The 112,423-nt window shown below is 66.7% G+C and carries 104 protein-coding genes and 1 riboswitch (1 of these 105 cut by a window edge); of the genes, 54 read left to right on the top strand and 50 right to left on the bottom strand.

From position 1 onward, the window contains the following. A protein-coding gene (gene leuA, locus BAU07_RS00520; protein WP_066652601.1) for a 2-isopropylmalate synthase crosses the window boundary here: on the top strand, nt 1–1,696 show its 3' portion. It extends 20 nt beyond the left edge of the window; the window shows 1,696 of its 1,716 coding nt (coding positions 21–1,716); its start codon lies off the left edge, out of view; it ends in the stop codon at nt 1,694–1,696. A gap of 30 nt (nt 1,697–1,726) precedes the next feature. Here the strand turns inward: leuA and BAU07_RS00515 are convergent, their stop codons facing one another. The 10 genes from BAU07_RS00515 to BAU07_RS00470 all read right to left on the bottom strand — a co-directional run bounded on the left by BAU07_RS00515 (nt 1,727) and on the right by BAU07_RS00470 (nt 11,763). Further along, nucleotides 1,727–2,674 carry a carbohydrate ABC transporter permease gene (locus BAU07_RS00515; protein ID WP_232338214.1) on the bottom strand — a complete coding sequence of 316 codons (948 nt, stop codon included), beginning with the start codon at nt 2,672–2,674 and terminating at the stop codon, nt 1,727–1,729. Further along, the gene (locus BAU07_RS00510) at nt 2,671–3,546 is read right to left on the bottom strand and encodes a carbohydrate ABC transporter permease (RefSeq protein WP_066652600.1); all 876 of its coding nucleotides are present in this window, start codon (nt 3,544–3,546) and stop codon (nt 2,671–2,673) included. Before BAU07_RS00510 ends, BAU07_RS00515 begins: the two co-directional genes overlap by 4 nt. 15 nt (nt 3,547–3,561) lie before the next feature. Next, entirely contained in the window at nt 3,562–4,863 is a 1,302-nt protein-coding gene (locus tag BAU07_RS00505) for an ABC transporter substrate-binding protein (RefSeq protein WP_066652598.1), read from the bottom strand. 54 nt (nt 4,864–4,917) lie between these two features. Then, nucleotides 4,918–6,021 carry an ABC transporter ATP-binding protein gene (locus BAU07_RS00500; RefSeq protein WP_066652596.1) on the bottom strand — a complete coding sequence of 368 codons (1,104 nt, stop codon included), beginning with the start codon at nt 6,019–6,021 and terminating at the stop codon, nt 4,918–4,920. A gap of 123 nt (nt 6,022–6,144) precedes the next feature. Next, on the bottom strand, nt 6,145–6,966 hold the full coding sequence (locus BAU07_RS00495; protein ID WP_066652595.1) for a phosphodiesterase: 822 nt from the start codon (nt 6,964–6,966) through the stop codon (nt 6,145–6,147). Nucleotides 6,967–7,011: 45 nt separating this feature from the next. Continuing rightward, nucleotides 7,012–8,001 carry an ABC transporter ATP-binding protein gene (locus tag BAU07_RS00490; RefSeq protein WP_066652594.1) on the bottom strand — a complete coding sequence of 330 codons (990 nt, stop codon included), beginning with the start codon at nt 7,999–8,001 and terminating at the stop codon, nt 7,012–7,014. Next, complete coding sequence (locus BAU07_RS00485) at nt 7,998–8,849, bottom strand: ABC transporter permease (protein ID WP_157121900.1); 852 nt, start codon at nt 8,847–8,849, stop codon at nt 7,998–8,000. Before BAU07_RS00485 ends, BAU07_RS00490 begins: the two co-directional genes overlap by 4 nt. A 41-nt stretch (nt 8,850–8,890) precedes the next feature. Continuing rightward, nucleotides 8,891–9,706, bottom strand: coding sequence for an ABC transporter permease (locus BAU07_RS00480; RefSeq protein ID WP_066652593.1), 816 nt, complete (start codon nt 9,704–9,706; stop codon nt 8,891–8,893). 1 nt (nt 9,707) lies between these two features. Beyond that, nucleotides 9,708–10,727: an ABC transporter substrate-binding protein gene (locus tag BAU07_RS00475; protein WP_066652591.1), complete on the bottom strand. Its 1,020-nt coding sequence runs from the start codon at nt 10,725–10,727 to the stop codon at nt 9,708–9,710. Between the two features lie 10 nt (nt 10,728–10,737). Further along, nucleotides 10,738–11,763: a LacI family DNA-binding transcriptional regulator gene (locus BAU07_RS00470; protein ID WP_066652589.1), complete on the bottom strand. Its 1,026-nt coding sequence runs from the start codon at nt 11,761–11,763 to the stop codon at nt 10,738–10,740. A gap of 307 nt (nt 11,764–12,070) precedes the next feature. On the opposite strand from BAU07_RS00470, the gene BAU07_RS00465 reads away from it, so the two are divergent. Beyond that, nucleotides 12,071–13,351 carry an amidase gene (locus tag BAU07_RS00465; protein ID WP_157122457.1) on the top strand — a complete coding sequence of 427 codons (1,281 nt, stop codon included), beginning with the start codon at nt 12,071–12,073 and terminating at the stop codon, nt 13,349–13,351. A 61-nt stretch (nt 13,352–13,412) separates the two neighbouring features. Here the strand turns inward: BAU07_RS00465 and BAU07_RS00460 are convergent, their stop codons facing one another. Continuing rightward, nucleotides 13,413–13,730, bottom strand: a complete 318-nt coding sequence (locus BAU07_RS00460; RefSeq protein ID WP_066652584.1) for a hypothetical protein — start codon at nt 13,728–13,730, stop codon at nt 13,413–13,415. A 71-nt stretch (nt 13,731–13,801) separates the two neighbouring features. Then, nucleotides 13,802–14,146 carry a DUF1840 domain-containing protein gene (locus BAU07_RS00455; protein ID WP_066652583.1) on the bottom strand — a complete coding sequence of 115 codons (345 nt, stop codon included), beginning with the start codon at nt 14,144–14,146 and terminating at the stop codon, nt 13,802–13,804. Between the two features lie 302 nt (nt 14,147–14,448). Here BAU07_RS00455 and BAU07_RS00450 point away from each other — a divergent pair, with 302 nt between their 5' ends. The 4 genes from BAU07_RS00450 to BAU07_RS00435 all read left to right on the top strand — a co-directional run bounded on the left by BAU07_RS00450 (nt 14,449) and on the right by BAU07_RS00435 (nt 21,359). Next, nucleotides 14,449–18,087 (top strand): DUF6531 domain-containing protein, encoded by a 3,639-nt coding sequence (locus BAU07_RS00450; protein WP_066652580.1) that lies wholly within the window; start codon nt 14,449–14,451, stop codon nt 18,085–18,087. A gap of 146 nt (nt 18,088–18,233) precedes the next feature. Beyond that, nucleotides 18,234–19,919: an arginine--tRNA ligase gene (gene argS / locus BAU07_RS00445; protein WP_066652578.1), complete on the top strand. Its 1,686-nt coding sequence runs from the start codon at nt 18,234–18,236 to the stop codon at nt 19,917–19,919. A gap of 6 nt (nt 19,920–19,925) precedes the next feature. Continuing rightward, nucleotides 19,926–20,648 (top strand): SPOR domain-containing protein, encoded by a 723-nt coding sequence (locus tag BAU07_RS00440; protein WP_066652576.1) that lies wholly within the window; start codon nt 19,926–19,928, stop codon nt 20,646–20,648. Between the two features lie 81 nt (nt 20,649–20,729). After that, entirely contained in the window at nt 20,730–21,359 is a 630-nt protein-coding gene (locus tag BAU07_RS00435; protein ID WP_066652575.1) for a thiol:disulfide interchange protein DsbA/DsbL, read from the top strand. A 37-nt stretch (nt 21,360–21,396) separates the two neighbouring features. Here BAU07_RS00435 and metC read toward each other — a convergent pair whose 3' ends face one another. Beyond that, on the bottom strand, nt 21,397–22,593 hold the full coding sequence (metC, locus tag BAU07_RS00430) for a cystathionine beta-lyase (protein ID WP_066652574.1): 1,197 nt from the start codon (nt 22,591–22,593) through the stop codon (nt 21,397–21,399). Nucleotides 22,594–22,762: 169 nt separating this feature from the next. Between metC and BAU07_RS00425 the strand changes: the two genes are divergently transcribed. Continuing rightward, nucleotides 22,763–23,389, top strand: a complete 627-nt coding sequence (locus BAU07_RS00425; protein ID WP_066652571.1) for a LysE family translocator — start codon at nt 22,763–22,765, stop codon at nt 23,387–23,389. Nucleotides 23,390–23,449: 60 nt separating this feature from the next. Here the strand turns inward: BAU07_RS00425 and BAU07_RS00420 are convergent, their stop codons facing one another. Beyond that, on the bottom strand, nt 23,450–24,052 hold the full coding sequence (locus tag BAU07_RS00420) for an FMN-dependent NADH-azoreductase (RefSeq protein ID WP_066652570.1): 603 nt from the start codon (nt 24,050–24,052) through the stop codon (nt 23,450–23,452). Between the two features lie 247 nt (nt 24,053–24,299). Here BAU07_RS00420 and pdxR point away from each other — a divergent pair, with 247 nt between their 5' ends. The 3 genes from pdxR to BAU07_RS00405 all read left to right on the top strand — a co-directional run bounded on the left by pdxR (nt 24,300) and on the right by BAU07_RS00405 (nt 26,781). After that, nucleotides 24,300–25,721: a MocR-like pyridoxine biosynthesis transcription factor PdxR gene (gene pdxR / locus BAU07_RS00415; RefSeq protein ID WP_066652569.1), complete on the top strand. Its 1,422-nt coding sequence runs from the start codon at nt 24,300–24,302 to the stop codon at nt 25,719–25,721. Between the two features lie 199 nt (nt 25,722–25,920). Continuing rightward, nucleotides 25,921–26,373: a carboxymuconolactone decarboxylase family protein gene (locus BAU07_RS00410; RefSeq protein ID WP_066652567.1), complete on the top strand. Its 453-nt coding sequence runs from the start codon at nt 25,921–25,923 to the stop codon at nt 26,371–26,373. 93 nt (nt 26,374–26,466) lie between these two features. Then, entirely contained in the window at nt 26,467–26,781 is a 315-nt protein-coding gene (locus BAU07_RS00405; protein WP_066652566.1) for a DMT family transporter, read from the top strand. A gap of 12 nt (nt 26,782–26,793) precedes the next feature. Here the strand turns inward: BAU07_RS00405 and BAU07_RS00400 are convergent, their stop codons facing one another. Beyond that, nucleotides 26,794–27,858, bottom strand: coding sequence for an MBL fold metallo-hydrolase (locus BAU07_RS00400; protein ID WP_066652565.1), 1,065 nt, complete (start codon nt 27,856–27,858; stop codon nt 26,794–26,796). A gap of 71 nt (nt 27,859–27,929) precedes the next feature. On the opposite strand from BAU07_RS00400, the gene BAU07_RS00395 reads away from it, so the two are divergent. From BAU07_RS00395 to BAU07_RS00375, 5 genes are all read left to right on the top strand, one after another. Beyond that, nucleotides 27,930–28,310 (top strand): MerR family transcriptional regulator, encoded by a 381-nt coding sequence (locus tag BAU07_RS00395; RefSeq protein WP_066652562.1) that lies wholly within the window; start codon nt 27,930–27,932, stop codon nt 28,308–28,310. A 266-nt stretch (nt 28,311–28,576) separates the two neighbouring features. Then, nucleotides 28,577–29,755: an isovaleryl-CoA dehydrogenase gene (locus BAU07_RS00390; protein WP_066652561.1), complete on the top strand. Its 1,179-nt coding sequence runs from the start codon at nt 28,577–28,579 to the stop codon at nt 29,753–29,755. Between the two features lie 159 nt (nt 29,756–29,914). Next, nucleotides 29,915–31,096, top strand: a complete 1,182-nt coding sequence (locus BAU07_RS00385) for an acetyl-CoA C-acyltransferase (protein WP_066652560.1) — start codon at nt 29,915–29,917, stop codon at nt 31,094–31,096. 14 nt (nt 31,097–31,110) lie between these two features. Further along, nucleotides 31,111–32,718, top strand: a complete 1,608-nt coding sequence (locus BAU07_RS00380) for a carboxyl transferase domain-containing protein (RefSeq protein WP_066652556.1) — start codon at nt 31,111–31,113, stop codon at nt 32,716–32,718. Between the two features lie 12 nt (nt 32,719–32,730). Next, entirely contained in the window at nt 32,731–34,746 is a 2,016-nt protein-coding gene (locus BAU07_RS00375) for an acetyl/propionyl/methylcrotonyl-CoA carboxylase subunit alpha (protein WP_066652552.1), read from the top strand. A gap of 78 nt (nt 34,747–34,824) precedes the next feature. Here the strand turns inward: BAU07_RS00375 and BAU07_RS00370 are convergent, their stop codons facing one another. After that, nucleotides 34,825–36,015: an acetylornithine transaminase gene (locus tag BAU07_RS00370; protein ID WP_066652548.1), complete on the bottom strand. Its 1,191-nt coding sequence runs from the start codon at nt 36,013–36,015 to the stop codon at nt 34,825–34,827. A 234-nt stretch (nt 36,016–36,249) separates the two neighbouring features. On the opposite strand from BAU07_RS00370, the gene BAU07_RS00365 reads away from it, so the two are divergent. Next, nucleotides 36,250–37,518 (top strand): allantoate amidohydrolase, encoded by a 1,269-nt coding sequence (locus BAU07_RS00365; protein ID WP_066652546.1) that lies wholly within the window; start codon nt 36,250–36,252, stop codon nt 37,516–37,518. Between the two features lie 134 nt (nt 37,519–37,652). Here the strand turns inward: BAU07_RS00365 and BAU07_RS00360 are convergent, their stop codons facing one another. Then, nucleotides 37,653–38,909: a M20/M25/M40 family metallo-hydrolase gene (locus BAU07_RS00360; RefSeq protein ID WP_066652545.1), complete on the bottom strand. Its 1,257-nt coding sequence runs from the start codon at nt 38,907–38,909 to the stop codon at nt 37,653–37,655. A gap of 244 nt (nt 38,910–39,153) precedes the next feature. On the opposite strand from BAU07_RS00360, the gene BAU07_RS00355 reads away from it, so the two are divergent. The 6 genes from BAU07_RS00355 to BAU07_RS00330 all read left to right on the top strand — a co-directional run bounded on the left by BAU07_RS00355 (nt 39,154) and on the right by BAU07_RS00330 (nt 44,237). After that, the gene (locus tag BAU07_RS00355) at nt 39,154–39,825 is read left to right on the top strand and encodes a GntR family transcriptional regulator (protein ID WP_232338213.1); all 672 of its coding nucleotides are present in this window, start codon (nt 39,154–39,156) and stop codon (nt 39,823–39,825) included. Nucleotides 39,826–40,073: 248 nt separating this feature from the next. Continuing rightward, nucleotides 40,074–41,093, top strand: coding sequence for a methyl-accepting chemotaxis protein (locus BAU07_RS27705; protein ID WP_066652541.1), 1,020 nt, complete (start codon nt 40,074–40,076; stop codon nt 41,091–41,093). Nucleotides 41,094–41,417: 324 nt separating this feature from the next. Further along, nucleotides 41,418–42,200, top strand: a complete 783-nt coding sequence (locus BAU07_RS00345) for a transporter substrate-binding domain-containing protein (RefSeq protein ID WP_066652539.1) — start codon at nt 41,418–41,420, stop codon at nt 42,198–42,200. 6 nt (nt 42,201–42,206) lie between these two features. Next, nucleotides 42,207–42,875 carry an amino acid ABC transporter permease gene (locus BAU07_RS00340; RefSeq protein ID WP_066652538.1) on the top strand — a complete coding sequence of 223 codons (669 nt, stop codon included), beginning with the start codon at nt 42,207–42,209 and terminating at the stop codon, nt 42,873–42,875. Next, a complete protein-coding gene (locus BAU07_RS00335; protein ID WP_066652535.1) occupies nt 42,872–43,528 on the top strand; it encodes an amino acid ABC transporter permease in 657 nt (218 codons plus the stop codon). Before BAU07_RS00340 ends, BAU07_RS00335 begins: the two co-directional genes overlap by 4 nt. Then, complete coding sequence (locus BAU07_RS00330; protein ID WP_066652534.1) at nt 43,509–44,237, top strand: amino acid ABC transporter ATP-binding protein; 729 nt, start codon at nt 43,509–43,511, stop codon at nt 44,235–44,237. The genes BAU07_RS00335 and BAU07_RS00330 overlap by 20 nt, the downstream gene beginning before the upstream one ends. A gap of 108 nt (nt 44,238–44,345) precedes the next feature. Here the strand turns inward: BAU07_RS00330 and BAU07_RS00325 are convergent, their stop codons facing one another. Continuing rightward, nucleotides 44,346–45,419, bottom strand: coding sequence for a DSD1 family PLP-dependent enzyme (locus tag BAU07_RS00325; protein ID WP_232338304.1), 1,074 nt, complete (start codon nt 45,417–45,419; stop codon nt 44,346–44,348). 335 nt (nt 45,420–45,754) lie between these two features. On the opposite strand from BAU07_RS00325, the gene BAU07_RS00320 reads away from it, so the two are divergent. Both BAU07_RS00320 and gluQRS read left to right on the top strand, forming a co-directional pair. Next, nucleotides 45,755–46,216: a Smg family protein gene (locus BAU07_RS00320; protein WP_066652533.1), complete on the top strand. Its 462-nt coding sequence runs from the start codon at nt 45,755–45,757 to the stop codon at nt 46,214–46,216. Between the two features lie 73 nt (nt 46,217–46,289). After that, nucleotides 46,290–47,174, top strand: coding sequence for a tRNA glutamyl-Q(34) synthetase GluQRS (gluQRS, locus tag BAU07_RS00315; protein ID WP_066664419.1), 885 nt, complete (start codon nt 46,290–46,292; stop codon nt 47,172–47,174). Here the strand turns inward: gluQRS and BAU07_RS00310 are convergent. Continuing rightward, nucleotides 47,162–49,780, bottom strand: a complete 2,619-nt coding sequence (locus BAU07_RS00310) for a GDYXXLXY domain-containing protein (RefSeq protein WP_066652532.1) — start codon at nt 49,778–49,780, stop codon at nt 47,162–47,164. The genes gluQRS and BAU07_RS00310 overlap by 13 nt on opposite strands. 61 nt (nt 49,781–49,841) lie before the next feature. Here BAU07_RS00310 and BAU07_RS00305 point away from each other — a divergent pair, with 61 nt between their 5' ends. Then, nucleotides 49,842–52,571: a DNA topoisomerase III gene (locus BAU07_RS00305; protein ID WP_066652531.1), complete on the top strand. Its 2,730-nt coding sequence runs from the start codon at nt 49,842–49,844 to the stop codon at nt 52,569–52,571. A gap of 246 nt (nt 52,572–52,817) precedes the next feature. Next, nucleotides 52,818–54,251: an aldehyde dehydrogenase family protein gene (locus tag BAU07_RS00300; protein ID WP_066652529.1), complete on the top strand. Its 1,434-nt coding sequence runs from the start codon at nt 52,818–52,820 to the stop codon at nt 54,249–54,251. Nucleotides 54,252–54,277: 26 nt separating this feature from the next. Here BAU07_RS00300 and ilvB read toward each other — a convergent pair whose 3' ends face one another. Beyond that, nucleotides 54,278–56,101, bottom strand: coding sequence for a biosynthetic-type acetolactate synthase large subunit (ilvB, locus tag BAU07_RS00295; RefSeq protein WP_157121894.1), 1,824 nt, complete (start codon nt 56,099–56,101; stop codon nt 54,278–54,280). 94 nt (nt 56,102–56,195) lie between these two features. Here ilvB and BAU07_RS00290 point away from each other — a divergent pair, with 94 nt between their 5' ends. From BAU07_RS00290 to ribB, 3 genes are all read left to right on the top strand, one after another. Beyond that, nucleotides 56,196–56,669, top strand: a complete 474-nt coding sequence (locus BAU07_RS00290) for an Lrp/AsnC family transcriptional regulator (protein ID WP_066652528.1) — start codon at nt 56,196–56,198, stop codon at nt 56,667–56,669. Between the two features lie 88 nt (nt 56,670–56,757). Then, entirely contained in the window at nt 56,758–57,243 is a 486-nt protein-coding gene (locus BAU07_RS00285) for an SET domain-containing protein (RefSeq protein WP_066652527.1), read from the top strand. A gap of 126 nt (nt 57,244–57,369) precedes the next feature. Then, a riboswitch (FMN riboswitch) is annotated at nt 57,370–57,525 on the top strand. 109 nt (nt 57,526–57,634) lie between these two features. Next, nucleotides 57,635–58,351: a 3,4-dihydroxy-2-butanone-4-phosphate synthase gene (ribB, locus tag BAU07_RS00280; protein WP_066652524.1), complete on the top strand. Its 717-nt coding sequence runs from the start codon at nt 57,635–57,637 to the stop codon at nt 58,349–58,351. Nucleotides 58,352–58,392: 41 nt separating this feature from the next. Here ribB and BAU07_RS00275 read toward each other — a convergent pair whose 3' ends face one another. The 6 genes from BAU07_RS00275 to BAU07_RS00250 form a co-directional block, all read right to left on the bottom strand. Next, nucleotides 58,393–58,923: a nucleoside 2-deoxyribosyltransferase gene (locus tag BAU07_RS00275; protein ID WP_066652522.1), complete on the bottom strand. Its 531-nt coding sequence runs from the start codon at nt 58,921–58,923 to the stop codon at nt 58,393–58,395. 64 nt (nt 58,924–58,987) lie between these two features. After that, entirely contained in the window at nt 58,988–59,440 is a 453-nt protein-coding gene (locus tag BAU07_RS00270) for a nuclear transport factor 2 family protein (protein WP_084025032.1), read from the bottom strand. Between the two features lie 104 nt (nt 59,441–59,544). After that, nucleotides 59,545–60,477: a 2-dehydropantoate 2-reductase gene (panE, locus tag BAU07_RS00265; RefSeq protein WP_066652520.1), complete on the bottom strand. Its 933-nt coding sequence runs from the start codon at nt 60,475–60,477 to the stop codon at nt 59,545–59,547. A gap of 157 nt (nt 60,478–60,634) precedes the next feature. Next, entirely contained in the window at nt 60,635–60,928 is a 294-nt protein-coding gene (locus BAU07_RS00260) for a TFIIB-type zinc ribbon-containing protein (protein WP_066652518.1), read from the bottom strand. A 79-nt stretch (nt 60,929–61,007) separates the two neighbouring features. Further along, nucleotides 61,008–61,910, bottom strand: a complete 903-nt coding sequence (locus tag BAU07_RS00255) for a phytanoyl-CoA dioxygenase family protein (RefSeq protein ID WP_066652515.1) — start codon at nt 61,908–61,910, stop codon at nt 61,008–61,010. 270 nt (nt 61,911–62,180) lie between these two features. After that, a complete protein-coding gene (locus BAU07_RS00250; RefSeq protein ID WP_066652514.1) occupies nt 62,181–63,053 on the bottom strand; it encodes an alpha/beta hydrolase in 873 nt (290 codons plus the stop codon). A gap of 184 nt (nt 63,054–63,237) precedes the next feature. On the opposite strand from BAU07_RS00250, the gene BAU07_RS00245 reads away from it, so the two are divergent. Then, on the top strand, nt 63,238–63,525 hold the full coding sequence (locus BAU07_RS00245; RefSeq protein ID WP_066652513.1) for an acylphosphatase: 288 nt from the start codon (nt 63,238–63,240) through the stop codon (nt 63,523–63,525). Here BAU07_RS00245 and BAU07_RS00240 read toward each other — a convergent pair. Then, a complete protein-coding gene (locus BAU07_RS00240; RefSeq protein WP_066652512.1) occupies nt 63,513–64,475 on the bottom strand; it encodes a LysR family transcriptional regulator in 963 nt (320 codons plus the stop codon). The genes BAU07_RS00245 and BAU07_RS00240 overlap by 13 nt on opposite strands. Before the next feature lie 250 nt (nt 64,476–64,725). Here BAU07_RS00240 and BAU07_RS00235 point away from each other — a divergent pair, with 250 nt between their 5' ends. The 7 genes from BAU07_RS00235 to BAU07_RS00205 are packed head-to-tail and all read left to right on the top strand — an operon-like array spanning nt 64,726 to nt 72,558. After that, on the top strand, nt 64,726–65,847 hold the full coding sequence (locus BAU07_RS00235; protein WP_066652509.1) for a mandelate racemase/muconate lactonizing enzyme family protein: 1,122 nt from the start codon (nt 64,726–64,728) through the stop codon (nt 65,845–65,847). Next, nucleotides 65,844–66,935, top strand: a complete 1,092-nt coding sequence (locus BAU07_RS00230; RefSeq protein ID WP_066652505.1) for a mandelate racemase/muconate lactonizing enzyme family protein — start codon at nt 65,844–65,846, stop codon at nt 66,933–66,935. The genes BAU07_RS00235 and BAU07_RS00230 overlap by 4 nt, the downstream gene beginning before the upstream one ends. A 59-nt stretch (nt 66,936–66,994) precedes the next feature. Further along, a complete protein-coding gene (locus tag BAU07_RS00225) occupies nt 66,995–68,185 on the top strand; it encodes an ABC transporter substrate-binding protein (protein WP_198168854.1) in 1,191 nt (396 codons plus the stop codon). Between the two features lie 16 nt (nt 68,186–68,201). After that, nucleotides 68,202–69,059, top strand: coding sequence for a branched-chain amino acid ABC transporter permease (locus BAU07_RS00220; RefSeq protein ID WP_066652501.1), 858 nt, complete (start codon nt 68,202–68,204; stop codon nt 69,057–69,059). Next, a complete protein-coding gene (locus BAU07_RS00215) occupies nt 69,059–70,885 on the top strand; it encodes a branched-chain amino acid ABC transporter ATP-binding protein/permease (protein ID WP_066652500.1) in 1,827 nt (608 codons plus the stop codon). Before BAU07_RS00220 ends, BAU07_RS00215 begins: the two co-directional genes overlap by 1 nt. Beyond that, nucleotides 70,866–71,627, top strand: coding sequence for an ABC transporter ATP-binding protein (locus BAU07_RS00210; protein WP_066652499.1), 762 nt, complete (start codon nt 70,866–70,868; stop codon nt 71,625–71,627). Before BAU07_RS00215 ends, BAU07_RS00210 begins: the two co-directional genes overlap by 20 nt. Next, nucleotides 71,611–72,558, top strand: coding sequence for an SMP-30/gluconolactonase/LRE family protein (locus BAU07_RS00205; RefSeq protein ID WP_198168853.1), 948 nt, complete (start codon nt 71,611–71,613; stop codon nt 72,556–72,558). The genes BAU07_RS00210 and BAU07_RS00205 overlap by 17 nt, the downstream gene beginning before the upstream one ends. A gap of 31 nt (nt 72,559–72,589) precedes the next feature. On the opposite strand, the gene BAU07_RS00200 is transcribed toward BAU07_RS00205, so the two are convergent. Beyond that, nucleotides 72,590–73,480, bottom strand: a complete 891-nt coding sequence (locus tag BAU07_RS00200; RefSeq protein WP_066652495.1) for a LysR substrate-binding domain-containing protein — start codon at nt 73,478–73,480, stop codon at nt 72,590–72,592. A gap of 143 nt (nt 73,481–73,623) precedes the next feature. On the opposite strand from BAU07_RS00200, the gene BAU07_RS00195 reads away from it, so the two are divergent. The 7 genes from BAU07_RS00195 (at nt 73,624) to BAU07_RS00165 (ending at nt 80,519) form a co-directional block, all read left to right on the top strand. Then, nucleotides 73,624–74,919, top strand: coding sequence for an amidase (locus tag BAU07_RS00195; protein ID WP_066652493.1), 1,296 nt, complete (start codon nt 73,624–73,626; stop codon nt 74,917–74,919). A 48-nt stretch (nt 74,920–74,967) separates the two neighbouring features. Then, a complete protein-coding gene (locus tag BAU07_RS00190; protein ID WP_066652487.1) occupies nt 74,968–76,146 on the top strand; it encodes an ABC transporter substrate-binding protein in 1,179 nt (392 codons plus the stop codon). A 55-nt stretch (nt 76,147–76,201) separates the two neighbouring features. Next, entirely contained in the window at nt 76,202–77,071 is an 870-nt protein-coding gene (locus BAU07_RS00185) for a branched-chain amino acid ABC transporter permease (protein ID WP_066664399.1), read from the top strand. 7 nt (nt 77,072–77,078) lie between these two features. Then, on the top strand, nt 77,079–78,080 hold the full coding sequence (locus tag BAU07_RS00180) for a branched-chain amino acid ABC transporter permease (RefSeq protein ID WP_066652485.1): 1,002 nt from the start codon (nt 77,079–77,081) through the stop codon (nt 78,078–78,080). Continuing rightward, nucleotides 78,077–78,859, top strand: coding sequence for an ABC transporter ATP-binding protein (locus BAU07_RS00175; protein ID WP_066652477.1), 783 nt, complete (start codon nt 78,077–78,079; stop codon nt 78,857–78,859). The genes BAU07_RS00180 and BAU07_RS00175 overlap by 4 nt, the downstream gene beginning before the upstream one ends. Further along, the gene (locus BAU07_RS00170) at nt 78,837–79,547 is read left to right on the top strand and encodes an ABC transporter ATP-binding protein (protein ID WP_066652476.1); all 711 of its coding nucleotides are present in this window, start codon (nt 78,837–78,839) and stop codon (nt 79,545–79,547) included. Before BAU07_RS00175 ends, BAU07_RS00170 begins: the two co-directional genes overlap by 23 nt. 72 nt (nt 79,548–79,619) lie before the next feature. Further along, the gene (locus BAU07_RS00165) at nt 79,620–80,519 is read left to right on the top strand and encodes a polysaccharide deacetylase family protein (protein ID WP_066652474.1); all 900 of its coding nucleotides are present in this window, start codon (nt 79,620–79,622) and stop codon (nt 80,517–80,519) included. Between the two features lie 56 nt (nt 80,520–80,575). On the opposite strand, the gene BAU07_RS00160 is transcribed toward BAU07_RS00165, so the two are convergent. The 4 genes from BAU07_RS00160 to BAU07_RS00145 form a co-directional block, all read right to left on the bottom strand. Continuing rightward, nucleotides 80,576–81,565, bottom strand: coding sequence for an XdhC family protein (locus tag BAU07_RS00160; RefSeq protein ID WP_066652470.1), 990 nt, complete (start codon nt 81,563–81,565; stop codon nt 80,576–80,578). Nucleotides 81,566–81,732: 167 nt separating this feature from the next. Then, complete coding sequence (locus tag BAU07_RS00155; protein ID WP_066652464.1) at nt 81,733–82,494, bottom strand: molybdopterin-dependent oxidoreductase; 762 nt, start codon at nt 82,492–82,494, stop codon at nt 81,733–81,735. Next, complete coding sequence (locus BAU07_RS00150; protein WP_066652462.1) at nt 82,487–83,140, bottom strand: cytochrome b/b6 domain-containing protein; 654 nt, start codon at nt 83,138–83,140, stop codon at nt 82,487–82,489. Before BAU07_RS00150 ends, BAU07_RS00155 begins: the two co-directional genes overlap by 8 nt. Nucleotides 83,141–83,197: 57 nt before the next feature. Then, nucleotides 83,198–83,827 carry a hypothetical protein gene (locus BAU07_RS00145; RefSeq protein WP_066652460.1) on the bottom strand — a complete coding sequence of 210 codons (630 nt, stop codon included), beginning with the start codon at nt 83,825–83,827 and terminating at the stop codon, nt 83,198–83,200. 178 nt (nt 83,828–84,005) lie between these two features. On the opposite strand from BAU07_RS00145, the gene BAU07_RS00140 reads away from it, so the two are divergent. From BAU07_RS00140 to BAU07_RS00120, 5 genes are all read left to right on the top strand, one after another. After that, entirely contained in the window at nt 84,006–84,701 is a 696-nt protein-coding gene (locus BAU07_RS00140; RefSeq protein ID WP_066652458.1) for a heavy metal response regulator transcription factor, read from the top strand. After that, complete coding sequence (locus BAU07_RS00135) at nt 84,674–86,098, top strand: heavy metal sensor histidine kinase (RefSeq protein ID WP_066652455.1); 1,425 nt, start codon at nt 84,674–84,676, stop codon at nt 86,096–86,098. The genes BAU07_RS00140 and BAU07_RS00135 overlap by 28 nt, the downstream gene beginning before the upstream one ends. Before the next feature lie 320 nt (nt 86,099–86,418). After that, nucleotides 86,419–86,757, top strand: a complete 339-nt coding sequence (locus BAU07_RS00130) for a DUF4148 domain-containing protein (protein ID WP_066652451.1) — start codon at nt 86,419–86,421, stop codon at nt 86,755–86,757. 151 nt (nt 86,758–86,908) lie between these two features. Beyond that, nucleotides 86,909–87,247: a DUF4148 domain-containing protein gene (locus tag BAU07_RS00125; RefSeq protein WP_066652448.1), complete on the top strand. Its 339-nt coding sequence runs from the start codon at nt 86,909–86,911 to the stop codon at nt 87,245–87,247. Between the two features lie 584 nt (nt 87,248–87,831). Continuing rightward, a complete protein-coding gene (locus tag BAU07_RS00120) occupies nt 87,832–88,164 on the top strand; it encodes a DUF4148 domain-containing protein (RefSeq protein WP_066652445.1) in 333 nt (110 codons plus the stop codon). A 143-nt stretch (nt 88,165–88,307) separates the two neighbouring features. Here the strand turns inward: BAU07_RS00120 and BAU07_RS00115 are convergent, their stop codons facing one another. Together BAU07_RS00115 and BAU07_RS00110 are read right to left on the bottom strand one after the other, a co-directional pair. Further along, the gene (locus BAU07_RS00115; protein ID WP_066652439.1) at nt 88,308–88,988 is read right to left on the bottom strand and encodes a UdgX family uracil-DNA binding protein; all 681 of its coding nucleotides are present in this window, start codon (nt 88,986–88,988) and stop codon (nt 88,308–88,310) included. An 81-nt stretch (nt 88,989–89,069) separates the two neighbouring features. Further along, nucleotides 89,070–89,672, bottom strand: coding sequence for an alpha-ketoglutarate-dependent dioxygenase AlkB (locus BAU07_RS00110; RefSeq protein WP_066652436.1), 603 nt, complete (start codon nt 89,670–89,672; stop codon nt 89,070–89,072). 233 nt (nt 89,673–89,905) lie between these two features. On the opposite strand from BAU07_RS00110, the gene BAU07_RS00105 reads away from it, so the two are divergent. From BAU07_RS00105 to BAU07_RS00095, 3 genes are all read left to right on the top strand, one after another. Next, a complete protein-coding gene (locus BAU07_RS00105) occupies nt 89,906–90,166 on the top strand; it encodes a hypothetical protein (RefSeq protein ID WP_066652435.1) in 261 nt (86 codons plus the stop codon). Nucleotides 90,167–90,180: 14 nt separating this feature from the next. After that, nucleotides 90,181–90,387, top strand: a complete 207-nt coding sequence (locus BAU07_RS00100) for a hypothetical protein (RefSeq protein WP_066652434.1) — start codon at nt 90,181–90,183, stop codon at nt 90,385–90,387. A 137-nt stretch (nt 90,388–90,524) separates the two neighbouring features. After that, entirely contained in the window at nt 90,525–91,088 is a 564-nt protein-coding gene (locus BAU07_RS00095; RefSeq protein ID WP_066652431.1) for a LuxR family transcriptional regulator, read from the top strand. Between the two features lie 63 nt (nt 91,089–91,151). On the opposite strand, the gene BAU07_RS00090 is transcribed toward BAU07_RS00095, so the two are convergent. The 7 genes from BAU07_RS00090 to BAU07_RS00060 are packed head-to-tail and all read right to left on the bottom strand — an operon-like array spanning nt 91,152 to nt 97,721. Next, entirely contained in the window at nt 91,152–92,138 is a 987-nt protein-coding gene (locus tag BAU07_RS00090) for an NADPH:quinone reductase (RefSeq protein WP_066652424.1), read from the bottom strand. Nucleotides 92,139–92,176: 38 nt separating this feature from the next. After that, nucleotides 92,177–92,947 carry a fumarylacetoacetate hydrolase family protein gene (locus BAU07_RS00085; RefSeq protein ID WP_066652422.1) on the bottom strand — a complete coding sequence of 257 codons (771 nt, stop codon included), beginning with the start codon at nt 92,945–92,947 and terminating at the stop codon, nt 92,177–92,179. 50 nt (nt 92,948–92,997) lie between these two features. Further along, the gene (locus BAU07_RS00080) at nt 92,998–93,453 is read right to left on the bottom strand and encodes a nuclear transport factor 2 family protein (RefSeq protein ID WP_232338212.1); all 456 of its coding nucleotides are present in this window, start codon (nt 93,451–93,453) and stop codon (nt 92,998–93,000) included. After that, complete coding sequence (locus BAU07_RS00075; RefSeq protein WP_066664396.1) at nt 93,450–94,625, bottom strand: alpha-hydroxy acid oxidase; 1,176 nt, start codon at nt 94,623–94,625, stop codon at nt 93,450–93,452. Before BAU07_RS00075 ends, BAU07_RS00080 begins: the two co-directional genes overlap by 4 nt. Nucleotides 94,626–94,656: 31 nt before the next feature. Then, nucleotides 94,657–95,649, bottom strand: coding sequence for a Bug family tripartite tricarboxylate transporter substrate binding protein (locus BAU07_RS00070; protein ID WP_084025023.1), 993 nt, complete (start codon nt 95,647–95,649; stop codon nt 94,657–94,659). Between the two features lie 20 nt (nt 95,650–95,669). Further along, a complete protein-coding gene (locus tag BAU07_RS00065; protein ID WP_066652419.1) occupies nt 95,670–96,545 on the bottom strand; it encodes a TauD/TfdA dioxygenase family protein in 876 nt (291 codons plus the stop codon). 18 nt (nt 96,546–96,563) lie between these two features. Next, nucleotides 96,564–97,721 carry an iron-containing alcohol dehydrogenase family protein gene (locus BAU07_RS00060; protein WP_066664394.1) on the bottom strand — a complete coding sequence of 386 codons (1,158 nt, stop codon included), beginning with the start codon at nt 97,719–97,721 and terminating at the stop codon, nt 96,564–96,566. Nucleotides 97,722–97,840: 119 nt separating this feature from the next. On the opposite strand from BAU07_RS00060, the gene BAU07_RS00055 reads away from it, so the two are divergent. Next, nucleotides 97,841–98,746 (top strand): LysR family transcriptional regulator, encoded by a 906-nt coding sequence (locus BAU07_RS00055; RefSeq protein WP_066652416.1) that lies wholly within the window; start codon nt 97,841–97,843, stop codon nt 98,744–98,746. Here the strand turns inward: BAU07_RS00055 and BAU07_RS00050 are convergent. The 6 genes from BAU07_RS00050 to BAU07_RS00025 all read right to left on the bottom strand — a co-directional run bounded on the left by BAU07_RS00050 (nt 98,721) and on the right by BAU07_RS00025 (nt 105,958). Beyond that, nucleotides 98,721–99,641, bottom strand: coding sequence for a LysR family transcriptional regulator (locus BAU07_RS00050; RefSeq protein WP_066652414.1), 921 nt, complete (start codon nt 99,639–99,641; stop codon nt 98,721–98,723). The two genes, BAU07_RS00055 and BAU07_RS00050, sit on opposite strands and share 26 nt — an antisense overlap. Before the next feature lie 148 nt (nt 99,642–99,789). Further along, nucleotides 99,790–101,163 carry an MmgE/PrpD family protein gene (locus BAU07_RS00045; protein WP_066652408.1) on the bottom strand — a complete coding sequence of 458 codons (1,374 nt, stop codon included), beginning with the start codon at nt 101,161–101,163 and terminating at the stop codon, nt 99,790–99,792. Between the two features lie 68 nt (nt 101,164–101,231). Further along, on the bottom strand, nt 101,232–102,410 hold the full coding sequence (locus tag BAU07_RS00040) for a CaiB/BaiF CoA transferase family protein (protein ID WP_066652405.1): 1,179 nt from the start codon (nt 102,408–102,410) through the stop codon (nt 101,232–101,234). Between the two features lie 9 nt (nt 102,411–102,419). Beyond that, nucleotides 102,420–103,577: an acyl-CoA dehydrogenase family protein gene (locus tag BAU07_RS00035; protein WP_066652402.1), complete on the bottom strand. Its 1,158-nt coding sequence runs from the start codon at nt 103,575–103,577 to the stop codon at nt 102,420–102,422. Nucleotides 103,578–103,724: 147 nt separating this feature from the next. Further along, nucleotides 103,725–104,564, bottom strand: a complete 840-nt coding sequence (locus BAU07_RS00030) for an HTD2 family dehydratase (protein WP_066652396.1) — start codon at nt 104,562–104,564, stop codon at nt 103,725–103,727. A 92-nt stretch (nt 104,565–104,656) separates the two neighbouring features. Next, on the bottom strand, nt 104,657–105,958 hold the full coding sequence (locus BAU07_RS00025) for a glycosyltransferase (protein WP_066652393.1): 1,302 nt from the start codon (nt 105,956–105,958) through the stop codon (nt 104,657–104,659). A gap of 185 nt (nt 105,959–106,143) precedes the next feature. On the opposite strand from BAU07_RS00025, the gene BAU07_RS00020 reads away from it, so the two are divergent. After that, nucleotides 106,144–107,187 (top strand): methyltransferase, encoded by a 1,044-nt coding sequence (locus BAU07_RS00020; protein WP_066652390.1) that lies wholly within the window; start codon nt 106,144–106,146, stop codon nt 107,185–107,187. Nucleotides 107,188–107,283: 96 nt separating this feature from the next. Here the strand turns inward: BAU07_RS00020 and gyrB are convergent, their stop codons facing one another. The 3 genes from gyrB to dnaA form a co-directional block, all read right to left on the bottom strand. Then, nucleotides 107,284–109,737, bottom strand: a complete 2,454-nt coding sequence (gyrB, locus tag BAU07_RS00015; protein WP_066652380.1) for a DNA topoisomerase (ATP-hydrolyzing) subunit B — start codon at nt 109,735–109,737, stop codon at nt 107,284–107,286. Between the two features lie 98 nt (nt 109,738–109,835). Next, nucleotides 109,836–110,945, bottom strand: coding sequence for a DNA polymerase III subunit beta (gene dnaN, locus BAU07_RS00010; RefSeq protein WP_066665764.1), 1,110 nt, complete (start codon nt 110,943–110,945; stop codon nt 109,836–109,838). A gap of 2 nt (nt 110,946–110,947) precedes the next feature. Beyond that, the gene (gene dnaA / locus BAU07_RS00005) at nt 110,948–112,423 is read right to left on the bottom strand and encodes a chromosomal replication initiator protein DnaA (protein ID WP_066652377.1); all 1,476 of its coding nucleotides are present in this window, start codon (nt 112,421–112,423) and stop codon (nt 110,948–110,950) included.

Below are 112,423 nucleotides of genomic sequence, written 5' to 3'. Positions count from 1 at the left end.
ACAAAAATATCGCCCGTTCGCTCCCTTCAAGCAGGACTACGCCGATCGCACCTGGCCCAGCCGGCGTATCACCCAGCCGCCGATCTGGCTGAGCACCGACCTGCGCGACGGCAACCAATCGCTGATCGAGCCCATGAACGTGGAGCGCAAGCTGCGGTTCTTCGAGCAACTGGTGAAGATCGGGTTCAAGGAAATCGAGGTCGGATTTCCGTCCGCGTCGCAGACCGACTTCGATTTCGTGCGCAAGCTCATCGATGAAAACCGCATTCCGGACGACGTCACCATCATGGTCTTGACGCAGTCCCGCGAAGACCTCATCGCCCGTACCGTCGAAGCGGCCGCCGGCGCCCGCCGCGCGATCGTGCATCTCTACAACGCCGTCGCGCCCGCCTTCCGCAAAATCGTCTTCAACATGAGCAAGGACGAAATCCGGAACATCGCCATCACGGGCACCGAACTGGTGAAGGCCGCCATCGCCCGCCATCCGCAAACCCAGTGGCGCTACGAATATTCGCCGGAGGTCTTCAGCACGACCGAACCGGAATTCGCCCTGGAAGTGGTAAATGCCGTGACGCAGATCTGGCAGCCCACACCGGACAACAAGATGATCGTCAACCTGCCGGCCACGATCGAGGCGACCAGCCCGAACCTGTACGCCGACCAGATCGAATGGATGCACCGGAACATGGCGCGCCGCGACAGCATCGTCCTCAGCGTCCATCCTCACAACGACCGCGGTACCGCCGTGGCCGCCGCGGAGTTCGCCGTGATGGCGGGCGCCGACCGTATCGAGGGCTGCCTGTTCGGCAGCGGCGAGCGCACCGGCAACGTCGACCTGGTGACGCTCGCGCTGAACCTGTATACCCAGGGCGTGCACCCCGGCCTGGACTTCAGCGATATCGACGAAGTGCGCCGTTGCGCGGAATACTGCAACCAGTTGCCGGTACACCCGCGCCACCCCTATGCCGGTGACCTCGTCTTTACCGCGTTTTCCGGATCGCACCAGGACGCCATCAAGAAGGGCTTCGCACAGCAGCAGGCCGACGGCGTCTGGGAGGTGCCCTATCTGCCCATCGACCCGGCGGACCTGGGCCGCAGCTACGATGCCGTCATCCGCGTCAACAGCCAGTCCGGCAAGGGCGGCGTGTCCTACCTGCTCGAGCAGGAGCACGGCCTGGTGTTGCCGCGCCGCCTGCAGATCGAATTCAGCCGCGCCATCCAGCGCGTAACGGACGAGACCGGCCGCGAAGTCACCGCCGCGAACGTGTACGACATCTTCAAGCAGGAATACCTGGACCAGCAGCAGCCATGGAAGCTGATCCGCCATCGCATTACCGGCGACCCGAGCGCGGTGGAGGCCAAGCACTTCAGCATCGAGGCGGAAGTGGAAGTCAACGGCGAACGCCGCACGATCACCGGCGAGGGTAACGGCGCGATCTCCGCCTTCGTCGCCGCGCTGGGCCTGCCGGCGCGCGTCATGGACTATCACGAGCACGCGATAGGCGCCGGTTCCGATACGCGGGCGGCCTGCTATGTCGAACTGCGGCTGGGCGAATCTGCCACCGGCTTCGGCGTGGGCGTGGACCGTGACATCGTGACGGCCTCGTTCCAGGCGCTGCTGAGCGCGGTGAACCGCCACCTCAATGCGAGGGAAGAGAACGGCGCGCCAGCCACTGCGGAGACGGTGGAGGCCTGAGCGCCTTTACTTGAACGCCCGCGCGCCGGCCTAGCGTATGCCGGCGCGCAGGAATGATTGCACGAACTGCCGCTGGAACAGCAGGAAGGCGATCAGCAACGGCGCGGCGGACAGCAAGGTCGCGGCGGTGATGACGGACCAGTCTATGCCCTGGTCCGTCGAAGAGAACACCTGCAGCCCTACCGTCAGCGGGCGCGTTTCCACGGAATTGGTGATGATCAGCGGCCACAGGAAATTGTTCCAATGGTGGCTGACCGACACCAGGCCATACGCGATATAAGTCGGCCGCGCCAGCGGCACATACACCTTCATCAATACCTGCAAGCCGCTGGCGCCTTCCACGCGCGCGGCCTCTTCGAGCTCGCGCGGAATGGTCTTGAAGGTCTGCCGCAGCAGGAATATGCCGAAGGCGGACGCGAAGTACGGCAGGCCGATGGCGAAGACGGTGTCGCGCAGTCCCAGCCAGCTCATGGTGCGGTAGTTCTCGACGATCAGTACGTCAGGCATGACCATGAGTTGCAGCAGCACCAGCATGAACAGCATGTCGCGGCCGCGGAAATTGAAGCGGGCGAAGGCATAGCCCGCCATCGTCGACAAGACGAGCTGCGCCGCCAGAACCATGGTGACCAGGGCGAAGGTGTTCAGGAAATAGCGCGGGAACGGCGCGGCCTCCCAGGCCCGCTGGAAATTCTCCAACGTAAGCGGCGCCAACAGATCGAAGCGCGTCGAGTAGGCCGGTGGATGGAAGGCCGCCCACACCGCGTAGAGCAGGGGCAATATCCACAGCACGCCCAGCAGCCACGCGCCTATCGTATCGAGCGCCGTCCCGCCGCGGCCGGGTCCGAAGACGGCGACGCTGCCGCGCCCCGCCGCAGTGGCCGGCGCCGCCGAAGGCCCCCGCACTACGCCGGCATCGGACGCGTGCTGCAAGGGCCCTGGCACGGCCGGCTGCAAGGACTCGGGCAGGGCCTGCTTCATTGGTAATGGGTCCTCTTGTCGAGCCAGCGGAACTTGAGCAGGGCGGTCAGGCCCAGCACGATCAGCAGCACCACCGTGAGCGTCGCCGCGTAGGCGGTGTCCCAAAAACTGAAGCCGACCTGGAAAATATAGAACAGCAGCAGCGTACTGGCATTGTCCGGTCCGCCGCGCGTCATGACGACGACGTGATCGACCAGGCGGAAGGCGTTGATCAATGCATTGATCAGCACAAACAGCGTCGTCGGCATGAGCAGAGGCCACAACACCCGCCGGAAATACTGCCAACGCGACGCGCCCTCCAGCAGCGCCGCCTCGCGCAACGACGGCGATACGCTTTGCAGCGCGGCCAGGTAGAAGATCATGAAAAATCCGGCCTCCTTCCATACCGACACCATCATCAGCGCGGGCAAGGCGGTCTCGCGCGAACCCAGCCAGTTGATGCCGGACAGGCCGAAACCATGCAGGAACTGCGCAATCAGGCCGTACTGCGGCGTGTAGAAGAACAGCCAGATATTGGCCACCGCCACCATGGGTAGGACCGTGGGCGTGAAATAGGCAAGCCGCAGAAAGCCGCGGCCGGCGAGCCCGCGGTTGACCCACAAGGCCATGACCAGTGCGATGGCGACGGAGGTGGGGATGGTGCCCAGCGCGAACCACAGGTTGTTCCACAAGGCCTGCCAGAACACCGGGTCGTCGCGCATGGCCTGATAGTTATCCAGGCCGACGAACACCGCCGGCCGGCGGCCCTTGGGCGTGGAAAAAAAGCTGTGCCAGAGGGTCGAGATGGCCGGATAGTGCGTGAAGGCCACGAGCAGCACCATGGCCGGCAGCAATAGCAGCCAGCCATGTACGGCCTTCGCATTCCGGTCCATGCGCACCCCGGCCCTTTATCGATACGGCCGCAGGATGCGGTCCGCTTCGCGCTGCGCATCCGACAAGGCCTGCTGCGGCTGCTTGGAGCCCGTCAGGACGGCCTGCAGCGCATCGTTGAGCAGCTTGGTGACACGCTGGTTCTCATGCGTGGAAAACTCGGCCACGCTGACATCCAGCTGGTCCCGCGCCACGGTGGCCGCCGGGACTTCCTGCGCATACTTCTTCATCCTGGCGGTTTCCCAGGCGGCTGGCGTTACGGCGACGTAACCCGTGGCGATGCTCCAGTCCGCGGCGCGCTCGGGCGATGTCGCCCACTGCGCGAACTTCAGCGCGGCCTTCTGCTGCGCCGGCGTGCCGCTCTTGAAGACATAGAAGTTGCCTCCGCCCGTCGGGCTGCCGCCACGGACTTTCTTCGGCATCATGGCCACGCCGAACGGAAAGTCGGCATTGGCGCGGATATTGGTCAGGTTGCCGGTCGTGGTCCAGACGATGGCGGCCTTCTTCTCCAGGAAGTCCTTGGGCGTGGTGCCCCAGTCGATGGTGCCGGGCGGCATCACGCCATGCTTGGCCGACAGGTCGCGCCAGAACTGCGCCGCCTCGACGACCGCCGGCTTGTCCAGCATGACCTGGTTGCCCGCGTCGTTCATCAGGATCGCGCCGTTCGGCGTCGTCAGCGCCTGGAACAGCCAGTAGGCGAAGCTGCCGCCCGACGGGATCTCCAGGCCCCATTGCGTGACGTTGCCCGACGCGTCCTTCTTCGTCAGCTTGGTCGCCGTATCGACCAGTTCCTGCCAGGTTGCGGGTGGCCGCTCCGGATCGAGGCCGGCCGCCTTGAACAGGTTCTTGTTGTAGTACATGACGATGGTCGAGCGCTGGAACGGCACGCCCCATACATGGCCGCCGGTGCGGCTGTTCTGCATGAAGGCGTCGTAGAAACCGCCCAGCCAGGCCTTGCCGGCGTCGCCGGCCAGGGTGTCGATGGGAACGATGGCGTCCTCGTCGATCAGCGTATACATGTCGGTGGACAGCAATACGGCAAGCTGGGGCGGCTTGCTGCCGCCCTTGATCGTCGTCAGCACCTTGGCGATGGAGTCCTGGTAGGAACCGGCATACACGGGCTTGATGTTGATGTCCGGGTTTTCCTTGTGAAAGTCCGCCACCATGGTGTCGATGATCTTGGTGATGGGGCCACCCACCGCCACGGGATAGTAGAACTCGACATCCACCGGCTGCGCCTGCGCGCGGGCCAGCATGGGCAGGGACAACAGCGCGCCGGCCAGGGCGGCGGCAAGGCTTTTCAATACGGTGCGTCGCATAGTGGTTACCTGGGTCAGAGAGGGAAGGGAAAGAACATGGGTGTCCGGGCCCGCTCACGCAACCGGCAAGGCCTTGCCGTGCGCGTCGAAAAAATGCTGGTTTTCGGGTGACCAGCACAGTTGGACGCGGCTGCCCGGCGCCACGCTGGCATGACCGGGCAGGCGCACGGCGATGCCCGCACTGGCGCCTACCGCGCACGTGACGATCGAGTCCGCGCCGAAGTACTCCACGTTTTGCACCACCGCCGCGTGGCCCGGGCTCGCGGCGCCGTCGGGGCCGCGGCTCGTGTGCGGGTCGGCCTCCGCGCCGGACCCCACCACGCGTATGTGTTCGGGCCTCACGCCGATGCGCGCGGCCTGCGCCGGCGCGCCCGGGATGGCCGGTTCGCCGGTGCCCGCCAGCAGGCGCGCGCCCCCTACCGTATCCAGCGTCATCAGGTTCATCGGCGGCGTGCCGATGAAGCGCGCGGCGAACTCGGTAGCGGGACGGGCATACAGCCCATCGGGCGTGTCGCATTGCTCCACGGCGCCGCCGCGCAGCAGCACGACCTGGTCGGCCATGCTCATCGCCTCGGTCTGGTCGTGCGTGACGTACACCATGGTGATGCCCAGCTTGGCCTGTAATGCCCGGATCTCGCGGCGCATGTCGTGGCGCAACTGGGCGTCCAGGTTCGACAGCGGCTCATCCATCAGGCACACCGGCGCTTCGGAAATCACCGCGCGGCCCAGGGCGACGCGCTGCTGCTGGCCGCCCGACAACTGTGACGGCTTACGGTCCAGCAAGGCCTCCAGGCCAAGCAATTCCGCCACGCGCGCCAGCCGCTGCGCGTACTGGCTGCGCGGCTCCTTGCGCACCTTCAAGCCGAAAAGGATGTTCTCGCGCACGCTCAGGTGGGGGAACAGGGCATAGGACTGGAACACCATGGCGATGCGCCGCTGCGCAGGCGGCAAGTGGGTCACGTCGCGCCCACCGATGAGGATGCGGCCGGAGGTCGGTGTGTCCAGACCCGCGATCATGCGCAGCGTCGTCGATTTCCCGCAACCGGAGGGGCCCAACAGGACCGTGAAACTGCCTTCGGGTACCGTGACGTCGACCTCGCGGATGGCGGCGGCCTCAGCGTACCGCTTCGTCAACTGTTCCAGAACGATCGCTGCCATGTCCCCTCGATCTTCTATGCGGTCGCGTCTATTGTGACGGCAAATGAAATCCTTTTCATTTTGCAGTGCGAACATGACCGTACGATGGCATCCGTACGCCGGCTCGTCCCCCCGGGACGGGGCTCACACGTCGATCAGCGCACCGCCATCATGGAAAGGATAGGGACCCGCGTAGGGACCGATATAGGCCAGATGGCTGACCAGGCCTCCATCGCGCCAATCGTGCAGCAGGAAGGCCGGGGGCTCCATCACGAAGGCCGAAGGCGCATCGGCGCGCAAATCCAGGGCCACCTGGTGCGCCGGGCTGGGGCAGGTGGCCGCGATGGTGCCGGCGAAGCGGCGCTGGATGCTGCGGTGCAAATGGCCGCACAGGACCCGCTCCACGTTGCCGTGCGCGCCGACGATGCGCGCCAGCGCCTCGGCGCCTTGCAGCAGGCCGATGCGGTCCATGTGGCCGATGCCGGTATTGAAGGGCGGATGGTGCATCACGATCACGGTCGGCCGCTCCGGTGTCTCCGCCAGGCGGTCCGCCAGCCAGCCCAGCCGACGCTCGCACAGCGCGCCATGGCTCTGTCCCGGCACTACGGTGTCGAGCACCACGATGCGCACCGGATAGTCCTCGACGACATACTGGACATAGCCATCGGCGCCCTTCAGGTATGCGTGATCGGGGAAGACCTGCGCCAAAGCGTCGCGATCATCATGGTTGCCCGGCAGCAGCAGGTAGGGCATTTCCAGCCGGTCCAGCATGTGCTTCAAATGGGCGTATTCCGCCGGTCGGCCGAAGTCGGTCAGGTCGCCGGAAATGATGACCACATCGGGGCGCGGGTTCTGTGCGTTGACGGCGGCCACGGCCGGCGGCAGGAAGGCGTCGGTGGCGACCACGCGGTAGGCCTTCTGGCCGGGCAGGCGGATGTGCGGATCACTGAGCTGGGCGATGAGCATGGGGGCGGGGCGGCGAGAGGATGGGAATGGGCGGGAGGCGATGCGTCACGCCAGCGGGCGAAGCAGGCGTATGCTGACCTGCTCTCCCACGGCATGCGCGCAATCCGGCGGTGCGAATACCGGAAAGCTCTGTCCGTCCGGCAAGCGGACCTCGAAGCGGACCGTGCTGCCCAGGAAGAAGCGGGCGGTGATGCTGGCTGGCGCGGCGGATTCGTGAGGCGGCAGCAACTGCGTTTCGTGCGGGCGGAAGGCGATATCGGCCGCGCCCGGCACCAGCAGGCCGTCCGCCAGGCCGGCGCGCACGCGGCACAGGGTACCCAGGAAGGTGCCGACAAAAGCCGTGGCCGGCGCCCGATACAAGGTTTCGGCCGTTCCGCACTGTTCCAGCCGGCCGGCGGACATGACGGCGATGCTGTCGCCCAGCATCATGGCTTCTTCCTGGTCGTGCGTCACCAGTACCGTGGTGATCGCCAGCGAACGCAGCAATTGCGCCAGCTCCACGCGCAGTTGTTCGCGCAGCTTGGCGTCGAGCGCGGTCAGGGGCTCGTCCAGCAGCAGCACGCGCGGCCGTATGGCGAGGGCACGCGCCAGCGCCACCCGCTGCCGCTGGCCGCCCGATAGCTGGTCGACGCGCCGGTCGGCATGGGCTTGCATGCGGACGAGATCCAGCATCTCGGCCACACGCCGCTCGCGCTCGGCTCGGGCCATGCCGCGCACGCGCAAGCCATAGCCGACATTGCCAGCAACCGTCATGTTGGAGAACAGCGCGTAGTTCTGGAACACCATGCCGACACCGCGCGCCTGCGGCGGCAAAGCCGTCACGTCGTCGGCGTCGAAGCGGATCCGGCCGCCCGCATCGGGCGCTTCCAGTCCGCACAGCATGCGCAGCAAAGTGGTCTTGCCGCAGCCGGACGGGCCCAGCAAGGCCAGCGTCTCGCCGCCCTCGATACGCAGGTCCAGTGGATGCAGCGCCTTCGTGCCGTCGAGCCAGGTCTTGGCGCACTGCTGCAGGGAAATCGTGACAGGCGAACTCATTGCGCCTCCTTCGATCCGAATGTCGATACCGCCGCCGCGACAGGCATGCGACCGCGCTTGCCCGGCGCGGCGGCGTGCGCGGCGATCCACTGCAGGCCCAGCAGCAAAGGCATGATCATCAGCAGGAATATCAGGGTGTAGGCCGAGCCGACCTCGAGCCGCATCGAGGCATAACTGTCAGCCAGGCCGACGGGCAGCGTCTTGGTCAAGGGCGTATGCAGCAGCCAGGTGAGATTGAACTCGCCGATGGAAAGCGTGAGCACGGTGAGCGAGCCCGTCAGGATGCCCGGCACGGCGTTCGGCACGACGATGTGGAAGAAGCGCTGCGCCCGCGTCGCGCCCAGCGTGGCGGCCGCTTCGTCCAGGGTGGTCAGTTCCGCCATGACCATGCTGGTGCGCGCGGCACGCAACAGGAACGGCAAGGTAAAGAGTACGTGGCCGATGATGATGAACACGACGCTGCCGCGCAGCGCGCCGGCGCTTCCCCACGAAACGATCAGGGCCAGCGCGGTCGCCAGGCCGGGAACGGCCACGGGCAGCGTCAGCAAGGCTTCGAAGCCGCGCGCCCAGCGGCCCCGGTGTACGGTCAGCGCCCAGGCCGCGGGCACGCCCGCCGCCAGGCAGACCGCCAGCGTGCACAGGGCTACGGCCAGCGATCGCCATACCGTGTCGGCGTACATGTCCCACACCTGCGCCACCCAGCGCAGCGTCAGTCCGCTGGACACGCCGACGAAGCCGTTGCGCGTCAAGCCGGCAAGCACGGACAGCACGACGGGTCCGATCAGAAACGCGGCGACGACCAGCGTGGTTGCCAGGCCGATGCGCGACTCCAGCGGGGATGGCTTCATGCCGTGCGTGCTCATACCGTGCAGCCTCGTGCCATGGACCGTCACGCCGCTGCACCGGCGCGTTCGCCGTACAGGCTCTGCGCCAGGTAAAGGATGGCCCACGTGATGACGCCCAGCACGATGGAGAGCGCCGCCGCGACGGGGATGTTCGCGTAGTTCGTGAATTCGTTGTAGATGGTCACCGGCAGCACATCGATCTGCGTGCCCAGCGTGAACACCGTGCCGAAGGCCCCCATGCTGGTGGCGAAGCACATCGCGCCCGCTGCGCCCAGGGCCGGCCGCAACGCGGGCAGTTCGATATCGGCGAAGCGCCGCCAACCGCTGGCGCCCAGCGTGGCGGCGGCTTCCAGCATCGCGCGATCGAGCTGCGTGGCCGCCGCGGACAGCATGTCGATGGTGCGCGGCAGGGAAAAATACAGGTAGCCCAGGAACAGGCCGCCCATGCCATAGGCGAACACCAGCGGTTCGCCGGTCAACCAGCGCGAGACCGTGCTGGCGACCCCCTGGCGGCCAGCTAGCAGGATGATCAGGAATCCGACGACCACGCCGGGAAAGGCCAGCGGGAACATCAGCAGGCCGACCAGCAGCCCGCGCCCCGGGAAGCGCGCATGAGCGGCCAGGAAGCGGCCCACCGGCAAGGCCACCACCAAGGTCGCCAGCGTGGCCGCCAGCGACAGCGCGGCCGTATTGAAGAGGCTGCGCCAGTACTGGGCATGCGTGACGACTGTCCAGTACGCGCTGGCGCCGTCGCGGACCGCGAACCCGGTGGCGGCCAGGCGCACCATCGGCAAAAGCCAGAAGGCCACGAACAGCGCCGCGGCGGGCGCGGCGAACATCATCCAACCGCGGCGCTGCATATCAGTTCACTTCCTTGGCGTAGCGCGCGGAGAACGCGCGCTGTACCGCCGCCATCTGCGCGTAGTCGACGGTGCCGGCCCGGGCGTAGTCGGCGGCGGGCAGGAATTTCTTCTGCGCTTCCGGCGACACGGCGCTGGCGCGCACGGGACGCAGGTAGGCATTGGCCCAGATCGCCTGCCCCTCGTCGGACAGCGTGAAATCGAGCACCTTGCGCCCGTTGCCGGCATGCGGTGCATCGGCCACCAGGCTCATCACGTAGGGCACCGCGATCGTGCCTTCCCTGGGGATGACGAACTGCACGTTCGCGCCATCCTTGTAGCGGGCGCGGTAGGCATTGAAGTCATAGTCCACCAGGATGGGGATCTCGCCCGAAAGAACGCGCGCATAAGCAGTCTGCTTGGGAACGATGGGATCGTTGGCGCGCATTTTCCGGAACCACGCCACGGCAGGACCGAAGTCGTCCAGCGTACCGCCCATGGCCTGGTTGACCGCGACCGCGCCGACGTAGCCCACGAAGGCCGACGCCGGATCGAGATAGCCCACCATGCCGCGGTACTCCGGCTTCAGCAAGTCGCTCCAGGACTGCGGTACCGGCTTGCCCTGCAAGGCATCCACATTGACCATGAATCCCAGCGTGCCGGAATGAATGGCGAACCACTTGCCGTCCGGGTCTTTCATGCCGGCGGGGATGTCATCCCAATGCGCCGGCTTGTAGCCTTGCACCAGCTTGTCATTGACGGCCTGGATGCCGAAAGTGACGCCGTAGTACACGACATCGGCGACCGGGTTGGCCCGCTCGGCCGCCAGCGATGCCAGCGCCTGGCCCGAATTCTTGTTGTCGCCCGGCACCTGGATGCCGGTCTTGTCCTTGATGGCCTTGAGCTGGGTGCCCCAATCGGCCCATTCCGGCGGGCAGTTGTAGCAGACCGCAGTCTGCGCCTGGGCCTGTGCCGCGGCGGCGCCCACCAGGCCCAGGGCCAGGACGGCGCCGCGCAGCGCCTTGTTCAGGAAAAACGGCATATCGGCTTCCTTATACGGATGTACGGGGGAAAGGGGCCGCGACGGTGCGGCCGGAAATCAGGCGGTGCGGCAGGCGCAGCGACTCGGCCGGTTCGCCGGCCAGGCGGGCCAGCAGACTGGCGCAGGCGCGTGCGCCGATATCGCGGCTGGGCTGCTCGACCGTGGTCAGGGGCGGCGTCATCAGCGCGGCGAAATGCATGCCGTCGAAGCCGCATACCGACACGTGGTCCGGGACGCGCAGTCCCAGGTCGTGCAAGGACGAGATGGCGGACGCGGCCAGCAGATCGTTGGAACAGAACAGCGCCGTCGGCGCGGCGGATCCACGCAGGGCGGCATGCAGCACGTCGGCATCGACCGCCGTATGGGACTGCATAGCGAGGTGCATGGGAAGGTACAGTCCGATCTCGCGGGCGGCGACGCGCGCGCCCTGCAAGCGGCGTCGCGCACGGTCCGAGCCGGCCAGCGGACCGGTGACCAGCGCGATGCGCGCATGCCCTTCGCTCGCCAGCCATTGCATCATGTCGCGCGCGGCGGCGATGTTGTCCACGGACACGTAGGGATGAGAAGGCGACTCGTTGTAGACCAGCACGTACGGACGTCCATCGTGCGCCAGGTCGCGTAGCGTCGCGCTGCGGGCGGCATTGGCCACCGTGAGCAGCAACCCCTCCACCTGATGGTCGATCAGGCTGCGCACCGCGGCGGCCTCGCGCGCCAGCTCATAGCCCGTGGTCGTGACCATGATGCTGTAGCCGTTGGCATGCGCCCACGCTTCCGCACCCTCGAAGCATTCGGCGAAAACAGGATTGCACAACGTGGGCAGGGCCATGCCTATCGTGCGCGTACTGCCCGAGCGCAGGCTGCTGCCGACGCGGTTGGGACGGAAGCCATGCTTGTGCGCCACGGCCTCGATACGCTGCAAGGTATCGGCACGCAACAACGACGGCCGGTTGAACGCGCGCGATACCGTGGCCGGTGACACACCGGCGTCACGCGCGATGTCCACAATCGAAAGCCGATGCAGGGATTTGATAGCCACGGGCGCGGGTCCCTGGGTTGAAAACGATTTCAATATAGGACGCGTGCATGACAGCCTTATTGCAGCAGCGTGGCGGCGGCAGCCGCCGCGGGACATTCAGCTCGATGCCAGGATTCCGGATCGCCGCGCCGCCTCGCATAACGCGCCACCCGCTTATCTTTCGGGGAATACACGTATTGGCCCCGGCCATGGGACTGGCACAATGGTTGCTGGGAAGAAAAGGTGCCATGCCGGACCGCAGCCGCGCGGATATTGCGACGCCGCGCCTTCATGCGACGGCGGCATGTGCAGGGAAGCTTTGATGGCTATGGTTTTGAATCGCCTGACGGCGCTTGATGCCGTCCGCATGCTGCAACGCCGCGAGTTGTCGGCTGTACAGCTGATGCGCGCTTGCTTCGCGCGTATCGAACAACGTGAAGACAGTGTGCATGCCTGGGTCAGCATGAACAGGGACGCGGCGCTGGCGCATGCACAGACGCTCGACAACGGCGCCATCACGGGACCGCTGCATGGCCTGCCTTTCGGGGTCAAGGATATCTTCGATACAGCGGATCTGCCGACGAGCTACGGCTCGCCCATCTACAAGGACCACCGACCCGCGGCCGATGCCGACGCGGTGGCGCGCTGCCGGGCAGCCGGCGCGCTCGTGGCCGGCAAAACGGTGACCACGGAGTTCGCCACGTTCAAGCCGCCCTTGACGCGCAACCCGCACAACACCGCGTACACGCCGGGTGGATCATCCAGCGGTTCAGCCGCCGCGGTGGCCGACTTCATGGTGCCATTTGCGCTGGGTACGCAGACCGCCGCGTCCATCGTGCGTCCCGCCGCGTACTGCGGCGTCGTAGGTTTCAAGCCCAGCTTCGGCACGGTCGCGCGTACGGGCGTCAAGTCCCTCGCGCCGTCGCTGGACACGGTGGGTTGCTTCACCCGCACGGTGGAGGACGCGGGGCTGGTGGCTTCGGTCCTCATGGATCAACCGGCACTGCGCCGGCTCGACTACGAAGGTCCGCCACGGGTGGGGGTCTATCGCACGCCGCAATGGCGCCACACCTTGCCCGAAACACGCGAGGCCATGGCCTATGCCACCGAAGCACTGGCCCGCGCCGGCGCCGTGGTGCAGGAACTGGATCTGCCGCCGCAGTATTGCGCCCTGGTGCAATTGCAGTCCGACATCATGGCGTACGAGGCCACGCAATCGTTGGCCGCCGAACGCCAGCAGGACGCCGGGCAGATCAGCCCGGGCCTCCTGGCCTTGCTGGAAGGCGGCGATACCATCGACGCACAGACCCACCAGGCCAATCTGCAGCGCGCCGCCGAAATGTACCCGCGCGTCAGCGGTTGGTTCGAACGCTTCGATGTCCTGCTGACGCCCAGCGCACCGGGCGAAGCGCCTTTCGCGGACCTGGGCACTGGAGACCCGCTGTTCGGCCGCGTGTGGACGCTGTTCGGACTGCCCTGCATCCACCTTCCTTTCGCCACCGGCCCGCACGGGCTGCCCGTCGGCCTGCAAGCGGTGGGCTCCAAGGGGGACGACCACCGCCTGCTCTGCATCGCGAAATGGCTGCACGACCGCTTGCGGCAGGCGTAAGCCCGTGCGCGCCGGCCGGCGGCATTGCGCTGCCGCCGGGGCGGCGGCGTGGGCCGGCCCGCTAATAACCGACTGTCAATGTGGGCAGGTCGACTGTGATCCGCGGCCGGCCCAGCGCCAGGGCGGCGTGGTGCGCGAATTCCTGCGCACGCGTGGAATCGGCGGCCAACAACTCGTAGCCCAGCGCGTCCGCAACACCCAGGATCTTGTCCAGCAGCAGCACTTTGCCACTGGGACGCAAGGGTTCGCAGCCCAGCGCGGTCCAGGTCATATCGAACCAGTCGCGCGCCTTCGCGCTGCCCTCCGGGGTCGGCTCGACCTGGGTCACCAGATGCACCGCCCGGCGGGCGTCATAAACGATGGAGACGTCCGCGCGCATGGAATGTCCTTATGCCGAGGCCTGCATGCGTACGCGTGCAAGCCGGTTTCCGGTATCGACCGGGCTTGGTTCTACCAGGGGGAAGCCGCTTCCCAAGTGAGGTTCACGCCTTTGGCCTGGGCCCTCTTCATCAGGTCCAGCAAGGGATACGCGCGCTGCTGCAACCCCACGGGACGCGATACAGGATGCACCGGCGGCTGGTCCGGATCGTCCTCGCGGTCTTCCGGATGCGCAGGCGCCTTGGCAACCGCCTTTTCGATGCCGTCGATGGCCTGCTGCAGCTGTTCCGGGGTGAACACGCCCCGTTCGGGGAACTTGTCCGGAAACGACTTGCCCGCGGCCCGCAACAAGGGCGCGGCATGATCGGAGAGCATGAGCACTTCCGAGCCGGCTTTGGAACGAAACGTGATAAGCATGGCGGGGTCCCCGGGTCTTTCTCGATGGATGGATTCATACACTACCCCAACGCGCTACGCCTGCCAACCGCACGCTATGACCAGGGCGGCGGCAAGCATGGCGCATGGTGTGCCGGTTGCTCGCGCCCGGGGAGCAAGCGTGCATGCAGGCAGGAACGAAACGGATTCAGGCGCGTGCCGGCCGAATAGCGCTGGCGTGCGCCGGCGCCCTGGCCCTGGCCTTGTCGGCACGGGCAGGTGGCGATGCCGGCGAAGGGACATGCGGCGCATCCCGTCTGGGACAACCGTGCCCGGCGTCGGAAATGGCCGGCCAGGGCCCACCCGCGCCTACGCTGAACCTGGGCGTCGGCAACCCCATCCACCTGGTCACCGGGAACAAATACCAGCGCGAGATCGACCTGCCAGGTCCGGCGCCACGCGCGGGCCTGGAAATCGTGCGCCACTACAACGCGCTCGATGCGCGGCCCAGCAGCCTGGGCCGCGGCTGGACGCTTTCCTACGAAACCCGCTTGCACGCGCATGCCGCCCCCGGCCGGGTACAGGTCGCGCAAGCCGACGGCAGCCGGATGGACTTTCGCTGCGACGCGCCGCACCCCGACGAAGCCGTGTGCCGACCGATCCCACCCGCGCGCGGCACACTCGAACGCGACGTGGATTCGTGGCGGTGGCGGTGGCCGGACGGGCGCAGGCTGCACTTCAACGCGGCGGGCCGCCTGACACGGATCGCCGACAGCCACGGTGGCGACGTCCGCATCACGCGCGAGACGACGCTCGGACCGACGCACGGAGAAATCCTCGCGGCGATTGACGAACGCGGGAACGCGCTGCGCTTCACGTACGAAACCACGGCCGCAGGCACGCGCCTGTCCCGCATCGATGCGCCGTCGGGCGCGCACGTGTACAGCCATGACATGCCGCAAGCCCGCGGCGCGCCGGCCCCAGCCTACCCGCGGCTGATCGCCGCGGCGCATCCCGCTGGCTGGCAGCGGCACTATTTCTACGAAACGGCCCTGCAAGGAGGCGACCCCTACCGCTTGACGGGTATAGCATGGCGCCGCGCCGGCAGCGATGCCCAGTCCGTACGCACGCATAGCTGGGCATACGATGAAGCGGGTCGCGCCATCCTGTCGGTGCATGGCGCGCCGGATGCGACGCGCGACCGCGTGCAGTTGAGCTACGTGGCCACGCCATTGCCTGACGGCACGCGCGGCCTGACCCGCGTGCGCGGCAGCACCGGCGTAACGGACTTTCACACCGCGGTGCGGGCCGGCCGCCCCGTGTTGCTGCAGGTTCGGGGCAGCGGCTGCCCGGGCTGCGCCGCGCCGGGGCTGGACGCGGCCTACGACGGCCACGGCAACTTGCTGCAACTGAATCGATTGCGCCTGGAACGCGACCAGGCCGGCAAGCTCACGCGCCTGCATGACGCGGAATCGGGATGGCCGGGGCTTTCGCTGTCCTTCGACGCGGGAGGCGCCTTGCGATCCTGGCATACGCACGCCACGGGCCCGGAGACCCGCCGGCGCGATGCCGCGGGACGCATCATCGAACGCCGTTATGCCAATGGGGATGTCTGGCAGTATGCACGCGATGGCGCGGGTCGCCTGGTGGAAGTCATTGCACGGGCCGATGGCGCTGCCCTGCGCACGACGATCGCCTGGCGCGGTGGACGGCCGGTGCGCGTGGACCACCCACACGAACACGAGACGCGGCGCTACGACCGGCGTGGCCGCCTCGCCTCGCGCACGGTGTACCGCGCCGCACTGCGAAAACACGGCGCCGGGTACGGCTACAGCGAACGTTATGCCTGGGACGCGCGGGGCCGCCTGGTGCGGCACGACCTGCCCGAAGGCGGGCGCCTGCTCTACGCCTACGATGACGCCGGACGCGTCGCCCGCATTGCCTGGGACGATGGCACGGGGACGAGCGAGTACGAACTGTTGCGCGCGGCGCCAGGCGCTGGCTACCTGCATGCCAACGGACTGCACGCACGCGGCCTGCTTCGGCACGACGGCCTGTATGCGCTGATCGTCGACGACCCGGCCCAACCCGCACGCCCCCCCATCTTCGCGCAACGCCTGGGCTATGACGGCGACGGACGCATCGCGCACGACATCGCGCGCAACGGCGACTGGCACATCGGCAGCGCATACGCCTATGACGACGAAACCCGCCTCGCGGGCGCCGCTATCGCGTTCAGGAACCACGCCGGAGCAACCACGCGGGGATGGCGGTATGCGTGGCGCGACGCCGGGGACGTGCGGGCCATCGAACATCACGGCGTCATTCGCTCGCATCGTGCTCAGCGCGATGCGAGCGGGTTGCCGCGCCAGTACGGCAGCCTGCGCCTGCACTATGGCCCGGACCGCCGCCTGAGCAAGGTCGTGCGGGGAGCGAGCGAGCTGGTCCGCTATGCGCATAACGCATACGGTGAACGCATACGCCGGCACAGCGGCGGACGTGGCGAACACTATCTGTATACCGGCAATCGACTGTCGGCGCGCGCGCTGGATCTGCCCGACGGCGGAGTCGGCGTCGTGCAACGTTATGTCTACGCCGGCTGGGTCCCGGTCGCCATGATCGCGTATCCGCGGCCGCGCCTGCTTGCGCAGCGCGCCACACGTCCGCCCGTGCCGGTCTTCTATGCCATCCACGCGGATGCCGCCGGCCTGCCCCATGCCTTAACGGACGCCCAGCGGCGCATACGCTGGCGCGCGGCATGGTCGCCCACCGGGGCGCCGCTCGCGGTGGAAGGTGACCTGGATATGCCGCTGCGCCAACCGGGGCACATCGCGGATGCCGCGACCGGATGGCACGACAACTACCTGCGCACCTACGATCCGCGGGCCGGCCATTACCTGGAACCCGATCCCGCCGGCCCCATGCCGGACAGCCAGGCCTATGGCTATGCCCGGCAGCAGCCGCGTCGCCACATCGATCCCTTCGGCCTGCTGCTGTTCGCATTCGACGGCACCAGCCGCGACCTCACCGGCCGTACCAATGTGGGCCTGATGAGCGGTTGGTACGCCGACGGCACGGCTTATTACCATCGCGGCCCGGGCTTCGCGGCACCGCGCTTCTACGATGCCGCCACCGCCGGGTCCGCGCCCGCCATCCTCGGTACGCAATGGCAGGCCCTGCTGCGGGAGGTGGCCGCCGCCTCGGGACACGGACGGGCGCTGCCCATCGACCTGCTGGGCTACTCGCGCGGGGCCGCGCTGGCCATGCATTTCGGCAACATGATCGCCGGGCGCTACCGGGCGGGCCGCTTCTGGCACCGCGATCCCGCGCTCGGCACCGTCACGGCCTGCGCGGACCTGCGATTCATGGGACTGTTCGACGCCGTCGCGCAATTCGGCGTACTGGGCGCCGACAACGCGCACTACGACCTGGCGGTGTCTGCGGAATGGCACTGGGTCGCGCACGCGGTGGCCCTGCACGAACATCGCGGCCTGTTCCCGCTCAGCGCCACGCCTGACGGCGCGCCCAATGTCGCCACCGCGCCCTTCATCGGCGCGCACGGCGATATCGGCGGGGGCTACCTGGCCGAACCGGCCAACGTCGACACGGCCAGGCCGGGCGGCGACCTTTCCGACGTCGCGCTGGCCTGGATGCTCGACCAGGCGCGGCGCGCGGGCGTGCCTTTCCGCCAGGCCCCCGAGCCATTCCAACGCGTCGACAACGCCATCGTGCATGACGAACGGGGCAGCCGCGGTCGTCGCCGCGGCAGCGACCGCCCGGTGCTCGACGGCGCCGGCGCCACGAGGTTGCGCAGGCAAGGGCAGCATCCCGATTACGGCGATCGGGCGCGCGCCGAAGTGGAAGCCTTCATCCGCCGTGTGGAAAACTGGACCGAGGCCGCCGGCCCGGCCGTCGCGACGGTGGACATGGCGGGCTATCGCGGCTGGCTGCGGCGGACGCTGGACCTGGATCTGCCCAACTGAAGCGCCCAGGCAGCGCCGCCCGGAGCGGTGCCCCGCCCTGCGGCGCCGCGCGGGGCGGCCCCGGCCAGCAGGACAAATCACGTTATCATCCCGGAATTCGCGGCATCTTGCGCGGCCGCACGATTTTTCGTCTTTTCCGAGTCCCCATGCTCCCCGAGCAACAGCAACTCCTTGTATCCCTATTGCGAGACGCGGTCGGCACGCTGCTGCCGGACGCCCGCCCCGACATTCTGCTCGAGCGTCCCAAGGTCGCCGCGCACGGCGATGTCGCCACCAATGTCGCGATGCAGCTGGCCAAGCCGGCCAAGCGCAATCCGCGCGAATTGGCGCAGGCCATCGTCGTCGCCCTGCAGAACGACCCGCGCGGGCGCGATATCGTGGCCGCCGCCGAGGTCGCGGGGCCCGGTTTCATCAACATCCGCATTTCCCCGGCCGCGCGGCAGGCCGTGCTGGCCGCCATCGCCGGCCAGGGCGCGGCCTTCGGCCGCGCGCCCCGAAACGGCGACAAAGTCCTGGTGGAATTCGTCTCCGCCAACCCCACGGGGCCATTGCACGTCGGGCATGCGCGCCAGGCTGCGCTGGGCGACGCCATCTGCCGCCTGTTCGACGCCAACGGCTGCGAGGTCACGCGCGAGTTCTATTACAACGACGCGGGCAACCAGATCCATAACCTGGCCGTGAGCGTGCAGGCGCGTGCGCGCGGTGTCGGCCCCGACTCGCCGGACTACCCCGAAGATGGCTACAAGGGCGAGTACATCGCCGATATCGCCAAGGATTTCCTGGCGAAGGCCGCGGTGCGCGCCGCCGACGGCGAAGAAACCGTCGCCACCGGCGACGTGGATGACCTCGATGCCATCCGGCGCTTCGCGGTGGCCTACCTGCGCCGCGAGCAGGACCGTGACCTGCAAGCCTTCGATCTGACGTTCGACAGTTTCTTCCTGGAAAGCTCGCTCTACAGCGGCGGCCGCGTCGAGCAGACCGTCGCCAAGCTGGTGGCCAGCGGCCACACCTACGAAGAAGATGGCGCGCTGTGGCTGCGCACGACCGAACTGGGCACGGGCGACGATAAGGACCGCGTCATGCGCAAGCGTGAGGGCGGCTACACCTATTTCGTGCCGGACGTCGCGTATCACGTCAACAAATGGGAGCGCGGCTTCCGTCGGGCCGTGAACATCCAGGGTAGCGACCATCACGGCACGGTGGCGCGTGTGCGCGCCGGCCTGCAGGCGCTGGACATGGGTATCCCCAGGGATTACCCGTCCTATGTGCTGCACAAGATGGTCAAGGTCATGCGCGGCGGCGAAGAGGTCAAGATCTCCAAGCGCGCCGGCAGCTACGTCACCATGCGCGACCTGATCGACTGGGTCGGCCGCGACGCGGTGCGTTATTTCCTGATCCAGCGGCGCGCCGATACGGAATTCGTGTTCGACATCGACCTTGCGTTGTCGCAGAGCGACGAGAATCCCGTTTACTACATCCAGTACGCGCATGCGCGCATCTGCTCCATGGTCGCGCAGTCGGGCGAAGACGAAGCCGCCATCGCCAGCGCCGACGCGGCGCAGCTGACCGCGCCGTCTGAATACGCGCTGATGCAGCGGCTGGCCGAACTGCCACAAGTTGTCCAGCTGGCGGCACAGGAACTGGCGCCGCACCACGTGGCATTCTGGCTGCGCGATTGCGCGGCCGACTTCCACGCCTGGTACAACGCCGAGCGGGTGCTGGTGGACGATGTCGCGCTCAAGCGCGCGCGCCTGCGCCTGGCCGCCGCCACGCGCCAGGTACTGGCCAACGGGCTGGCGCTGCTGGGCGTGTCGGCGCCGGAGCGCATGTAAAGCACCATGGCTGCCAAACGCAAACCCGCCAAACGATCTTCGCAACGCGGCGGCACGCTGTACGGCGTGCTGACCGGCCTGCTGATCGGCCTGGTCGTCGCCGCCGGCGTGGCCTTCTACGTGACGCGCGCGCCGGTGCCTTTCGTCGATCGCGCGTCGCGCCACGCCGATCAAAACCCGCTGCCGGACCCGAGCAATGCGCCCGACCCCAACGTGGGGCTGTACGGTCGCGACGGCGCAGCCGGCACCGCGCCCAGCGGTCCCACCGCCACCCCGCCGGCGCCCGTGCCCGGCACGCAACCGGCCACGCCTCCCGCGCCGTCGGGCCCGCAAGGCCCGGACGACCTGGGCGCCTTGATCGCCACGCTGCCCGCCACGCCGGAGCCCGCGGCCCCGGCGGCCGCGAAGCCCGGCGAGAAGCCGGGGGAAAAGCCCGCCGACAAGGTGCCCGGCAAGCCGGCCGCCCCGGCACCGGCGGGCGCGGCTGCCAAGGAGGCCAATGGCAAATACTTCCTGCAGGCGGGGGCCTACCGCAGTGTCGACGACGCGGAAGCCCTGAAAGCCCGCATACTGCTGATGGGCCTGCCCGTGTCCGTACAGCGCGCGGACGTCAATGGCAAACCCATCAATCGTGTGCGCGTCGGTCCGTTCGCCCGCCTGGACGACATGAACCGCGCCCGGACGCGACTGGGCGAAAACAAAATCGAGGTGGCGGTCGTCCGCCAGTGATCGCGCGCCGGGCGGAACTCGTGCCGCCCCGGCCTGTCTCTAGTCAGGATCGTCAGCCTCATACCTGGGAACCACACCGACATGTACAAACTGCTTAGCCGCCTGCTGGCCGTCACCGCGCTGGCCGCCACGACCCTGTTCGCGCCTGCCAGCCAGGCACAGAACGCGCCGGCCTACAAGGCGATCAACCCGGCGATGCCCGGCGACACCCCGGGCAAGATCGAAGTCATCGAGTTCTTCGCCTATACCTGCCCGCACTGCGCAGCGATGGAACCCATGGTGGAGAAGTGGGCGAAGACCGCGCCGCCGGACGTCGCCCTGAAGCAGGTGCCGGTCGCCTTCAACGCATCCATGAAGCCGCTGCAGCAGCTGTACTACACCCTCGAGGCGCTGAACCGGCCCGACCTGCATGCCCGGGTCTTCACGGCGATCCACCAGGAACACAAGCGCCTGTTCGACAAGAAGGCAATGGGCGATTGGGTGTCCACGCAAGGCGTGGACCGCGCCAAGTTCGACGCCGTGTTCGACTCCTTCTCGGTCCAGACCCAGGTGGAACGGGCCACGCAGCTCACGCAGCAGGCGAACATCGACGGGACGCCGTCCTTCCTGGTGGGCGGCAAGTTCCTGACCTCGCCCGTCATGGCCGGCAATAGCTACCAGGGCGCGCTGGACGAAGTCGACAAGCTGATCCCGATGGCCCGGACGAAGTAAGCGAAGCGCGCAGGCGCCTGCCCGGGCCCCCGGACGCCTAAACCGCGCTGGCGCGGTCCAGCGCCTGCCGCAGGTCCTCGATCAAGTCCTGCGGCGCTTCCAGGCCGATGTGCAGCCGCACTACCGCCTGTCCGTCCCCGGACCAGTACCGGTGTCCCGCCAGGTACTCCGGCGCGACCAACTGTACAAGGCTCTCGAAGCCGCCCCACGAATATCCTATGCTGAACAGGCGCAGCGCGTCGACGAAGACGCGCGCCTGTTCCATCGACAGCCGCAGGGCCGCCGACAGCATGCCGTTCGAACCGGTGCAATCGCGCGTCCACAGCGCATGGCCCGCATCCGCAGGCAGCGCCGGATGGTAGAGCCGGGCGACTTCGGGACGGCTCGCCAGGAAATCGCAGACCTGCAACGCGTTGCGTGCGTGCTGCGCCATACGCAGGGGCAAGGTCCGCACGCCTCTCAACGCCAGCCATGCATCGTCCGCGCTTACCGAATAGCCCATGGCGTACTGGGTCTTGTTGATCCGCTGCGCCAGTTCGGCGTCGTTCGTCACCACCGCGCCGAGCATCAGGTCCGAATGCCCGCCCACATACTTCGTACCGGCCACTACGGACACCTGCGCACCCAGTGCCAACGGCTTGTAGATATAGCCCGATCCCCAGGTATTGTCGCTGGCCAGCACCAGGCCATGGCGGCGCGCCTGCTCGGCCAGGGCCGGCAGATCCAGCATTTCGAAAAGCAGCGAGCCGGGCGATTCGACATACAGCAGCCGCGTATTGGGCCGCACCAGCGCAGCGATGTCGTCCCGATTCGGGGCGAAATAGGTGATCTCGATGCCCAGGCGGCGCAACACCGCCTGTTCGAGCACATGGACGGGCCCGTACACGTTATCCGCGACCAGGGCATGATCGCCAGCCGACAGCAGCGCCATGAAGGTCAGCGTAATCGCCGACAGCCCGGAGGGCGCCAGGTAGGCATGCGTACCCTGCTCCAGGTGCTTGAAGACGTCCTCCAGCGCGACATGGGTATCCAGGCCCATGCGTCCGTAGGCCACCACCCGCTCGCCCGCCGCCTTGCGCCGCTCCGCCCTTTCCAGCGCCGCCAGATCCTGGAACCGCACCGTGCTGGTACGCACGGGCGGCAGCCCCACGGGCGCGGCCCCTGTGGCGGGATCGAATTCGGCGATGCCGGTGTGCTGCAACAGGGTGTCGAGATGCGCGGGATGGTGGGCCATGGTGTGGAAGCAGGTTGTGGACAGCTCGCGACGGGCTGTGCACCAGTCGCGAGCGTACCGCGTGAGGGAGAGTCGCCTATGATGCCATTTTCGACGTGATTTTCCCGATCCGTCTCTCGCGCCGTGGCGCCGTGCCTTTGCGCCTCCACTCGCGTGGCCCACCCATCCCATGCCCGACCATCACACCCTCGCAACGTTCTTCGGATTGGCCGTACTGCTTGCGCTGTCTCCCGGTCCCGACAATCTTTTCGTGCTGATGCAGGCGGCATTGAACGGCCGGGCCGCCGGACTCATGGTGGTCCTGGGCCTGTGCACCGGCCTGCTCGTCCATACGGCCGCCGTGGCGGCGGGACTTGCGGCGGTCTTCGCCACGTCGGCCGGCGCCTACACGGCCCTGAAATGGGCGGGAGCGATCTACCTGGCCTGCCTGGCGTGGCAGGCCTTCCGGGCACCGGCCGGGGCTGGACCGGCGGGCAGCCCGCGGCGACTCCAGCCGGCGGCGCTGTACGTGCGCGGCATCGTCATGAACCTCACCAACCCGAAGGTGCTGCTGTTCTTCCTCGCCTTTTTGCCGCAGTTCACCATGCCGGCGGCCGGGCCGGTCGGGCCGCAGATCGTCGTATTGGGCAGCGTCTTCATGCTGGCCACCTTGCTCGTGTTCGGCGCCATCGCGTTCTTTTCGGGCGCGGCCGGGGCGCTGCTGCAACGGTCCGTTCGCGCCCGGCGGCTCTTGAACACCTGCGCGGGTCTGGTGTTCGCGGGCCTCGCCCTTCGGCTGGCGACCTCGGTGCGCTAAGCGCTTCCTCATCCCCTTGGCGCTCCGCGCCGACGTCCCGCGGCGGCAGCCCGGGCGTAATCAGCGGAAATGCGCGCGCAGCGCGAGATCGGTCCTGCCCCAGGCTTCGCGCACTGCATCCGGCCCCCCACCGGTGCCTTCAACCGAAAAAAAGGTCAGGTTGCGCAGTCCGATCGTGCCCAGGATGAACTTGAGATAGGGAGTAAGGAAATCCGGCTGGCGCGCACGCGGCCCGGAAAACTTTCCGCCCGACGCCACGCCGATGAACACCGGGCGATCGCGCAGCAAGCCCACTTTTCCTTGCGGGCCCACGCTGAATGTGCGGCCCGCGCGAACGATGTGATCTATCCACGCCTTCAATACGGAAGGCACGGCCACATTGTGCATCGGCGTCCCGATGACGACGACATCGGCGGCATCCAGCTCCCGGATCAGGACATCGGACGTGCACATCGTGCCGTCTTCCCCGGCTGCCGGCGCCAATCGGTGCTGGACATGCGCGTAATTGCCGTCGATATGGGCGATCGGGCTGCCACCGAGATCCCGATGTACCAGGGTTGCGCCGGCCGCGCTCTTCAGAAGATGTTCGACGATTTTTGTGGAGAGCCGGCGGCTCTCTCCGGCTTGCCCGCGAGGGCTGCAGTTCACATGCAGGATATTCATAAGCTTGCCATTCAGGTTCCGCCGGTCGCATCGACCAGCCGGGATGCCGCGCGACCGGCCTTGACGAACGCGGTCTTGAAAGTGCGGACGGGCATTCATTCTATGAATCCCATGGTTCACCTGGAAAGAGCCATGGACCGACATCGGTACTAGGCCATGATGGCATCAGGAATGCTTCCCGGCAGCGCTTCATGGCGCGCCGCGATGGTATAAACGACTGACAATATCGCAACGCAAGAGCTGGGCCATGACGACCGCGAAGGCCATCGATATCCCACCGTTGGATCCCACCGCGGCGCAACCCTTCTACAGGCAGATCTACGACAGGTTCCGCGGCGCCATCGAAAATGGCGTCCTGAAGCCCGGTGATCGCATCCCGTCCGCGCGCGCCCTCACGCAGGAGCTTGGTCTGGCCAGGGGCACCATCGAGTCGGCCTATTCCTTGTTGGCGGCCGAGGGCTATGTCCAGGCGCGCGGCCAGGCGGGGACCATCGTGACGCCGGGGCTTAAAGCGCGCACGCCCGTTCCGGGAACGGTGCGCAAACCCGTTGGCGGCATTGCCGCGGCCGGTTTTCGTCCCGACTCAATTCTGCCCTTCCAGATGGGACTGCCCGCGCTGGACGCCTTTCCCCGCAAGAACTGGGCGCGACTGGGGGCACGCTGCCTGCGCGGCATGCAGTCCGCCGACATGGTCCATCCCCCCATATACGGACTGCCGGCCCTGCGTACCGGGATCGCGGCCTATCTCCAGATGTCGCGCGGCATCGATTGCGCTCCCGCACAGGTGTTCATCACATCGGGCTATCGCGAGACCATGGCGCTGGTGGCACATGCGCTGCTCAAGGCCGGCGATCGGGTCTGGGTGGAAGATCCCGGATACCCGCCCACGCGCGAACTGCTGGGCCATATGCACCTGACCGCTATCCCGATATCGGTGGACCACGAGGGCATGGTCGTATCCCAAGGAACGCGGAGGGCGGCACGAGCCCGTGCCGCCGTCGTCACGCCGGCACACCAAAGTCCGCTATCGGTGTCCTTGTCCTTGCCGCGGCGTCTGGCCCTGCTGGACTGGGCCGCACGCAACCAGGCATGGATCATCGAGGACGATTACGACGGGGAGTACCGGTACGTCAGCCGCCCACTGCCTGCGCTGAAAAGCCTGGACCGTGACGAGCGTGTACTCTACGCCGGCACCTTCAGCAAGGTGCTCTTTCCCAGTATGCGGCTGGCCTATCTCGTAGTGCCGGAATCTCAGATCGAGCGCTTCGAGCAAATCGCGCAGGTCTTTGCGGCCGGCACGCCGGCGCTGACGCAGGCAGTGGTCTCGGCCTTCATCACGGAAGGGCACTTTGCGCGCCATATCCAGCGCATGCGCAGGCTATATGCGGAACGCCGGGAAACCACCGTGGCAGGCCTGGAGAGTGTGCTGGGCAAACGCATGCGCATCGATTTCCAGCCTGGCGGCATGCACTTGATCCTGCGTCTGCCGCCGGAGCAGTCGGATCGCCACCTGGTTGCACGCATGCGGGAACAGGGCCTCTACGCCGAAGCCATGACGGACTGGACGGCCCGTGGCGATGGCCCGCCTGCCTTGCTCCTGGGCTTCACGAACGTCGACACGCAGCGCACGGCGGAGAATCTGGCAAGGCGGATTGCGGCGCTTGCATAGCTGGCGCGACAGCGATACCGGGAAAAACCGCGACAAGCAACGCCAGGGCAGGCAAATCTCGGGCGCCGGGGAAGGTCTTGAAGGAGCATCGCTCGGATGCCGATCATGGCCCAGTACCGAAGGTCGATCATGGATCTTCTTCGCCGGGCGTGAATGCCGCAGCATGGAGTCCTCGATCAAACCACGACAAGGACATGCCATGACACACCGCATCGACTACACCAAAGTCTCGCCGGACGGCTACAGGGCCTTCGGCGCCGTGTATGCCACCCTGCAGAAAGGAAGCTTGCCCAAGGCACTGATAGACCTGGTCTATCTGCGCGTATCGCAACTGAACGGCTGCGCCTTCTGCATCGATATGCACACGCGCGACCTGACGAGATCCGGCCTGACGCTGGACAAGTTGGTACTCGTGCCGGTATGGCGCGATGCCGGGACACTGTTCAGTCAGCGAGAACGCGTCGCGCTCGCCTGGGCCGAAACCGTAACCCGTGTGGCAGAAACCGGCGCGCCCGATGCGGACTATGAAGCGGCAGCGGCGGAGTTCAACGACAAGGAGCTGGCGGATCTCACCTATGCCGTCGGATTGATGAACGCATTCAACCGCTTCGGCATCGCATTCCGCTCCAAACCTGCGGCGGTCGCTGCCTGATATCGGCGCAGACAACACGGCAGGCGTGCGCATCGCCCCGGCATCGCGTCCTGCCGTCGATCGACCTCTCGAACAACGGATGGATTCATCACCATGGCTTGGTCACTATTGGGTATTGCGGGCATCCTGGAAATCGCCTTCGCCCTCAGCATGAAGTGGTCTGAAGGCTTCACACGCCTGCCCCCGGCGCTGCTTACGGTCGCCACGGGACTCGCGAGCGTTATCCTGCTGTCCTTCTCGCTGCGCACGCTGCCTATCGGCACCGGCTACGCGGTGTGGACCGGTATCGGCGCCGCGGGCACGGCGATCCTCGGCATGGTGTGGTTGGGAGATTCCACGGCGCCCTTGAGGATCCTTTGCATTGCGCTCATTCTGGCGGGCGTCATCGGCCTGCGGCTGGTTACATGAAGCCCGCAGGATTCAGGCGACGGCCGTGAAACGCACCACGCCGTCATCGTCGGTACGGCGGCTCAGGCGGCCCTCGAAATACAGGGCATGCAGATGTGCCAGCGCCTCGCCCATGGCGAAGGTCAACTGGTGCAGATCGAGCTTGCGCTTGAACAGCACAGGGACGATGTCCGAAGTGCTGCACGGCTGCCGGCAAGCCTCCATGACTTCCTCCAGCCGGTCCGCATGGTGGCTGTGCTGCTGCGCAATGCGCTCGTGCAGGCCGCGGAAGGGGCGGCCATGCGAAGGCAGCACCAGCGTGTCGGGCGGCAGGTCGTCGTAGCCGTCCAGCGAGCGCAGATACAGCGGCAGGGGATTGGCGTCGGGTTCATAGTCGAACACGCTGACGTTGGTCGAAATGCGGGGCAGCACCATGTCGCCGGAGATCAGCACATTCAGGTCCTGGCAGTACAGCGAGGCGTGTTCCGGTGCATGCCCGTAACCCACGATCACGCGCCATTCGTGCGCGCCGATACGCACGCGATCGCCGTCCATGATGCGGGTGAAGCGGGGCGGGACGGCGGGCACCAGGTTGGGGTAGTAACCGGCGCGGGCGCGGATTTGTTCCTGCGCTTCGGGGTCGGTCAAGCCATGGCGGGCGAAATGCGCCACTGCCGAGTCGCCGCCCGCCCCGGATCCCGGACCGCCGGAACGCGACCACAGGGAAGCCAATGTGTAATCGGTCATCGTCATCCACAAGGGCGCATTCCAGCGCCGGCAAATCCAGTCTGCCAGGCCGATATGGTCCGGGTGCATGTGCGTCACCAGGAGACGCAGCACCGGCAGGCCGTCCAGGGCTTCCTCGAAAATGCGCTCCCACAGGGTCTTGACCTCGTCGCGGCTGATCCCGGTGTCCACGACGGTCCAGCCCTGGCGGCCGTCGATCTCGTCGCGCAGCAGCCATAGGTTGATGTGGTCCAGGGCGAAGGGCAGCGGCATGCGTATCCAGCGGACGCCGGCTGCCACCTCGCGGGTGCTGCCGGGCTCTGGCTGGCTGTCGCCCCACGGATACTCCAGCTTGTGCTCGTTCGGATTCATGACGCTACTCCCAGCTTGACGGTGGCTTCCAGCCCATCATAATTGACGTTTACGTAAGCTGCCAGCGCCATATGTCGCCCATTTCCTGGACCATTTCCGAACTCGCCCGCGAGTTCGACATCACGCCACGCACGATCCGCTTTTACGAAGATCAGGGCATCGTCAGCCCTTCGCGCGATGGCCGCAACCGGGTCTACACCGCACGTGACCGGACGCGCCTGAAGCTCGCGCTGCGGGGCAAGCGGCTGGGCTTGCAGCTGTCCGAAATTCGCACCCTCATCGATATGTACGACGGTCCGGGCGACACCGTGCCGCAGCTGCGGCAGTACCTGACCGTGCTGGAGCAGCACCGCGCCACCCTGGAGCAGCAGCGGCGCGACATTGACGACAGCCTGGCCGAAATCGCCCAGCAGGAGGCCGAATGCCGGCGCCTGCTGGAGGCCCGTAGCTAGCGCAGGACCATGGCGGAGGTGCCGTCCCGGCTGCTGATCCAACACGGCTCGCGGGTCTCCCCGGCGTGGGCCGGTCGATGCAAGGTCACGGCATGTCGCCCGATGTTGATATTACGTTTACGTAAACGTAACATGCACATGACGGCATTGCCTCGGCCGCCCCGTAAATGCAAGATGGCTGACGCGCCTGCGGAAGCCTGGATGCGCGCAGGCCGGCGGCGCTCGCAGACGGGGCGTGGTAAGCGCCTACTCTCACGGAGATACCTATGGACATTCCCGGCTTGAGTTTCTATCTGGGCGAAGACCTGGATCTGCTGCGCGACAGTGTGCGCCGCTTTGCGCAGGCGGAAATCGCCCCACGCGCCGCGGAAATAGACCGCAGCGACCAATTCCCGATGGACCTCTGGAAAAAGATGGGCGACCTGGGAGTGCTGGGCATGACCGTCGGCGAAGCCTATGGCGGCGCGGACATGGGTTACCTGGCGCACATGATCGCCATGGAGGAAATCTCGCGTGCCAGCGCTTCCGTAGGCCTGTCGTACGGCGCCCATTCGAACCTGTGCGTCAACCAGATACACCGTAACGGGACCGAAGCGCAGAAGCGCCGCTACCTGCCCAAGCTCATTTCCGGCGATCACGTCGGTGCACTGGCCATGAGCGAGCCCGGCGCGGGATCCGACGTCGTCAGCATGACCCTGCGCGCCGAGAAGAAAGGCGACCGCTACGTGCTGAACGGCACCAAGATGTGGATCACCAATGGGCCCGACGCGGATACTTTGGTGGTCTATGCCAAGACCGATCCCCAGGCCAGGCAGCGCGGCATCACCGCCTTCCTGGTGGAGAAAGGCTATGCCGGGTTTTCCATTGCCCAGAAACTGGACAAGCTGGGCATGCGCGGCAGCCATACCGGCGAGCTGGTATTCCAGGATTGCGAGATCCCCGAAGAAAATGTGCTGGGCGAAGTCAACGGCGGCGTCAAGGTCCTGATGAGCGGGCTGGATTACGAACGCGCCGTGCTGGCCGGCGGGCCGCTGGGGATCATGCAGGCGGTCATGGACGTCGTGGTGCCCTACATCCACGAACGCAAGCAGTTCGGGCAAGCCATCGGCGAGTTCCAGCTGATACAGGGCAAGGTGGCCGACATGTACGCCGCCCTGCAGGCGTGCCGCGCCTTCTGCTACGCCGTCGGCCGCAACCTGGACCGCCTGGGAGCCGCGCACGTACGCCAGGTGCGCAAGGACTGCGCGGCGCTTATCCTCTACACCGCTGAAAAGGCGACGTGGATGGCGGGCGAAGGCGTGCAGATCCTGGGCGGCAACGGCTATATCAATGAGTTCCCGACCGGCCGCCTGTGGCGCGACGCCAAGCTGTACGAGATCGGCGCCGGCACCAGCGAAATCCGCCGGATGCTTATCGGGCGAGAATTGTTCAACGAGACGGCCTGATCCATCCATTCCGACCGAGCGCCCGGCAGCCATGTACGCATCATCGCCCGCAACGCCACCAGACCCGCATCCGCAATACCTTGCCATCGGCATCGCAGGCGCATAACGCCGCCATGCCCGTTACGGCGGTGAACCCGCCTCGCACAACCAGGAGTCATCATGTCCGATCCCGTCGTTATCGTTTCCGTCGCCCGTACGCCCATGGGCGGCATGCTGGGCAGCCTGTCCAGCCTGGCGGCCCACGAACTGGGTTCCGTCGTCATCAAGGCGGCCGTCGAACGCGCCGGCCTGCAGCCGCAGCAGATCGATGAAGTGCTGATGGGCAACGTCCTGCAGGCCGGACAGGGCCAGGCCCCGGCACGCCAGGCTGCGCTCGGCGCCGGCCTGCCGCTGGGCGTGGCGTGCACGACGGTGCACAAGGTATGTGGCTCCGGCCTGAAGGCGGCCATGCTCGGGCACGACATGCTGGCCGTCGGCTCGGCGCAGGTCGTCGTGGCCGGCGGGCAGGAAAGCATGAGCAACGCGCCCTACCTGATGCTGAAGGGCCGGCAGGGCTACCGCTACGGACACTCCACGGTCTACGACCACATGGCCCTGGATGGCCTGGAAGACGCGTACCAGCGCGGCACCGCCATGGGGGTGTTCGCCGAAGACTGCGCCGCCCGCTACGAATTCACGCGCGAACAGCAGGACGCGTTCTCCCTGGAATCGCTGCGCCGCGCGCGCGCCGCAACCGAGGATGGCAGCTTCAAGTGGGAGATCACACCCGTGCCGGTCGCCGGCAAGAAGGGCGACACCGTGGTGGATACCGACGAAGCGCCGACCAAGGCCATGCCCGAAAAGATCCCGACACTGAAGCCCGCCTTCAAGAAGGACGGCACGGTCACCGCCGCCAGCTCCGCTTCGATTTCCGACGGCGCGGCCGCCATGGTGTTGATGCGCATGTCGCAGGCCGAAAAACTGGGCGTCAAGCCCTTGGCGCGCATCATCGGCCATGCCCAGCACGCGCAGGAGCCGAACTGGTTCACGACCGCGCCGATCGGCGCCTTGAAGAACCTGTTCCAGAAAACCGGCTGGCGCTCCGGTGATGTGGACTTGTACGAAATCAATGAAGCTTTCGCGGTCGTTGCGATGGGCGTCATGAAGGACTTCGGTATTCCGCACGCCCAGGTCAACGTGCATGGCGGCGCGACGGCCCTGGGCCATCCCATCGGGGCGTCCGGCGCGCGGCTGGTCGCTACCCTGATCGGCGCATTGCGCAAGCATGGCGGCCGGCGCGGCGTGGCCACGCTGTGCATCGGTGGCGGCGAAGCCGTGGCCATGGCCATCGAAATGCTGTAGCCCACGAGTCGCCTATGTCCATCATCGATTCCCGCATCAACCCACGCTCGCAGGACTTCCAGGACAATGCGCGCGCCATGCAGGCCATGCTGGACGACTTGCGCGCGCAACAGGCGCAGGCGGCGCTGGGCGGCGGAGAAACCGCCCGCGCGCGCCACGTGGCGCGCGGCAAGCTGCTGCCGCGCGAGCGCGTCGAGCGCCTGCTCGACCCCGGTACGCCCTTCCTGGAACTGTCGCCCCTGGCCGCCCACGGCATGTACGACGGCGAGGCGCCCGGTGCGGGGCTCATCACCGGCATCGGGCGCGTATCCGGCACCGAGTGCGTCATCGTCTGCAACGATGCCACGGTGAAAGGCGGTACCTACTACCCCATGACCGTCAAGAAACATCTGCGCGCGCAGGAGATCGCGGCGCAGAACCGGCTGCCATGCATCTACCTGGTGGATTCCGGCGGGGCCAATCTGCCGCAACAGGAAGAGGTCTTTCCCGACCGCGACCATTTCGGCCGCATCTTCTACAACCAGGCCGTCATGTCCGCCGACGGCATCGCGCAGATCGCGGTAGTGATGGGATCCTGCACGGCGGGCGGCGCCTACGTGCCGGCAATGAGCGATGAATCGATCATCGTGCGGAATCAGGGCACCATCTTCCTGGGCGGCCCGCCACTGGTCAAGGCCGCCACGGGCGAGGAAGTCAGCGCCGAGGATCTGGGCGGCGGCGACGTCCATACGCGGCTCTCCGGCGTGGCCGACCATCTGGCGGCGGACGATCACCACGCCCTGCGCCTGGCGCGCGACGCGGTGGCCCGCTTGAACCTGCGCAAGCCTGAACCGCTGGCGATACAGGCCTCGCGCGAGCCGCGCTACGACCCCGAGGAGCTGAACGGCATCATCCCGGCGGACACACGCAAGCCCTACGATGTGCGCGAAGTCATCGCGCGCATCGTCGATGACTCGGCCTTCGATGAATTCAAGGCGCGCTATGGACAGACACTGGTCACCGGATTCGCCCATGTGCACGGCATGCCGGTGGGCATCGTGGCGAACAACGGCATCCTGTTCTCCGAATCGGCGCAGAAGGGCGCGCACTTCATCGAGTTGTGCGCGCAGCGCCGCATACCGCTGGTGTTCCTGCAGAACATCACCGGCTTCATGGTGGGACGCAAGTACGAAAACGAAGGCATCGCCCGCCACGGCGCCAAAATGGTGACCGCCGTGGCCACCGCCGCCGTGCCCAAGTTCACCGTGCTGATCGGCGGTTCCTTCGGCGCCGGCAACTACGGCATGTGCGGACGCGCCTATTCTCCCCGGCTCCTGTTCATGTGGCCCAATGCGCGGATATCCGTCATGGGCGGCGAACAGGCCGCCAGCGTGTTGGCCACGGTACGGCGCGACGGCATCCAGGCCAAGGGCGGCACGTGGACGGCCGACGAAGAAGAAGCCTTCAAGGCGCCGATACGCGCGCAGTACGAGCGCGAAGGCCATCCGTACCATGCCACGGCGCGGCTGTGGGACGACGGCATCATCGCGCCCGCCGATACGCGGCGGGTGCTGGCGCTGGGCCTGTCGGCCGCCTTGAACGCACCCATACCCGCGACGCGCTTCGGCGTCTTCCGGATGTAATCAGGAGGCCCCGTGTTCTCTACTCTGCTTATCGCCAACCGCGGCGAAATCGCCTGCCGTGTCGCCGCGACGGCGCGCCGGCTCGGTATCCGCACCGTGGCGGTGTATTCGGATGCCGACGCCCATGCCCGCCATGTCGCCGCCTGCGACAGCGCGGTCAGGCTGGGGCCCGCCGAACCGCGCGCCAGCTATCTGCGCGGCGACTTGATCCTGCAGGCGGCGCGCGCCAGCGGCGCGCACGCCATCCATCCCGGCTATGGTTTCCTGTCGGAGAACGCAGGCTTCGCCGAGGCGGCGGCGCAGGCAGGCATTGTCTTCGTCGGACCGCCCGCCAGCGCCATCTCGGCCATGGGTAGCAAGTCCGCCGCCAAGCAACTGATGGAGACCGCCGGCGTACCCCTGGTGCCCGGCTACCACGGCGACAACCAGGACCCCGACTTCCTGCGCGAGCAGGCGGACGCGATCGGCTATCCCGTGTTGATCAAGGCCAGCGCAGGGGGCGGCGGCAAAGGCATGCGCATCGTCGAGGATCGCGCGGCGTTCGCCGATGCACTGGCGTCATGCCGGCGCGAGGCCGCCTCCAGCTTCGGCGACGACCGGGTGCTGATCGAGCGCTACCTGCAAAAGCCGCGCCATATCGAGATCCAGGTGTTCGCCGACACCCACGGCAATTGCGTCTACTTGTTCGAACGCGACTGCTCGGTGCAGCGGCGCCACCAGAAGGTCATCGAGGAAGCGCCGGCCCCCGGGATGACGACGCAGCGGCGCCAGGCCATGGGGGAAGCGGCGGTCGCCGCCGCGCGCGCGGTCGGCTATGTCGGCGCGGGGACCGTCGAATTCATTGCCGAGCCGGACGGCCGCTTCTACTTCATGGAGATGAACACGCGGCTGCAGGTCGAGCATCCCGTTACGGAGATGATCACCGGCCATGACCTGGTTGAATGGCAGCTCAGGGTCGCGGCCGGCGAACCGCTGCCGGCCCGCCAGGAAGACCTGCGCCTGCAGGGACATGCCATCGAAGCGCGCATCTACGCCGAGAACCCGGACACGGGATTCCTGCCGTCCATCGGCACTTTGCGCTACCTGGGCCTGCCCGAGCACACCGCCTTTGCCAACGGTCCCGTGCGGGTGGATGGAGGGGTGCGGGCCGGCGACGCCATCACGCCGTACTACGACCCGATGATCGCGAAGCTGATCGTCCGGGGCGAGGACCGCGACGCCGCGCGCAAGCGCATGGCGCAGGCCCTGGCCCAGGTACGTGTCGTGGGCCTGCACACCAATACCGCTTTCCTGGGCCGGCTGATGCGCGACGAGGCCTTTGCCGACGCGGACCTGGATACCGGCCTGATCGAGCGCCGCCGCGACACGCTGCTGCCGGCGCCCCAGGAGGCCGGACCGGCGCTGCTGGCCCTGGCCACGGCGGCGCTGTTGGCCCGTGAAGGCTTGTCCGCACCGCGGGTCGCCCGGGTGCCGCACGACCCCTGGGACGCACGCGACGGCTGGCGCGTGGCGGGCCACTACGCGCGCACGCTCGCGTGGCTGGATGGCGCGACCGAGCGCGCGGTGACGGCGACGCGCGACCGTGCCGCATGGACCCTGGATACGGGCGAGGGCGCACAGGTCTTCCATTGGGAAGCGTCGCCGCAGGATGGCCATGCGCTGGCGTGGGAGGTGCGCGTCATCATCGAGGGCGCCGACGCCACGGCGACCGCCGTATGGGACGGCGACAACCTTCACCTGTTCGAGGACGGAAGGACCTGCCAGCTGGCGCTCCAGGATCCCCTTGCCCATGCCGGGGAGGCGCAGGGCGAACATGGCGGCGACATGACGGCGCCCATGCCGGGCAAGATTATCGCCATCGCCGTGCAGCCGGGTGAAACCGTGCAGAAGGGCCAGGCGCTGCTGGTCATGGAGGCGATGAAGATGGAGCACACCATCACCGCCGCCGCGGACGGCGAGGTGGCCGAGGTCTTCTACCAGGTAGGCGACCAGGTTGCCGAAGGCAGCGCCCTCATCGCGTTGAAGTAGCGTGGGCGCCGTCGCCGGCCGAGGTCCGGTGCGCCGCGCGCGGAGCCCGGCCGGGCTCCGCGGTCACATGCGCGTCCGTCAGTTGCGGATGGCCGTGATGACTTCATCCAGCGTCTTCAGCATGCTGGCGACTTCCTGTTCGGTGACGTTCAGCGCGGGCATGAAGCGCAGCAGGTTGCCGCGCGGCGCATTCAACAGCAGCCCTTCGGGCTCGAGCTTGCGGGCCGCATCGACGATGGCCGCGCCGTCATCGCGGTCCATCACCAGCGCGCGCAGCAGGCCCGCGCCGCGCTCGCCGCGCATGCCCCATTTGCTTGACAGGGCCAGCAGGCCATCGGACAGCTGCTTGCCGCGCGCCTGCACCGTATCCAGGAAGCCGGGCGCATTCAGCGCGTCGAACACCGCCGTGCCTACCGCCGTCATCAGCGGATTGCCGTTGTAGGTGCCGCCCTGCTCGCCGTGCGAGAACACGCTCACATCCTGGCGCGCCAGCAACGCCGCCAGCGGCACGCCGCCGCCGATGCCCTTGCCCAGCGTCATGATGTCAGGCGTAATGCCGAACTGCTGATAGGCGAACATGGTGCCGGTGCGGCCCATGCCGGTCTGGACTTCGTCGACGATCAGCAGCAGGCCATGCTGGTCCGCCAGCTTGCGCAGGCCCTGCATGAATTCCACGGTGGCCGGAATGACGCCGCCTTCGCCCTGCACCGGCTCCAGCATGATGGCGACCGTCTGCGGGTCGATCAGCTTGCGCACGGACTCCAGGTCGTTCAGGTTCGCCTTGGGGAAACCATCGACCTGGGGGGCGAACATGGTGTCCCAGCCCGGCTTGCCGGACGCCGACATGGTCGCCAGCGTGCGGCCATGGAAGCTATGGTCCATGGTGATGATCTTGTATGCGCCGTTGCGGTTGACGCGCCCCCACTTCCGCGCGAGCTTGATGGCGCCTTCGTTGGCCTCCGCGCCGCTGTTGGCGAAGAACACGCGATCGAACACCGAGGCCTGCGTCAACCGCTGCGCCAATTGCAGCGACGGTTCGTTGTAGAAGGCCGGTGAGGGATTCATCAGCTTGGCCGACTGCTCCATCATCGCGCGCACCATTTCGGGCGCGCTGTGGCCCAGGCAGTTCACCGCCCAGCCCTGGACGAAGTCCAGGTATCGCTTGCCAGTGTTGTCCTCCAGCCAGGATCCCTGTCCTCGCACGAACACCAGGTCCGGGCGGGAAGTGATGTCCATGAGGGTGTTGACGTTGTACTGGCTGAATTCCATGGCGGTTCCTGAGTCAGGGAAGTAAAAGGCTTGCCCGGCCCGCAGGTGGCCCCGCTATCCGGCAAGGGAGTAAATTTATCACCCGCCGGCGTCCGGGGCGGCATTGAGGCTCGCGCGCAACGTTCGCGTGCGGCGTCGCGCCGGTCATGGGTGTATACAAAGTTTGTGTTATCGCGTTAAATCGGCCGCTCCCGGCGCGACATACCGTCCTGCTTACCCATAGCGAAGTTTTCCATGTCCCTATCCGCATCCGCCTCGCGGGGCGAACGCGTGCTGCAGTGGGCCGACGCCCTCGCCGCGCATTCCGACCACCCCGAGCACCTGACCTGCGCCTATCTGACACCCGCCCACCGCGCGGTAGCCGCCCTGCTCGAAGCCTGGATGCGCGAAGCCGGCTTCGATACGGTGCGCCACGACGACGCGGGCAACGTGATCGGGCTATATCGCGCGGCGGCCGAAACGCCCGCGCCGCGCCTGGTCGCGACCGGCAGCCATTACGACACCGTGCGCAATGGCGGCCGCTATGACGGCAGGCTGGGGATCCTGCTGCCCATCGCCATCGTCGCCGACCTCCACACGCAGGGGCGACGTCTGCCCTTCGATTTCGAGGTGGTGGCGTTCGCCGAGGAAGAAGGGCTGCGGTTCGGCAGCACATTCCTCGGTTCTTCCGCTTACACAGGTCTCTTCGACACCGCCATGCTCGACCGCAGCGATGGCGCCGGCATCACCATGCGCGACGCGATTGCGCAGGCCGGCTTCGATCCCGCGCGCATAGCGGCCTGCGGTACCGACGTCGCGCGCCTGGCCCACTTCTTTGAAGTGCACATCGAACAAGGACCCATCCTGCTCGAGCGTGGCCTGGCGGTCGGCGTGGTCAGCGCCATCGCGGGCGGCGTGCGGCGGCTTCTTGTGCTGGAAGGCCAGGCCGGCCACGCCGGTACGACCCCGATGAACCTGCGGCACGATGCCGCCTGTGCCGCCGCCGAAATCGTGCTGGCCGTCGAGCGGCGCTGCGCGCAGGCGCCCGGGCTGGTCGGTACGGTCGGGCGACTGGAGGTTCCGGAGGGCTCGGTGAACGTCATACCGGGATGCTGCCGCCTCTCCCTGGACGTGCGGGCGGCCGAAGACGGCGTGCGCGACGCGGCGCTGGCCGATATCGAGGCAGAGATCGAGACAATCTGCGCCCGCCGCGGCGTCCGATACGCCGTGGAGGAAGTCATGCGCAAGGCCGCCACGCCATGCGCCGCGGCCCAGCGCGCGCTCTGGGGCGCGGCCATCGCGGCGCATGGCGTACCGGTCCATGAGCTGCCTTCCGGCGCGGGGCACGACGCGATGGCGGTGGCCAAAGTCGCGCCGGTGAGCATGCTGTTCCTGCGTTGCGGCAATGGCGGCATCAGCCACAATCCCTTGGAAACCGTCACCTCCGAGGACGTGCAACTGGCCGGGGCCATCACCGAATCGTTCCTGCTGGGGCTGGCGCGCACACTGCCGGAAGCGGTTTGATGCGGCACGCGGGGCGGCGCTGATCGCATGCGTGGGGCGGGGCATGGCGCGCCGGCCTCCGGGGCCTGGATGCGCACGGGCAGTGGCACCCGCGCCGGCACGGGCGCCGGCTGGAACGGCCCGCCGCCCTGATCTCAGGAAAGCAGGTCCTCCAGCGTCAACGCCACGACCTTGGTGGCCTTGCGCAAGTCTTCCAGGCGCAGGTTTTCGTTGACGTTGTGCCCGCCCGCTTCGAGCAGCGTGCGGGGGCCGGCACCGTACAGGACGGTGGGAATGCCGCTATGCGTGTAATGCCGGGCGTCCGTATAGAGCGGCACGCCCTGCACCGGAATGTCGGTGCCCATTACCGCCGCGGCATGGCGCCGCAAGGGTGCGATCAGGCGGTCGGCCCCCGGCAGTTGCGCAAGGGGCTGCGCCAGCATGACGCGCCGCACGCTCGCGCGGCAGCCTGGATGGCCCGCGATCGCAGCCTGCACGATGGCCCGCAGTTCGCCTTCGGCGTCATGGCCGGCCTCTTCGGGAATCATGCGGCGGTCCAGGCGGCAGACCACACGGTCGGGCACGACGTTGGTATTGATGCCGCCCTCGATCAGGCCCACGGTAAGCGTCGGGCTGCCGATGCCCGGCGTAGCGGAATGCCGCTGCGCCAGCTCGGCGCGGAACGCATACAGCGCCTGCAGGACGGAGGTGGCCGCCTCCAGCGCATCGGCGCCCGTGTGCGGCATGGCGGCATGCGCCTGGCGACCCTGTACGGCGATTTCCAGATGCAGGCAGCCGTTGTGCGCCGACGTGACGGCGTAGCCGAAGCCGGCGGAGATGGCATAGTCCGGCCGGCTGTATCCCTGGTCCAGCAGCCAGCGCGGACCGAGCTCGCCGCCCGCTTCCTCGTCGAAGGTGAAATGCAGCTCCACCGTGCCCCGGTACGGCGCCCCGCGCCGCTGCGCATCGCGCAAGGCGAGCAAGGCCCAGGTATAGGTGGCGAAATCCGATTTGGAGACCGCCACGCCGCGACCGTACATCACCGGGCCATGCAGGGGATCGGCCTCGACAGCGCCGCCATAGGGATCGTGGCGCCAGCCGTCACCCGGGGGCACCACATCGCCATGCGCGTTCAGCGCCACCACTGGGCCGTCCGGACCGAAGCGATGCCGCACGATGAGGTTGACGACGGAGCGCATGCCATGCGCGCGCACCGTCTCGACGGGAACACCATAAGCCTCGACGTCCAGGCCGAGGCCCTGCAACAGCGCCTCGGCGCGCCGCGCCACCGGTTCGCAATCGCCAGGCGGATTGTCCGACGGCACGCGCACCAGTTCCCGCAGAAAGGCGACCTGGCGGTCATGCTGGGCATCCAGAAAAGCACAAAGGTCGTGAGTAGCGGCGAAGGACATGGCGACAGCGAGAATCGGAGCGGGCGGAGCAGGGCACCACAGCGCAAATGCGGCGAGGGAATCGCCGAATGGCAGACAGAGGACGGCAGGCGGCGCAAGCGACTGTACGGCATGTAATTTTTGTATGCAATCCCTGTTTGCGAAATTTGGTTAGACTAGGTGCCCCCGCCCGCGACCGTGCTCCCGCCCGGTCCGGGGCCCACCCTTCGCCTACCGCTTCTCCTCGATGCCGGCATCACGGAACATGGTCGACACCAGCGCCGAACACATTGCCCAGGACATCGCCTCGGCCATCGTTGGCCATCGCCTGCCGCCCGGCACGCGGCTGCGCGAGGAAGCGCTGGCGCGCGCCTATGGCGTCAGCCGCACCAAGATCCGCGCCGCGCTGCTGATGCTGTCCAAGGACAAACTGATCCGCACAGTCCCGGACAAGGGCGCATTCGTCAGCAAACCCAGCGCGGCGGAAGCCCGCGAGATCTTCGCGGTGCGCCGCATTCTCGAGACGGCCATGGCGCGCGAGTTCGTCGCGCGCGCCCGCCCGGCCGACTACAAGCGGCTGGAGCAGCACCTCAGGCATGAGCGCAAGGCGGTAGCGGCCGGCGATGCGCAACTGCGCAACCGTCTATTGGGCGATTTCCATATCCTGCTGGCGGAGATTGCCGGCAATTCGGTGCTGACTGAAGTGCTGCGCGAAATGTCGGCCCGGAGCGCCGTCCTGACCGTCCTCTACCAGTCCACCGCGGATGCGGCGTGCTCGTCGGAGGAGCACCATGCTTTCCTCGCCGCCGCGCGCGCGGGCGATGCGGACGAGGCGTGCCGCCTGATGATCGAGCATCTCCAGCATGTCGAAGCCGCGCTGGATTTCGATGCCGACGCGGCACCCGACGGCGATCTGGTGGCTGCGCTGCTCACCTGACAACGGCGTTCGCCGCGCGGTTCTCCATGCACCAATGCCGTGCATGAGCGTGCGCTGCTGTCTGCGTTGGCGGCGTCGGGCAAGGCAAGCCCGGATCGGCGGGGCGGAAAATCTGAAAAATCCCTTTCCTGTAACAATCCCATTTCTTAGTATTACGAAACGTCAGAGCCTGCGGCGGCGGCCGCGCGCCTGCCTGCCACTGGAAACGCGGCATCCCGCCGCTCGTCACTTGATCGCCTGGACCCGCCATGGAAGAAGCCCGCAGCGTCTCCGACTTGTCGCAGTGGATAGGCAAGATCACCAGCGGCAAAATCCGCGACATCAAGGAAATAACGCTGGAGACCCGGCTGTTGGGCCTGAACGCGGCCATCGAGGCATCGCATGTGGGCGAAGCGGGACGCGGCTTCGCCATCGTCGCGGGCCGGGTGCGTGAAGTGTCCGAGCGCGTCGAGGCGCTGGCCAATTCCCTGCAGGCGGAACTGCGCGAGCTCGGGGACAGCGTGACGCGCGAGCTGCGCCGCAGCCGCGGCCAACGCCTCGCCGACCTGGCGCTCAATGCCATCGAGACGATAGACCGGAATCTGTACGAACGGACCTGCGATGTGCGATGGTGGGCATCCGACACCGCGGTGACGGACGCCTTGTGCACGCCCGGCGGCGAGCCGGGCGACCAGGCGGCCCGGCATGCCACCCAGCGGCTTGCCGTGATCCTGGACACCTATACCGTCTATCTGGACATCTGGATTGTCGATACGTCGGGCAAGGTGCTGTGCAACGGGCGTCCCGCCAGTTATCCCGGCGCGGCAAACCATGATGTCTCGGCGGCCAGTTGGTTCCGCCAGGCGCTGGCCTGCCGAGGCCCCGACGACTACGCCAGTTGCGATATCGAGTGCGTGCCCGCCCTGGGCGGAGCGCAGGCCGCCATCTATGCGGCGCCGGTGCATCAACCGGGCGGCGGCGCCGCGGTGGGCGTGCTGGCGGTCTTCTTCGATTGGCGCAAACAATCGGCCGGAGTCCTGGCCAATGTGCGGCTCGCGCCGGAGCCGGGCCGGTCCGTGCGCTGCATGCTGGTCGACGCGCGCCAGCGCATTATCGCCAGCACCGATGGCAAGGGCCTGCTTACCGATCATTTCTCCCTGCGGCTGAACGAGGAGAAAAGCGGGTACTACAGCGAAGGCGACACGCTGTGCGGCTACGCCCACACGCCGGGGTACGAAACCTACCCGGGCATGGGGTGGTATGGCGTGGTGGTCGATCAGGCCGCCTAGCCTGCCGGATCGGCGCCTGCCTTGCGTTCACACCCCTGATGCGCTGGGGTCGAGGCACGAACCGTCTCCCGCGGCTTTATTGTCCCTCCCCCGCGCGGCGTTGACGCATTCGCGCAACACCCCATTTTGGCGCCCGGTAGAGCACCCTCTCGGTGCATGACCGCACCGAGAGGGTGCATCCCTCGCCGTGCCTTGGGCCGTATTCGCCATAGGCCCGGGACGAAAAACCGCCTTCAGACTCATGGCACGAATTTTGCATCGACAGTTTTGTATACCGATTTCGTGTGCAAATCCGCGCCACCCCTGCCCAGACTGGAGAAACGAATGAACCGCAGACATCTACTGTTGACGTTATGCGCCGCCGCGACGCTGTGCGCGGCCGGGCCCGTACGCGCCGATGCGCTTCAGGACGTCCTCAAGACCGGCAGGATACGCATCGCGGTGCCGCAGGATTTCCCGCCATTCGGCTCCGTCGGGCCGGACCTGAAACCTCTCGGCTACGACATCGACACGGCGCGGCTGATCGGCCAGCGTCTAGGTGTGGTGGTCGAACTGGTGCCGGTCACCAGCGCGAACCGGATCGCGTACCTGCAGACCGGCAAAGTCGACCTGGTGATATCCAGCATGGGGAAGAACGCCGAGCGCGAGAAGGTCATCGACTTTTCCGCCGCCTACGCCCCGTTCTTCAACGGCGTGTTCGGGCCCGCGACGGTCAAGGCGAGCAGCGCGCAGGATCTCGACGGCAAGACCATAGGCGTGACACGCGGCGCCGTCGAGGATATAGAACTGTCGAAGATCGCCCCGGCCGGCGCGACCATCAAGCGCTACGAGGACAACAATGGAACGATATCGGCTTTCCTGTCTGGCCAGGTCCAACTGGTGGCGACAGGCAATGTAGTGGCCGCGGCCATCCTGGCGCGCAACCCGCCCAAGAAGCCGGAGACCAAGTTCCTTATCAAGGATTCGCCCTGCTACATCGGACTGAACAAGAATGAGCCCGCGCTGAAGGCCCGGCTCGACACCATCCTGGCCCAGGCCAAGCAGGACGGTTCGCTCAACGCCATCTCGCGCAAGTGGCTCGGCGCCGACATCCCGGCAGGGCTGTAAGCGCCCATGGCGTATCGCTTCGATTTCCTGGCAGTGGCCGACTATGCGCCGGTCCTGCTCAAAGGGCTGGCCGTGACCGTCGAGCTGATCGCGGTCGGCGCGCTAGCGGGCGTCGCGGTCGGCATTGCCTGCGCCTGGGCACGTACCCAGGGGCCACGCTGGACGCGTCCACCGGTCACCGCTTACGTCGAGCTCGTACGCAATACGCCTTTCCTGATCCAGCTCTTCTTCATCTTCTTCGGCTTGCCCTCCATTGGCGTGCAGTTGAGCGAGATGCAGGCCGCCTGCCTGGCGATGGCCATCAACCTGGGCGCCTACAGCGCTGAGATCATCCGCGCCGGCATCGCGGCCACGCCGCCAGGCCAATATGAAGCAGGGCTGAGCCTGGCGATGACACGCATGCAGATCTTCCGCCATGTCGTGCTCGGACCGGCCCTGGCCCGCATCTGGCCGGCGCTGTCATCGCAGATCGTCATCGTGATGCTCGGTTCGGCGGTGTGCTCGCAGATCGCCGCCGAAGACCTGTCCTTCGCCGCGAACTTCATCCAGTCACGCAATTTCCGGCCGTTCGAAATCTACATTGTGACCACGCTGATCTACCTGGCGCTCGCCATCGCCCTGCGCCAACTGCTGCGCCTCACGGGCCGGCGGATTTTCGGCAGGCGGCCCGCATGATCGAGTTCACGCTCTGGGATATCGTGCGCAACCTGCTGATGGCGGCGCGTTGGACGATCGGTCTGGCCGCTGTCGCCTTCGCCGGTGGCAGCGTGCTGGGCCTGCTCGTACTGGCGATGCGCGTGGCCCGGCCGGCGTGGCTGCGGCGCGCGGCCTGGGCCTATATCGAACTGTTCCAGGGTACGCCGCTTCTCATGCAGCTGTTCCTGGCCTTCTTCGGGCTGGCGCTGGCAGGGATGGACGTGCCCGCATGGCTGGCCGCCTGCACGGCACTCGTGTTGTGGTCCGCAGCCTTCCTGGCGGAGATCTGGCGCGGCTGCGTGGAAGCGATTCCGCGCGGGCAATGGGAGGCCTCCGCCAGCCTGGCAATGAGCTACGGGCAGCAACTGAGGCATGTGATCCTGCCACAGGCCCTGCGTATCGCCGTGGCGCCCACGGTCGGCTTCGCCGTACAGATCATCAAAGGCACGGCGTTGACGTCCATCATCGGTTTCACGGAGCTGTCCAAGGCCAGCACCATCATCACCAACGCCACGTTCAATCCCTTCACCGTGTATGCGGTGGCGGCGATTATCTACTTCCTGCTGTGCTGGCCGCTGTCGCGCGCCAGCCAGCGCCTGGAAAGGAAACTCAATGCCTCTCATCGCGCTTGAAGACGTACGCAAAAGCTTCGGGGCCACCGAGGTCCTCAAGGGCGTCACGCTGCGTATCGATCCCGGCGAAGTCATCGCCATCATCGGCCGCAGCGGTTCGGGCAAAAGCACGCTGCTGCGCTGCGTGAACGGACTGGAAACCATAGACAGCGGTTCCATCATGGTGGCCGATGCAAAGCTGGGCGATGACGACCTGCACCTGCGCGCCCTGCGCTTGAAGGTCGGCATGGTTTTCCAGCAATTCAACCTGTTCCCGCATTTGACCGCCGGCCGCAACGTCATGTTGTCGCCCATGGTCACCCGCAAGCTTCCGGAAGCCGAAGCGCGCGCGCTGGCGCGCATCATGCTGGAACATGTCGGGTTGGCGCACAAATTCGACGCCTGGCCCGATCAGTTGTCAGGTGGCCAGCAGCAGCGCGTGGCGATCGCGCGCGCCCTGGCCATGCAGCCCATCGCGCTGCTGTGCGACGAGATTACATCAGCCCTGGACCCGGAACTGGTCAACGAGGTGTTGGCCGTCGTGCGCGATCTTGCCGACGACGGCATGACGCTGCTGATGGTGACGCACGAAATGCGCTTCGCCCGCGAAGTGTGCGACCGCGTCGTATTCATGCATGAAGGACGCGTGCACGAGATGGGTGCGCCCGACGAAGTCTTCGACGCGCCACGTACGCCGGAACTGCGGCATTTCCTCGGTATGGCGAACTAGCGAGCTCCCCCAGCCGTCATTGCCTCGCGGTGCCCGGCAGCCGGACGGATGCCGGGCCGGCATGCGTGGCCACACCCGCCCAGTGAAGCCCTGCGCTCCGCACCGAACTTACCGGCTCAAGCCCCGGGCCGCGATGGGCCAGAGCCCTTCCACCACACCACCGCGCACCGCGACCAGGGTGTCATGCAGATTGAAGGTGGGATCGCAATGCGATGGCACCAACAGCAGCTTTTCGCCCAGCGCGGGCGCAGCGGCACCGGCAGCGACCCGGACCACACCGTGCTCATCGTTCGCGGCGCTGTAGATCAGCCCCGGCCGGTCATGGACGCGCGGCAGGCCACATTCCACCGTCGTGGATTTCAAGCCGGCATCCAGTACGACACGGTCCGCCGATGGCGTACTCATCACGCTGCTCAGCAGGAACAGGCTGTTGCCGAAGGCGAGCGGCCCCGCCCACTCGTTATCGCCGTAGTCGGCATCCATGAAAGGATAGGTGCCAGCCTGCAATTCGGTATAGACCTTGCCCGGTCCGTCGAATTCCGCGGTGCCCGTGCCCGAGCCGGTGATGATGGGGCAGGCGTAGCCATGTTCGCCGAGCACCCGTGCGCACTCGCGGGCGCGCGCCGCGGCCTCGCGGCACGCATTGGCACGCTCGATGTGTCCGCGCTTGTGCTGCAGGGACCCGTGATAGGCCTGCAGCCCGGCGAAACGCAATCCGGGCAGGCTTTCGATGCGGCGCGCCAGTTCCAGCGCCGCGGTGGGCGAAGCGACGCCGCAGCGGCCCTGCCCGACATCCAGTTCCACCAGCACATCGATACGCCCTCCCTGCGCGGCCACGGCGCGTGACAACTCCGCGACGTTGGACGCATGGTCGACGCAAACGCTCATCCGCGCCTGGCGGCTCAAGGCGGCGAGCAGCCGCAGCTTGGCTTCGCCGACCACCTCGTTGCTTACATGGATGTCGCGTATGCCGGCCGCCACGAACGGTAGCGCCTCGCTGACTTTCTGGACGCATATGCCGCGGGCGCCCAATGCCGCCTGGCGCAACGCGACCTCGGGACACTTGTGCGCCTTGGCATGTGGACGCAGCGCGACCTTGCAGCGGTCAGCCCAATCCTGCATGACTTGCAGGTTGCGCTCGAAGGCATCGAGGTCGAGCACCAGGCTGGGCGTATCCACCATGCTCAGCGCATCACCGATATGGGCAGGCGGCGCAAGCGCCGGCAGCGGCGTCCCGCCTCCGGCCACATCCATTTCCGTGTTGTCCAAAAGTGCACTCCCTAAAAGGTCTAATACGGGTCGTAATACCGTGTTGTAATGCAGATCGGGCGATTTATCTGACAATTTGCTGAAATTACCCCGCAATTGCTGCTTTCTGCATGCTACGCCGTAACTTCGGGAATATTGCACCGGGGCGGCGGTTGCCCCGGGCTGTGATTAGGCGTAAAGTGAATTTATGTTTGCTGGTTTGCCGACGATCGGGCCGACTGGGCAAACTGGCACAACCGCTGCGCCCTATGTTCGATATCCTGGTCTATCTGTTTGAAAATTACTACACGCCGCAAGCCTGTCCTGCGGCCGATGTACTGGCGAAACGTCTGGCTGCCGCGGGCTTCGAGCACGAAGATATCGATGACGCGCTGGGCTGGTTGTACGGACTCGCCGAGACCACAGAGCGCTGCGTGGATCTCGCACAGCAGCCTGCCACGGGAACGCGCATCTACACCGACAGCGAATACCGCCAGCTCGGCAGCGAGGCGATCGGCTTCATCACGTTCCTGGAGACGGCTGGCGTCCTGCCGGCTCCCTTGCGCGAGATAGTCATCGACCGTGCGCTCGCCGCGCCTGAATCGCCCGTCCCGCTGTCCAAGCTGAAAATCACGGCGCTCATGGTGCTGTGGAGCCAGGAGGCGGACATCGACAATCTGGTCCTGGAGGAGCTCCTGGACGACGATGGCGACGTTCGCTGCCTGCACTGACGCCTGACCTTCACGACACCGCGGCCGGCCTTCGGGCCGGTTTTGCTTGCGCGTCCTGCGCATCGCGCTCTCCATGGATTACATCGGCCGTTTCGCTCCCAGCCCAAGCGGACCGCTGCACGCGGGATCGCTCGTCGCCGCGCTGGCCAGCTACCTCGATTCGCGCGCCCACGCAGGTGCGTGGCTGTTGCGCATCGAAGACGTCGATGCGCCACGCACCGTCCCCGGCGCCGATCGCCTCATCATGCAGCAGCTGCAGGCGTTGGGCTTGTGCTGGGACGGCGATGTACTGTGGCAGTCGGACCGCGACGCGGCCTACCGCGCCGCCTTCGAACAGCTGAGCGCGCAAGGCCTGGTGTACGGCTGCGCCTGCACACGCCGCGAGATCATCGACAATCATGCCGCCCTGGCGCGTCCGCAGACAGCGCTGGTGGATGGCGAGCGGCCCTACGCGGGAACCTGCCGCAATGGCCTGCCCCCGGGGCGGCGGCCACGCGCATGGCGCGTGCGCGTGCCGCCCGGCGAGGAGACCTTCGTCGACCGCTGGCTGGGGCCGCAACGGCAGGACGTGGCGCATGCCGTCGGCGACTTCGTGCTTCGGCGCGCCGACGGCATGTGGGCCTACCAGTTGGCAGTGGTGGTGGACGATGCCGCCCAAGGCGTGACCGATATCGTCCGCGGCGCCGATCTGCTCAGTTCGACGGCACGCCAGCGCGTGCTGGCGCGCCTGCTGGGCCTGCCATCACCGCGCGTCATGCACGTGCCGCTCGTACTTGATCCCATCACGGGACTCAAGCTCTCGAAGCAGAACCATGCGCCGCCCCTGGACCTGTCCCGTCCCACCCACGAACTGGCACGCGCCTGGCGCGCCCTCGGGTTCGCCCCCATCGCCGCGGAGACTCCGGCGGCGTTCCTGGCCGCAGCCACACGGCAATGGGCCGCCCGCTACAACGGCTGAAGATCCGGCCCCAGCAAACGCACCAGCAGCGCCGTGCCATCGTCGCCCACGCGCAACTCACCGTAGCGGGCAGTCTCGTAGCGCGCGGCCTCGCCTTCGGGGAAGAAATAGGCGTTCGTCACCAGCCGCACGCCGTCGGCCCGCAGCCGGTAGCGCAGCACGACCTCCTTGCCGCTGTGCGGTTGCGCAGCGGGCTGCACACGTAGCGGCTGCGCAATGCCCTGTTCATCCGGAACCAGCACCAGGTAGCCGTCCGTGCGCGGACCACCCCAGAGACCCGGCGGGGCGGCATCGCCGTCCTGCAAGGCGCCCACCGCACGCGCGGCGGCGAAGTGCAAGGCCATGTAGTCGCCCTGCATCAAGGCACGCGGGTCGACCGGCGCCAGCGCCAGCCGTACCACCTGTCCGGTGGCCAGCAACTGCTCGCGCTGCCAGATCCCCACATTGACGACGGCCAATACCAGCACCAGCCCGGCCAACATCATCCCGGCCCACAAGGGCTGGGAACGGACCGGGGCGGCCGCAACGTCCGCAAGCGCCTGATCCGCGGAGGCGCGCACTTCGGCCCGGCGCACGAGCCGCCAGATCAGGACACGCAACAGCAGCAGCACCACGCCCGCCGCGGCCAGCCATGCAGCCTTCTGCAGCAGGGGAACATCCAGCTGGTAGTAATAGAGGACCAGGTAGATGAGCAGCGCCGCCTGCCCCCAGCGGCGCAGCCGCGGTCGTCCGAGACCGAAACCGAGCAGCAACCACGTCAGGGCGAATGCAACCCCGGGGCTCGGCAGCCAGCACACCGCGAGCAGCAGCAGGCCCAGGGGCACACCGACGCGGATCGTGCCAGGCAGGGCCGCGCCCCGCGCACGGATGACCATCCAGGCCACCGCGGCGGGAAGCAGCGCCGCCAGCACCAGGAAGATGGCCGCCGGGGGATGCAACTGCCACAGGGAGGGTAGCTGCCAGACCGGCACGCCCGCGGCCTGTAGCGCGGACACCTGCGCGGCCAGCGAAAAAGCCCACGCCAGGGGCTGTACGACATCGCGCAGGGCCGCGGGCATCCGCTCGCGCGCCAGAAAAGCCGACGCCGCCAGCCAGGCGGCGAACACGCAGGCCGGCAGCCATATCACCAGGCCGCGCACCGCATCGAAGGCCATCCAATCCAGTACCTGGACGTACAGCGCCTTGTTTCCGACGTTGAAGGCCGTCAGGACGAACAGCGCACTCGCCATCATGAGGCCGCTCAGGAAGCGCAGGATGGCGTCCGGCGCCAATACATACACCGCGGCTGACAGAACCAGCATCAGCAGCGCGGCGCTGGTGACGGAATTGGCGTCCGACAAGCCTACCGCCACCAGGATCTGACCGGCGAATCCCAATGCCGTCGCACATTGCCGCCAGAAGGGCTGGCGCGCATTGCGCGCGATCGCCACGGCGGCCCCGCACAGGATCAAGCCGATCACCAGCGCGGCGGGCGCGCTCTGTACCAGGCCGGACATGAAGACGAAGGCCAGCACCAGCAGCGTGGCCATCCAGGCGCTCAAGCCCAGCAGGCCCTGGACATACCAGGGCGCCGCCGTCCGGCGCAGCGCGCGCGGCCCCAACTGCGCCGTGGTCGTATCAACGGTCACGGGCTCGACGGCGACGCCGGCCGACGCGCCCTGGGGCTCGGAATCCCCCCTGGCCGCGCCCGGACCGGCCGCCAGCCGGCGCAGCCAACGCGCCGCCACGACGGCTTCGCCCATCAGCAGGGCGGCCAGCGGCAAGGCGACCCAGACGCCGGGCTCGACGCGCAACAGCCATTCGCCGACCACCCGCAGGGATACGCAGACAATGGCAGCGGCGAGCAAAGCCAGCACGACCAGATCCAGGCGCACGCGCAGGTAGTAATAGCCCAATGCCAGCGTAACGGCCACCCATGCCACACCGGTATAGGTGCCCAGGCCCTCGACAACCGATTCGCCGAACATCAACGCCAGCGTCAACACGCCGACCGCCAGCAGGGCCAGCACCCGCGGCCCGACGCCGGTACGGGAATGCCAGCGCCGTGCGCTGTATTCCCAGATGGCCAACATGAACATATTGGCGGCGCTGACCACCAGGCTGGGAAAGCCCGGTCCGCCGAACACGATCCACCAGGACAGAACGCGCTCGCCCAGCAACAGGGCGAGCGCCAGATTGGCCACTACGATCCATAACAGCCAGACGCCCTGGCTGCGCGCCGCGACGGCCCAGGGCAGCAGCAGCACCGCCCATCCCGCGAACAGTTCCCAGGTGTCGGCGCCTGTCTGGTAGGTCTGGCCCACCAAGGCAAGCAGGGCGCCAAGCAGCACCGCGGCCAGTCCCACCACGCAGGCGCGGCCATGGGCCCGGATGGGCGTGGCCGCAGGCCGCCTATATAACCATGCCGCCAGCACTGCACTCACGATCAGCACGCCCTGCGCACCGGCCAGGCGCTGCGCTTTTGTCATCGCGTCCCAGTTCGCCGCCACCCCACATATCGCCGCACTCGCCAGCAGCAACAGGCCCAGGGCGAGCGTCGCGCGCGCCAGAAATGCGCGCCATATGTGCACTTCATATCCTGCCGCGTACTGACTATCGACTTGCATGTGGCGAAACTCCGCTCTTATCATCCGCGCTATTGCGGCGGGCCGCCGCCATTGGACACACATGAGCAAAACGTTGATTATTGCCGAGAAGCCCTCGGTCGCCCTGGATATATCACGCGCCCTGGGAGGGTTCGCGCGTGAAGGGGAATACTTTGAAAGTGAACGTTACGTTCTTGCTTCCAGCGTCGGCCATTTGCTGAGCCTGGTCGCGCCGAACGATCCCGTCAAAGGAAAATGGAGCTTCACCCATCTGCCGGTCATTCCCCCGCAATTCGAATTGGGACCGACGGACAAGCGATCGAGCGAACGGTTGAAGCTGCTGGTCCGCCTGGCCAAACGCAAGGACGTCGACAGCATCATCAATGCTTGCGACGCCGGCCGCGAAGGTGAACTGATCTTTCGTTACATCATCCAGTATGCCGGTGTAAACAAGCCGATACGCCGCTTGTGGCTGCAGTCGATGACCCAGGCCGCCATACGCGAGGCCTTCGCCAACCTGCGCGACGACACCGTAATGAAACCGCTCGAGGCGGCCGCGCGTTCGCGCGCCGAGGCGGACTGGCTGGTGGGTATCAACGGCACGCGCGCCATGACCGCCTTCAACAGCAAGGACGGCGGTTTCTTCAAGACACCCGTCGGGCGCGTGCAGACTCCGACGCTGGCGATCGTGCACGAACGCGAGAACCGGATCCGGGCCTTCGTGCCGCGCGACTACTGGGAAGTGCGCGCGACCTTCGTCGCGGCTGCCGGCTTGTATGAAGGCCGCTGGATCGACCCCGACTTCAAGCGCGACGAACGCGATCCGGAAAAGCGCGAATCGCGCCTGTGGTCGGAGGCGGCTGCCCAGAGCGTGGTCGCCGCCTGCCGCGAGCAGCATGGGGTTGTCACGGAGGAATCCAAGCCTTCCACGCAGTTGTCGCCCGCGCTGTACGACCTGACCTCCCTGCAACGCGAGGCCAACGGCCGCTTCGGCTTTTCCGCCAAGACCACGCTGGCGCTGGCGCAAAGCCTGTATGAACGCCACAAAGCCCTGACCTATCCGCGGACCGACTCGCGCTACCTGCCCGAGGACTACATCACGACGGTGCGCGACACGCTGCGCACGTTGGGCGACGCGCAGACCGGTCCCGCCGCGGCCTCGGCGCGGCACGCCGCGCACATCATCGCGCAGAACTGGGTGAAGCCGAACCGCCGCATCTTCGACAACAAGAAGGTCTCGGACCACTTCGCCATCATCCCGACGCTGCAAGTGCCGCGCGATCTCAGCGAGGCCGAAGCCAAGCTGTATGACCTGGTGCTCAAGCGCTTCCTGGCCGTGTTCTTCCCCGCGGCGGAGTACCGCGTCACGACCCGCATGACGCAAGTGCAGGGCCACCGTTTCCGGACCGACGGCAAGGTGCTGGTGGCGCCGGGATGGCTTGCCGTATACGGCAAGGAAGCCCAGGACGAGGATGCCAACCTGGTGCCCGTCGCGGAAGGCGAACGGGTGCGCACCGAAGAAGTCGACGCCGTGGGCCTGACGACCAAGCCGCCGCCACGCTACAACGAAGGCACGCTGCTGTCGGCCATGGAAGGCGCGGGCAAGCTGGTCGAAGACGAAGAGCTGCGCGAGGCGATGTCCGAGCGCGGCCTCGGCACGCCGGCCACGCGCGCGGCGATTATCGAAGGCTTGCTCAACGAAGCCTACCTGCGGCGCGAAGGGCGCGACCTGGTCCCGACGGCCAAGGCGCGCCAGTTGATGACGCTGCTGTCTGGACTGGACGTGGCCGAATTGACGTCGCCGGAACTCACCGGGGAATGGGAGCACAAGCTCAAGCAGATCGAGCAGGGCGGCCTGGCGCGCGATGCGTTCATGCGCGAGATCGCACAGATGACCCAGGTCATCGTCAAGCGCGCCAAGGAATACGAACGCGATACGGTGCCGGGCGACTACGCCACGCTGCAGACGCCGTGCCCCAAGTGCGGCGGCGTGGTGAAGGAAAACTATCGCCGCTACGCCTGCACGCGTTGCGATTTCTCCATCAGCAAGTACCCCGGCGGCCGTACCTTCGAGTTGCCGGAAGTGGAGGAGTTGCTGGCCAAGCGCGAACTCGGGCCGCTGCAAGGATTCATCAGCAAGATGGGCCGGCCCTTTGCCGCCATCCTGCGCATCACCGACGAGTACAAGCTGGAGTTCGACTTCGGGCAAAGCAATGCCGAGGACAACGAGCCGGTGGACTTCTCCGGCCACACGCCGGTCGGGCCGTGTCCGAAATGCCAGTCGCGCGTGTTCGAACATGGCATGAGCTATGTGTGCGAGAAAGCCGTCGGTCCGGACAAGACCTGCGACTTCCGCTCGGGCAAGGTCATCCTGCAACAGGAGATCTCGCGCGCGCAGATGGAAAAGCTCCTGAACGAAGGTCGGACGGACCTGCTGGATGGCTTCGTGTCCAGCCGTACCAACCGCAAGTTCAAGGCTTACCTGGTGCGCCAGCCGGACGGCAAGATCGGCTTCGAGTTCGAACCACGCGGCGAGAAGACGGCGGCCAAAACGGCCGGTCGGGCAGCGCCGTCCAAGACAGCCACGAAGACGGCGAGGGCCGGCACGAAGACGGCGGCCAAAGCGGCCGCAAAGACCGCGGCAACGCGTACGCCGTCCGCGACGGGTGGCGATACCGACGCCGCCGCGCCAGGCGCCAAAGTGGCGGTGAAGAAGGCCGCCGCGGCCAAGACTGCCGCGAAGAAGGCCCCGGCCAGGAAAGCCGCGGCGAAGAAGGCAGCCAGGAAGGCACCCGTGAAGAGCGCTGCCTAGCGATCGCGGTGTGCACCGCCGGGCGGCGCCGGCCAACGGGTTGGCCGGCGCCGCCCGGCGCTGGCCCGCGCGCCCCATGCGGGCGTAGACTGTTGGTCGCCGCGGCGGCGCGCGGCGGCCGCGGGACGCCTGTAAGGCGCGCGGCCTTTTCCCTGTCGGCCGCGTCCGCCACGGCCACGCAAGACCCCAGGCAACCGGGCCCGCCAGGCGCAACCGGCGAGGGGAGACATCCAGAGGTCGTCCAGCATGCAGCAGCATTTCATCGACAATCGCCCCGTCGCGTCTTCGTCGGGAGAATTCATTCCGGTCATCGACCCCTCCACCGGCGCCGAATTCGACGCCATTCCGCGCGGCAACGCCGCCGACATCGATCGCGCGGTGCGCGCGGCGCGCAAGGCCTATGAAGGCCCCTGGGGCGCGCTCACCGCCGCGGAACGCGGACGCCTGCTGCTCAAGCTGTCCTTGCTGGTCATGGACCACTTCGACGAACTGGCCGCGATCGAATCGCGCGATTGCGGCAAACCGACCCGCCAGGCGCGCGCCGACGTAACGGCCATCGCGCGCTACTTCGAGTTCTACGGCGGTGCGGCGGACAAGCTGCACGGCGCAACCCTGCCCTACCAGAACGGCTACACCGTCCTGACGCTGCGCGAACCGCATGGCGTTACCGGCCACATCGTGCCCTGGAACTATCCCCTGCAGATCTTCGGGCGCAGCGTCGGCGGCGCGCTGGCCGCCGGCAACGCCTGCGTGGTGAAACCCGCGGAGGACGCATGCCTGTCCGTGCTGCGCATCGCCGAACTGGCTGCGGAGGCAGGCTTTCCGCCAGGCGCCATCAATGTCGTCACCGGCTATGGACATGAAGCGGGCGACGCCCTGGCCCGCCATCCCGGCATCGACCATATTTCGTTCACCGGTTCGCCCTCCATCGGCATCCTGGTGACACAGACGGCAGCGGCCAACCACACCCCGGTGACGACGGAGCTGGGCGGCAAATCGCCGCAGATCGTGTTCGCGGACGCCGACTTCGACGCCATGCTGCCGGTCGTCATCAACGCCATCGTGCAGAATGCCGGCCAGACCTGCTCGGCGGGAAGCCGCCTGCTGGTTCAGCGCAGTGCGTACGAAGCGGTGCTGGATAAAGTCGGTGCCGCGTTCGCCGCCCTGCGTACCGGGCCGGCGGACATGGACCTGGATTGCGGGCCGCTCATCCGCAAGACCCAGCAGGCGCGCGTGGCCGATTTCCTGTCCCAGGCGCGGGGCGACGGCATCGCCACGGTCGCGCAGGGCCGCCTCGCCGACGGAGCGCCCGCGCAAGGCTACTACCAGGTGCCGACGTTGCTGCGCGACGTGCCGCTGGATCACCGGCTGGCCCGCGACGAGGTCTTCGGGCCGGTACTGGCCGCCATTCCGTTCGAAGACGAAGCGGATGCGGTGCGCATCGCCAACTCGACCGACTACGGCCTGGTGGCCAGCATCTGGACACGCGATGGCGGACGCCAGCTACGCATGGCGCGCAAGGTGCGGGCGGGACAGGTCTTCATCAACAACTACGGCGCCGGCGGCGGCATCGAACTGCCCTTCGGCGGCGTGAAGGCGAGCGGCCATGGGCGCGAAAAGGGCTTCGAAGCCTTGTACGGCTTCACCGTGCTGAAGACGATCTCCATCAAGCACGATTGAGCGCCGGCACGGCGCCAGCCGGCGGCTCAGGCCTCGTCCTCGTACCAGACGCCGCCGGCCAGCATCATGCGATGGTGGCCCTGTCCCGCCGGCATCATGGGATAGCAGTTTTCCTGCTCCGCCACGCACACGTCCAGGAAGTACGGACCGCGGCTTTCCAGGCAGCGCGCCAGCGCCTCGTCCAGCGCGGCCGGATCGGAAACGCGCGCCGCGCCCCAGCCGAAGGCGCGCGCCAGGGCGACGAAATCGGGTAGCGAGGCGTTGTAGCTGTGGCTGTACCGGCCGCCATGGATCAGCTCCTGCCACTGCCGCACCATGCCCATGTAGCCGTTGTTGCACAGGACCACCTTGACCGGCGCATCGTGCTGGACGGCCGTGGACAATTCCTGGATGTTCATGAGCACGGACGCATCGCCGCTGACACAGACCACGGTGCGATCCGGATGCGCGACCTGCGCGCCGATGGCGGCCGGCACCCCGTAACCCATGGTGCCCGCGCCGCCCGACGTCAGCCAGCGGTTGGGCGCATCGAATTTCAGGTATTGCGCCGCCCACATCTGGTGCTGGCCTACGTCGGTCGACACGATGGCATCGCGGCCGGCCAGCGCGGCATCCAGGCGCTGCATGAGCTGCTGCGGCAGGATGGCATCGTCGCGCGGCTCGATACGCAGGCACTGCTTGCCACGCCAGCGCTCAATGCGATGCCACCAGGTTTCCAGCTGTTCGGCCGGGGGCGCGCGATGCGCCAGCGCCTCGTGCAACGCCCCGACCAGCGGCAGGCAATCGCCCACCATGGCCACGTCCACGCGCACGACCTTGTTGATCGACGCAGGGTCGATGTCGATATGGATCTTGCGGGCATGGGGGCAGAAGTCCGCCAGCCTGCCCGTGATGCGGTCGTCGAAGCGCGCGCCCACGCAGATGATCAGGTCGGCGTGGTGCATGGCCAGGTTGGCCTCCAGGGTTCCGTGCATGCCCAGCATGCCCAGAAACTGCGGATCGCCGGCTGGAAAGGCGCCCAGTCCCATCAAGGTAAGCGTGCATGGCGCGCCGACGTGGCGCACCAGTTGCGTGAAGGCGTGGCAAGCCTCAGGTCCCGCATTGATCAGCCCGCCGCCGCCATAGAACACCGGGCGGCGCGCCTGGGCGATGAGGTCGGCGGCGCGGCGCAGCGCGCTTTGCGGCACCTTGAACGCGGCCTTGGTGGCCTGACGGCGCGCCCGGAGCGCCGTCACGCCGTGCCGCTCCGCCGCGGGCAGCGCTTCGTCCTGGTCCGCCGGCAAGGCCTGCTGTATGTCCTTCGGGAAATCCACCAGCACCGGCCCGGGCCGTCCCTGGCGCGTGAGCCGGAGCGCGCGCTCGACCGTATCCGCAACCGTATCCAGGCTGCGGATCTGCGTATTCCACTTGGTGACCGGCCGCGAGATACCGATGGCGTCGCATTCCTGGAAGGCATCGGTCCCGATGGCGCTGGTGGCGACCTGTCCGCTGATGCACAGCACCGGGATGGAATCGCACATGGCGTCGAGCAAGCCGGATGTCGTATTCGCCATGCCGGGGCCCGACGTCACGAAGACCACGCCCGGACGGCCCGTCGTACGGGCGTAGCCTTCCGCCGCATGCACGGCGGCCTGTTCGTGGCGGACCAGCACGTGGCGCAGCCGCGGTTCGGCGTACAGCGCGTCGTACAAGGGCAGGACAGCTCCGCCGGGATAGCCGAAGACGGTATCGACGCCGTTGGCCAGCAAGGTATCGAGCAGAATCCGCGCGCCATTGGGAAGGGGCGTCGCGCGGCCGGCATCGGCGCCGGTCAAAGCCTGAGTGTGGAGTCGGTCATTCATGGTGACCATGTTAGGACGGATACGGCGGAATATTTATCCTGATTTTCTCTCTTGAGGGCAAATCCCAGGTAAATTTGTCTGACGAACTCGGAAATTCAAGAAAATGCATCTGGACAAGTTCGATCTCGCCATATTGCGTGTCCTCCAGGACAATGCGCGCGCCAGCCTGAACGAGATCGGCGCGGCCGTGGGGCTGTCCTCGACGCCGTGCTGGAACCGCATCAAGCGCATGGAAACTGCGGGGGTGATCCGCGGCTACACCGTCAACATCGATCCGGCGGCGCTGGGCTTCATGGACACCGTCATCGTGCACGTGACGCTGGAAAGCCACAGCGAAGAAACCCTGTATGAGTTCGGGCGCGCGCTGGCGCAGATCCCGGAAGTGCTGGAAGCCTTCCTGGTCTCCGGCGACTACGACTACTACATACGCATCGCCGTGCGCGATACCCGCGACTATGAAAGGCTGCTGCGCGAACAGCTGTACCGCATACCGGGCATAAGACACAGCAAGTCGAGCTTCGTCCTGCGCCGGCTGAAGGAATCGATGCTGCCGCTGATGCCACCCGCACCGATATAATCCCCCGTCATTTCACGCATACGCGCGTCCGGCGCGAGTCCGGCGTCCCCCATCATCCTGCGCCCGACGGCGTGGTTCCTGGCTGCTCATGACCGAAGAAATCTCCAAACCCTGGCACGTCGTGCGCCGCTCCCCCTTGCACGGCAACGGCGTGTTCGCCGCCCGCAAGATCCCGGCGGGCACGCGCATCCTCGAATACACGGGCGAACGCATCAGCCCCAAGGAAGCGGACCGCCGCCATCCGACGAATCCGGACGATCCCTTCCATACCTTCTTCTTCTCGCTGACCTCCGGCAAGGTGATCGACGGCGGCGTCGACGGCAACGACGCGCGCTGGATCAACCACAGCTGCGAGCCGAACTGCGAAGCGCAGGAAGGGCGCGCCGGCAAGCGGGTGTATATCGTGGCGCTGCGCGACCTCAAGCGTGGCGAGGAGTTGTTCTACGACTACGGGCTGGTGATGGACGGCAAGATCACCAAGTCGTTGAAGGAAGGGTACAAGTGCCTGTGCGGCGCCGCCACCTGTCGCGGCACCATGCTGGCGTTGCCCAAGAAAAAGAAAAAGAAAGCCTGAAGGCGCCTGCAGGCAAGGGCGCCCTGGCGCCCTAAGCCCTAAGCCCTGCCGCCAGCGCGGAATTGCCGCAGGGCCCGTAGGACTTGACTTACAATACCCCTTATGTCGCCTATGGGCGGCATTGCAGTGCGTCTTCAGGGCGGGGTGTAATTCCCCACCGGCGGTAGGTCACGCAATGTGGCAAGCCCGCGAGCGCCCGCGGTCCGGCAACGGTCGGCGGGGTCAGCAGATCTGGTCCGAATCCAGAGCCGACGGTCATAGTCCGGATGAGAGAAGATGTGCCGGCACACTTCCGTACCTTGCACGCCCCGAAGGCGTGCCCGCGGTTTTGCGTTTGGCTGTCCATTGCCCTGAAACGTTTTTCGCCCAACTTTTCCGCGAGAGCGTTTCAATGTCCCTAGCACCTTCCCACACCGCCGTTCCGGATCCCCGCTATCCGGCCATCGCGTCGCAACCGTTCCCCATGCGCCTGGCGCGCGCGCTGCACCACATGCGCCTGGGCCGTCCCGTCATCCTGATGGACGACTTCGATCGCGAGAACGAAGCCGATCTGATCGTCGCCGCCGACAAGATCACCGTGCCCGTCATGGCGCAGCTCATCCGCGATTGCAGCGGCATCGTCTGCCTGTGCCTGGATGATGAAACCCTGGAGCGCATGGCGCTGCCGCCCATGGTCGCGCGCAACGAAAGCCGCCATGGCACGGCCTTCACCGTATCGATCGAAGCGCGCGAAGGCGTCACCACGGGCGTGTCCGCGCAGGACCGCGTCACCACGATACGCGCGGCCATCGCGCCCCACGCCAAAGCCGGCGACGTCGTCAGCCCGGGGCATGTGTTCCCGTTGCGTGCCCAGCCGGGCGGCGTGCTGGCGCGGCGCGGCCATACGGAAGGCTCCGTGGATCTGGCGGTATTGGCCGGACTGCGGCCGGCGGCCGTGCTGTGCGAACTGATGAACGACGATGGCACCATGGCCCGTGGCGCGGCGATCGAACGCTACGCCGCCAAGCACGGCCTGGTCGCGCTGACCATCGCTGAACTGGCTGACTACCGCCGTGCCCTGGCCAGGCAGGACAGCGAAGTCCCGGTCGAAGTGGCCTCCGCGGCCTGAGCGCCCGCCCCCCGCCGGCCGCCGGTAACGGCGGCCGTGCGCTACTGCCGCCCGCCGCCGATATCCCGCGCGACGCGTGCCAGGCAGGCCGCCGCATCGCCCACGACGACCGTGGCGCTGCATGCCAGCATCAGGTTCAGGTTCATCCCGAAGTCTTCCACCGTGTACCCGCCGGCGTCGACATGCCGCGTCCCGTCCGCGGATTTCGCCACGGCCACCTGATCGACGATGGAGCCGGCCTGGCGCGTATACGCCCAGACCGGCTTGCCCAGCGCCACGGCATAACCTACTTCGAAGGCCGTGCCGGAATCCGGTTCCGCGCCCCGAAAAGGGTTCAAGTTCGCCAGGACGCCGTCGGCACGCTGGATCAGCGCGATATTGCTCCGGTATATCCATGCCGCCAGGGCGCGATCGCGCAATTCCGCCGGGCCGGCATTATCCAGGGGATACAGGCCTTCGATTCCGTGTTGCCGGCACATCGCCTTGAGCGATTCGCCGTACGCGACGGCGTCGGGCCGGAAGACGTCGAAGCCCGCCAGATACAAGGTATAAGCGCGCCCGGAAGCCGTCATCGTGTGCCCCCCCGATAGGGAAGAGAAGAATGAAGGCGGCGGAGGCCCGGCCGGGGCAGCCGCCTCAGAACATGGTGTTGCGGTTCGCCGGATTCTCCGGGATGTCCTGGCTGACCGCCCAATGCTCGACGATCTTGCCGTTCTGCGCGCGGAATATATCGACCAGGGCCTGGCCGGTGTCCTCCGGGGACTCCTTCCACAAGGACTGCACCATCACCAGGTCGCCTTCGGCGATCACCAGCTTGATCTCGGCGTTCGCCTGCGGATGCTGCTCGAAATACGACGTGAAAAAATCACCCATGGCGTCGGCGCCGTCCGGCAGATACGGGTCATGCTGGATCAGTCCCTTGTCCACATAGGCCTGCATGGCTTTATCGACGTTCTTTTCCAGAAACATCATCCGGAAAAACGCCAGCACCAGCTCCTTGTTGTTGGCCGGCGGCGCCGCGTGCGCCACGCCGGCCGCGCATGCGGCCGTCAGGAGCAAGGCGGTGGCGAGGAGGGTTCTGAGCTTCATGACGTTCCGGATGGATATCGAGAAAGACACGGCCGCGCCTGGCGCCCGTGGCGCACCAGTGTAAACAAAATCCAAAACCGGTGGCCGGGCCTGGACCCGGCCCTTCAGGCTTGCCGTGGCTGCACGCGGTTCTGATAGACCTGCAGGTGCGCATAAGCCACGCGCAAATACGGCGTGGCGACGCCGGTCGCGACGCCGCGGGCGATCATATCGCCCACCACATGGTCGGCTTCCACCCGCGAACCCTGCTGCAGGTCGCGGAACATCGACGCGGTCGCAGGGGACTGCGCGTCGGAAAACAGCTTGCGTGCCGCCGCGTCCGCCTCCGGCCGCACCCGATAGCCGGCCGCTGCCGACACTGCCTGCGCCTCGCCCAGCAGCGCCGCCATCACCGCCTGGCCGTCCGCGGTGGACGCGATCTCGCCCACGGAGCCACGCATCAGGCAGGTACCCGCGGCCAGGGTGCACAGGAACACGTACTTCTCCCAGCTGTCCTGGTGGATCGCCGTGCTCAACCGCGAAGAGAAATTGGCCTCGGCAAGCGCTGCCTCGAGCGCCACGCAGCGTGCGCTGCGCGGCTCACCGGTACGCTCGCCGAAGATGAATCCGCAGTGCGAACCCATGTGGATGACTTCGCCTTCCGGACCCAGCGTGGCGTTGATCTGGCACAGGCCGCCCAGCACCCGATGGGCGCCGAAGGCGTGATCCAGCACATCGTATTGCGCCATGCCGTTCATGATGGGCAGGATGACGGAACCCGGCCCCATGGCGGGGGCGATCGCCTGCACGGCGCTGCGCAGGTCGTAAGCCTTGCAGCTGAGCACGATCACGTCGTAATGGCCGCTCAGCGTCTGCGTGGTCACGACCTTCGGCCGCACCGTACTGTCCCCGCGCGGGCTGCGTATGCGCAGACCCTGCTCGCGTACCTGGGCCGCGCGCGCATCGCGCAGCAGGAAGGTCACGTCGGCGCCGGCTTCCGCCGCGCGCCCGCCGAAATAGCCGCCCGTGCCCCCGGCGCCGAGAAACAACATCCGCATGTCCATCTCCATCCAGCCGGGCGCATCGTGCGCCCGTCCACCAGGGCGGCATTATGCGCCGAAGCATGGGTTGGAATGGCCCAATGGCCCCATCGGCAGGGGGGTTGACGCCATACTGAACGGGCGCGCGGCGGGCCGGCTGCGCCGGGGAGCGGGCTCAGTCGAAGATCTCGTGCCAGAAGGATTTCTTGCGGTATCCCCGGTCATGGCCCCCGTGATAACGGCCATGATGATCGTCGTCCCGATAGGGGCGTCCCTGGGGTGGCGGGGCGGCGGCCGCAACCGGCGCAGCCGCCTGCGCGGCCCCGGTTTCCTGGACACTGCGCTCGATCAGCTTGTCCAGTTCGCCGCGGTCCAGCCAGACGCCGCGGCACTGGGGGCAGTAATCGATCTCGATGTTCTGGCGAGCCGACATGACGAGGTCGGTCTCTTTGCAAACGGGGCATCTCATCGTGGTCCTCCTTACGTTTAACTGAACGAAATAGGACCACCCACCCGGCTATTGGTTCCCGGCGTCGCGTTCCGCCACGTCAGCGCGCCCGATTCCAGACCTTGCTTACCGCCCGGATCGCCGCCCAGGCCATCCATCTACCGTTGGTAAGCCGCGCACGGGGCAGGCGCCGCATCACTTCGACGGCGATGCCGCCGCGCCGGTGCCATTCCCGCTTGCGCACCTGGCTGTCCGTGCGGCGCCCCTCCAGCCATTCGAACTTGCGCAGGCCCGGCTTGTAGGTCGGCGGTACATTGAAAATCAGGATGTAGGCCAGGCGCGGCGCGTCGGAGGTATTCGGCCCGGTGTAATGCAGCGTGCGCATGTCATGTACGGTGCAGCCGCCCGCCGGCAGCGGCACGGCCACCGCCTGGGAGCGCGGAAAATCGTCGCAGCACTCCAGCGGGTGCAGGGTCTTGTCATTGCCCGGGGACCGATGCTTGAGCACTTCGTAGCGGTTCGAACCCGGAATGAACTGCATGCACCCGTTCACTTCGCCGACCGGCTGCAAAGCCAGCCATATGCTCAGCTCGCGGTATTCGAAATCGGGGGAGCGGAACGCCTCGTCCTGGTGCCAGGGCGTCTCGGGGCCGACGCGCGCAGGCTTGAGCAAGGCGTGCTCGCCGTACAGCGCTGCGTCTTCACCCAGCAGTTGCTTGGCGATGGCCAGCGCGCGGCGATGGTAAGTGGTCTTCAGCAGCTCCGGCGCGTAGTGCGAGGGGTCGTGCAGGCTGGGAAAGGTCTGCGGCTTGTTCGGATCGTCCCGGCTGGCGAAGTCGTACTGGGCGCCCTCTTCGTACCCGACCTTCTTCTCGAACATCTGCATGAGCGTACGGCGTATCTGCGCCACTTCTTCCGCCGGACATATCGTCTCCAGCGAAATGTACCCCTGCTTCTTGTATTCAGCCGTAATCTCTTCCGGAAGGAGATATTGTTGGTTCACATTTACGCTCCGCGCTGTTGGGACGACGGCCACTTTTCCCTATGAAACGGCCTTGTGGCGCTAAGGTAGTCCTTCGAGGTCCGGGCAACTATCGCTCGTCCCTCCTAGGACGGGCACGCCGGCCAGCTCATGCGTAATGGGGATGTTTCGCACCAACGACGTGCGCCCGGGCTCGCCGCGGGACGACCTACGGCTGAGGCGGAACGGTGGAAAAGCGTGACGGAGGTTTACAGCGGGGCCCGCGCCTGCGGAAAGCCGCCAGCCGGCCGGTCAGGACGCCGAGGCGCGGTCCGCCCGCGCCGGGCGGCCCGGCTGCGTGACGAGAAAGCTGAAAAGACGGGCGCGCACGGCTTCCAGACCCGCGGTCGATGGGGCCGCGCCCTGGGCTTCGGCAGCAGGGGTCCAGAGCGTCGCTTCCTCCAGGACGGCCCGCGTCGCCGGGACGCCGGCGGCGCGCAGCCGCGAGGCATAGCTGCGCCCCTCGTCGCGCAGGGGATCATGCGGTCCGCTCAGCAGCAGCAGGGGCGGCAAGCCGGCGAAACGCGTGCCGGCCGCGGGGGTCGCATACGGGTGGCAGACGTCGCAGGGACAGGCCAGGTATTGTTTCCACCCATCGGCCCATTCCGTCCCGGCGGGCGTTCCCTGGGCACAGCGCATCGAGGCCGTGCCCATGCTCGCATCGAGCAGGGGCGAAAACAGGATCTGTCCGGCCAGGGGCGGCCCCAGGCGATCGCGGGCCATCAAGGCCACCGAGGCGGCGATATTGCCGCCTGCTTCCTCGCCCGCCACGAACAGCGCGGCGCCCTTGCCGGCCAGCCGCGCCCGATGGTGGTGCAGCCAGCACAGCGTGGCGTACGCCTTCTCTACCGGCGAAGGAAAGGGGTGGTCCGGCGCCAGCGGATAGTCCACGGACACCACGACCGCGCCCGCGTCGGCCAGCAAACGCGCGACGATGGAATCCCGGTCCACCGATCCGGACACGAAGGCGCCGCCGTGAAAGTGCACGACCAGCGGCGCCGGGCTGCCCGGGCTGCGCCTGCCATAGAACCGGACGCGGCAGGGGGGCGTATCGGGGATCGCCGCGGAGGCCGCATCGGCAGGCAGCGTCGGCCGCCGCGCGGCGATTTCTGAATCACAGGACATGGCACATCAACCGTTGCCCTTGGACGGGCGTGTATGTAATGGTAGTTAGCATAAGAAATGCCCGGACCGGGATAAACCGCGTGGCCGCGACTTAACAATTTCCCTGTCCCGACTAATGCGCACGCATGGTTGAGCGGTGCCTGTGGAAAAATAGCCGGTTCCAAGTCGATACCCGCTGTACATCATGGCTCACGACCCCTTGATCGAAACCGTCTTCGTCCACGTCCGCGGCAAAGTGCAAGGCGTTGGCTTTCGCCTGGCCACCGTCCGGCGCGCGCATATGGTGGGCGCGACCGGCTGGGTGCAGAACCGCCAGGACGGCTCCGTCGAGGCGCTGGTGCAGGGCACCCCCGACCAGGTAGACCAGATGCTGGAATGGCTGGGCCGCGGCCCGCCCGGCGCGATGGTGAAGGAAATCGATTCGCGCCGGGAATTCCTGGACAAACGGTTCAGCAGCTTTCAGCAACTGTGATCGCCGACCGTGCCGGCCGGGGATCCGTCGCTTTCCCATGCGAATCCGCGTTCGCGCACGGTACGATGCAAGGCCGACACGAACAGGCGCGCCGAACGGGACAGGGGCGTATTGTTGGGCAGCAGCATTTGGGCTTTCACTTCGGTGCGCGGCCGGTAGCGCAGCGTGACCACGCCGTAGTCCCGCGGCGCCCAGAGGTGGAAAGGATCGATGATGGCGGCCCCCGCGCCCGAACGCGCCAGCGAGCAAGCCACCGACGTAAGCGTCACCTCCAGGGCAATACGCCGCACCACGCCGGCGCGCTGGAAGCTTTCCTCGATCAATGCGCCCAGGGGCTGGGTCTTGCCGAATGAAATCAGCGGATAAGGCGCCAGGTCGGCCGGCGTAACGGACTCGCGGGTGGCCAGCGGGCTGTCCGGGTGCACCACGCAGACCAGTTCGGAGGCGCACAGGTCGCTCATGCGGCCCTCCACCATCCGGCCGTCGCGATGATGCAGGGGCGACAGTCCCAGCCCGAAGTCCACGCGCTCCTGCACCACATTCTCGAAGACGCCCAGATTGTCCAGCGTGAATACCGAGATCTGGATATGCGGCCACGACTTCTGGAATTCCGCGATGGTCGGCGCCAGCAGATTGTCGGCCAGGGTGGGCACCGCCGCGACCTGCACCGTGCCGACGGTCATCTCCCGCATATCGTCCATCAAACGGTTGACGCGTTCGATGCTGTCGAAGATGCGATTGAGTTCGGCCAGGATGACCTGCGTCTCCCGCGTGGCCTGGAGCCTTCCATGCTTGCGTACAAAAAAAGGAAAGCCCGCATGCGAAGCGCAGTCCCGCAGCATCAGGCTGATGGCCGGCTGGGAAATGCCGAGCGCGCTGGCCGCCTCGGTCACCGAGCCATGGACGCTGACGGCACGGATGATTTCCAGCTGTCGAACGGTAAGCGACATCCTGTCTTCCTCCTTGGTTCTCGTGGCCGCCGGCAGGCCTTGTAGTGGTGTGCGACGCCGGTTTGTCCAGGCGGGATCCGTGGAGCGAAAGCCGCCTGGCACATAAGGACAGCTTATGCGGAAATTAGTCCGGCTGAATTGATTTTATCTAGCCGCCTCCCTATCCTCGTGTGCAAATACCGCCGCGCAAACGCGCAGGACGATAAAACGCCAGGAGGAGACACATGGCGAAGCCCCCGGGCCGCGACGCATGAACATCGTATCCATCGCGTCCGAAGTTGTATCGCTGCCTTTCGACATGGGTGGTCCGTACCAGCGTTTCGCGGGCGCCTTGTGGGATCGTCTCGACATCCTGCTGGTCCGTGTCGAAACCGAGGACGGCCTGGTCGGCTGGGGCGAGGCCTTTGGCCACGCCGCCATTCCGTCCACCCGCGCCGCCCTGGACACCATCGTCGCGCCACTGGTCATCGGCCAGGATGCCGGCGACATCACCGGCCTGACGCGCCGCGTGCTGCACGCCACCCACTTGCTGGGCCGCAACGGCGCCTATGTCTATGCCTGGTCCGGCGTGGAGATCGCACTGTGGGACCTGCTGGGCAAGCGTTGCAATCAACCCGTGCATCGACTGCTCGGCGCCGCGCCGTGCGCGCAATTGCCTGCCTACGCCAGCCTGCTGAATTACAGCGACGACACGCTGGTGGCACGCAACACGGCGGCCGCGGTGCAACAGGGTTATCGGCACGTCAAGCTGCACGAGGTCACGCATAGTTCCGTCCGCGCCGCGCAGGCGGCCGCCGGCGACGAGGTCGCCATCATGCTGGACACCAACTGCGCCTGGGATGTGCCCACCGCCGTACGCATGGCCGACACGCTGCGCGGAGAAGGCATGTATTGGCTGGAAGAACCGGTGTGGCCGCCGGAAGATACCCTGGGCCTGGCGCGCGTGCGCCAGCGCGGGATTCCCATCGCCGCCGGCGAGAACGTCGCGGGCCCGCATGGCTTTCGCCTGCTGCTCGAGGCCGGGGCACTGGATATCGCGCAGCCCAGCGTCACGAAGATCGGCGGCATCGGCGAAGCCATGCGCGTCGCGGCGCTGTGCCAAACGCACGGCGTCGAAACCGTGCCGCACTCGCCATACTTCGGGCCGGGCTTCGTCGCCACATTGCATATCGCGGCCGCCCTGCCGAACAAGCCGCTGATCGAGGTCCTGTGGCTGGACATGGAAGCCAACCCCTTCGACCCCTGGGTCCGTGCGCGCAATGGCCACGTGGCGGTGCCGCAAGGGCCCGGCCTGGGCTGCGACCCCGATCCGGCCGTGCTGGCACGCTACCGGGTCGGCAATCCGCACATCACGCGCGAGAGGCATGCATGAAGATAGAACGCCTGGAGACCCGCGCCATCGCGCTGCCGCTGGAGCGGCCGATCCAAAGCGCGCTGGGCCCCATACACAGCTGCGGCGTCGTGCTGGTATACGCCTACACCGACAACGGCATCGTCGGCGAGAACCTGGTCTTCACCTTGAACGACCGGCGCACCGGCGTCCTGCAGCACATGGTGGAGGAGCTCGCCGACCTGGTGGTGGGCCGCGACGCCGGGCACATCGCCGGCTTCTGGGCACGAGCCTGGAAGGACATCAATTTCTTCGGCCACAAGGGCGTGCCCGTCATGGGCATCTCGGCCATCGACGGAGCGCTGTGGGATATCGCCGGCAAGGCCGCCGACATGCCGCTGTACCGCTTGCTGGGCGGGGCGCGCGACCGCCTGCCCGCCTACCACAGCGGCGGGCTTTGGCTGGACCGCGATATCGATGCGCTGGCACGCGAGGCGCAGGACATGGTGGCCTCTGGGTTCAAGGCCGTGAAGATGCGGCTCGGCATGCCCGACCCCCGCCAGGATGCCGATCGGGTACGTGCCGTGCGCGAAGCGATCGGCCCCGACGTCCGCCTGATGGCCGATGCCAACCAGGGCTTGAACGAGGCACAGGCGATCCGGCTGGGCCGCATGCTGGAACCGCACAACCTGACCTGGTTCGAGGAACCGCTGCCCGCTTGGGACCTGGAAGGCGTGGCCCGCGTGGCCGCCGCGCTGGACACGCCCATCGCCAGCGGGGAAACCGAGTACACCCGCTACGGCTTTCGCAGCATGCTGGCGCAGCGCAGCGCGGACGTACTGATGCCCGACTTGCAGCGGGTCGGCGGCGTCAGCGAATTTATGCGTGTCGGCCATATGGCCGAAAGCCACGACGTTCCCGTATCGAGCCACCTGTTCCCCGAAACCAGCATCCAGGTGCTGGGCGCCCTGGCCAACGCCATCTACCTGGAATACATGCCCTGGTTCTCGTCGCTGTACCGCGAGCGGCTGGAATTCGTCGATGGCGACGCCGTCGTGCCCGAGCGGCCCGGATGGGGCTTCTCCTTCGACGCCCGGCGCATCGCCGAATTGCACAACGCCCGTCGCTGACCGGGCGCCCCGCACGACCGCCTTTGCAACGCCTCTGGCCGCTCTATCAAGGAAATACCATGCCTCTATCGCGTCGGAATTTCGTTCTTGCAACCACCGGAATGCTCGGTGCGTCGGCCATCGGCGCCCCGCGCTGGGCGCGCGCGGCCAGCGAGCCGCTGCGCATAGGCTGGCTGGCCGCGCTCACGGGCCCGAGCTCCGCCCCGGGCGTCGGTTTCGATCGCGGCGTCAACTTCGCCGCGGAAGCGCTCAACGCGGCGGGCGGCGTCAAGGGCCGCAAGATCGAGATCATCACGCGAGACACCCAGGGCGACCCCACCAAGGCGGTCAATGCCACGCAGGAGATGATCAACTCCCAGAAAGTCCATGCCATCTGGGGCCCCACCAATTCCGGCGAATCGCTGGCCGTCACACCGATCATGGCGCGCGCGGGCATTCCCAACATCCATCCCTGCGTCATCGACAGCCTGATCGATCCGAAAAAATTTCCGAACGCCTTTCGCATCGCGCCCTCCAATGCACAGTGGGACGACGCCGTACGCAACTATTGCCTCAAGGTGCTGAAGGTCAACAAGATCGCCGTGATCGGCGACACCACGGGCTACGGCGTCAGCGCGGTCAAGACCTGCGTCGCCAACTTCAAGAAAGACGGCGCGGAAGTGGTCTACAGCAACAATATCGACGCGACGCAGCCCGACATGACTCCGGACATGACACGCGCGCGCAACGCCGGGGCGCAGGTCATCGTCATCTGGAGCGTATCGACCGGGATGGAGGCACGCCTGTTCAATGCCCGCGCCGAAATGAACTGGGACGTGATCTTCGCCGGCCACCCGTCCATGGCGTCGGGCGAAATCCGCGGCCTGCTGGCCAAGCCGCAGAACTGGGACAAGGTCTATGCGGTCGGCTACAAGAGCTGCAGCTATGACGCCAGCGGCAAGCTGCCCGCCCGCTCCCAGGAATTCGTCGACAAGGTCCAGGGCAAGGTCAAGCTGGACGACACGCTGTTCTGGTGGGTTACCGCGGGCTACGACGCGATATCGATGGTGGCCCGCGCGGTGCAGGAAAGCGGCGCGGCGCCCAAGGAAATCATCGCCTACTGGAATACGCTGAACCCCTATCCCGGATACTTCGGCGATTACCGGTATTCCCCGACGCAGCACGACGGCTATCCCACCGCCGACGTGGTCATGTCGGCGGCCAATTCGGCCCGCCATGGCACCTTCGCGCTCGCGCCCGGCTACGCCTGAACCTGGGAGCGCAACGATGCTTGGTTCCATCATCGCATCCGGCCTGGCCATGGGCGCGGTCTACGCGCTCATCGGCATCACCTACAACACCATGTTCGCGACCTCGCGCGTGATGAGCTTCACCGCGGGACAGCTGGGCATGCTCGGCGGCGTGCTCGGCTCGCTGTTCATACTCAAGCTGGGCCTGCCGCCGCTGCTCGGCTTTGTCGCGACCCTGGCGGCCTGCGCGGTGGTGGGAATCGTGACCGAGTTCGTCGCCGTGCGGCCGGTGCTCAAGAGCCTGGACCAGCACCTGTACGTATTGTCCACGCTGGCGCTGGCGCTGATGATCCAACAGGTCACGGCAATCGAATGGGGCACCGAACCGCAACCTTTTCCACGCCTGTTCGGCCTGGGCGCCGGCATCTGGGATGAAAAATTCTGGTTGCCGGTAATTGCTTGCGCGCTGGTGGTGCTGGGCCTGGAATACCTCTATCGCCGCACGCTGGTCGGCATGGCTTTCCTGGCCGTGGCCGAGGATAACTTCGCAGCGCGCGCCCTGGGCCTGCCCGAACGCCGCCTGCGGGTCTGGAGCTACGCGTTGGCCGCCGTCATCGGCGGCATCGCGGGCTTTGCGAGCGGACAGTTGATGCTGGCCTTCTTCGCCAATGGCACGCTGCTGAATTTCTACGGATTCGTGCCGGTCGCGCTGGGCGGCCTGGGCAACAACCGCGGCGCCCTGGTCGGCGGCCTCGCCCTCGGGCTTTTCCAGCAGGCCGCGAATTTCACCGTGGGCGGCGTATTCGCGTCGATCGCGGTCTTCGTGCTGTTCATCGTGGTCCTGCTGGCGGTGCCGCAGGGCCTGTTCGGCACATCCACCGCGCGGAGAGTGTGATGGCAGCCGATAGCGAACTGCACGGGCGCATCGCGGCGCCGGCACACGGCCCCACGGCCTTGCCGCGCGCCGCGGCCTCGACCTGGCACTACGTCCTGCCCTTCATGGCGATCTTCGCGCTCGCCGCGCTGCTGCCCTTGGCCGGCAATACCTACTGGACAGTGATCGCGACGCGCGCGGCCGTCTATTGGATCCTGGTCTCCGGCCTGAATCTCATTGTCGGCTATGCCGGCCAACTGGCGATCGGCTATGTGGCCCTGCTGACGCTGGGCGCGTATATCACCAGCGTGCTCGCGGGGGGCAATGTGCTGCCGGCCGTGCCTCCCTTGCTGGCGCTGGTCTGCGCCGGCGCAGGCGGCGGGGTCTTCGGCCTGATCGTCGGCCTGCCCGCCCTGCGCCTGCGCACGTTCTACTTCGCCATGGCGACGCTGGGCTTCGCCACCATCGTGACGCAGATCGCGCTGGCCTGGCAAAACGTCACCGGCGGCGGAATCGGCCTGCCCGGCCCGGCGCTGCCCGCGCCCTTCGACAGCGAACTCGGCCTGTACTACCTGTGCCTGGCCGTGGCAGTGGTGTGCACCGCGCTGACATCCAATGTGGCGCGCAGCCGCTTCGGACGTGGCCTGATCGCCGTGCGCGACGCCGAGGTCGCCGCCGAGGCGAGCGGGATCTCCAAGGTGCGCCTGCTCTCCATCGTGTTCGTCTTCAGCGGTGTGCTGGCGGCGGTGGCCGGCGGCCTGTTCGCCTCGCTGCAAACCTATATCACTCCGGACGCATTCACCTTCGAATTGTCGGTGCTGTTCTTCATCTCCATTCTGATCGGCGGGCGCGGCTCCATACTCGGTCCCTTGCTCGGCACGGTGATCCTGACCGTGCTGCCGGAGATCGCCGCGCCGCTGGCCGCATGGTCCAACTTCCTGTACGCGCTGATGTTGCTGATCATCGTGCTGGCGGCGCCGGGCGGTATCGCGGCCCTGCTGGACTTCCGCAGCCGCCGCCCCCTGCCTGCGAACCGCGCGATCGTGCCCAACCCCGGGCCACTGGCGCAGTTGCTGGTCGCCCCCCCCACGGGCACCGGCATCGCGCTGCGTGACATCGTATTGAGCTTTGGCGGCGTGCGAGCCATCGACGGCCTGAGCCTGTCCATCGCGCCGGGACAGGTGCATGGCCTGATCGGTCCGAACGGCAGCGGCAAGACCACGACGCTGAACGTCATCTCCGGGTACTGCACACCGGAGGCCGGCACGCTGTCCCTGGACGGCCAGCCGCTGCCTATGGGCAAGCCGCTGCAGCGCGCCCCGCGCGGCATTGCCCGCACCTACCAGACGCCGCGCATCATAGGCGAAGCGTCGGTGCTGCAGAACGTCATGATCGGCGGCACCCTGCAGGGCCGGGCTTCTTTTATCGAAACGCTGCTGCGCCTGCCGCGCCATGGCCGGGACGAGGCCGCCCTGGATGCGGCCGCGCGCCACGCCTTGCAGACCGTGGGGTTGGCCGCGCTGGCCGACGTGCGCGCCGATCGCCTGCAACACAGCGAACTGCGCTTCCTGGAGATCGCCCGCGCGCTGGTGCTGCGTCCGGCCTTTCTGCTGCTGGACGAACCGGCCGCGGGACTGGCGGCGGAAGAGATCCGCCGCCTGGGCGACCTTATCCAGCACATCAGCCGGCACGGCACCGGCGTGCTTCTGGTGGAGCACCACGCCGACCTGATCTTCGATATCTGCGACCACGTGACGGTCCTGAACCTGGGCCGCGTCCTGGCCGACGGCACGCCGGCGCAGGTGCGCGAACACAAGGAGGTGGTCAGTGCATACCTCGGCGGATGACGTGAATTCGGCGGCCTCCTTGCTGTCCGTAAGGGGCCTGGATGCGGGCTACGGCAAGATCGGCATCCTGCACGGGATCGACCTGGACGTGGGCGCGCGCGAGATCGTCGCGATCCTGGGCCCCAATGGCGCGGGCAAGAGCACCCTGATGCGGGCGATCTCCGGCCTGCTGCCTTTGACGGCAGGCAGCGTGGCGTTCGGCGGCACCGACCTCAGCCGCGCCAACCCACGCGACGCCGCGCGCGCGGGGCTGGTGCATGTCATCGAAGGGCACCGCGTCTTCACGCAGCAGAGCGTCATCGACAACCTGATGTTGGCCGGCTACGATGTGCCGCGAGCAGAACGGCGCATGCGGATCGAGGAAGCGCTGCACTTTTTCCCGGAGATCGCGGCCAAGCGCCATGATCGCGCCGGCGCCCTCAGCGGTGGCCAGCAGCAGATGCTGGTTGTCGCGCAGGGGTTGGTCAAACGGCCCCGCCTGCTCATACTCGACGAACCGTCCGCCGGCTTGTCGCCTGTGCTGGTGGACCGCGTGTTGACGGTCGCGCGGCAGTTGCGCGAGCAGGGCACCGCCATCGTGCTGGTCGAGCAACTGGTGGAAAAGGCCCTGGCGCTGGCCGACCGCGTGTACGCGCTGGCGCAGGGCCGTATCGCCATGCAGGCCAGCACGCGGGAAGCCGACCTGGCCGCACGCCTGGAGCGGGCATATTTTGGAGACCATGGCCGTGTGGCAACCCAGTGAACGCTATCCCGATCCGCGCATCGAAATCATCGATCCGCGCTTTTCCCGCTATGTGCACTTCAACGCCGCCGTCGAAAAACTGGGCGACGGCATGCGCTGGGCGGAAGGGCCGGTGTGGTTCGGCGACGGCCGGTATCTGCTGGTCAGCGATATCCCGAACGATCGCATCATGCGCTGGGATGAGGCGACCGGGACATTCAGCGTGTTCCGCCAGCCGTCGCGCAACGCCAACGGCAATACACGCGACCTGCAAGGGCGGCTGGTCACCTGCTCGCACGAAGGGCGCTGCATCACGCGTACCGAATACGATGGCAGCATCACCGTGCTGGCGGACCGCTACGAAGGCAAGCGGCTGAACTCGCCCAACGATGTGGTGGTGAAGTCGGATGGCTCGATCTGGTTCACCGACCCGCCGTTCGGCCTGGGCGGCTGGTACGAGGGAAAGCCCGCCGCGCAGGAATTGCCGGCCTGCGTCTATCGCCTCGATCCAGGGTCCGGCGAGCTGGTCGTGGTCCATGACCACGCCGATGGCCCCAACGGACTGTGCTTCTCGCCGGACGAGCGGCTCCTGTACCTGGTCGAATCGCGCGCCACGCCCCATCGCCTGATCACCGTCCACAAGGTGGCCGCCGATGGCCGCAGCCTGGGCGAAGGCCGCACCTTCATCGACTGCGGACCCGGCACCTCGGACGGCATACGCTGCGACGTCGACGGCAACCTGTGGTGCGGCTGGGGCATGGGATCGGAAGCACTGGACGGCGTGGTGGTGTTCGCCCCGGACGGCACGCGCATCGGCCACATCCACCTGCCCGAGCGTTGCGCCAACCTGTGCTTCGGCGGACTACATCGCAACCGGCTCTTCATGGCGGCGGGCAAGTCGCTGTACGCCCTGTACGTGAATACCCGAGGCGCGGTGCCCGCCGGTTCCTGAGCCGGCGAAGCGGCCCCGCAATCGGACCGCGCTAGGCCTGTTGCAGGATGCGCGCAAACGCCTGCGCCGTCGGATTCAGGTTATCGGGCCGGCGCGCGCAATACAGGTCTACGTCGAAAGCGCCGGGCAGGCCCGCCAGCGGACGGTAGGCCACGCCGGAGCTTCGTAGCCCCGCTGCGGATTCCGGTACCAGGGCCACGCCCATGCCGCCTTCGACCAGGGCCAGCAGGGTCGGCAGCACGCTTTCATAGACGATGCGCGGCCGCACATTGTGGTCGCGGAACAGGCGCATCTGTATGGCGTTGAAGTACGAGGACGCCTCCTGGTGAAAGCCCACCAGCGGCTGGCCATCCAGGCTTGCCATCGGCACCTGTGGCAGTTGGGCGCAGGGATGGTCGGCCGGCATGGCCAGAACCAGCTTCTCCCGATGCACCCGCTCGAAAACCAGTTCCGGCTCGATGGCGCGCGGCAAGCGGCGAAATATGGCCAGGTCGATGGTGCCGGCCATCAGCTTGTCCGTCAGGACATTGGTCAATTCCTCGAACAGCATCAATTCCACGTCGGGATACTTGGCGCGGTAACGCGACAGCGCGCCCGGCAGCACCCGGTACGCGGCCGTACTGACAAACCCCACCGCGAGCCGCCCGGCGTCGCCGCTGCCGGCGCGGCGCACGGCGCGCAGGATGGATTCGTTGTCCTCGACCAGGCGGCGCGCGCGGTGCAGCAGCACTTCGCCGGCCTGTGTCAACCGCACGGAACGCGTCGAACGCACGAACAGTTCCGTGCCGACATGGGCCTCGAACTGGCGTATCAATTGGCTCAAGGGCGGCTGGCTGATGTTGAGCCGGATGGCCGCGCGCCCGAAATGCAGTTCCTCGGCAACCGCAACAAACGCGCGCACGGCACGTGACAGCAGGGGCATCGTTTTCCCGGACTATTAGGTCGATCTTCGTCTTAGTAATGCGGGAAGATTGTATTAGACATATCAATGCACGGTCCATAAAGTAGTCCGTGTGCCCGGGCGCTTCCGCCCCACCGAAGGCACATTCTCCACGGAACGTTGTCGTGAAACCTCTGAATCATCTGACCGCGTGGGAAGCCGCCGCCGCCATCGAACGAGGCGACGCCACGTCCACCGCCATCGTGCAGGCTTGCCTGGACCGGATCGCCGAACGCAATGACGAAGTACGGGCCTTCGTGGCCTGTGATCCCGCCCTGGCGCTGGCGGGCGCGCGCCAGGCCGAGGCCGCCACCGGCCCGTTGCGCGGCATCCCGTTCGCGGCCAAGGACATCTTCGATACCGTCGACTACCCCACCGAGTACGGGTCGCCGATCTACCGCGGACATCGTCCCGCGACGGACGCCGGCTGCGTCGCGCTGGCGCGTCACCGCGGCGGCGTACTGGTCGGCAAGGTGGCGACCGGGGAGTTCGCCACCCAGACACCCAGCAAGGCAGTCAACCCCTTGCGGGTGACCCACACACCGGGAGGCTCTTCCAGCGGATCGGCCGCGGCCGTGGCCGACTATATGGTGCCGGTGGCCTTCGGTACGCAGACCACCGGCTCCATCGTCCGCCCCGCCATCTACTGCGGCGTGGTGGGTTACAAGCCCAGCTTCGGCCTGATCGCAAGCGCCGGCATGAAGGCGCTGAGTCCCTCCCAGGACACGGTCGGCGTCATCACCCGCGATGTCGCGGACGCCGCGTTTTTTACGCTGGGCCTGCACGGCGCGCATGACGTCATGGCGGGCACTGCGCTGCGACCGCGCATCGGCGTCTGCCTGTCGCGCCAGTGGGACTACGCGCATGCGTCGACGATCGCCGCCATCGATCAGGCCGCCGCCCGCCTGGAAAGGGCAGGCGCCCAGGTCAGCCGCTTCTGGCTGCCCGCGGAATTCGAGGCCCTGGAATCCATGCAGCTGCGCCTGTTCGCCTTCGAGGCGCGCCAGGCATTGGCACAGGAACGCCTGTCCAACGAAGCGCTGCTCAGCCCGCGTCTGCAGGCTCGCCTGCGTGCCGGCGCCGACATCGGCCTGGACGAATACACCGCCACGCTGCAACACGTGGCGCAGATGCGGGCCCGCGCCCGCGCCCTTTTCGACTCCTGCGATGTGCTGCTGTACCCGGCGGCCGAGGGCGAAGCCGAGGCCGGCCACGACTATTCGGGCTCGCCTCGCTACGGCGCGATCTGGACATTGCTGCACCTGCCCTGCGTGTCCTTCCCGCTGGACATCGGGCCGGGCGGGCTGCCGCTGGGCGCGCAATTGGTCGGCCCCTACGGCCAGGACACGCGGCTGCTGGCCGCCGCGCGTTTCGCCACGTCGGTGCTGGGGCCGGTACCGGGGCCCGGCCAGGCCGGCTGAAGCCTTAATCGCCAACCGCACTGTCATCAACGACAAGGGGAAGTTCTCATGCAATCAACGAAGCTGGTCGGAAAATTCATGTTGGCCGCCGTAGGCGCCAGCCTGGCGGTGTCTGCGCACGCGCAGGAGACCTTGAAGATCGGTGGCATCGGCCCGTTGTCGGGTGGCGGCACCGCGTGGGGCCTGGCCGTGCAGCGCGGCGTGCAGATGGCGATCGACGAAGCCAACGCCGGTGGCGGCCTGAAGATCGGCGGCAAGACCTACAAGCCCGAACTCGTCATGTACGACGACAAGTACAGCGCCACGGGCGGCCGCACGGCGGCCGAGCGCCTGGTCAACTACGACAAGGTCAAGTTCATCATTGGCCCGATCGGCACACCGTCGGTCATGGCGGTCGTACCCATCACCAACCAGGCCAAGACCATCGTTCTCTCCAACGGCTATGCGCCCGAGATCCTGAAAAACAGCGGCAAGGACGGCTACAACTTCCGCTCCATGAACAGCAACGTCGAATTCGGCCCCGCCATGGTGAAGTGGCTGAAAGAGACCCGGCCCAAGCTGAAGAAGGTAGCCCTCATCGTTCCCAACGATGCGACCGGACAGGTTGTTATGCCCACGCTCGGCCAGACATACAAGGACAACGGCTACCAGGTTTGGTCGGAAAGCTACGAGCGCGGCAGCAAGGAATTCACGCCGCTGCTCACGCGCATGATGGCGCAGGGCGTGGATCTGCTGGACCTGAACCTGAACGCCCCCGGCGAAGCGGGACTGCTGGTCAAGCAGGCACGCCAGATCGGTTTCAAGGGCGTCATCTGGCAAGTTGGCGGACCGGGCATCGACGAGATCAACGACATCGCCGGACCCTATGCCGAAGGCTTCATGTCCTATGACGTGTTCGACTTCCGCGAGCCTGGCGCGCAGAAGTTCGTCGACGCGTACAAAAAGCGCTGGAGCGGCGTGATCAATGCGCAGACGCCGGGCTGGTACAACTCCGCGCGCATCCTGTTCAAGGCGCTGGAGACGGCCGGTACGGTCACCGACACCGACAAGGTGCGCACCGCACTGGAAGGGCTGGGCGGCTTCGATGCCGGCATCTATGGTCCCGTGGTGTGGGGCGGCGAGAAAGCCTATGGCGTCAACCATCAATTGCTGAACAAGTTCTGGATCACCGAGATCAAGGACGGCAAGCCGCACACGCTGGCCACGCTGACGCCCGTCAGGGAATAAGCCACACAACGGCGCGGGTATGCCGCGCCGCCTGCTCCGCCTTCCAGGGGACCCCATGTTTTCCGCACCGGTCATGACGCAGGTGCTGATCAACGGCCTGAGCCTGAGTGCGATCTATGTATTGATTGCGCTGGGATTCACGCTGCTGTTCGGCATCATGAAAGTGGTCAATTTCGCGCATGGCAGCTTCGCCATGCTGGGCGGCTACGCGCTGCATTATTTCTTTGGCGAATTCAAGCTGCCCTACGTGGTTGCCATCGTGCTGGCGGGCCTGAGCGTCGCCAGCCTGAGCCTGGTCCTGGAATGGCTGGTATTCCGCCGCTTCTACCAGAAGATGTTCCAGAGCATGATCGGCCTGCTGGGGCTGGACATCGCCATCGTCTACACCAGCGTGCTGGTGTGGGACGTGTACGAGCGCTCCGTGCCCGCCGCGATGGACGCCATGATCACACTCGGCCCCGTTTTCATTCCGGCCGACAAACTGATGATTATCGGCATCGCGATCGTCGTGCTGCTGGCGTTCTGGGCGTTCATGAGCCTGAGCCGCTATGGCCTCGCGGTGCGCGCGGCGTCGGAGGACATCGAGATCGCCGAAGCGCAGGGCGTCAATACCCGCCGCATTTACCAGTTGGCCTTCTTCCTGGCGATCTTCATGACGGCGATCGCCGGGGCCATCTATGCGCAGACCTATGCCCTGTCCCCGTTCATGGGGGACAGGCCGCTGATGGTGGCCTTCATCGTGGTGATCCTGGGCGGCATGGGCAGCATACCCGGCGCCGCGCTGGGAGGCGTGATCTTCGGTTTCGCGGAGAGCTTCCTGTCCACTTTCTACGGCTCGGCTACTTCGACGCTGGTGTCGTTCGGCGTGGTGATCGCGCTGCTGGTGGTGCGCCCCTGGGGCCTGCTTGGAAAACCTGAACGCTGAGGCCGCGATGTCCAATATTCCTCTGAAACAAGCCCTGCCGGCACGCCGCGCCGCCGGCGTATCGCGCGGGCCAGCCGCCCTGGCTGCGGGACTGCTCGCGACGGCCGTGCTGGCCGCGTTGCCCGCGGTCATGGACAATGCGTTCATCCTGGCGATCGGCGCGCTGATCCTGCTGAACGTGATCGGTGCGCTGAGCCTGCACCTGATCATACGCACCGGGCATATCTCGCTGTCGCATGCCGGCTTCATGGGCGTGGGCGCCTACGCCTGCGCACTGTCGGTACTGCGCCTGGGCGTGCCGCCGTGGCAGGGCCTGGCCATAGGCGCGGTCGCGGCGGCCGCGCTGGCGCTGCTCGTCGGCCCCATACTGCTGCGCCTGACCGGCAAGTACTTCGTGCTGGTCACCTTCCTGCTGGGCGAGATCATCCGCCTGGTGCTGGTCGAATGGGAAAGCATGACGGGGGGCTCCAACGGCTTGTCCAACCTTCCGGACCTGCATCCCGGCCTGGGCTCGCCCACGGCGCAATACTATGTCGCCCTGGTGGCGGCGGTCCTGTGCGCCGCCTTCTGCATACGGTTGCTGATGTCCGAGACGGGGCGCGCCATCGATGCGATACGCGAAGCGCCACGCCTCGCCGAATGCAGCGGCGTGCGCGTGCTGCGCCTGAAGGTCGGCATCTTCGTGCTGGGCTGCGCGCTGGTCGGCCTGCAGGGTGGCCTGCTGGCCTTCTTCATGCATTACATCGATCCCACCACGTTCGGCATGACCGATTCGCTGAACCTGGTCGTGATGAACGTCCTTGGCGGCATGTACCATGTCGTAGGCCCCATCATCGGCGCCACCTTTCTCGTGGCCCTGCCCGAACTGCTGCGCGGCTACGTCGAGGTGCAGCGCATCCTGTTCGGCATCGCACTCATCATCGTCATGGCGTCGTTTCCATCGGGGCTTGCGGGACTTGCCGCCCTGGTGCGCGGCGCATGGCGTGGACGCAAGGAGGCACGAGCATGACACAGCTGCTCGATGTGCAGCGCATCGGCCGCGCCTTCGGCGGACTAAAGGCGGTCGACAACGTCAGCCTGGAGGTCTACCAGGGCGAAATCCTGGGCGTGATCGGCCCGAACGGCGCCGGCAAGACCACCCTGGTGAACCTGATCAGTGGCGTCATTCCGCCTAGCACCGGCACCGTGGTGTTCAAAGGCGAAACCGTGACCGGCATGGCGCCGTCGCGACTGACGGAAAAAGGACTGGTGCGCACCTTCCAGTCCACCGCGGTGTACGGCGCCCGCAGCGTGCGGGAAAACATCGTGCGCGGTTCCTACCTGACCCGCTATCCCGGCTTTCTGGCGGCCCTGTTCGGCTCGCGCGCCGCCCGGGCGCGGCGCGCGGCGGCCGACGCGCTGGTGGACGAGCTGCTGGACAGGATGGGCCTGGCGGCCGTGGCGGACGCGCAGGCCGGCAGCCTGCCGTACGGGGTACAGAAAATACTGGGCATCGCCATCGCCCTGGCCGCGCGCCCGCAACTGCTGATGCTGGACGAACCCGTCGCGGGACTCAGCGCGGAGGAAACCGACCAGGTGCGCGACGCCATCCTGCGCGTGCGGGAATCCGGAGTCACGGTCATGGTCATCGACCACAACATGCGCTTCATCGCCGGCCTGTGCGACCGCCTGCTCGTCGTCGCCGCGGGGCAGGAACTCATGCGCGGCAAGCCGGAAGAAGTCCTGCGCGACCGGCGCGTTGTCGAGGCTTACTTGGGGACGAGGAATGTCACTGCTGGAATTGCGTGATCTGGACGTGAGCTACGGTCGTGTCGCGGGCACGCGCAAGCTGAATCTATCGATAGGAGAAGCGGAAACCGTCGCGCTGATCGGCTCCAACGGGGCCGGCAAAAGCAGCACCCTGAAGGCCATCACCGGCCTGGTGCGCACATACGGCGGCGACATCCTGTGGCAAGGCAAGAGCATCAAAGGCCTGGCCGCGTCCGAAGTCGTCAAGCTGGGTATCGGCTTCTCCCCCGAGGGGCGCCGCGTATTTCCTTCGCTGTCGGTACAGGAAAACCTGAAGATGGGCGCCTTCGGACGTGGCGGCGACCGCCTGGCCGAGCGGACCGAGCAGATATTCGCGTATTTCCCGCGCCTGAAGGAGAGGGCACGGCAGACCGCCGGCAGCCTTTCCGGCGGCGAGCAACAGATGCTGGCCATCGGCCGCGCGCTGATGAGCGGCCCCAGGCTGTTCCTGCTGGACGAACCCTCGCTGGGCCTGGCGCCCATCATCGTCGAACGGATCGGCGACATCCTGCTCGACATCCAGCAGCGCGAGGGCCTGGCCTTCGTGCTTGCCGAACAGAATGCCAATTGGGCGATGCGCGTGGCCCAGCGCACCGCCATTCTGCAATTGGGCGAAAAAGTCTTCGACGACGCCTCGGCGGCGCTGCTCGAGGATCCCAAGGTGCAAACCGCCTTCCTGGGCGTCTAGGGCTTGTTGACGCCGCCTTGCCCCCCGGCTCGACCGGACCCTGATCGTTGACCCTTACTCATCGGATGATCCATGCTGCTTCCCTACCACGACCGATATCCGTACAGCGCCATCACCAAGCGTCCCGACTACACCTGGCCGGATGGCAAGCGACTCGCCGTTTACCTGGGACTGAATATCGAGCACTTCGCCTTCGGCACGGGGCGCGGCCACAACCTGGGCGCCGAACTGCCGCAGCCGGACGCCCGCGGGTTTGCCTGGCGGGACTATGGCAACCGCGTCGGCGTCTGGCGCCTGCTGGAACTTTTCGATGAGCTGGGGCTTCCGGCCTCGCACCTGATGAACACGGTGATCTTCGATTACTGCCCCGACGTCCTCGAACCCATTCTGCGACGCGGCGATGAGATCATCGGCCACGGCCGCACGAACGCCGAGGCCCAGGGCCATCTGTGGCCCGCGGACGAGGCGCGCCTGTTGACCGAAGTACGGGAAGCCATCCGCAAACACACCGGCCAGGAAGTGCGTGGATGGATGGGACCATGGATGTCGCAAAGCGCGCAGACGCCCGAACTGCTCGTCGATACCGGCTACAAGTTCGTCATGGACTGGCCGGCCGACGACCAGCCGGTCTGGATGACCACGCGGTCCGGCCCCTTGATGTCGGTACCGTATCCGCTGGAGATCAACGACTCGCCGCAGATGCTGGTGCGGCGTCATACGGCCCAGGACTTCGAGCAGATGATCATCGAGCAGTTCGAGGAAATGCTGGCGCAATCGGCCCGCCAGCCGTTGGTATGCGGCATCGCGCTGCACACGATGATTGTCGGCCAGCCGTATCGCCTGCGCGCCTTGCGGCGCGCGCTGAAGCACATCGTCGAACACCCGCAGCGGGACAAGATATGGTTCGCGCGGCCTGGTGAAATCTATGACCACTGCGTTGGCCTGGAGGCGGGCATCATGCCCCGGCCCTGATCGGCGCGGTCATTCCGGGGCGCGGCCAGCTCGAACGACGGTCCGCCCCCAGACGGTCACCCCTGCCGCGAGGCGGCGGATGGATTCGGCGCGCAGGCCGCGGCCCCGCCCAGCGTATTGCGCACCCACACCAGTTCCGCGGCAATGGCCACCGCGATCTCGGCAGGCGTACGGCTGGCGATGCGCAGGCCCACCGGACCATGCAGGCGGTCGATTTCCTCGTCTGACAGGTCGAACATGCGCAGACGTTCGCGACGCTTGGCCTGGTTGGGCCCGGAGCCGAGCGCGCCCACATAGAAGGCCGGCGACTTCAGCGCTTCCAGCAAGGCCATGTCGTCCAGCTTCGGATCATGGGTGACGGCGACGATAGCGGTGCGCTCGTCCGTGCCGATGGCCGTCACCGTGTCGTCCGGCATCGACGTCAGCAGCGTCACCTGGGGCGTGTTCCAGTCGGCCAGGAACTCCTCGCGCGGGTCGCAGACGATGACGTGGAAATCGAGCGCGGTGGCAATCTCGCACAGCACGCGGGCGGTCTGGTTCGCGCCGATGATCAACAGGCGCCAATGCGGCCCGTAGACGGACCGGAAGGTCCGGCCGTCGAAATCCGGGCCGTCGTTCGGGCCGGCCGGTGCCAGCACCCATTCGCTCGTCTGCAGGTCCACCGTGCGCATGATCAAGCGATGTTCCCGCACTTCCAGCAGCACCGGGTCCAGCCATTGCGTGTCGGCCACCGGCTCCACGACCAGGCGCAAGGTGCCGCCGCAGGGCAGGCCGAAGCGGGCCGCCTCGTCCGCGGTGACGCCATAGGTGATGCGGTCGGGTGCGGAGGGCAGCGTGCCGGCCTGCGCACGGCCAATCAGGTCGTCTTCCACGCATCCGCCGGACACGGATCCGACCAGGCGGCCATCCTCGCGCAGCGCCGCCAGGGCGCCCGCCTGCCGCGGCGCGGAGCCCCAGGTCTGGACCACGGTAACCAGATGCACGCGGTGGCCGGCGGCGACCCAGTCGCGGGCCTGCTGCAGCACGTCGATATCCAGGGAGTTCATGCAGTGCCTATGGAGAAGACCGTAAAGATGCGGCGCTGCCTGAACCGCCGGACGCCGCGCCCGCCTACTTTACAAGAGCCGGCCGCCCGCGTCGATGGCCGGGCCGCCGCCCAGCAGCGGTGCGCCGGCTGGCCCGGGGCCGTCCCGCGACGAATCCCCGCCGCCGGTCAAATACCGCTGAACCAGTTGTAGCCCTGGTCTTCCCAATACCCGCCGGGATAGCTGTTGCTGACGAACAGCGCCATGATGTGCTTCGGATTCTTGAACCCGAGCTTGGTGGGCACGCGCAGGCGCAGCGGCATGCCATAGTCGGCCGGCAGCGGGGCGCCGGCGAAATCCAGCGTCAATATCGTCTGCGGATGCAGCGCCGTCGGCATGTCGATACTGCCGTAATAGCGGTCCGCGCACTTGAAACCGACGTAACGCGCCGTGAGGTCGGCGCCGACATGCTGCAGGAAGGTCTTCAGGGGAATGCCGCTCCATTGCCCGATGGCGCTCCAACCTTCTATGCAGATCAGGCGCGTGATCTGGCTGGCCTGCGGAAGCTTGCGCAGGTCCTCCAAGGTCCATGCCTTCTTGTCCGCGACCAGGCCCGAGACCTCCAGCCGCCAGGTGGACAGGTCGATGTCCGGCACGCTGTATTCGGGGTAGTAGGCATTGAAGGGGAAGGGGTCGGTGATGTCCGCGGCGGCGTAGGTGGGCGCCAGCCGGCCCGGCTGGAAGAGCCAGCCCTGGACGCGGTCGTTCCAGCGCGACATCGCCCACAGCACCTTGTCGAAGGTATCGCCGTCCTGCATATTGCAGCCGCTCATCATCGCCAGGGCGCCGAGGGACAAGCCCCCGCGCAGCAGCAGGCGCCGCTGTGCGCGATGCAGGGCGCTGCGCTGCGCGGGCTCCAGCACCAGGCCTTGTGGTTTCCGGTCAGGCATCGTGTACTCCCGGGCCACGGCCCGTAATCATGGGCGGCAAGGTCCGGGGCACCAGGACCACCAGCGCGAGATGCACCACCACGAACAGGCCGATGCCCGCCATGGCGATGAAATGCACGACCCGCGCGGCCGCGAAACCGCCGAACAATGCCGTGAGCTCGGCCAGTTGCACGGGCTTCCAGATCGCCAGGCCCGACAGCACGATCAACACGCCCAGGGCCAGCACGCCCAGGTAGAGCGCCTTCTGCACCGCGTTGTAGCGCCCCGGCGCATGCGGCAGCCGCAGGCGCATCGCGGCGCCGAGGTCGCGCGCGAAAGCGCGCGGCGTGACATCCAGCAAATCGCGACGCAGATGGCCGCCCAGCACGCTGCCGATCAGGTAAACCAGGCCGTTGCCGACCAGCAGCCACATGACCGCGAAGTGCCAGGCGGTCGCCCCGCCCAACCAGCCGCCCAGCGTGGCCCATGGTGGGAAGCGGAAACCGAAGATCGGCGTCGCGTTATAGATGGCCCACCCGCTCATGAACATGCATGCCATCGCATAGACGTTGATCCAATGCGTGAGCCGCACGTATAGCGGATGGACGCGCGCGCGCGGGCGCGTGGCGGGCGATGGGCCGCCGTCGGGGACAAAACGAGCTTTCAAAGGATGGCTCCCGGCGAGCCGGAGCGGGACGCGTCGCGACCCGCTCCGGCGTGCACGCTACATCGGCGGGATAGTCCCGTTCTTGCCAGCGATGATGGTGGTGGCCGTCAGGCTGCCGTCGGCGTTCTTCGTGGGGAACACCAGCACGGGCGCACCCTGCTTCAGCAGGCTGCGCTCGCCCGGCTCCATGTAGACGATAGGCACGTCGGGCGGCACCACGATGGTTTTTTCGCCGTCCTTGTACTTCACCTTCATGGTCGTGCCGTTGGTGGCCAGCAGGCTGCCGACCGTCCCGTTGGTCATCTGCGCGGACTGCCCGTTGGTGCCGAGCCAGGGCCGATTGCCTTCGCCCGATCCCCGCAGCGACGCTGCGAACACATGCACCTCCAGCGCTTTCTGCGTGCCATCGGGCTGCGGCACCGCCGCGGTACCGATGAAGCTGTCCGGCTTGATGTCGCTCAGCTTGGCCAGCGAAACCGCGCGCACCGCGGCATTCGCCGGCACCGCCAGCGTCACGTCGTGGCCGTTGCGTGCCTTGACCACCAGGGTGGTATCGGTGATCTGTTCGATCGTGCCGCGCACCGCCAGGCGGTTCGCCGCCGGCTGCTGCTGCGCCTGGGCCGCGGTCATTCCGCCAGCCAGCAGCAGCGCGCCGCACAATGCTCCAATTCGATATCGCTTGTTCATCCGCATCTCCGTTCTGCACATAGCCGGGCCAGATGGCTGGCACACGGCCGGTCCCGGTGGACCGCCACGCTATGGTGCCCCGGGGTGCGGGACGGCAACATGACCGCTGAATGACAATAATGTCATGAAAGCTCGGCGCCGAATCGATAAAATCGGCGCGATGTCATAGAGGTGCGGCGTGCGCATACTGGTGGTCGAGGATGACCTCAAAACAGGCGAGTACCTGAAGAAGGGCCTCGGCGAATCCGGCTATACCGTGGACCTGGCCCGGCACGGCAGCGACGGCCTGCACCTGGCGCTGGAGCAGCGCTATGACCTGATCGTGCTCGACGTCATGCTGCCGGGCATGAACGGTTGGCAGATCATGGAAACGCTGCGCAAGCACCAGGATGTGCCGGTGCTGTTTCTCACCGCGCGCGACCATCTTCAGGACCGCATCCATGGGCTCGAACTGGGCGCGGACGACTACCTCGTCAAACCCTTCTCCTTCACGGAACTGGTATTGCGCATACGCACCCTGCTGCGGCGCGGCGTGGTGCGCGAGGCCGACCACCTGCGGCTGGCGGACCTGCATATCGACGTGCTGAGACGGCGGGTGACGCGCATGAACACCGCGATCGCGCTGACCAACAAGGAGTTCACCCTGCTGCACCTGCTGGTGCGCCGCGAAGGTGAAGTACTGTCGCGCGCCATCATCGCCTCGGAAGTCTGGGACATGAATTTCGACAGCGACACCAATGTCGTCGACGTGGCGATCAAGCGGCTGCGTGCCAAGATCGACAGGCCCTACGAGCCGAGGCTGATCCACACCGTGCGTGGCATCGGCTATATCTGCGAGGTCCGCGCATGCTCGGAAAGCGCTCCCGCTCCCTGACGCTGCGCACGGCGCTGCTGTTCGCGCTGGTGGCTGCCCTGGTGGTGAACATGGCGGGCATGTACCTGTACGTTTCCATGCGGGCCAGCATGATGGAGCGCAGCGATGTCGGCCTGTCAGGTCGCGTCGAGCGCTTCCGGATGCTGCTTGGCGGCATGCTGACGCTGCAGGAAATCCGCGAACGGCCCAGCCTGTTCGAGAACATGCTGGGCAACGAACAGGATGTCCTGGTATTCCGTGGCCCGGGCGGCGCAGCGGTGCTGGACGTCAATCCCGGGGGGCAGGTCCTGCCGGACATGCAGGCGGTTCCGCTGGACCGGCCGGTGTCGCCCAAGGACGTGCGGCCCGGCGTCAGCGTGCAAAAGGCGCCGATGCGTGTAGTGGCGGCCATGGCGCAGACGCTGGACGGCCAGCAAATGGAAATCCAGGCCGCGCACGTGCTGGTGGCCGAAACGCGGATGCTGCAACAGTACCGTCGCCGGATCGCCCTGGCCGTTGCGCTGGCCTTCGTCTCCATCGCCGGACTCGGCTACCTCGCACTGCGGCGCGGCCTGCGCCCGCTGCGCGCGATGGCGGCGCAGGCGGCTCGCATCACACCCGCCCGCCTGGACGAACGCCTGAACCTGGACCAGACGCCGCACGAGCTGCGCGAGCTCACCACGTCGTTCAATGCCATGCTGGATCGGCTGGCCGATGGATACGAGCGGCTCACGCAATTTTCCGCGGACCTGGCGCACGAGATCCGGACACCCATCGGCGCGCTGATGGGGAATTGCCAGGTGGCGCTATATCAGCGGCGCACCCCCGAAGAATACGAAACCGTACTGGCGTCCAGTCTGGAAGAACTCGAACGCCTGTCGCGGCTGGTGGAAAACATCCTGTTCCTCGCGCGCGCCGACAATGCGCAGTCGGCCCTCGATTATGCGACGCTGGACCTCGATACCGAACTGCATCGCGTGGCCGAGTACTTCGAAGGCCTGGCCGAGGAACGCGGCATCCGGCTGGAATGTCGCGCCACGGGCAGCGTGCGGGCGGACGCGATCCTGTTCCGGCGCGCCTTGGGCAACCTGGTGGCCAACGCCGTGCGCTATGCCGATTCCGACAGCGTCGTCACGCTGTCGACGCAGGCCGTGGACGATGCGGTCCTCATACACGTGGACAACCGCGGCGCGCCCATACCATCCGAGTTGCTGCACAAGCTGTTCGACCGCTTCTACCGGGCCGACGTGTCGCGCAGCGCAAGCTCGGATGCCAGCGGACTGGGACTGGCCATCGTCCGCGCCATCATGGCGTTGCATGGCGGCAGCGCACGCGCCGACGCGTCGCCGCAGGGCCATATCCGCTTCACTCTGCGATACCCCGGCTCGCCCGGCATCGGGGCGCGGCAGCCAGCCTGATCCGCTGCGGACCGCGCTGGACGCAAATGGCATATCGCCGCGCTCGCAGTGCACGCGCCGGCTGCGAACGCCCATGCCGACCGTCGCACATCGGGCCGCCTTTACCCCCATTGGCTATCGCTATGCTGCGAATAGTTTTTCGCTTTTAGGGCGATTAGCTCAATTTTTGGAAGAATGATTTCCGGATACTGGGGTTTATCCCTAGTCCTGGTCGGCGCAGAATGCGTTTCATCGGGACAGCAACAGACAGCGCAAACCTTCCCATCTCGACTTACCGCACTGTCTGGCCCGCCAACTTAACCAGGACTAGGAGTACTGCCATGAATGCCAAGACCATCGCTTCCGCTGTTGTTCTTTCCTTCGCCGCTATCGGCGCCGCGCAAGCCGCCACCCCCCGCGGCGACTCGGATAACGTGCCCTTCCAAGGCGTCTACGGCCAAGCCGACACCGGCAGCAGCCGCGCCCAGGTGATCGCCGAGCTGCAACAAGCGCGCACCGCCGGCCTGACGGGCAACAGCGAAATCAACAACATGCCCTTCACCGCGCAAGCCGACAGCGGTGTGAGCCGCGCGCAGATTCGCGCCGACATCGATCGTGGCAACACGACGACCAGCCTCGCCTTCGGCGACGTGAACAACCAACCCTTCCAAGGCGTTTGAGCCGGACAGGGAAACCGTGAGGGCCTGCCATCTCCAGGTTCACACGGCATCGAACGCAGCACATCGGGTACAGCAACGGACCGCACGCACTACCGCGACATGATTCGCCGTGCGGCCCGGCCCGTCACTAAACAGGACTAAGGAGTAAGCCATGAATGCCAAGAATATCGCCACCGCTTTGATTCTTTCCTTCGCCGCCATCGGCGCCGCGCAAGCCGCGACCCCCCGGGGCGACTCGGATAACGTGCCCTTCCAAGGCGTCTACGGCCAAGCCGACACCGGCGCGAGTCGTGACCAGGTGATCGCCGAGCTGCAACAGGCTCGCGCCGCCGGCCTGACCGGCAACGCCGACATCGACAACCAGCCCTTCGTGGCGCAAGCCGACAGCGGCGTGACCCGTGCGCAAGTCGCGGCCGGCATCGACCAGTCCAACGGTGGCATCGACATCGCGTTCGGCGACATCGACAACCTGCCGTTCCAGGGCGTGTGAATGCAGTTCGGCGCACCAGCGTGATCGCCCATCGCGGTCCGTCGGATGTGCCGACAGCGATCCTGGACCGGCGCCGCACTATCGGCCGGGACCGAGGTCGCCGTAATGGATACGGAAGCCTTCGGATGACGGTGGCCGCCGTAGTCGTAGCAGCAGTAGTAGTAGTTGGACGTCGTATCGGAGTGCCACCGGTGGTGTTGTCACGGTAGCCCGGATGCGACCAGGAAGTCCTGGCCATGCCGGTTTGCTATCGGCGTGGTTGCCCCCGGTGAGAGGCGGGGATGCTGTGGCAGTCCTCTCAGCGCAGTACCTCGGCCCCGCGCAAGCGGGGCCGTTGCATTGGCGCCCGGTTCGCATCCGCACAAGAAAATACAAACAAGACCGTCGCAGACATAGTTCTCCCCTATGGATTGCCGTGCATTCTATGCGGCGCAGTGCCGGATTGATCCTGATTTTGGAAAAGTGTATTCGATGATCTAGGGTTTATCCCTAGCGATATCCCGAGCACAATACTCAGGCATCAGGAACGGCCATCGCGAGGAAGTCCGCCGCCGTTCCGCATAACCCGATATTGGAGAAGCGTCATGAAAGTACAAACCATCGTCTCGTCCATCGCCGTGTCTTTTGCCCTGGTGGCGGGTGCCCAAGCCGGCACGCCGCGCGGCGATATCAACAACACTCCCTTCCAAGGGGTGTATGGCCAGAACGACAGCAGCTCGGTGACCCGTGAACAGGTCGCCGCCGACCTGCAGCAAGCCCGCGCCAACGGCGTTGTGTTGTTCGGCGATTCCGACAACGTCCCGTTCGCCGCGCAGGCCAGCACTCCCAACGTGCCTGCTGCCCAGATCGATCCGAAGAGCGTGCACGGCGACGTTGCCTTCGGCGACATCGACAACCAACCGTTCCAAGGCGTCTGAAGCCCGTCGGCGCGGCGCCGGCCGGCGGGCACGCCCGCCGCGTCGGCTGCCCGAGCCACGTGCGACGCAGTACCCATCGGCCCCGTCCCTCACGGGGCCGATGGCTTTTGCGCGGGGCAATCCATGACCGCTGGACCTTCTCGTTACGGTGCGGCAGGCCGTCCGCCGCCCCCGCCCGCAATGCGGGCGGCCTGCCGCAAGGCGTCGACGAGGGTAGCGTAGGCCTGATCGCGAGCCTGCGGGTCCGGCGCGCGCAGCACAAAGGAGGGATGGTAAGTGGGAACGACCACCAGACCTCCCACCTCCACCGGGTGCCCCAGCATCGCGGTCAGGCGTGCATCGGCCCGCTGCAGTAAAGCGCGCAGCGCCGTCGCACCCAGGGCGACCACGACCTGCGGCCGGACCGAAGCCAGCTCTTTTTCCAGCCAGTAATGGCACGCCATGACTTCGCGCTGCGCCGGTGTCTTGTGCATGCGCCGCTTGCCGCGCGGAATCCATTTGAAATGCTTCACCGCGTTCGTCACGAAGACTTGTTCGCGCCGGACGCCCGATTCCGCCAGGGCGCGATCCAGGAGCGCACCGGCCGGCCCCACGAAGGGTTCCCCGGCCTTGTCCTCCTGGTCGCCGGGCTGCTCGCCCAGCACCATGATGGTTGCCCGGCGCGGACCGCGTCCCGGTACACCTTGGGTCGCGTCGCGCCACAAGGTGCAGCGCCGGCAATCGTCCAGCTTGCGCGGCTTTTGGTCGGGCTGGGCGACGGGTTCCTCGCCATGGCCAGGCGGGATCTCGGGAGTCGGTGGCGTTTTTTCGGGCCGGCGCGGCATACGGGTCCTTTGCTTTCCTCTGCGCCGCCAGGCCGAGCAAGAACCACACCCATCGCGGGGTGGTCGTCAGGCGCCCAGCCGTCACGGGCGGCGTGCGGCCAGTGTGCGAAAGGTGATGGACCACCGGGTCGCCGACAGCGGCGCGACGCTATGTTGCCAGTCCCAGCGAGCCGGGCCACCCATGCGATAGATGGACCGCGGCGCCACGCTGACACGAAGAATGTCCGAGCGCTTCGCGCTGACCGGTGGATAGGGCCGAAAACGCAATGTCGCCCCGCTGCCCAGCGACACGCCGGCAACCTCTTCGAAGTCCGGCACGTCGCGATGCCAGCCCAGCGGGGCGCCCGGTGGATACTCCGCCACCAGCACATGGACCAGTTGCTCCGGCGCGACGTCCATCCATAGCGCAACCCGGGCGCGCAGGCCATGCAGGGGCGCGATCAAGGGTTGGGCCGGTTCCAGGCGATTGGCATCGAAGTCATAGCTGCCGCCGAAACTCAGGACGCGGCGGCGCGCGGTGTACGACTTGTAGCGCGCGCCCGCCAAGGGCAGGCGGCGCAGCAGGGCGATCAGGTCCGCCTCTTCCTTGGTATCGAGAAACCCCTCGTCGTAGCGCCAGCCCGGTGGCATCGCCGGCCCCGGCATATCGAACAGCGTCAGTTGCGTCACGGCGGAAAGCTCCATGTACCGGCCAAGCCGGTGAACGGTTAAGTCCGCAAGAACCGTACACGGCAACCGGGCACGCCACGGCGCGGAGGTGGACGCAAGGCCGACCCAGCGTAAGGACTACTGAGCCTTTGCGCGGCTCCGCGCACGCCTCGAGGGGGCGTTCCGGGCGCCCGGCGGCACAGCAGTTGCGGATTGCCTACGACAAGCGCGCCTCCATCCGGGGCCGCCGTCGATTCAGGAGTCCCGCCATGCTTCCACAACCCGATCCCAACCGCTACGCACCGCGCCCTTCCGGCAAGGCCGACCTTGCCGAAGACCGGCCCGACATGGACCACCCGCCCCAGGCGTCACCCCAGGATCAGCCGGTCTTCGACCGCAGCACCGCCGCCGCCGAAGAGGCAGCGCGCGAGGGCGGGCCGAACGAACGACAGAATCCCACGCCGCCGGACACCGGCCGCCACAACAAGCGCGGCACGCTGCGCCGTTCCCCGGACGACGAAACGGCGTAACCAGGAGAACCGACATGGCACCGCAACAAGGCAGCAACCCTATCGCCCCTCATACCCATGATCTGCTGAAGGAAAACCGCAGCGACGTGCCCCGCGACGTCCCGCCGCGTGACGAATACAACCCCAGCGACGGCCGCTCCGGCAGCCGCGACGAAGCCGACGCAGCGGAAGGCGAGGAAGGAACCCGCGCCGACAAGGACAATGAACGCCCGTTGCCGTAGAACGCGCCCGCCTCGGCAGGACGACCGAGGCGAGATCCCCTGCATGTCCTCCACTTGACCCATACACCCGCGCCGGGCGCGGGCGTAGATTTGCGTTTATAGTGGGCCGCGCAACGAAAATGCGAGGCGGAGGTCGCATGGGCAAGCAGCCGGAGATCGACTACAGGCAGGCATTCATGCTGGCGCCTATCGGCATGTGCGTGTCGCAATGGCGCGTGATCCGCCAAGCGAACGCAAAGCTGGAAATGATCTTCCGCTATCCCGCGGCCACGCTGGCTGGCGCCTCGTTCCAAGCCCTTTATCCCACTCACGAAGAATTCCAACGTACCGGTGAGCGCCTGACGCCGGTGCTGACGGCCACGGGCCTGTACGCCGACGAACGCATCATGAAACGCAACGACGGCGAACTGTTCTGGTGCCGCGTCACCGGACGCACGCTGACGCCGGACGAGCCGCACGCCGCCGGAATATGGACCTTCGAGGATTTGAGCGCCAAGCGCCCCGTGACCAAGGGCCTCAGCGCCCGCGAACGTGAAATCGCCACGCTCATCGCCGAAGGCAAGACCAGCAAGCTCATCGCCCGCCAACTGGGCCTGAGCCCGCGCACCGTCGAGATGTACCGCGCCCGCCTCATGGCGAAATACGCGGCCACCACATCGGCCGGGTTGATCCACAAGCTGATGCGACCCGACGGCGGCTGAATCGGCGGCGAGCGTCGGAAGGCCACGCCAGTCGCCATGCCGGAGCAGGGCCGCGATGCGACGCTACTGCGGCAAGGTCACCACCACGTTGCCCAGGGTGCGTCCTGCCTCGACCGCTTCGTGCGCGGCTACGATGTCGTCCAGGGCGTAGGCGGGAGCGATCAAGTGCTCCAGCTTTCCAGCGGCAAGCAGGCCGTTCAAGGCATCGACGGCATATTGGCGCTGCGCCGGCAGCAGGTCGTAGACCAGGAAGAAATGCAGGCTGATGGACCGCGGCAACCACGCAGCGAAATTCAGCGGGATATCCCCGCGCGCATTGGAGCCGTACACCACGTAGCACCCGTGGGGCGCAACCGCGCCTGCCTGCACCAGCGCGGCGTTGGAGGAGAAATCCATATCGACGACGGCATCGACGCCACGGCCCGCCGTCATCGCCAGCAGGCGTTCCACCACGGGCTCCTGTTTGTACAGGATGTTGTCGTGGATGCCCACCGCCTCCAGGCAACCCGCCTTCTCCGCCGACCCGACCGTGGTGATGACGCGGGCGCCGTAGGCGCGGGCCATCTGGGCCGCGTAATAGCCGACGCCGGAAGCGCCTCCGCTTACCAGCACGGTCTTGCCCGCCACGTCACCCAGCAGCGCAATGGCCTGCATCGCGGTCAGACCGGGAATACCCATGCAGGCCCCGGCTTCGAAGCTGCTGCCCTCGGGCAAGGGTACGGCCTGGCCCGAGGGCAGCACGATGTATTGGGCGGCCGTGCCCATGGGACGCTGCCACTGGCCGTTCCATATCCAGACGCGCTCGCCCACGCGGCTGCCCGGGACACCGGCGCCCACGCGGTCAATCACGCCGGCCCCGTCGCTGTGCGGCACGACGAATCCGCTCGTCACCGGACGGCTGCCCAGGCGCGACTTCACGTCGGAGGGATTCACGCCGGACACCGCCAGCTTCACACGTACCTCGCCCGGCCCGGGCTCCGGCGTGGGCAGGTCTTTCAGCGCCAGCACATCGCGCGCCGGACCGTTCTTGGAATACAGGGCTACGCGCATCTTCCGCTCCTTGCACGACTTTACGGGGATTCTGGATTCTAGGTCAGCCTCGCCGCCGCGATAAACCGATTCGTCAGCGTGCCGAGACCGGTGATCGACACATCGACCACATCACCGTGCCGGAGATCCGGTGAATGACCGTCAGTGCCCATCCAGAGGATGTCGCCGGGATGCAGGGTCAGATAGCGGCTCATGGTGCTGATGAAGCGGTCGATGCCGAACAGCATATCGGCGGTGTGGAAACGCGTGCTTTCCTCGCCGTTCAGCCGCACCACGGTTTCCATGGCATCGACGTCCGCGTCGGTCTCGATCCACGGCCCCATCGGCTTGAACGTGTCGCTGTTCTTGGCGCGCCAGAACGTGCGGTCGGACCCCTGCCACACACGCTCGCTGACGTCGTTGCCGATGGTGTAGCCCAGCACGCAGGAGCGGGCCTCGGCTTCGCTGACGTTGCGCACCTTCCTGCCGATCACGACGACCAGCTCGCCCTCGTAATGCACGCGCGTGGCGTCCGCCGGCATGATGACGTCCTGCCCATGCGGCAAGAGGGCGTTGTTGGCCCGGTAGCCGACGTCGGGCTGCGTAGGGATCTTCAGGCCTTCGGTGCCGATGTGCCTGACGTAGTTCAAGCCAACGCAATAGAACGTGGGCGGCACGACCGGCACCTCCAGTCGTACATCCGCCAGCTGCGTGACCTCGCCGGTTTTCTCATGACCGTGGAAAGGGTCGCCGCGCACCGCCGTGATCCTTTCGCCCTCCAGGATGCCGTAGCCAGTGCGCTGGTCCTGGGTATACCTGATCCATTTCATCGCATTCGTCCTCTCTCGTGTCCCTAGGGCCGCGCCGCTGCCGCATGCCCTCAAGCCGCGCTGGAAAAACTCGGTTCGTCGTTGCGCATGTCTGCGATAAGCCATGCGCCGTCACGCCATGCCAGTTCGACACGGGTTGTGCGTATGTTCTCGATGCCCTTCAGCGGCGCCGGTCCCGCCAGCGGCTTGCCCTCGTCATGCCGAACCACCAGCATATAGCCGCGCAGGCTGCAGCGCGCCCCGTCGACCGCGTCGGCGAACAGATTGGTGATCAGATGATGTATGCGCTGCGTGCCGGAGCGCAACGCCAGCGCCGCACGGACAGCGTCGCGCCCGCCGAGCACCTTGCCCTGCCGATGCCAGACCCCGTCGGGCAGCATGCGGCCGACCAGGGACTCGTAGTCGTTGTCGTCCAGGTCCCGAAAAAACCCAAGCACCTGATTGCAGCACAGGCCGATGGCCTCGCTCTCACCCATCGCCGGGCCAGTACCGATCGCGTCGTTCATTCCGTTTCCCTCCGGTTCCCCTCGATGGGCATGCGCAACACATCCGGGCTGATGTCGACCAGGGTACGCGCGCCGCACAACTGCATGGTGCGCGCCAGCTCGTCGCGCAGGATGTCCAGGGCCCGCGCCACGCCGTCCTGGCCGCCCGCCAGCACGCCGAAGAGCGTGGCCCGCCCCGTCATCACGCCGGCCGCGCCCAGCGCCAGCGCCTTGAAAATATCGCTGCCGCGCCGCACGCCGCCATCCAGCAGCACCGGGACTCGGCCGCGCGCGGCAGCCACGATATCGGGCAACGCATCCAGGGTGGCGATACCGGTATCCAGCTGGCGGCCGCCGTGGTTCGACACCACCAGGGCATCCACGCCCAGCGCGACGATGGGATCCACGTCGCCGGGATGCACCACGCCCTTGACGATCAGCGCGCGCGGCCAGCGTTCGCGTATCCTGGCCAAGCCGGTGAAATCGAAGGCGGGATCGTAGTTGCGGCCGGCCACGGACTCCATTGCCTTGCGGTTGGCCTCCACTTTCCGCATGCCCGCCAGACTGGGCATGATGGGCGGCCGGCGGATCAACATATCCAGCGACCACGCCGGCCGGCGCGCGAACTGCCAGAAATTGCGGGGCGTGATCTTCATGGGAAAGCCCAGGCCATTGGCCAGGTCGCGTTCCCGCTTGCCGCCCACCGGCAGGTCGACTGTAATGACCAGCCCTTCGTACCCCGCCGCCAGCGCGCGCGCGATCAGGTTGTCGAGCCGCGCCTTGTCCTGCAGGATATAAGCCTGGAACCAGAGGCGGCCGGGCGCCTTGTCCGCGATTTCCTCGATGGACGCCGTAGCCGAGGTGGACAGCGCGTAAGGCAGATCCAGCCGTGCCGCCGCACGCGCCAGGTCGACGTCGCCCCCGCGCCAGCCAAAGCCCACCGCACCGGTGGGACCGATGGCCACGGGCAACTGTGCCGGGCGGCCGAGCAGCCGCGTCGACAGGTCGACCCGCGCGACATCGCGCAGAACGCGCGGCACCAGCCGGATGCGCTGGAACGCGTCCTGGTTGTCCCGCAGGGTCAGCTCGTCTTCCGCCCCGCCGTCGAAGAAGTCGAACACCGGCGCCGGCAGCCGTGCCCGCGCCGCCGCGCGCAGGCGCGCGATCGAATAGCAATCTTCCAATGCCGCCATGACGTTGTCGCGGTCCTTGCGTCGCCCGGCCTCAGCCACCCGCCGCGCTGCCGGTCACGTTGCCTTTCTTGATGACTTCGGCCCAGCGGGCCTTGTCCTCGACGAGGAACTTGCGGAATTGTTCGGGGCTATCCCCGACCACGACGGCGCCCAGCTGGGCGAGCTGTTCACGCACTTCGGGCTTGCGCAGGGCTTCGACCGCGGCCTTGTTCAACTTGTCCACGACGGGCTTGGGCGTGCCGGCCGGCGCCAGCATGCCGATCCAGGGCGCACCCTGCTGGAAACCGCTGAAACCCAGGCTATCCAGCGTCGGTACTCCGGGGAACTCCTTCTCCGGCTTGTCCGTCCCGATGGCCAGCACGCGCAGTTGCTTGGCGGCCACGTAGTTGGGGATGCCGACGCTGGGATAGAACATGAATGTGATGCGACCAGCCACCATTTCCTGCAAGGCCGGTCCGTTCCCCTTGAACGGCACGTGGACCATTTTGATGCCGGCCATGGTGGACAGCATCTCCGCGGCCAGGTGCGCCGAGCCGCCCACGCCCGACGAACCGAAGGTCAGCTTCCCGGGGTGCGCCTTGGCGTCCGCGATCAGGCTCTTGAGGTCCTTGTACGGCGAGTCGTAGTTGGTCACCACCACCAGCGGATTGTTGGCGAAGTTGCTGATCGGCTCGAAGGCCTTGACGGGATCATAGTCGTAGCGGTCCGGATACAGGAGCGGGTTCACGTTCAGGGTGAGCGAGGTCACCAGCACCTTGTAGCCGTCGGGCGGTGACCGCATGACGTCGGCCGCGGCGATATGCGCGCTGGCGCCCGGCTTGTTCTCCACCACGACGGATGCGCCCAGGCTTTCCGACATGTGCTTGGCCACGATGCGCGCCACCACATCCGTGGGACCGCCGGCGGCATAGCCCACCACCATGCGCACGGGCCGCGAAGGATAGTCGTCGGCGCGTGCCGTGCCCGACAGCGGCAAGGCGGCCGCCACAGCCAGCATCACGCTGGCGATATATCGTTTTTTCATGTCTCTCTCCGTGTTCTTCGTCAGTACAGCTCGGGGAAGTACTTGTCGGCCATGACCTGGCAGCGCTTGATCAAGCGAGGCTCATCCGGTCGGTAATCGGCCACCGCGTTATGGATGGTTCCCATGTTGTCCCACATCAGTACATCGCCTTCGCGCCAGTTGTGGCGGTAGCGGTATTTTTCCTGCAGCTGATGCTCGAACAGGAAGCGCAGCACCTCGTCGCTGCGCGCTTCCGGCAATTCATTGATGCGCACGGAATAGCCGGGATTCGCGTACAGGACCTTGCGGCCCGTAATCGGATGCACCAAAAAGACGGGATGCGACACCGGCGGCTTGCGCTTGCGCTGCTCCTCCGTCAGCGGCGGGCGCGTACTGCCTTTCTCGCGCCGCATCATCTCCCAGAATTTGTTGAAGTCGTGCGTGATCGTCATGCCGTCCAGCTCTTGCTTCAGGTCCTGGGGCAGGCCCTCATACGCGGCGTGCATATTGCAGAACTCCGTGTTGCCCAGCGACTTGCCGTCGCGCATGGGAATGCGGATGCCATAGAGCACATTGCTGAAGGCGATGGTGCGGCTATAGGACATATCGGTATGCCAGTCCTGCCCCGCGTCGCTCAGCCCGATGGGCTTGCCATTCTCTACGATGTTGGACAGGATCATGACTTCGGGCATGTCCGGCTCGTGGTAAAGGTTCGCCACGTTCACTTCCAGCGTGCCGAAGGTCTGCGCGAAGCGCTTCAGGTCGGCCGCGTCCAGCGTCTGACGCGGAAAGCACACCACGCCGTAGCGGCCCAGCGCCTGTTCGATGCCGCGGTAGTCCTCTTGCGACAGGGGTAGGGCCAGATCGATGCCCTCGATGGTGGCGCCGAGCGCGGCGCCGCTTGCGACGATGTCCATAACGTCTCCTACAGGTGTCTAGAAGGCCTGGCGCAGGATCGCGAGCACATCCGCCGCGTCGGCGACAGGCCGGGGATTCAGGGCCAGGCCGCGTTCCGTCATGACGTGACGGGCAAGATCGGGCAATTCGCCTTCGGCAACACCGATGTCGCGCAGACGTCTCGGCAAGGACAGCTCCTGTGCCACGTCCTGCAGCCACTGCGACAGGCGCGCATATTCGCGCTGGCCTTGCCGATTCACGACGTCCAGTGCCGGCGCCAGCAAGGGCGCGGCAGTCTCTTCATTGAAGCGCAGCGCGTGCGGCAGGATCACCGTATTGACCAGGCCGTGGGGCAGGCTGTGCCGGGCGCCCAGCACGTGGCAGATCGCATGATGCAGGCAACTGCGCGCCATCGACAGCACCATGCCGGCCAGGTGCGCCGCCGCGAGTATCAGGCGGCGCTGCGCCGCCTCGTCCAGCGCCGGGGTACACAGCGCATGCTGGAACAGCCCCATGGCCTGCACCGCCATGCCATCGGACACGATGGAGCGGCCCCGGGAATACAAGCCTTCCAGACAGTGCGCGATACCGTTCATGGCCGTGTATCGCATCGTCGGCATGGCGACGTCCCGGGCCAGCACGGGGTCGATCAGGATGGTGGAGGCGGACACCTGGCGATTCCAGAACATGCGCTTGTCGTGCCCACCGTCCCGCACGCCGAAGGACGAGGTCACCTCCGCGCCGGACGCGGTGCAAGGAATGGCGATGATGGGAAGCTTGGGCCGCGTGCGCAGCGGAATCTCGACGGTCGAAGGAGGGCGGAACACCGTGACGTGGTCGGCCAGGCGCCCGCCTTCGGCCAGCAACAGCGCAAGGGCCTTCGCCGAATCGGCAACGCTGCCGCCGCCGACCGCGATCACGCAGTCGGCACCGAAAGCCGCCACGTCTGGCGCCATTGTTTCGATTAAACTGACACTGGAATGCGGCGGGATGCCGCGGCGTTCCAGCACCGTGGCATCGCGCAAGGCCTGCAGGATGGCGGCATAGTGCCCCGATGTCGCAATGCGATCCTGCGTCAGGACCACCGGTCGCGACAGCCCCAGCGCCCGCAACTCCGCGCCCACGCTGGTGGAAACGCCGTCACCGAAACGTACATGCGTGCCGAACAGGTGATAATCGAAATCGCTGGGATTCATGCCGGGCCGGCGCCATGCCGGCGCGTTGCGTGAAAACAGGATCTTCAGTTTAGTGACCGGCGCACCCACGCAGAAGACCCGTGCCACGAAATCATTTTTTCCATTTTGGAAACAGACGCATGGACCTGATCGACTGCATGGAGGTCTTCCAGGAGGTAGGCAAGAGCCTCAGCTTTTCGAAGGCTGCCGAGAGCCGGGCTTCGAGCCGATCCTCGGTGACCAAGAAGATCGCCTGGCTGGAAAGCTACTTCGGCGTGCAGCTCTTCAACCGCAACACCAAGCATGTCAGCCTGACCGAAAGCGGCAGGCTGCTGCTGGAAAACGCGGACACGCTGGCCCTGGCCACGCGCGGCCTGAAGGAGCTGGTGCAGGGCCCGGTGCGCACGCCGACCGGCCGCATCCGCATGGGTACGCCGCCGTCCTTCGGCGCCGTACACCTGGCCCCCGCGATCGAGGACTTCCTGAAACGCTATCCCGCCATCCGGGTGTCCCTGCTGCTGGACGACGGGCGCAGCGACCTGATCGCGGAAAATCTGGACCTCTCCGTGCGTATCGCGCCGCGCCTGAAGGACACCAACCAGATCGCCTACCGCATCACCGTCGTGCCCCAGGTAATTGTCGCGACCCGCGCCTATCTGAAGGCGCACGGCACGCCGCTGACGCCCAAGGATCTGGAGAACCACAATTGCCTGATCCACAGCCTGAAGGCGCCGACCGGCACCTGGACTTTCACGGACCGGCGCAACAACACTCATGTGGTGCACGTGGCCGGGTCATTCAGCTCCAACCTGGGGGAATCGATCCTGCACCTGGCCAAGCTGGGGCACGGGATTTCCATGCATCCGCGTTATATGGTGGAGAACGATCTGCGCGCCAAAGCCGTGGAAGTGCTGATGCCCGAGTACCGTCCCGAAGGCCTGGACATCTACGCCATCGTGCAGAGCAAGCGCCACCTGCCGTACAAGGTGAGGCTGTTTGTCGAGCACCTGCGAGCGTGGTTCAAGGATGCGGATTGGAAGCAGTAGCGGGACCATCCGCCTCGGCGGTCAGCCTTTCCGCCAGCACCCGCGCGAAGGACGGTAGCGCCGCGAGGCTGCGCACGCAGATCTTCAGCTTGCGCTCGGCCCATGCATCGTTCAGCCCGACGATGGCGATGGCAAGCGAGCGCGCGTGCCGCCGGGCCACGGATCGCGGCACCACGCCGATGCCGACGCCGGCTTCGATCATGCGGCATGCCGCCTCGAAATTGCCGACCTGGATGCGCAGCTTGATACGACTTCCAAGTGCCTGCGCGGCATGGTCGAGGAACAGATGGATGGCGCTGGAAGTCGGCAGGCTGACGTAGTTGTCGCCCAGCGTCTGAGCAAAGTCCACGGATCGCTCCCCCGCGAGCCGGTGCTGCATGGCCGTCACCAATACCAGGCGGTCGTCGCGATAGGGCAGCACCTCCAGCCGCCCGGGATGGACGTTGCCTGCAACGATCCCGATGTCCGTGGCACCGTCCCCCACCCCCTTGATGATGTCGCCACTCAGCACTTCGCGCAGATCGATATTGACGTCCGGGTAGTCCCTCAGGAATGTGCTGAGGGCCGCGGGCAGGAACTCCGTGATCGCCGTCGTGTTGGCCCAGATGCGTACATGGCCCTTGATCCCTTCGCCATACTCGTGCATGTCGCCGGCCAGGTGCTCGACGCGTTCGAGGACCAGCCTCGCGTGGTGCACGAACGCTTCGCCCGCCGGTGTTGGAGTCATGCCCTGCGCGCTGCGGTACAGCAGCGGGAATCCAAGGTCGCGTTCGAGGTTGCGGATGCGATTGCTCGCGGCGGGTGCCGACAGGTGCAGTCGCTCGGCGGCGCGAGCCAGATTCCTCGTATCCGCCAGATTGACGATAAGGCGCAAGTCCACGAAATCGAAATGCATGTCCGCACGGCCGGGCCAGATTGCAGGGTGGGGACATGGTACACCGGCACCCCGGCGCCCGGCGTCGGCGCCACAGGGGCCGGCGCCGTACTTCAAGCGCGGGCGCCCGCGCCGTTCAGGGTCACCGGGAAGGCGGCGGCGCCTCGGGTCACGCGGCGATCCGGGCGGCGAACACGCTGCCGACCACGGGCTGGTCTGGCAATTCCCAGGCGTGCGCCAGCATCGCGCGCGCCTCTTCCGGACCGGCGGCGCCGGAGAATGCTGCCAGGCGTAGGAACTTGGCGGATATCTCGTCACGCGACAGCGTGTTGCCGGGATCGCCCTTGGGTTCGTCCACGCGCCCGTGCAGCACGCGGCCGCCGGTGGTCGTTACGCTGACCTTGCCGATCCAGCGTGCCGGGTAGGCCGCGTCGATTTCCTCGTCCAGGACCATGCGCACCTTGTCGCGGAACGCGGCGATCTCCGGCCGGGAGTAGCCGTCCTCGAATTCGTTGACGCCGGCGTAGCCGCGCTGCGCGACGATACCCAGCACCGTGCCCATGTTGAACTTCGCCTGATGCACCGTCTGCGGCACCACCACATTGCCCAGCACGTCGATGGCGCCCTGGTGCACGTGCGCGACGACCTGCGCGATATCCGCCAGCTCCAGTCCATGCTCGCCGATCACCGCCAGCAGGGCGTCGGCGGCCGGATGCGTGTGCCGGCAGGCCGCGTGATACTTGAAGGACGTTTCCAGGGTAGCCCAGCGGGTCCCCAGGCGGTCCAGCAGGCGCGCCGGATCCGCATCGGTCGACATGCCGGCCGCCATGCCCTGCGGGCCTTCCAGGATATGCGTGGCGCCGCGGAAGCCGTCCGCCGCCAGCTGGGCAGCCATCAATCCGTTCGCGGCCGCCATCGCGGTGTGCAGTTGCTTCGAATCGGCCGCGTCGCGCAGGAATTCCCACAAGCCGCTGGCCTGCGTGCCGGCCGAACCGAAGGCATGGAGCATGCGCTCGGGATCCAGTCGCAACAAGCGGCCCGCCGCCGCGGCGGCCGCCAGCGTGCCAACCGTGCCGGTGGTGTGGAAGACCTTGTAGTGGCTGCGCCCCATGAACTCCCCGGCGCGGATGCCCACCTCATAGCCCGCAACGGCCGCCGTGATGACGTCTCGGCCCGATGCGCCATGCGCCTGGGCCAGCGCAAGCACCACGGGGAACACCACCGTGGCGGGATGCAGCACCGAGCCATTGTGTACATCGTCCTGCTCGACGAAATGCGAAGCGGCGGCGTTCACCATCGCGGCGAAGTAGGCCGACGCGCCGGCGCGGTCGATCAGGACTTCGGCGGCCCCGCCCACCCCGCCCGCCTGCCGGGCGAAGCGGGCGATGCTATCCACCGGCCGCGCGCCCTTGCCGGCCAGCCCGGAACCCAGCCAATCCACATACAGGTTGACGGTCCGCTCCACCACGGGAGCCGGTATCGCGTCGTATCGCAATTGCGCGGCGAACTGTGCGAGTTCGCGGCTGGCATGTGCAGTGCTCATGATGATGCTCCCTTGGTGGCGCGGCGCGAAGGCAGGCGGCGGGCCGCCGCCTGCCCGTCCGCTCCTGGTCAAACCGCGCCGGACGCGCGCAGCGCGGCGATTGCGCTGGCGTCGTAGCCCAGCTCGGCGAGTATCGCTTCGGTGTGCTGTCCCAGGGACGGCACGGCGTCCATCCGGACATCGGTGTCGTCCGTCGTTCCTGGTGGCAACAGGGCCGCGATGGGGCCGCCGGGCGCATCGACCTGGCGCCAGCGCTCGCGCGCGCGAAGCTGCGGATGCTCCCAGACTTCGTGCAGCGTGTTCATGCGGGCGTTGGCAATGCCCACGGCATCCAGGCGTTGGATGACCTGTTGCGCGGTCAGCCCGGCGAAACAGGCAACGATGACTTCACGCAAGGCGTCGCGCGCCCGTGACCGTGCCGAGTTGCTCGCGAAGCGCTCGTCGTACGCCAGCTGCGGCTGGCGCAATACGCCATCGCAAAACAGTTTCCACTCGCGTTCGTTCTGCAAGCCCAGCATGACAACCTTGCCATCGCCTGCGGGGAACGGCCCGTAGGGATAAATGGTCGCATGCGCGGCCCCGGCGCGCGGCGGCGCCGGCTGCCCGTCCATCGCGTAGTAAAGCGGATAGCCCATCCACTCGACCATGCTTTCCAGCATCGACACATCGATGCGGCAGCCGCGCCCGGTGCGCGCCCGCGTCAGCAGGGCGTTGAGTATGCTGGTATAGGCGTACATGCCCGCCGCGATATCGGCGATCGAGCAGCCGGCCTTGGCGGGTTCGTCCGGCGAGCCCGTCACCGACAGGAAACCGGATTCGCTTTGTATCAGCAGATCGTAGGCCTTCCGGTCCCGGTAAGGCCCGTCCGCGCCATAGCCGGAGATATCGCAAACGATCAGCCGCGGGTTCCGCGCCGTCAGGGCGGTGTAGCCCATGCCCAGCCGGTCGGCGGCGCCGGGTGCGAGATTCTGCACCAGCACATCGGCGTCGGCGACCAGGGTGTGCAGGATGCGCTGCGCCTGCGGCTGCTTCAGGTCCAGCGTCAGGCTTTCCTTGGAGCGATTGGTCCATACGAAGTGCGAGGCCAGGCCGTGCACGCGCTCGTCGTAGCGGCGGGCGAAGTCGCCCGTGCCGGGCCGTTCGATCTTGATGACGCGCGCGCCCTGGTCCGCCAGTTGGCGCGTGCAGAATGGTGCGGCGATGGCATGTTCCAGCGCGATGACCTTGATGCCTTCCAACGATCTCATGACTGTTCCTCAGAACGAGCGCGGCAGGCCCAGCACGTGCTCGGCGACATAGGCCAGGATCAGGTTGGTCGATATGGGCGCGACCTGGTACAACCGCGTCTCGCGGAACTTGCGTTCCACGTCGTACTCGCTGGCGAAGCCGAACCCGCCATGGAACTGCAGGCAGGCGTTGGCGGCCTCCCAGGACGCATCGGCCGCCAGCAGCTTGGCCATATTCGCCTGTGCCCCGCACGGCTCGTTCGCATCGAAACGCCGCGCCGCGTCGAACCGCATGAGGCTGGCGGCCTCCACATTGACATAGGCGCGTGCGATGGGGAACTGCACGCCCTGATTCTGCCCGATGGGCCGGCCGAACACCACGCGCTCCTTGGCATAGTCGCTGACCTTGTCGACGAACCAATGGCCGTCGCCGATGCACTCCGCGGCGATGAGCGTGCGTTCGGCGTTCAGGCCATCCAGGATGTACCTGAAGCCCTGTCCTTCCTCCCCGATGCGGTTCTCCACCGGGATCTCCAGGTTTTCGAAGAACAGTTCGTTGGTCTCGTGGTTGACCATATTGCGGATCGGGCGCACGGTCAGCCCCTTGCCGATGGCCTCGCGCAGATCCACCAGGAAGATGGACATGCCCTCGGACTTGCGCCTGACCTCGGGCAAGGGGGTGGTGCGCGCCAGCAGGATCATCAGGTCCGAATGCTGTATCCGGGAAATCCACACCTTCTGTCCGTTGACCACGTAGCGGTCGCCCCGCCGCTCCGCCGTGGTTTTGATGCGGGTTGTGTCGGTACCGGTAGTCGGTTCGGTGACGCCCATCGATTGCAGCCGCAGTTCGCCAGTGGCGATGCGCGGCAGGTAGGCGCGCTTCTGCTCCGCCGAGCCGTGACGCAGCAGCGTGCCCATGTTGTACATCTGGCCATGGCACACACCGGCATTGCCGCCGGCACGGTTGATTTCCTCCATGATGACCGATGCTTCGGTCAATCCCAGGCCCGATCCGCCGTACTCCTGCGGGATCAGCGCGGCCAGCCATCCCGCCTTGGTCAAGGCGTCGACGAAGGCTTCGGGGTAGCCGCGCGCCTCGTCGATCTGGCGGAAGTACTCGGGCGGAAATTGCCCGCATAGGTCACGTACCGCTTCGCGGATGTCCTGGAATGCGTCCTGCGCGTTCATGGCGTAAATACCTTTCGTATGGTCCTGCCGTGGCACCGTGGCTACGCGCGTGCGCGGCGTAGTCGGTGAGTCCTTCGTCGCCAAGCCTTGATTGTGAAGCCCCTGCGTGTCGACGCGTCGGCCGCCGCATCGCTGCCGGTCATGGGTTCACGCGAGCGTGGCGGTCGCCTGCATCGTCAGGAAACCCTCGTGGTCCTTGCCCCAGAGGGACACCTCGCCGCCATCGCCCGGCTTGCCGCACACCGTAAAGGACGAGCCCGCGAACGTGGGCCGTATGGCGCGAAACGCGAACGCGCGCAAACGCGCGTCGGGACGCTCGCGGTGCAGAAGGTCGACCAGCAGGGTGGCGATCAGCGGCCCATGCACCACCAGGCCGGGATAGCCTTCCTCCTGCGTCACATAGGGATGGTCGTAATGGATGCGGTGGCTGTTGAAGGTCAGGGCGGAATAGCGGAACAGCAGCACCGGGTCCGGCTCGACGACACGCGACCATGCTTCGTCCTGGGGCGCCGGCTGGGGGCGTGGCGGCGCCGCCTGCGGGCCGGGCGCCTCGCGGTAAACGATATCGTGCTCTTCCTCCACCCGCGTCTGCCCGTCCACCGCATAGCGGTGCTGCACCGTCACGAAGACCAGGCGCCCGCTGCGGCCGGTCTTGTCCTCGATATGCGTGATTGTCGACGTGCGAGTGGCCTGCTCTCCCGCCCGCAAGGGCGCGTGAAAAGTCAACCGGCCTCCCGCCCACATCCGGCGCGGCAGGGGCACCGGGGGCAGGAAACCGCCCCGCCGCGCATGGCCGTCCGGCCCGACTTCATCCATGGGGGTGATGGGCAGGAAGTACATCCAATGCCACAAGGGCGGGACGACCCCCGCCGGATCGGCACGCTGCAAGGTCGCCGCCAAGGCGGCCAGGGGGAAGGCGGTGATCTGATCCTCGACCGTCTCGGTCTTGTCCAGCCAGGCCTCGAGCGGGGTGGCGGCGTCCGGCATGAAGCGTCTCCCTATCGTTGGAATACCTCAACTATGCCCCGCCGGCGGCCTCTAGCGAAGTTTCCTTTCGTTAAGACGCCCTTACGCCGTGGTTAAGCAGCGTCCGGCGGCCGGCGAAGGACGGTTTCGCGTATCAACCGCAAGAGCGATAGCCGGGTATCGATGCGCGCGAACGCCATCGCCATTCCGCAGGCCGCTGCGCGGTACCTTTGCTCGTCCAGCACGGCGCGTATGGCGGCCCTGAGACCCACGGCCGAACGCCCGCCGGAACGCAGGTCGATCCCCGTGCCGCTCCACGCCACGCGGGCGGCCACATCCGACTCCCCTTCCGTCGATGGCGCCACGACCAATGGGACGCCATGCTTCAAGGCCAGGTTTACGGTTCCATAGCCCCCGTGGGTGACAACGACGTCCACCCGGGGCATCAACCAGCCGAACGGCACGAAAGGCGTGAGGCGCGCGTTGGGCGGAATCGCGCCCCGCATTGCCTGCACCGGCCGGTCCCCGGTGCAGGCAAGCACCAGCACATCCGCTTCGTTCGCCATCGCGTCCAGCGTCGGCGCGATCAACCGCCCCGGATCGCCGTTGCCCACCGTACCCTGGGTCACGAGCACCACATGGCGCGACCCGTCCAGCTCATAGGCCCAATCGGGCAAGGCTCCGCCCGATGCGGGATTCGGCGCGCCCAGGAAATGTACGGAGGGCGGCAGCGCGCGTCCGCAATTCTCGAACTCCGCAATGCTGGGCTGGGCATAGGCGTCCGGCAGCGCGATGGCGGCGGTCAGGGCATCCATGCGCAGCGGTCCGACGCCGGCCTCGGCCAGGCGCGCGTTCAGGTATTGCTGCATCGACGCCATCCCTGGCGTATCGCCATCAGCCTCGCATGCGTGCTGATGACGGCGGGCGTCCGGCATGGCGGGCGCGGCATCGCCAGCGTATACGGAGGCGCTGTCGGCAACCCGGTACTTCAGGCAGGAAACCCCGCAATGCATCACACGCGGACGCGCACGGCTGTGATCGAGCAGCAAGGGCAGGGTGCCGAAACAGTGGCTGTCGGCGATGACGATGTCCGCCTCGTAGCGCACCAGGGTCGCTCGCAGGGTCGCGTACTGGTCCGGTATCGCATCGAAAAGGACACGCTCGGGACAATCCCGCTGCATCGCCATTCCGACGGATCGGAGGCGCGAGCCGGATATCCCGTCGACGTCGGGCAGGTCCACATCGGCGCGACCCTGGAACGGCAGGAAGCGCGCACCGGTGGCTTCGACCCGCGCCTGGTACGCCGTTGCCGTCGCGAAGTGCACCTCATGCACCGACGATGCCAGCATGCGGGCCATCGCCAGCATGAGATCGACATGGCCGGGAATGGGTGTAGCCGCGAGCAGAATCTTCATGGTCGTCCGGTCCTGTGGGGTTGTACGGCGGCAAAGGAAAGTCGTTCAGCGCATAGAACGGGCGTTCCGGCGGCTTTATTCCGGACAGGACGGCTTGAATCGGCGGGAATAAAAGGCGGCGATACGTCGTTATGGAAAGGCGTGGCCAGCGACCGCGCGTTTCTGTAACCCAAGGAGCAGGCGCGATGGAAGAAAGCAAGGGCCGCGACGCGGCCACCACCATGATGGGCATGATTACCGCCTACTGGACGACCCAGGTCGTACGCGCGGCGGCCCTGTACTGCTTGCCCGAGCACCTGGGACAAGGCGCGATCAGTGCCGACGATTTCGCGCGCCGCGAGAAACTGGATCCCGGCGCCGCATTCCGGCTCCTGCGCGCCTGCGCCGCGCTGGGCCTGGCCACCTATTCGCCAGCATCGGGCTTCGCCGCGACGCCCCTGCTGAATATGCTGGCCAAGGACAATCCGGCCAGCATGCGCGGCCTGGCGCTAGCCTTGTCCGCGCCGGGGCACTGGGCACCGTGGGGACGTCTTCCCGAGGCCGTGCGCGCGGGCAAGCAGCAGACGGCCGCCACGCTGAACGACGACATCTGGGACTACTACCGCAAGGTTCCCGAGGAAGGCCAGTGGTTCGCCCAGGGCATGACCGGAATGACCGCGGCCGTGGCGCAAGGCACCGCGCGCGTCCTGGACACCGAGGGGGTGGGATGCGCGGCCGATATCGGTGGCGCAAACGGCGCCCTGATGCACGCGCTGCTCGCGGCGAATCCGGCCTTGCGCGGCATCGTGCTGGACCTGCCTCATGTCGTACCGGCCGCGGCCGCGCAGGCCCACGCCCTGGGGCTGGGCGACCGCTTGGGCGTGCTCGCCGGCGATTTCCTGGAATCGGTGCCGCCCGCGGACCTCTACCTGTTGAAGTACATCCTGCACGACTGGGGCGACGACGACTGCATCCGCATCCTGGAAAACTGCCGCCGCGCCGCTCGTCCTGGCGGCCGCGTGGCCGTGATCGAACTGGCATTGGGAGAACCGGGAGAGCCGGGCTTCGGCGCCATGATGGACATGAACATGATGGTCATGGTCGCCGGTGGGCGCGAACGGACCGTGAAGGAATACGAAGCCTTGCTCGGTGCGGCGGGCTGGCGGCTGCAATCGGTCAAGAGCACCGGCACGCCGATGATCGTCATCGAAGCGGTCAGTGTCGCGGCCGCCACGCCGGTAAGCCCATGAGGCGCCGGCATCGCCGCCGGCGCGCACGCGCTGGCGATGCCAAAACGCGAAGGCCCGGCGTATCGCTACCCCGGGCCGACCGGCCCGCGATAGGGATCAGATATCGATGTTGCTGGCCGACAGCGCGTGCGTTTCGATAAACGCGCGGCGTGGCTCGACCTCGTCACCCATCAGCGTGGTGAAGACCTCGTCGGCCGCGATCGCGTCCTCGATCTGCACGCGCAGCAGGCGACGCACCTTCGGGTCCATCGTGGTTTCCCACAACTGCTCCGGATTCATTTCGCCCAGGCCCTTGTAGCGCTGCTTGGAAACGCTGCGTTCCGCTTCGGCGCGCAGCCAGCGCATGGCTTCGCGGAAATCGCTCACCGGCACTTCCTTGCGCTTGTCGCCCTCGCCACGCGCGATGACGGCGCCCTTGCCGATCAGGCCCAGGAAGGTCTTGGCAGACGTCGACAGCACGCCATAGTCCGCGCCCGCCACGAAGGTGGAGTCGATCACGCTGACACGCACATTGCCGTGGCGGATCCGGTGCAGCAGCAGGCGCTGCTTTTCCGTCGTGGGGTCAACTTCGGCATAGACCTTGACCGCATGCGGCGACAGCGGATCGTACAGGGCCTGCTCAAGGCGCTGCGCGGTCTCCTGCGCGGCCTCGGGCGTATCGATCCTGATTTCCAGGCCTTCCGCCATCGCGGACAGGGCGGCCTCGTCGATCATGCGCGACGCACGCGCGATGACCGCGTCCGCCAGCGTGTACTGGCGCGCCAACTCGCTCAACGCGTCGCCGGAAATCGGCTCGGCGCCTTCGGCCGGGACCAGCACCGCATCCTTCAGGGCCACCTGCATCATGAAGATGGCTTCTTCCTGGTCGTCCTTCAGGTAGCGCTCGTCACGCCCGACCTTGACCTTGTACAGCGGCGGTTGCGCGATGTAGACATACCCGCGCGCCACCAGTTCGGGCATCTGCCGATACAGCAGCGTCAGCAGCAGCGTGCGGATGTGCGCGCCGTCCACGTCGGCGTCGGTCATGATGATCAGGCGGTGATAGCGCAGCTTGTCGGCGTTGAAATCCGGTCCGATGCTGGTTCCCAGCGCGGTGATCAGGGTGGCGATCTGCTCGCTGGCGATAAGGCGGTCGAAACGCGCCTTCTCCACGTTCAGTACCTTGCCCCGCAGGGGCAGCACCGCCTGGAACTTGCGGTCGCGACCCTGCTTGGCCGAGCCGCCCGCGGAGTCGCCCTCGACGATGTAAAGCTCGCACAGCGCCGGGTCTTTCTCCTGGCAATCCGCCAGCTTGCCGGGCAGGCCGGCGCCTTCCAGCACGCTCTTGCGGCGCGTCATCTCGCGCGCCTTGCGCGCGGCCTCGCGGGCCCGCGCCGCCTCGACGATCTTGGCGCACAATGCCTTGGCGTCGATGGGATGCTCCAGCAGCCAGGTTTCCAGCGTGCGTGCGACGGCGTCCTCGACGGCCGGCCGCACCTCGCTGGATACCAGCTTGTCCTTGGTCTGGCTGCTGAACTTCGGTTCCGGCACCTTGACCGACAGCACGCAGTTCAGGCCTTCGCGCATGTCATCGCCCGAGGTTTCGACCTTGGCCTTCTTGGCCAGTTCGTTGTCGGCGATGTATTTGTTCAGCACCCTCGTCATGGCGGCGCGCAGGCCGGTCAGGTGGGTACCGCCATCGCGCTGCGGGATGTTGTTGGTGAAGCACAGCACGTTCTCGGAATAGCTGTCGTTCCACTGCATGGCGACGTCGACCGTCACCGGTACGCCGCCCGCGCTGGATTCGGTGCTGACCGAAAACACATTGGGATGCAGCACGGTCTTGCTGCGGTTCATGTACTCGACGAAGCCCTTGACCCCGCCGGAGAACGCGAAGTTCTCTTCCTTGCCCTGGCGCTGGTCGACCAGGCGGATCTTCACGCCATTGTTCAGGAACGACAACTCGCGCAGCCGCTTGGACAGGATGTCGTAGTGGTACTCGATGTGGTTGAAGATCTGCGGATCGGCCAGGAAGCGCACTTCGGTGCCGCGCTTTTCGGTCTTGCCCGTCACGGTCAACGGATTCACGCGCTGGCCCTGGCGAAACTCCATTTCATGGACTTCGCCGTTGCGCCGGATCGTCAGGCGCAGCCATTCGGACAGCGCGTTCACGCACGACACGCCCACGCCGTGCAGGCCGCCCGACACCTTGTACGAGTTCTGGTCGAACTTGCCGCCTGCGTGCAGTTCGGTCATGACGATCTCGGCCGCGCTGCGCCCGAACTCGTCTTCCTTATGGATATCCGTCGGAATGCCGCGGCCGTTGTCCGTCACCGAGATCGAGTTGTCGGTGTGTATCGTCACGACGATATCGTCGCAATACCCCGCCAGCGCCTCATCGATGGCGTTGTCGACCACCTCAAAGACCATGTGGTGCAAGCCGGTGCCATCGGAGGTATCGCCGATATACATGCCGGGGCGCTTGCGCACGGCCTCCAGCCCCTTGAGCATCTTGATCGAATCGGCACCGTAGCCGGCGTTCTCGGGAGTGGTGTTCGGAGTGTCGGACATAAATCTCTTTGATTGCACGAATAAGGCGGCCGGAATACGGCCGGACCGCGGCGCTGGCGTACAGCGATGCCGCGGTGAGGGACGACCAGCGCAGGGCGTCAGATGCGCATCGGCATCACGACGTACTTGAACTGCTCGTCATCAGGCAGGGTAATGAGGGCTGAAGCATTCTGGTCCGGCATTACCGACCATTTCACTTCTTCCGTCTTGACGTTGCCCAGCACGTCCAGCAGATAGCTGACGTTGAAGCCCACGTCCAGGGGCTCGTGCCCGTAGTCGATATCCAGTTCTTCCTGCGCTTCTTCCTGCTCGGCGTTGGAAGAGGAGATCTTCATGAGGTTCTGCGCGAGCTGCAGGCGCACGCCCTTGAACTTGTCCGTGGTAAGGATGGCGGCACGCTGCAGGCTGCCTTGCAAGGCGTCGCGGCTGACCAGGAAATGCCGCGTATAGGACGTCGGAATCACGCGCGTGAAGTCGGGGAACTTGCCTTCGACCAGCTTGGAGACGAGTTCCACGTCACCGAAGCGGAAGCGGATCTGGCCCGGCGCCACGTCCACAGACACCGGTGCGTCGCTGTCGTCCAGCAGGCGCTGCATTTCCAGTACGGTCTTGCGCGGCACGATCACTTCGTGGCGCTCGGTAATGCCTTCCACGTCGGTGGAACAATGGGCCAGGCGGTGGCCGTCCGTCGCCACCGCACGCAGGCGTCCCGGCTCGAACACCATCAGCATGCCGTTCAGGTAATAGCGGATGTCCTGCTGGGCCATCGCGAAATAGACCATATTGAACAGGTGGCGCAGGCTCTTCTGCGTCAGCGTCAGGGATACATCCCACTGCTCGGGCTGCGCCACGGTCGGAAACTCGCTGGCGGCCAGCGTCTGCAGGGCAAAGCGGCTCTTGCCGGTCTGCACCGAGAGCTTGTTGCTGGCCAGCGCCAGCTTGACGTCCCCCGTATCGGGGAGGGCGCGCAGGATATCGAGCAGCTTGCGCGCCGCCACCGTGATGGACTCGTTTTCGGCTCCGACACCGAACTCGGCTTGCGTCGTGATCTGCACTTCCAGGTCCGTCGCAATGAACGAAACCTTGTTGGCCTCTTTGCGCATAAGGATGTTCGCCAGAATGGGCAAGGTATGGCGTCTTTCGACGATGCCCGCCACAGTCGACAGCGGTTTCAGCAATGCATCGCGTGTGGTTTGTACGAGTTGCATGTTCATCCTTTTAGAGTTTGTTCCAACACGTGCAGGGTATGGTTGAGCTCGGCAAGCTTGCCGCGGGCGTCGGAGATCTTGCGCACGGCGTGCAGGACGGTGGTGTGGTCGCGGCCACCGAACAGGTCTCCGATTTCCGGCAGGCTTTTCTGGGTCAGCTCCTTGGCCAGGTACATGGCCACTTGGCGGGGCAGCGCAATATTCGCGGGACGCCGTTTCGAATACATGTCGGCGACCTTGATCTTGTAGAAGTCGGCGACCGTCTTCTGGATGTTCTCGACCGTGATCTGCCCGTTCGAGACGGACAGCAGGTCCTTCAGCGCGTCCTTGCACACGTCCACCGTGACCACGTCACGGCCATGGAAGCGGGCATAGGCCAGCACCTTGCGCAGCGCGCCTTCCAGTTCCCGCACATTGCTGCGCAGGTGCTTGGCGATGAAGAAGGCCACTTCCTCCGGCATGGGCACGCCTTCGGATTCAGCCTTGCGCAGCAGGATGGCCACGCGCATTTCGAGCTCGGGCGGCTCGATCGCCACCGTCAATCCCGAGTCGAAGCGCGAGATCAGCCGGCTGTCGATACCAGCCAATTCCTTGGGATAGGTATCGCTGGTGATGATGATCTGCTTGCGCTGGGCCACCATGGCCTCGAACGCGTAGAAGAATTCTTCCTGCGTGCGGTTCTTGCCCGAAAAGAACTGGATATCGTCGATCAGCAGCAGGTCGAGCGAATGGTAATAGCGTTTGAAGTCATCGAACGCCTTGCGCTGATAGGCCTTCACGACGTCGGACACATACTGGTCGGCATGCACATAGCGCACACGCACCCCCGTACCGGCCGCAACCATGGCGTTGCCGATGGCGTGTATCAGGTGCGTCTTGCCCAGCCCGACCCCGCCATACAGGAACAGCGGGTTGTACGAAGTGCCCGGGTTCTCCGCGACCTGCAAAGCCGCCGCGCGCGCCAGCTGGTTGGCCTTGCCGGTGACGAAATTTTCGAAGGTCAGGTCCGTGTTCAGCCGCGAACGCTCGTAGACCAGGTTGGCCGCATCGGCGTTGACGGCGGCGGCCACCGTGGCGGCGGGTACCGGGTGCGCTGCCGCGGCCGGTACCGGCGCGGTTGCCGCCGGCCCGGCGCCGTTGGGGGCCGGAGCAGCCTCCGGCATGGTCCCGCCCGGCGCGGTGGAACCGTTCACCTGCGCGGGGCGTGCCACCGGCATGCGGGGCGTGGCGGTCCCGGCGGGAAGCTCGAACTGCACCTGTACCGGGCGTTGATACCACTCCGCCGCCAGCGTTTCGATTTGGTGGGCAAAGTTCTTGCGCACCCAGTCGAGCTTGAACCGATTGGGCGCGGAAATGCGCAGGACCGCCTGCGCCTCATCGAACGCAAGGGGTACGAGCGGACGGATCCACGCGCTGATTTGTTGGGGGGGGAGTTCCTGCTCAAGACGACTGACGCAGGTCTGCCAGAATTCTTTCAT

Source organism: Bordetella flabilis (assembly GCF_001676725.1).
In the GTDB taxonomy this organism is placed as follows: Bacteria; Pseudomonadota; Gammaproteobacteria; order Burkholderiales; family Burkholderiaceae_B; genus Bordetella_C; species Bordetella_C flabilis.
This window is presented reverse-complemented; position numbering and strand designations above follow the sequence as displayed.

What these genes read in the sequence shown, in the direction of transcription:
- BAU07_RS00310 (WP_066652532.1), bottom strand. Translation starts at nt 49,780, where the DNA reads ATGCAAGTCGATAGTCAGTACGCGGCAGGATATGAAGTGCACATATGG.
- BAU07_RS00045 (WP_066652408.1), bottom strand. Translation starts at nt 101,163, where the DNA reads ATGAGCACTGCACATGCCAGCCGCGAACTCGCACAGTTCGCCGCGCAA.
- BAU07_RS00360 (WP_066652545.1), bottom strand. Translation starts at nt 38,909, where the DNA reads ATGTCCTTCGCCGCTACTCACGACCTTTGTGCTTTTCTGGATGCCCAG.
- BAU07_RS00245 (WP_066652513.1), top strand. Translation starts at nt 63,238, where the DNA reads ATGGCTCACGACCCCTTGATCGAAACCGTCTTCGTCCACGTCCGCGGC.
- BAU07_RS00380 (WP_066652556.1), top strand. Translation starts at nt 31,111, where the DNA reads ATGTCCATCATCGATTCCCGCATCAACCCACGCTCGCAGGACTTCCAG.
- BAU07_RS00190 (WP_066652487.1), top strand. Translation starts at nt 74,968, where the DNA reads ATGCAATCAACGAAGCTGGTCGGAAAATTCATGTTGGCCGCCGTAGGC.
- BAU07_RS00075 (WP_066664396.1), bottom strand. Translation starts at nt 94,625, where the DNA reads ATGGCGGCATTGGAAGATTGCTATTCGATCGCGCGCCTGCGCGCGGCG.
- BAU07_RS00420 (WP_066652570.1), bottom strand. Translation starts at nt 24,052, where the DNA reads ATGAATATCCTGCATGTGAACTGCAGCCCTCGCGGGCAAGCCGGAGAG.
- BAU07_RS00370 (WP_066652548.1), bottom strand. Translation starts at nt 36,015, where the DNA reads ATGGAATTCAGCCAGTACAACGTCAACACCCTCATGGACATCACTTCC.
- BAU07_RS00220 (WP_066652501.1), top strand. Translation starts at nt 68,202, where the DNA reads ATGCTTGGTTCCATCATCGCATCCGGCCTGGCCATGGGCGCGGTCTAC.
- BAU07_RS00490 (WP_066652594.1), bottom strand. Translation starts at nt 8,001, where the DNA reads ATGAGTTCGCCTGTCACGATTTCCCTGCAGCAGTGCGCCAAGACCTGG.
- BAU07_RS00020 (WP_066652390.1), top strand. Translation starts at nt 106,144, where the DNA reads ATGGAAGAAAGCAAGGGCCGCGACGCGGCCACCACCATGATGGGCATG.
- BAU07_RS00090 (WP_066652424.1), bottom strand. Translation starts at nt 92,138, where the DNA reads ATGCGCGTAGCCCTGTATTCCAAGAACGGTCCGGCGCGCGATGTGCTG.
- BAU07_RS00495 (WP_066652595.1), bottom strand. Translation starts at nt 6,966, where the DNA reads ATGCTCATCGCCCAGCTCAGTGATCCGCACATCCGCCTGCCCGGCCAG.
- BAU07_RS00230 (WP_066652505.1), top strand. Translation starts at nt 65,844, where the DNA reads ATGAAGATAGAACGCCTGGAGACCCGCGCCATCGCGCTGCCGCTGGAG.
- BAU07_RS00170 (WP_066652476.1), top strand. Translation starts at nt 78,837, where the DNA reads ATGTCACTGCTGGAATTGCGTGATCTGGACGTGAGCTACGGTCGTGTC.
- argS (WP_066652578.1), top strand. Translation starts at nt 18,234, where the DNA reads ATGCTCCCCGAGCAACAGCAACTCCTTGTATCCCTATTGCGAGACGCG.
- BAU07_RS00455 (WP_066652583.1), bottom strand. Translation starts at nt 14,146, where the DNA reads ATGCTTATCACGTTTCGTTCCAAAGCCGGCTCGGAAGTGCTCATGCTC.
- BAU07_RS00450 (WP_066652580.1), top strand. Translation starts at nt 14,449, where the DNA reads ATGGCCGGCCAGGGCCCACCCGCGCCTACGCTGAACCTGGGCGTCGGC.
- BAU07_RS00325 (WP_232338304.1), bottom strand. Translation starts at nt 45,419, where the DNA reads ATGGTGGATACGCCCAGCCTGGTGCTCGACCTCGATGCCTTCGAGCGC.
- BAU07_RS00040 (WP_066652405.1), bottom strand. Translation starts at nt 102,410, where the DNA reads ATGAGATCGTTGGAAGGCATCAAGGTCATCGCGCTGGAACATGCCATC.
- BAU07_RS00110 (WP_066652436.1), bottom strand. Translation starts at nt 89,672, where the DNA reads ATGGAGCTTTCCGCCGTGACGCAACTGACGCTGTTCGATATGCCGGGG.
- BAU07_RS00080 (WP_232338212.1), bottom strand. Translation starts at nt 93,453, where the DNA reads ATGAACGACGCGATCGGTACTGGCCCGGCGATGGGTGAGAGCGAGGCC.
- ribB (WP_066652524.1), top strand. Translation starts at nt 57,635, where the DNA reads ATGTCCCTAGCACCTTCCCACACCGCCGTTCCGGATCCCCGCTATCCG.
- BAU07_RS00300 (WP_066652529.1), top strand. Translation starts at nt 52,818, where the DNA reads ATGCAGCAGCATTTCATCGACAATCGCCCCGTCGCGTCTTCGTCGGGA.
- pdxR (WP_066652569.1), top strand. Translation starts at nt 24,300, where the DNA reads ATGACGACCGCGAAGGCCATCGATATCCCACCGTTGGATCCCACCGCG.
- BAU07_RS00095 (WP_066652431.1), top strand. Translation starts at nt 90,525, where the DNA reads ATGGGCAAGCAGCCGGAGATCGACTACAGGCAGGCATTCATGCTGGCG.
- BAU07_RS00125 (WP_066652448.1), top strand. Translation starts at nt 86,909, where the DNA reads ATGAATGCCAAGAATATCGCCACCGCTTTGATTCTTTCCTTCGCCGCC.
- BAU07_RS00035 (WP_066652402.1), bottom strand. Translation starts at nt 103,577, where the DNA reads ATGAACGCGCAGGACGCATTCCAGGACATCCGCGAAGCGGTACGTGAC.
- BAU07_RS00480 (WP_066652593.1), bottom strand. Translation starts at nt 9,706, where the DNA reads ATGCAGCGCCGCGGTTGGATGATGTTCGCCGCGCCCGCCGCGGCGCTG.
- BAU07_RS00120 (WP_066652445.1), top strand. Translation starts at nt 87,832, where the DNA reads ATGAAAGTACAAACCATCGTCTCGTCCATCGCCGTGTCTTTTGCCCTG.
- BAU07_RS00260 (WP_066652518.1), bottom strand. Translation starts at nt 60,928, where the DNA reads ATGAGATGCCCCGTTTGCAAAGAGACCGACCTCGTCATGTCGGCTCGC.
- BAU07_RS00515 (WP_232338214.1), bottom strand. Translation starts at nt 2,674, where the DNA reads ATGAAGCAGGCCCTGCCCGAGTCCTTGCAGCCGGCCGTGCCAGGGCCC.
- BAU07_RS00085 (WP_066652422.1), bottom strand. Translation starts at nt 92,947, where the DNA reads ATGAAATGGATCAGGTATACCCAGGACCAGCGCACTGGCTACGGCATC.
- gyrB (WP_066652380.1), bottom strand. Translation starts at nt 109,737, where the DNA reads ATGTCCGACACTCCGAACACCACTCCCGAGAACGCCGGCTACGGTGCC.
- BAU07_RS00160 (WP_066652470.1), bottom strand. Translation starts at nt 81,565, where the DNA reads ATGAACTCCCTGGATATCGACGTGCTGCAGCAGGCCCGCGACTGGGTC.
- gluQRS (WP_066664419.1), top strand. Translation starts at nt 46,290, where the DNA reads ATGGATTACATCGGCCGTTTCGCTCCCAGCCCAAGCGGACCGCTGCAC.
- BAU07_RS00065 (WP_066652419.1), bottom strand. Translation starts at nt 96,545, where the DNA reads ATGGACATCGTCGCAAGCGGCGCCGCGCTCGGCGCCACCATCGAGGGC.
- BAU07_RS00070 (WP_084025023.1), bottom strand. Translation starts at nt 95,649, where the DNA reads ATGAAAAAACGATATATCGCCAGCGTGATGCTGGCTGTGGCGGCCGCC.
- BAU07_RS00400 (WP_066652565.1), bottom strand. Translation starts at nt 27,858, where the DNA reads ATGAATCCGAACGAGCACAAGCTGGAGTATCCGTGGGGCGACAGCCAG.
- BAU07_RS00100 (WP_066652434.1), top strand. Translation starts at nt 90,181, where the DNA reads ATGGCACCGCAACAAGGCAGCAACCCTATCGCCCCTCATACCCATGAT.
- BAU07_RS00365 (WP_066652546.1), top strand. Translation starts at nt 36,250, where the DNA reads ATGTCCCTATCCGCATCCGCCTCGCGGGGCGAACGCGTGCTGCAGTGG.
- BAU07_RS00250 (WP_066652514.1), bottom strand. Translation starts at nt 63,053, where the DNA reads ATGTCCTGTGATTCAGAAATCGCCGCGCGGCGGCCGACGCTGCCTGCC.
- BAU07_RS00235 (WP_066652509.1), top strand. Translation starts at nt 64,726, where the DNA reads ATGAACATCGTATCCATCGCGTCCGAAGTTGTATCGCTGCCTTTCGAC.
- BAU07_RS27705 (WP_066652541.1), top strand. Translation starts at nt 40,074, where the DNA reads ATGGAAGAAGCCCGCAGCGTCTCCGACTTGTCGCAGTGGATAGGCAAG.
- BAU07_RS00025 (WP_066652393.1), bottom strand. Translation starts at nt 105,958, where the DNA reads ATGAAGATTCTGCTCGCGGCTACACCCATTCCCGGCCATGTCGATCTC.
- BAU07_RS00185 (WP_066664399.1), top strand. Translation starts at nt 76,202, where the DNA reads ATGTTTTCCGCACCGGTCATGACGCAGGTGCTGATCAACGGCCTGAGC.
- BAU07_RS00385 (WP_066652560.1), top strand. Translation starts at nt 29,915, where the DNA reads ATGTCCGATCCCGTCGTTATCGTTTCCGTCGCCCGTACGCCCATGGGC.
- BAU07_RS00500 (WP_066652596.1), bottom strand. Translation starts at nt 6,021, where the DNA reads ATGGCAGCGATCGTTCTGGAACAGTTGACGAAGCGGTACGCTGAGGCC.
- BAU07_RS00135 (WP_066652455.1), top strand. Translation starts at nt 84,674, where the DNA reads ATGCTCGGAAAGCGCTCCCGCTCCCTGACGCTGCGCACGGCGCTGCTG.
- ilvB (WP_157121894.1), bottom strand. Translation starts at nt 56,101, where the DNA reads ATGGTCACCATGAATGACCGACTCCACACTCAGGCTTTGACCGGCGCC.
- BAU07_RS00240 (WP_066652512.1), bottom strand. Translation starts at nt 64,475, where the DNA reads ATGTCGCTTACCGTTCGACAGCTGGAAATCATCCGTGCCGTCAGCGTC.
- BAU07_RS00395 (WP_066652562.1), top strand. Translation starts at nt 27,930, where the DNA reads ATGTCGCCCATTTCCTGGACCATTTCCGAACTCGCCCGCGAGTTCGAC.
- BAU07_RS00485 (WP_157121900.1), bottom strand. Translation starts at nt 8,849, where the DNA reads ATGAAGCCATCCCCGCTGGAGTCGCGCATCGGCCTGGCAACCACGCTG.
- BAU07_RS00175 (WP_066652477.1), top strand. Translation starts at nt 78,077, where the DNA reads ATGACACAGCTGCTCGATGTGCAGCGCATCGGCCGCGCCTTCGGCGGA.
- BAU07_RS00355 (WP_232338213.1), top strand. Translation starts at nt 39,154, where the DNA reads ATGGTCGACACCAGCGCCGAACACATTGCCCAGGACATCGCCTCGGCC.
- BAU07_RS00440 (WP_066652576.1), top strand. Translation starts at nt 19,926, where the DNA reads ATGGCTGCCAAACGCAAACCCGCCAAACGATCTTCGCAACGCGGCGGC.
- BAU07_RS00390 (WP_066652561.1), top strand. Translation starts at nt 28,577, where the DNA reads ATGGACATTCCCGGCTTGAGTTTCTATCTGGGCGAAGACCTGGATCTG.
- BAU07_RS00060 (WP_066664394.1), bottom strand. Translation starts at nt 97,721, where the DNA reads ATGAATCCCAGCGATTTCGATTATCACCTGTTCGGCACGCATGTACGT.
- dnaN (WP_066665764.1), bottom strand. Translation starts at nt 110,945, where the DNA reads ATGCAACTCGTACAAACCACACGCGATGCATTGCTGAAACCGCTGTCG.
- BAU07_RS00270 (WP_084025032.1), bottom strand. Translation starts at nt 59,440, where the DNA reads ATGAAGCTCAGAACCCTCCTCGCCACCGCCTTGCTCCTGACGGCCGCA.
- BAU07_RS00290 (WP_066652528.1), top strand. Translation starts at nt 56,196, where the DNA reads ATGCATCTGGACAAGTTCGATCTCGCCATATTGCGTGTCCTCCAGGAC.
- BAU07_RS00180 (WP_066652485.1), top strand. Translation starts at nt 77,079, where the DNA reads ATGTCCAATATTCCTCTGAAACAAGCCCTGCCGGCACGCCGCGCCGCC.
- BAU07_RS00435 (WP_066652575.1), top strand. Translation starts at nt 20,730, where the DNA reads ATGTACAAACTGCTTAGCCGCCTGCTGGCCGTCACCGCGCTGGCCGCC.
- BAU07_RS00510 (WP_066652600.1), bottom strand. Translation starts at nt 3,546, where the DNA reads ATGGACCGGAATGCGAAGGCCGTACATGGCTGGCTGCTATTGCTGCCG.
- BAU07_RS00460 (WP_066652584.1), bottom strand. Translation starts at nt 13,730, where the DNA reads ATGCGCGCGGACGTCTCCATCGTTTATGACGCCCGCCGGGCGGTGCAT.
- BAU07_RS00345 (WP_066652539.1), top strand. Translation starts at nt 41,418, where the DNA reads ATGAACCGCAGACATCTACTGTTGACGTTATGCGCCGCCGCGACGCTG.
- BAU07_RS00155 (WP_066652464.1), bottom strand. Translation starts at nt 82,494, where the DNA reads ATGCCTGACCGGAAACCACAAGGCCTGGTGCTGGAGCCCGCGCAGCGC.
- BAU07_RS00030 (WP_066652396.1), bottom strand. Translation starts at nt 104,564, where the DNA reads ATGCCGGACGCCGCCACCCCGCTCGAGGCCTGGCTGGACAAGACCGAG.
- BAU07_RS00335 (WP_066652535.1), top strand. Translation starts at nt 42,872, where the DNA reads ATGATCGAGTTCACGCTCTGGGATATCGTGCGCAACCTGCTGATGGCG.
- BAU07_RS00320 (WP_066652533.1), top strand. Translation starts at nt 45,755, where the DNA reads ATGTTCGATATCCTGGTCTATCTGTTTGAAAATTACTACACGCCGCAA.
- BAU07_RS00050 (WP_066652414.1), bottom strand. Translation starts at nt 99,641, where the DNA reads ATGCATTTCGATTTCGTGGACTTGCGCCTTATCGTCAATCTGGCGGAT.
- BAU07_RS00305 (WP_066652531.1), top strand. Translation starts at nt 49,842, where the DNA reads ATGAGCAAAACGTTGATTATTGCCGAGAAGCCCTCGGTCGCCCTGGAT.
- BAU07_RS00340 (WP_066652538.1), top strand. Translation starts at nt 42,207, where the DNA reads ATGGCGTATCGCTTCGATTTCCTGGCAGTGGCCGACTATGCGCCGGTC.
- BAU07_RS00165 (WP_066652474.1), top strand. Translation starts at nt 79,620, where the DNA reads ATGCTGCTTCCCTACCACGACCGATATCCGTACAGCGCCATCACCAAG.
- BAU07_RS00465 (WP_157122457.1), top strand. Translation starts at nt 12,071, where the DNA reads ATGGTTTTGAATCGCCTGACGGCGCTTGATGCCGTCCGCATGCTGCAA.
- BAU07_RS00130 (WP_066652451.1), top strand. Translation starts at nt 86,419, where the DNA reads ATGAATGCCAAGACCATCGCTTCCGCTGTTGTTCTTTCCTTCGCCGCT.
- BAU07_RS00200 (WP_066652495.1), bottom strand. Translation starts at nt 73,480, where the DNA reads ATGCCCCTGCTGTCACGTGCCGTGCGCGCGTTTGTTGCGGTTGCCGAG.
- BAU07_RS00145 (WP_066652460.1), bottom strand. Translation starts at nt 83,827, where the DNA reads ATGAACAAGCGATATCGAATTGGAGCATTGTGCGGCGCGCTGCTGCTG.
- panE (WP_066652520.1), bottom strand. Translation starts at nt 60,477, where the DNA reads ATGCGGATGTTGTTTCTCGGCGCCGGGGGCACGGGCGGCTATTTCGGC.
- BAU07_RS00115 (WP_066652439.1), bottom strand. Translation starts at nt 88,988, where the DNA reads ATGCCGCGCCGGCCCGAAAAAACGCCACCGACTCCCGAGATCCCGCCT.
- BAU07_RS00215 (WP_066652500.1), top strand. Translation starts at nt 69,059, where the DNA reads ATGGCAGCCGATAGCGAACTGCACGGGCGCATCGCGGCGCCGGCACAC.
- BAU07_RS00275 (WP_066652522.1), bottom strand. Translation starts at nt 58,923, where the DNA reads ATGACGGCTTCCGGGCGCGCTTATACCTTGTATCTGGCGGGCTTCGAC.
- BAU07_RS00225 (WP_198168854.1), top strand. Translation starts at nt 66,995, where the DNA reads ATGCCTCTATCGCGTCGGAATTTCGTTCTTGCAACCACCGGAATGCTC.
- dnaA (WP_066652377.1), bottom strand. Translation starts at nt 112,423, where the DNA reads ATGAAAGAATTCTGGCAGACCTGCGTCAGTCGTCTTGAGCAGGAACTC.
- BAU07_RS00475 (WP_066652591.1), bottom strand. Translation starts at nt 10,727, where the DNA reads ATGCCGTTTTTCCTGAACAAGGCGCTGCGCGGCGCCGTCCTGGCCCTG.
- BAU07_RS00505 (WP_066652598.1), bottom strand. Translation starts at nt 4,863, where the DNA reads ATGCGACGCACCGTATTGAAAAGCCTTGCCGCCGCCCTGGCCGGCGCG.
- BAU07_RS00330 (WP_066652534.1), top strand. Translation starts at nt 43,509, where the DNA reads ATGCCTCTCATCGCGCTTGAAGACGTACGCAAAAGCTTCGGGGCCACC.
- BAU07_RS00405 (WP_066652566.1), top strand. Translation starts at nt 26,467, where the DNA reads ATGGCTTGGTCACTATTGGGTATTGCGGGCATCCTGGAAATCGCCTTC.
- BAU07_RS00055 (WP_066652416.1), top strand. Translation starts at nt 97,841, where the DNA reads ATGGACCTGATCGACTGCATGGAGGTCTTCCAGGAGGTAGGCAAGAGC.
- BAU07_RS00285 (WP_066652527.1), top strand. Translation starts at nt 56,758, where the DNA reads ATGACCGAAGAAATCTCCAAACCCTGGCACGTCGTGCGCCGCTCCCCC.
- BAU07_RS00425 (WP_066652571.1), top strand. Translation starts at nt 22,763, where the DNA reads ATGCCCGACCATCACACCCTCGCAACGTTCTTCGGATTGGCCGTACTG.
- metC (WP_066652574.1), bottom strand. Translation starts at nt 22,593, where the DNA reads ATGGCCCACCATCCCGCGCATCTCGACACCCTGTTGCAGCACACCGGC.
- BAU07_RS00105 (WP_066652435.1), top strand. Translation starts at nt 89,906, where the DNA reads ATGCTTCCACAACCCGATCCCAACCGCTACGCACCGCGCCCTTCCGGC.
- BAU07_RS00410 (WP_066652567.1), top strand. Translation starts at nt 25,921, where the DNA reads ATGACACACCGCATCGACTACACCAAAGTCTCGCCGGACGGCTACAGG.